Annotated in this window: 104 protein-coding genes, 2 tRNA genes, 3 rRNA genes and 2 pseudogenes (2 of these 111 only partly in view); 54 read left to right on the top strand and 57 right to left on the bottom strand. The window is 68.0% G+C overall.

The annotated features are described in order from the left end of the window. Both ABD830_RS25975 and ABD830_RS25970 read right to left on the bottom strand, forming a co-directional pair. Window positions 1–491 carry the 5' portion of an NUDIX hydrolase gene (locus ABD830_RS25975; RefSeq protein WP_344992308.1) on the bottom strand. 70 nt of this gene lie to the left of the window's left edge, so only the first 491 of its 561 coding nucleotides appear in the window; its start codon is at window positions 489–491; its stop codon lies off the left edge, out of view. Continuing rightward, the gene (locus tag ABD830_RS25970; RefSeq protein WP_344993036.1) at window positions 488–1,693 is read right to left on the bottom strand and encodes a zinc-dependent metalloprotease; all 1,206 of its coding nucleotides are present in this window, start codon (window positions 1,691–1,693) and stop codon (window positions 488–490) included. Before ABD830_RS25970 ends, ABD830_RS25975 begins: the two co-directional genes overlap by 4 nt. 130 nt (window positions 1,694–1,823) lie before the next feature. Between ABD830_RS25970 and ABD830_RS25965 the strand changes: the two genes are divergently transcribed. The 9 genes from ABD830_RS25965 to ABD830_RS25925 all read left to right on the top strand — a co-directional run bounded on the left by ABD830_RS25965 (window position 1,824) and on the right by ABD830_RS25925 (window position 11,580). Beyond that, window positions 1,824–2,897 (top strand): NAD-dependent epimerase/dehydratase family protein, encoded by a 1,074-nt coding sequence (locus ABD830_RS25965; protein WP_344993033.1) that lies wholly within the window; start codon window positions 1,824–1,826, stop codon window positions 2,895–2,897. 46 nt (window positions 2,898–2,943) lie between these two features. Then, window positions 2,944–3,369 (top strand): molybdenum cofactor biosynthesis protein MoaE, encoded by a 426-nt coding sequence (locus ABD830_RS25960; RefSeq protein WP_344992305.1) that lies wholly within the window; start codon window positions 2,944–2,946, stop codon window positions 3,367–3,369. 10 nt (window positions 3,370–3,379) lie between these two features. Further along, window positions 3,380–4,426, top strand: coding sequence for a YlbL family protein (locus tag ABD830_RS25955; RefSeq protein ID WP_344992303.1), 1,047 nt, complete (start codon window positions 3,380–3,382; stop codon window positions 4,424–4,426). A gap of 129 nt (window positions 4,427–4,555) precedes the next feature. After that, entirely contained in the window at window positions 4,556–7,513 is a 2,958-nt protein-coding gene (locus ABD830_RS25950) for a UPF0182 family membrane protein (RefSeq protein ID WP_378520700.1), read from the top strand. A gap of 54 nt (window positions 7,514–7,567) precedes the next feature. Then, a tRNA-Met gene (locus ABD830_RS25945) sits at window positions 7,568–7,644 on the top strand. Between the two features lie 117 nt (window positions 7,645–7,761). After that, window positions 7,762–7,835 (top strand) — tRNA-Met (locus tag ABD830_RS25940). Window positions 7,836–7,933: 98 nt separating this feature from the next. After that, window positions 7,934–8,401: a group II truncated hemoglobin gene (locus ABD830_RS25935; RefSeq protein ID WP_344992297.1), complete on the top strand. Its 468-nt coding sequence runs from the start codon at window positions 7,934–7,936 to the stop codon at window positions 8,399–8,401. Between the two features lie 9 nt (window positions 8,402–8,410). Beyond that, complete coding sequence (locus ABD830_RS25930; RefSeq protein ID WP_344992294.1) at window positions 8,411–10,906, top strand: sensor histidine kinase; 2,496 nt, start codon at window positions 8,411–8,413, stop codon at window positions 10,904–10,906. After that, window positions 10,903–11,580: a response regulator gene (locus tag ABD830_RS25925; protein ID WP_344992291.1), complete on the top strand. Its 678-nt coding sequence runs from the start codon at window positions 10,903–10,905 to the stop codon at window positions 11,578–11,580. Before ABD830_RS25930 ends, ABD830_RS25925 begins: the two co-directional genes overlap by 4 nt. Here the strand turns inward: ABD830_RS25925 and ABD830_RS25920 are convergent. Continuing rightward, a complete protein-coding gene (locus ABD830_RS25920) occupies window positions 11,553–11,765 on the bottom strand; it encodes a hypothetical protein (protein ID WP_344992288.1) in 213 nt (70 codons plus the stop codon). The genes ABD830_RS25925 and ABD830_RS25920 overlap by 28 nt on opposite strands. A 64-nt stretch (window positions 11,766–11,829) precedes the next feature. Beyond that, complete coding sequence (locus tag ABD830_RS25915; protein ID WP_344992285.1) at window positions 11,830–12,231, bottom strand: hypothetical protein; 402 nt, start codon at window positions 12,229–12,231, stop codon at window positions 11,830–11,832. 575 nt (window positions 12,232–12,806) lie between these two features. Between ABD830_RS25915 and ABD830_RS25910 the strand changes: the two genes are divergently transcribed. The 3 genes from ABD830_RS25910 to rrf all read left to right on the top strand — a co-directional run bounded on the left by ABD830_RS25910 (window position 12,807) and on the right by rrf (window position 17,920). Then, a 16S ribosomal RNA gene (locus tag ABD830_RS25910) occupies window positions 12,807–14,326 on the top strand. A gap of 295 nt (window positions 14,327–14,621) precedes the next feature. After that, a 23S ribosomal RNA gene (locus ABD830_RS25905) occupies window positions 14,622–17,725 on the top strand. Between the two features lie 78 nt (window positions 17,726–17,803). Next, a 5S ribosomal RNA gene (rrf, locus tag ABD830_RS25900) occupies window positions 17,804–17,920 on the top strand. The 16S, 23S and 5S rRNA genes sit together here, the layout of an rRNA operon. Before the next feature lie 54 nt (window positions 17,921–17,974). Here rrf and ABD830_RS25895 read toward each other — a convergent pair. Next, a complete protein-coding gene (locus ABD830_RS25895; protein ID WP_344992282.1) occupies window positions 17,975–18,427 on the bottom strand; it encodes an Lrp/AsnC family transcriptional regulator in 453 nt (150 codons plus the stop codon). Window positions 18,428–18,553: 126 nt separating this feature from the next. Between ABD830_RS25895 and ABD830_RS25890 the strand changes: the two genes are divergently transcribed. Next, window positions 18,554–19,441 carry a phenylalanine 4-monooxygenase gene (locus ABD830_RS25890; RefSeq protein ID WP_344992279.1) on the top strand — a complete coding sequence of 296 codons (888 nt, stop codon included), beginning with the start codon at window positions 18,554–18,556 and terminating at the stop codon, window positions 19,439–19,441. Between the two features lie 165 nt (window positions 19,442–19,606). Continuing rightward, the gene (locus ABD830_RS25885; protein WP_344992276.1) at window positions 19,607–20,419 is read left to right on the top strand and encodes a serine hydrolase; all 813 of its coding nucleotides are present in this window, start codon (window positions 19,607–19,609) and stop codon (window positions 20,417–20,419) included. Here the strand turns inward: ABD830_RS25885 and ABD830_RS25880 are convergent. From ABD830_RS25880 to pstS, 5 genes are read right to left on the bottom strand one after another with little or no spacing between them, the layout of a single operon-like run. Then, complete coding sequence (locus ABD830_RS25880; protein WP_344992273.1) at window positions 20,388–21,113, bottom strand: winged helix-turn-helix transcriptional regulator; 726 nt, start codon at window positions 21,111–21,113, stop codon at window positions 20,388–20,390. The genes ABD830_RS25885 and ABD830_RS25880 overlap by 32 nt on opposite strands. Next, on the bottom strand, window positions 21,113–21,889 hold the full coding sequence (gene pstB / locus ABD830_RS25875; protein ID WP_344992270.1) for a phosphate ABC transporter ATP-binding protein PstB: 777 nt from the start codon (window positions 21,887–21,889) through the stop codon (window positions 21,113–21,115). Before pstB ends, ABD830_RS25880 begins: the two co-directional genes overlap by 1 nt. 15 nt (window positions 21,890–21,904) lie before the next feature. After that, the gene (gene pstA, locus ABD830_RS25870; protein WP_344992268.1) at window positions 21,905–22,780 is read right to left on the bottom strand and encodes a phosphate ABC transporter permease PstA; all 876 of its coding nucleotides are present in this window, start codon (window positions 22,778–22,780) and stop codon (window positions 21,905–21,907) included. Continuing rightward, window positions 22,777–23,757: a phosphate ABC transporter permease subunit PstC gene (gene pstC, locus ABD830_RS25865; RefSeq protein WP_344992265.1), complete on the bottom strand. Its 981-nt coding sequence runs from the start codon at window positions 23,755–23,757 to the stop codon at window positions 22,777–22,779. Before pstC ends, pstA begins: the two co-directional genes overlap by 4 nt. A 6-nt stretch (window positions 23,758–23,763) precedes the next feature. After that, window positions 23,764–24,867, bottom strand: a complete 1,104-nt coding sequence (gene pstS / locus ABD830_RS25860) for a phosphate ABC transporter substrate-binding protein PstS (RefSeq protein WP_344992262.1) — start codon at window positions 24,865–24,867, stop codon at window positions 23,764–23,766. A gap of 121 nt (window positions 24,868–24,988) precedes the next feature. On the opposite strand from pstS, the gene ABD830_RS25855 reads away from it, so the two are divergent. Further along, entirely contained in the window at window positions 24,989–25,462 is a 474-nt protein-coding gene (locus ABD830_RS25855; protein WP_344992259.1) for a low molecular weight protein-tyrosine-phosphatase, read from the top strand. Then, window positions 25,449–26,246: a fructosamine kinase family protein gene (locus ABD830_RS25850; RefSeq protein WP_344992256.1), complete on the top strand. Its 798-nt coding sequence runs from the start codon at window positions 25,449–25,451 to the stop codon at window positions 26,244–26,246. Before ABD830_RS25855 ends, ABD830_RS25850 begins: the two co-directional genes overlap by 14 nt. Here ABD830_RS25850 and hisN read toward each other — a convergent pair. From hisN to aroA, 3 genes are all read right to left on the bottom strand, one after another. Continuing rightward, window positions 26,243–27,061 (bottom strand): histidinol-phosphatase, encoded by an 819-nt coding sequence (gene hisN / locus ABD830_RS25845; RefSeq protein ID WP_344992253.1) that lies wholly within the window; start codon window positions 27,059–27,061, stop codon window positions 26,243–26,245. The two genes, ABD830_RS25850 and hisN, sit on opposite strands and share 4 nt — an antisense overlap. A gap of 230 nt (window positions 27,062–27,291) precedes the next feature. Beyond that, complete coding sequence (rsgA, locus tag ABD830_RS25840; protein ID WP_344993030.1) at window positions 27,292–28,332, bottom strand: ribosome small subunit-dependent GTPase A; 1,041 nt, start codon at window positions 28,330–28,332, stop codon at window positions 27,292–27,294. 166 nt (window positions 28,333–28,498) lie between these two features. Further along, on the bottom strand, window positions 28,499–29,785 hold the full coding sequence (gene aroA, locus ABD830_RS25835) for a 3-phosphoshikimate 1-carboxyvinyltransferase (RefSeq protein ID WP_344992249.1): 1,287 nt from the start codon (window positions 29,783–29,785) through the stop codon (window positions 28,499–28,501). 118 nt (window positions 29,786–29,903) lie between these two features. Here aroA and ABD830_RS25830 point away from each other — a divergent pair, with 118 nt between their 5' ends. Together ABD830_RS25830 and ABD830_RS25825 are read left to right on the top strand one after the other, a co-directional pair. Continuing rightward, the gene (locus ABD830_RS25830; protein ID WP_344992246.1) at window positions 29,904–30,650 is read left to right on the top strand and encodes an SOS response-associated peptidase; all 747 of its coding nucleotides are present in this window, start codon (window positions 29,904–29,906) and stop codon (window positions 30,648–30,650) included. A gap of 155 nt (window positions 30,651–30,805) precedes the next feature. Then, complete coding sequence (locus ABD830_RS25825) at window positions 30,806–31,138, top strand: TraR/DksA family transcriptional regulator (RefSeq protein WP_344992243.1); 333 nt, start codon at window positions 30,806–30,808, stop codon at window positions 31,136–31,138. A 12-nt stretch (window positions 31,139–31,150) separates the two neighbouring features. Here ABD830_RS25825 and ABD830_RS25820 read toward each other — a convergent pair whose 3' ends face one another. Then, complete coding sequence (locus ABD830_RS25820) at window positions 31,151–31,906, bottom strand: class I SAM-dependent methyltransferase (RefSeq protein ID WP_344992240.1); 756 nt, start codon at window positions 31,904–31,906, stop codon at window positions 31,151–31,153. 308 nt (window positions 31,907–32,214) lie between these two features. Between ABD830_RS25820 and ABD830_RS25815 the strand changes: the two genes are divergently transcribed. From ABD830_RS25815 to ABD830_RS25785, 7 genes are all read left to right on the top strand, one after another. Further along, window positions 32,215–32,820, top strand: a complete 606-nt coding sequence (locus tag ABD830_RS25815) for a sigma-70 family RNA polymerase sigma factor (RefSeq protein ID WP_344992237.1) — start codon at window positions 32,215–32,217, stop codon at window positions 32,818–32,820. Then, window positions 32,817–33,083: a mycothiol system anti-sigma-R factor gene (gene rsrA / locus ABD830_RS25810; RefSeq protein WP_344992234.1), complete on the top strand. Its 267-nt coding sequence runs from the start codon at window positions 32,817–32,819 to the stop codon at window positions 33,081–33,083. Before ABD830_RS25815 ends, rsrA begins: the two co-directional genes overlap by 4 nt. A gap of 10 nt (window positions 33,084–33,093) precedes the next feature. After that, entirely contained in the window at window positions 33,094–34,035 is a 942-nt protein-coding gene (locus ABD830_RS25805) for an NAD-dependent epimerase/dehydratase family protein (RefSeq protein WP_344992231.1), read from the top strand. Window positions 34,036–34,256: 221 nt separating this feature from the next. Continuing rightward, window positions 34,257–35,606: an HD-GYP domain-containing protein gene (locus ABD830_RS25800; protein WP_344992228.1), complete on the top strand. Its 1,350-nt coding sequence runs from the start codon at window positions 34,257–34,259 to the stop codon at window positions 35,604–35,606. Then, a complete protein-coding gene (locus tag ABD830_RS25795) occupies window positions 35,603–36,898 on the top strand; it encodes an HD-GYP domain-containing protein (protein ID WP_344992226.1) in 1,296 nt (431 codons plus the stop codon). The genes ABD830_RS25800 and ABD830_RS25795 overlap by 4 nt, the downstream gene beginning before the upstream one ends. Before the next feature lie 123 nt (window positions 36,899–37,021). Beyond that, the gene (locus ABD830_RS25790) at window positions 37,022–38,383 is read left to right on the top strand and encodes an acetyl-CoA carboxylase biotin carboxylase subunit (protein ID WP_344992223.1); all 1,362 of its coding nucleotides are present in this window, start codon (window positions 37,022–37,024) and stop codon (window positions 38,381–38,383) included. A gap of 27 nt (window positions 38,384–38,410) precedes the next feature. Then, window positions 38,411–38,623, top strand: coding sequence for a biotin/lipoyl-binding carrier protein (locus ABD830_RS25785; protein ID WP_344992220.1), 213 nt, complete (start codon window positions 38,411–38,413; stop codon window positions 38,621–38,623). Here ABD830_RS25785 and ABD830_RS25780 read toward each other — a convergent pair. Beyond that, window positions 38,613–38,993 carry a thioesterase family protein gene (locus ABD830_RS25780; protein ID WP_344992217.1) on the bottom strand — a complete coding sequence of 127 codons (381 nt, stop codon included), beginning with the start codon at window positions 38,991–38,993 and terminating at the stop codon, window positions 38,613–38,615. The two genes, ABD830_RS25785 and ABD830_RS25780, sit on opposite strands and share 11 nt — an antisense overlap. Before the next feature lie 251 nt (window positions 38,994–39,244). Between ABD830_RS25780 and ABD830_RS25775 the strand changes: the two genes are divergently transcribed. Then, window positions 39,245–40,825, top strand: a complete 1,581-nt coding sequence (locus tag ABD830_RS25775; protein WP_344992214.1) for a serine/threonine-protein kinase — start codon at window positions 39,245–39,247, stop codon at window positions 40,823–40,825. 5 nt (window positions 40,826–40,830) lie between these two features. Here the strand turns inward: ABD830_RS25775 and ABD830_RS25770 are convergent, their stop codons facing one another. The 4 genes from ABD830_RS25770 to ABD830_RS25755 are packed head-to-tail and all read right to left on the bottom strand — an operon-like array spanning window position 40,831 to window position 45,107. Beyond that, on the bottom strand, window positions 40,831–42,477 hold the full coding sequence (locus ABD830_RS25770; protein ID WP_344992212.1) for an acetolactate synthase: 1,647 nt from the start codon (window positions 42,475–42,477) through the stop codon (window positions 40,831–40,833). 49 nt (window positions 42,478–42,526) lie between these two features. Next, window positions 42,527–43,300 (bottom strand): DUF4097 family beta strand repeat-containing protein, encoded by a 774-nt coding sequence (locus tag ABD830_RS25765; protein WP_344992209.1) that lies wholly within the window; start codon window positions 43,298–43,300, stop codon window positions 42,527–42,529. Then, on the bottom strand, window positions 43,297–43,953 hold the full coding sequence (locus ABD830_RS25760; RefSeq protein WP_344992206.1) for a response regulator: 657 nt from the start codon (window positions 43,951–43,953) through the stop codon (window positions 43,297–43,299). Before ABD830_RS25760 ends, ABD830_RS25765 begins: the two co-directional genes overlap by 4 nt. Beyond that, a complete protein-coding gene (locus ABD830_RS25755) occupies window positions 43,944–45,107 on the bottom strand; it encodes a sensor histidine kinase (RefSeq protein ID WP_344992204.1) in 1,164 nt (387 codons plus the stop codon). Before ABD830_RS25755 ends, ABD830_RS25760 begins: the two co-directional genes overlap by 10 nt. Before the next feature lie 149 nt (window positions 45,108–45,256). On the opposite strand from ABD830_RS25755, the gene ABD830_RS25750 reads away from it, so the two are divergent. Next, window positions 45,257–45,826 carry a hypothetical protein gene (locus ABD830_RS25750; RefSeq protein ID WP_344992201.1) on the top strand — a complete coding sequence of 190 codons (570 nt, stop codon included), beginning with the start codon at window positions 45,257–45,259 and terminating at the stop codon, window positions 45,824–45,826. Window positions 45,827–46,261: 435 nt separating this feature from the next. Here the strand turns inward: ABD830_RS25750 and ABD830_RS25745 are convergent, their stop codons facing one another. Next, the gene (locus tag ABD830_RS25745) at window positions 46,262–46,753 is read right to left on the bottom strand and encodes a hypothetical protein (RefSeq protein WP_344992198.1); all 492 of its coding nucleotides are present in this window, start codon (window positions 46,751–46,753) and stop codon (window positions 46,262–46,264) included. A 12-nt stretch (window positions 46,754–46,765) separates the two neighbouring features. After that, entirely contained in the window at window positions 46,766–50,548 is a 3,783-nt protein-coding gene (locus ABD830_RS25740) for a DNRLRE domain-containing protein (protein ID WP_344992195.1), read from the bottom strand. 648 nt (window positions 50,549–51,196) lie between these two features. Between ABD830_RS25740 and ABD830_RS25735 the strand changes: the two genes are divergently transcribed. Next, window positions 51,197–51,952, top strand: a complete 756-nt coding sequence (locus tag ABD830_RS25735) for an RNA-dependent RNA polymerase family protein (protein ID WP_344992192.1) — start codon at window positions 51,197–51,199, stop codon at window positions 51,950–51,952. On the opposite strand, the gene bioD is transcribed toward ABD830_RS25735, so the two are convergent. After that, window positions 51,908–52,618, bottom strand: coding sequence for a dethiobiotin synthase (gene bioD, locus ABD830_RS25730; protein ID WP_344992189.1), 711 nt, complete (start codon window positions 52,616–52,618; stop codon window positions 51,908–51,910). The genes ABD830_RS25735 and bioD overlap by 45 nt on opposite strands. A 326-nt stretch (window positions 52,619–52,944) precedes the next feature. Further along, the gene (locus ABD830_RS25725) at window positions 52,945–53,127 is read right to left on the bottom strand and encodes a hypothetical protein (protein ID WP_344992186.1); all 183 of its coding nucleotides are present in this window, start codon (window positions 53,125–53,127) and stop codon (window positions 52,945–52,947) included. 166 nt (window positions 53,128–53,293) lie between these two features. On the opposite strand from ABD830_RS25725, the gene ABD830_RS25720 reads away from it, so the two are divergent. Further along, on the top strand, window positions 53,294–53,545 hold the full coding sequence (locus ABD830_RS25720; protein WP_344992183.1) for a GntR family transcriptional regulator: 252 nt from the start codon (window positions 53,294–53,296) through the stop codon (window positions 53,543–53,545). Window positions 53,546–53,707: 162 nt separating this feature from the next. Here ABD830_RS25720 and ABD830_RS25715 read toward each other — a convergent pair whose 3' ends face one another. Beyond that, on the bottom strand, window positions 53,708–54,427 hold the full coding sequence (locus ABD830_RS25715) for a GntR family transcriptional regulator (protein ID WP_344992180.1): 720 nt from the start codon (window positions 54,425–54,427) through the stop codon (window positions 53,708–53,710). A gap of 481 nt (window positions 54,428–54,908) precedes the next feature. Here ABD830_RS25715 and ABD830_RS25710 point away from each other — a divergent pair, with 481 nt between their 5' ends. Continuing rightward, on the top strand, window positions 54,909–56,378 hold the full coding sequence (locus ABD830_RS25710; RefSeq protein ID WP_344992177.1) for a histidine kinase N-terminal domain-containing protein: 1,470 nt from the start codon (window positions 54,909–54,911) through the stop codon (window positions 56,376–56,378). 92 nt (window positions 56,379–56,470) lie between these two features. On the opposite strand, the gene ABD830_RS25705 is transcribed toward ABD830_RS25710, so the two are convergent. Continuing rightward, a complete protein-coding gene (locus ABD830_RS25705) occupies window positions 56,471–56,725 on the bottom strand; it encodes a WhiB family transcriptional regulator (RefSeq protein ID WP_344992174.1) in 255 nt (84 codons plus the stop codon). Window positions 56,726–56,998: 273 nt separating this feature from the next. Continuing rightward, entirely contained in the window at window positions 56,999–57,961 is a 963-nt protein-coding gene (locus tag ABD830_RS25700; RefSeq protein WP_344992172.1) for a diacylglycerol/lipid kinase family protein, read from the bottom strand. A gap of 88 nt (window positions 57,962–58,049) precedes the next feature. Here ABD830_RS25700 and ABD830_RS25695 point away from each other — a divergent pair, with 88 nt between their 5' ends. Next, window positions 58,050–58,433 carry a hypothetical protein gene (locus ABD830_RS25695; protein WP_344992169.1) on the top strand — a complete coding sequence of 128 codons (384 nt, stop codon included), beginning with the start codon at window positions 58,050–58,052 and terminating at the stop codon, window positions 58,431–58,433. Here the strand turns inward: ABD830_RS25695 and ABD830_RS25690 are convergent. The 3 genes from ABD830_RS25690 to sodN form a co-directional block, all read right to left on the bottom strand. Further along, complete coding sequence (locus ABD830_RS25690) at window positions 58,430–59,209, bottom strand: RNA polymerase sigma factor SigF (protein ID WP_176573444.1); 780 nt, start codon at window positions 59,207–59,209, stop codon at window positions 58,430–58,432. The two genes, ABD830_RS25695 and ABD830_RS25690, sit on opposite strands and share 4 nt — an antisense overlap. 17 nt (window positions 59,210–59,226) lie before the next feature. Further along, the gene (locus tag ABD830_RS25685; RefSeq protein WP_344992166.1) at window positions 59,227–59,673 is read right to left on the bottom strand and encodes an ATP-binding protein; all 447 of its coding nucleotides are present in this window, start codon (window positions 59,671–59,673) and stop codon (window positions 59,227–59,229) included. Window positions 59,674–59,800: 127 nt separating this feature from the next. Next, entirely contained in the window at window positions 59,801–60,202 is a 402-nt protein-coding gene (sodN, locus tag ABD830_RS25680; RefSeq protein ID WP_344992164.1) for a superoxide dismutase, Ni, read from the bottom strand. A 151-nt stretch (window positions 60,203–60,353) separates the two neighbouring features. Here sodN and ABD830_RS25675 point away from each other — a divergent pair, with 151 nt between their 5' ends. Further along, window positions 60,354–60,671: a S24 family peptidase gene (locus tag ABD830_RS25675; RefSeq protein ID WP_378520850.1), complete on the top strand. Its 318-nt coding sequence runs from the start codon at window positions 60,354–60,356 to the stop codon at window positions 60,669–60,671. 1 nt (window position 60,672) lies between these two features. Here ABD830_RS25675 and ABD830_RS25670 read toward each other — a convergent pair whose 3' ends face one another. From ABD830_RS25670 to ABD830_RS25655, 4 genes are all read right to left on the bottom strand, one after another. Next, the gene (locus tag ABD830_RS25670) at window positions 60,673–61,098 is read right to left on the bottom strand and encodes a CGNR zinc finger domain-containing protein (protein ID WP_344992159.1); all 426 of its coding nucleotides are present in this window, start codon (window positions 61,096–61,098) and stop codon (window positions 60,673–60,675) included. A 74-nt stretch (window positions 61,099–61,172) separates the two neighbouring features. Next, window positions 61,173–61,916 carry an amino acid ABC transporter ATP-binding protein gene (locus ABD830_RS25665; protein WP_344992156.1) on the bottom strand — a complete coding sequence of 248 codons (744 nt, stop codon included), beginning with the start codon at window positions 61,914–61,916 and terminating at the stop codon, window positions 61,173–61,175. Then, on the bottom strand, window positions 61,913–62,740 hold the full coding sequence (locus ABD830_RS25660) for an amino acid ABC transporter permease (protein WP_344992153.1): 828 nt from the start codon (window positions 62,738–62,740) through the stop codon (window positions 61,913–61,915). Before ABD830_RS25660 ends, ABD830_RS25665 begins: the two co-directional genes overlap by 4 nt. A 3-nt stretch (window positions 62,741–62,743) precedes the next feature. Further along, entirely contained in the window at window positions 62,744–63,601 is an 858-nt protein-coding gene (locus tag ABD830_RS25655; RefSeq protein ID WP_344992151.1) for an ABC transporter substrate-binding protein, read from the bottom strand. A gap of 260 nt (window positions 63,602–63,861) precedes the next feature. Between ABD830_RS25655 and ABD830_RS25650 the strand changes: the two genes are divergently transcribed. Both ABD830_RS25650 and ABD830_RS25645 read left to right on the top strand, forming a co-directional pair. Next, complete coding sequence (locus ABD830_RS25650; protein WP_378520851.1) at window positions 63,862–65,070, top strand: NAD(P)-dependent malic enzyme; 1,209 nt, start codon at window positions 63,862–63,864, stop codon at window positions 65,068–65,070. Window positions 65,071–65,215: 145 nt separating this feature from the next. Then, a complete protein-coding gene (locus tag ABD830_RS25645) occupies window positions 65,216–66,574 on the top strand; it encodes an NsdA family TPR-like regulatory protein (protein WP_344992145.1) in 1,359 nt (452 codons plus the stop codon). Between the two features lie 68 nt (window positions 66,575–66,642). Here the strand turns inward: ABD830_RS25645 and ABD830_RS25640 are convergent, their stop codons facing one another. The 4 genes from ABD830_RS25640 to ABD830_RS25625 all read right to left on the bottom strand — a co-directional run bounded on the left by ABD830_RS25640 (window position 66,643) and on the right by ABD830_RS25625 (window position 72,791). Beyond that, window positions 66,643–68,136, bottom strand: coding sequence for a trypsin-like serine peptidase (locus tag ABD830_RS25640; protein ID WP_344992142.1), 1,494 nt, complete (start codon window positions 68,134–68,136; stop codon window positions 66,643–66,645). Window positions 68,137–68,310: 174 nt separating this feature from the next. Beyond that, window positions 68,311–69,864 (bottom strand): trypsin-like serine peptidase, encoded by a 1,554-nt coding sequence (locus ABD830_RS25635; protein ID WP_344992139.1) that lies wholly within the window; start codon window positions 69,862–69,864, stop codon window positions 68,311–68,313. A 434-nt stretch (window positions 69,865–70,298) separates the two neighbouring features. Beyond that, complete coding sequence (locus ABD830_RS25630) at window positions 70,299–71,831, bottom strand: trypsin-like serine peptidase (protein WP_344992136.1); 1,533 nt, start codon at window positions 71,829–71,831, stop codon at window positions 70,299–70,301. A gap of 567 nt (window positions 71,832–72,398) precedes the next feature. Next, a complete protein-coding gene (locus ABD830_RS25625; protein ID WP_344992133.1) occupies window positions 72,399–72,791 on the bottom strand; it encodes a transposase in 393 nt (130 codons plus the stop codon). Window positions 72,792–72,997: 206 nt separating this feature from the next. Between ABD830_RS25625 and ABD830_RS25620 the strand changes: the two genes are divergently transcribed. Further along, complete coding sequence (locus ABD830_RS25620) at window positions 72,998–73,585, top strand: NUDIX domain-containing protein (RefSeq protein ID WP_344992130.1); 588 nt, start codon at window positions 72,998–73,000, stop codon at window positions 73,583–73,585. A 139-nt stretch (window positions 73,586–73,724) separates the two neighbouring features. Here ABD830_RS25620 and ABD830_RS25615 read toward each other — a convergent pair whose 3' ends face one another. The 3 genes from ABD830_RS25615 to ABD830_RS25605 all read right to left on the bottom strand — a co-directional run bounded on the left by ABD830_RS25615 (window position 73,725) and on the right by ABD830_RS25605 (window position 77,590). Then, window positions 73,725–74,888: a trypsin-like serine peptidase gene (locus ABD830_RS25615; protein ID WP_344992127.1), complete on the bottom strand. Its 1,164-nt coding sequence runs from the start codon at window positions 74,886–74,888 to the stop codon at window positions 73,725–73,727. A gap of 196 nt (window positions 74,889–75,084) precedes the next feature. Further along, the gene (locus ABD830_RS25610) at window positions 75,085–76,188 is read right to left on the bottom strand and encodes a trypsin-like serine peptidase (RefSeq protein ID WP_344992124.1); all 1,104 of its coding nucleotides are present in this window, start codon (window positions 76,186–76,188) and stop codon (window positions 75,085–75,087) included. Window positions 76,189–76,477: 289 nt separating this feature from the next. After that, complete coding sequence (locus ABD830_RS25605; RefSeq protein ID WP_344992121.1) at window positions 76,478–77,590, bottom strand: trypsin-like serine peptidase; 1,113 nt, start codon at window positions 77,588–77,590, stop codon at window positions 76,478–76,480. Window positions 77,591–77,874: 284 nt separating this feature from the next. Here ABD830_RS25605 and ABD830_RS25600 point away from each other — a divergent pair, with 284 nt between their 5' ends. The 6 genes from ABD830_RS25600 (at window position 77,875) to ABD830_RS25575 (ending at window position 82,961) form a co-directional block, all read left to right on the top strand. Further along, window positions 77,875–79,311: an acetyl-CoA synthetase gene (locus ABD830_RS25600; protein ID WP_344992118.1), complete on the top strand. Its 1,437-nt coding sequence runs from the start codon at window positions 77,875–77,877 to the stop codon at window positions 79,309–79,311. 81 nt (window positions 79,312–79,392) lie between these two features. Further along, window positions 79,393–79,686 carry a DUF6364 family protein gene (locus ABD830_RS25595; protein ID WP_344992115.1) on the top strand — a complete coding sequence of 98 codons (294 nt, stop codon included), beginning with the start codon at window positions 79,393–79,395 and terminating at the stop codon, window positions 79,684–79,686. Next, window positions 79,673–80,101, top strand: coding sequence for a type II toxin-antitoxin system VapC family toxin (locus tag ABD830_RS25590; protein WP_344992113.1), 429 nt, complete (start codon window positions 79,673–79,675; stop codon window positions 80,099–80,101). The genes ABD830_RS25595 and ABD830_RS25590 overlap by 14 nt, the downstream gene beginning before the upstream one ends. A gap of 47 nt (window positions 80,102–80,148) precedes the next feature. After that, the gene (locus ABD830_RS25585; RefSeq protein WP_344992111.1) at window positions 80,149–81,021 is read left to right on the top strand and encodes a hypothetical protein; all 873 of its coding nucleotides are present in this window, start codon (window positions 80,149–80,151) and stop codon (window positions 81,019–81,021) included. Window positions 81,022–81,065: 44 nt separating this feature from the next. Beyond that, window positions 81,066–82,022: a zinc-binding dehydrogenase gene (locus ABD830_RS25580; protein ID WP_344992109.1), complete on the top strand. Its 957-nt coding sequence runs from the start codon at window positions 81,066–81,068 to the stop codon at window positions 82,020–82,022. Between the two features lie 78 nt (window positions 82,023–82,100). Next, window positions 82,101–82,961, top strand: a complete 861-nt coding sequence (locus ABD830_RS25575) for an oxygenase MpaB family protein (protein WP_344992106.1) — start codon at window positions 82,101–82,103, stop codon at window positions 82,959–82,961. Between the two features lie 51 nt (window positions 82,962–83,012). Here the strand turns inward: ABD830_RS25575 and ABD830_RS25570 are convergent, their stop codons facing one another. The 5 genes from ABD830_RS25570 to ABD830_RS25550 all read right to left on the bottom strand — a co-directional run bounded on the left by ABD830_RS25570 (window position 83,013) and on the right by ABD830_RS25550 (window position 89,392). After that, window positions 83,013–83,753: a PadR family transcriptional regulator gene (locus ABD830_RS25570; RefSeq protein WP_344992103.1), complete on the bottom strand. Its 741-nt coding sequence runs from the start codon at window positions 83,751–83,753 to the stop codon at window positions 83,013–83,015. Beyond that, complete coding sequence (locus tag ABD830_RS25565) at window positions 83,750–84,553, bottom strand: DUF4097 family beta strand repeat-containing protein (protein ID WP_344992100.1); 804 nt, start codon at window positions 84,551–84,553, stop codon at window positions 83,750–83,752. Before ABD830_RS25565 ends, ABD830_RS25570 begins: the two co-directional genes overlap by 4 nt. Window positions 84,554–84,653: 100 nt before the next feature. Continuing rightward, the gene (locus tag ABD830_RS25560) at window positions 84,654–84,830 is read right to left on the bottom strand and encodes a DUF6104 family protein (RefSeq protein WP_344992098.1); all 177 of its coding nucleotides are present in this window, start codon (window positions 84,828–84,830) and stop codon (window positions 84,654–84,656) included. A gap of 71 nt (window positions 84,831–84,901) precedes the next feature. Then, entirely contained in the window at window positions 84,902–88,543 is a 3,642-nt protein-coding gene (locus ABD830_RS25555) for a multifunctional oxoglutarate decarboxylase/oxoglutarate dehydrogenase thiamine pyrophosphate-binding subunit/dihydrolipoyllysine-residue succinyltransferase subunit (RefSeq protein WP_344992095.1), read from the bottom strand. 204 nt (window positions 88,544–88,747) lie between these two features. After that, window positions 88,748–89,392, bottom strand: coding sequence for a B3/B4 domain-containing protein (locus tag ABD830_RS25550; protein WP_344992093.1), 645 nt, complete (start codon window positions 89,390–89,392; stop codon window positions 88,748–88,750). A 74-nt stretch (window positions 89,393–89,466) separates the two neighbouring features. On the opposite strand from ABD830_RS25550, the gene ABD830_RS25545 reads away from it, so the two are divergent. Together ABD830_RS25545 and ABD830_RS25540 are read left to right on the top strand one after the other, a co-directional pair. Next, complete coding sequence (locus ABD830_RS25545; protein WP_344992091.1) at window positions 89,467–90,033, top strand: helix-turn-helix domain-containing protein; 567 nt, start codon at window positions 89,467–89,469, stop codon at window positions 90,031–90,033. Continuing rightward, window positions 90,030–91,313 carry an MFS transporter gene (locus ABD830_RS25540; RefSeq protein WP_344992088.1) on the top strand — a complete coding sequence of 428 codons (1,284 nt, stop codon included), beginning with the start codon at window positions 90,030–90,032 and terminating at the stop codon, window positions 91,311–91,313. The genes ABD830_RS25545 and ABD830_RS25540 overlap by 4 nt, the downstream gene beginning before the upstream one ends. Here the strand turns inward: ABD830_RS25540 and ABD830_RS25535 are convergent. Continuing rightward, window positions 91,261–92,106 (bottom strand): glutathione S-transferase family protein, encoded by an 846-nt coding sequence (locus ABD830_RS25535; RefSeq protein ID WP_344992086.1) that lies wholly within the window; start codon window positions 92,104–92,106, stop codon window positions 91,261–91,263. The two genes, ABD830_RS25540 and ABD830_RS25535, sit on opposite strands and share 53 nt — an antisense overlap. Window positions 92,107–92,504: 398 nt before the next feature. Here ABD830_RS25535 and ABD830_RS25530 point away from each other — a divergent pair, with 398 nt between their 5' ends. From ABD830_RS25530 to ABD830_RS25500, 7 genes are all read left to right on the top strand, one after another. Next, complete coding sequence (locus ABD830_RS25530; RefSeq protein WP_344992083.1) at window positions 92,505–93,377, top strand: SDR family oxidoreductase; 873 nt, start codon at window positions 92,505–92,507, stop codon at window positions 93,375–93,377. A gap of 176 nt (window positions 93,378–93,553) precedes the next feature. Further along, entirely contained in the window at window positions 93,554–94,711 is a 1,158-nt protein-coding gene (locus ABD830_RS25525; RefSeq protein ID WP_344992081.1) for an ROK family transcriptional regulator, read from the top strand. 14 nt (window positions 94,712–94,725) lie between these two features. Beyond that, window positions 94,726–96,210: a sugar ABC transporter ATP-binding protein gene (locus ABD830_RS25520; RefSeq protein ID WP_344992079.1), complete on the top strand. Its 1,485-nt coding sequence runs from the start codon at window positions 94,726–94,728 to the stop codon at window positions 96,208–96,210. Next, the gene (locus tag ABD830_RS25515; RefSeq protein WP_344992076.1) at window positions 96,210–97,208 is read left to right on the top strand and encodes an ABC transporter permease; all 999 of its coding nucleotides are present in this window, start codon (window positions 96,210–96,212) and stop codon (window positions 97,206–97,208) included. Before ABD830_RS25520 ends, ABD830_RS25515 begins: the two co-directional genes overlap by 1 nt. After that, window positions 97,205–98,251: an ABC transporter substrate-binding protein gene (locus tag ABD830_RS25510; protein WP_344992073.1), complete on the top strand. Its 1,047-nt coding sequence runs from the start codon at window positions 97,205–97,207 to the stop codon at window positions 98,249–98,251. Before ABD830_RS25515 ends, ABD830_RS25510 begins: the two co-directional genes overlap by 4 nt. Before the next feature lie 11 nt (window positions 98,252–98,262). Next, on the top strand, window positions 98,263–99,414 hold the full coding sequence (locus tag ABD830_RS25505; RefSeq protein ID WP_344992070.1) for a Gfo/Idh/MocA family protein: 1,152 nt from the start codon (window positions 98,263–98,265) through the stop codon (window positions 99,412–99,414). Between the two features lie 3 nt (window positions 99,415–99,417). Then, complete coding sequence (locus ABD830_RS25500; RefSeq protein WP_344992067.1) at window positions 99,418–100,419, top strand: sugar phosphate isomerase/epimerase family protein; 1,002 nt, start codon at window positions 99,418–99,420, stop codon at window positions 100,417–100,419. A gap of 218 nt (window positions 100,420–100,637) precedes the next feature. On the opposite strand, the gene ABD830_RS25495 is transcribed toward ABD830_RS25500, so the two are convergent. From ABD830_RS25495 to ABD830_RS25470, 6 genes are all read right to left on the bottom strand, one after another. Beyond that, window positions 100,638–101,357 (bottom strand): MerR family transcriptional regulator, encoded by a 720-nt coding sequence (locus ABD830_RS25495; protein WP_344992064.1) that lies wholly within the window; start codon window positions 101,355–101,357, stop codon window positions 100,638–100,640. Window positions 101,358–101,395: 38 nt separating this feature from the next. Further along, entirely contained in the window at window positions 101,396–102,820 is a 1,425-nt protein-coding gene (locus ABD830_RS25490) for a serine hydrolase domain-containing protein (RefSeq protein ID WP_344992061.1), read from the bottom strand. Between the two features lie 77 nt (window positions 102,821–102,897). After that, entirely contained in the window at window positions 102,898–103,554 is a 657-nt protein-coding gene (locus ABD830_RS25485) for a TetR/AcrR family transcriptional regulator (RefSeq protein ID WP_344992058.1), read from the bottom strand. A gap of 92 nt (window positions 103,555–103,646) precedes the next feature. After that, window positions 103,647–104,735 (bottom strand): Zn-dependent alcohol dehydrogenase, encoded by a 1,089-nt coding sequence (locus tag ABD830_RS25480; protein WP_344992054.1) that lies wholly within the window; start codon window positions 104,733–104,735, stop codon window positions 103,647–103,649. Window positions 104,736–104,768: 33 nt separating this feature from the next. After that, window positions 104,769–104,960 (bottom strand): ferredoxin, encoded by a 192-nt coding sequence (locus tag ABD830_RS25475; RefSeq protein ID WP_344992052.1) that lies wholly within the window; start codon window positions 104,958–104,960, stop codon window positions 104,769–104,771. After that, window positions 104,957–105,409, bottom strand: a complete 453-nt coding sequence (locus ABD830_RS25470) for a pyridoxamine 5'-phosphate oxidase family protein (protein ID WP_344992049.1) — start codon at window positions 105,407–105,409, stop codon at window positions 104,957–104,959. Before ABD830_RS25470 ends, ABD830_RS25475 begins: the two co-directional genes overlap by 4 nt. 86 nt (window positions 105,410–105,495) lie before the next feature. On the opposite strand from ABD830_RS25470, the gene ABD830_RS25465 reads away from it, so the two are divergent. Then, a complete protein-coding gene (locus ABD830_RS25465) occupies window positions 105,496–106,125 on the top strand; it encodes a class I SAM-dependent methyltransferase (protein ID WP_344993027.1) in 630 nt (209 codons plus the stop codon). Between the two features lie 113 nt (window positions 106,126–106,238). Here the strand turns inward: ABD830_RS25465 and ABD830_RS25460 are convergent, their stop codons facing one another. From ABD830_RS25460 to ABD830_RS25445, 4 genes are all read right to left on the bottom strand, one after another. Next, the gene (locus ABD830_RS25460) at window positions 106,239–107,207 is read right to left on the bottom strand and encodes a DUF1702 family protein (protein WP_344992047.1); all 969 of its coding nucleotides are present in this window, start codon (window positions 107,205–107,207) and stop codon (window positions 106,239–106,241) included. A 157-nt stretch (window positions 107,208–107,364) separates the two neighbouring features. After that, a complete protein-coding gene (locus tag ABD830_RS25455; protein ID WP_344992044.1) occupies window positions 107,365–108,420 on the bottom strand; it encodes a prenyltransferase in 1,056 nt (351 codons plus the stop codon). Next, window positions 108,417–109,127: a class I SAM-dependent methyltransferase gene (locus tag ABD830_RS25450; RefSeq protein WP_344992041.1), complete on the bottom strand. Its 711-nt coding sequence runs from the start codon at window positions 109,125–109,127 to the stop codon at window positions 108,417–108,419. The genes ABD830_RS25455 and ABD830_RS25450 overlap by 4 nt, the downstream gene beginning before the upstream one ends. Before the next feature lie 3 nt (window positions 109,128–109,130). Further along, window positions 109,131–110,381, bottom strand: coding sequence for a glycosyltransferase family 4 protein (locus ABD830_RS25445; RefSeq protein ID WP_378520852.1), 1,251 nt, complete (start codon window positions 110,379–110,381; stop codon window positions 109,131–109,133). 228 nt (window positions 110,382–110,609) lie between these two features. On the opposite strand from ABD830_RS25445, the pseudogene ABD830_RS25440 reads away from it, so the two are divergent. Together ABD830_RS25440 and ABD830_RS25435 are read left to right on the top strand one after the other, a co-directional pair. Next, window positions 110,610–111,164: pseudogene (locus ABD830_RS25440) on the top strand (GDP-mannose 4,6-dehydratase); the annotation flags it as partial. An 85-nt stretch (window positions 111,165–111,249) separates the two neighbouring features. After that, window positions 111,250–111,657: a GDP-mannose 4,6-dehydratase gene (locus tag ABD830_RS25435; RefSeq protein WP_425567150.1), complete on the top strand. Its 408-nt coding sequence runs from the start codon at window positions 111,250–111,252 to the stop codon at window positions 111,655–111,657. A 143-nt stretch (window positions 111,658–111,800) separates the two neighbouring features. Here ABD830_RS25435 and tnpA read toward each other — a convergent pair. Continuing rightward, window positions 111,801–112,180: pseudogene (gene tnpA, locus ABD830_RS25430) on the bottom strand (IS200/IS605 family transposase). A 70-nt stretch (window positions 112,181–112,250) separates the two neighbouring features. On the opposite strand from tnpA, the gene ABD830_RS25425 reads away from it, so the two are divergent. Continuing rightward, window positions 112,251–112,713 carry the 5' portion of an RNA-guided endonuclease InsQ/TnpB family protein gene (locus ABD830_RS25425; RefSeq protein WP_344992031.1) on the top strand. It continues 851 nt past the right edge of the window, so 463 of the gene's 1,314 nt are visible here — the first part of the coding sequence; its start codon is at window positions 112,251–112,253; its stop codon lies beyond the right edge, outside the window.

Raw genomic sequence — 112,713 nt, 5'->3', positions numbered from 1 at the left:
TCGGAGAGCTCAGGAATGCCGTCGACCGGGAACCAGCGCAGGTCCAGCGACTCCTCGCTGATCACGGCCTCGGCGCCGGGAGGGGCCACGGCCGCGTATTCGACGTCGAGATGCCAGCTGTGCGGTGGATGGCACCACACGACGTGCTTGTCCACCGCGAGCGGCCCGGGCAGCAGCTCGAGCCCGGGAATTCCCGACTCCTCCCACGCCTCCCGCAGAGCAACCTCCGCGAGCGACATGTCGGAAACCTCACAGTGGCCACCCATGGGCAGCCACATCTTGGCCTTCGGATGCAGCGTGAGCAGCACCTGCGAGCCGTCGTGCGACAGCACCGCCGTCGTGGCCGTCAGATGCCCTGGTACGCACTCACGCAGCATCGCGTCGTCGTAGGAGCGCAGATGCTCCAGGAACTCCGCCCGCAACGCCTCTTCCTCAGGCGTCGGCGCGTCCCACGCGGACAGCACCGCCACCGCGTCGGCATGCAGGCTCAACTCTCGTCGCCCTTGTCGTCCGGCTTCTTCTCCAGCTCGGAGATGTCCCAGGCCGTCTCGCCGAGCACGAAGGCGTCGGGGTCGTCGAGATCGTCGGCCGTCGGCATGAGATCGGGGTGACCCCACAGCGCGTCGCGCCCGTCGAGCCCGCGCGCGTTCTCCAGCGCGCGCCACAGCGCCGCCGCCTCGCGCAGCCGCCGGGGCCGCAGCTCCAAGCCCACGAGCGTCCCGAACGTGAGCTCGGCGGGCCCACCGGTCGCGCGCCGTCGGCGTACGGTCTCGGCCAGCGCCACGGCGGAGGGCAGCTTGCCCTCGGCCGCCCGGTCGACCACGGTGGCCACCCACCCTTCGACCAGGGCGAGCATCGTCTCCAGCCGTGACAGCGCGGCCTTCTGCCGCTCGGTCTCCTCGGGCTTGAGCAGGTTGCCCCCGCTCAGCGCCTCCTGGATCGCCTCGGGGTTGTTGATGTCGAGACCGCGGATCTGCTCTTCGAGCGCCGAGGTGTCGACCGTTATGCCCTTGGCGTATTCCTCGACCGCGCCCAGCAGGTGGGAGCGCAGCCACGGGACGTGCTGGAACAGCCGGTGGTGCGCGGCCTCGCGCAGCGCCAGATAGAGCCTGATCTCGTCGGACGGGATCTCCAGGCCCTCGCTGAAGGAGGCGATGCCTCCCGGCAGCAGCGCGGCCGTGTCGGACAGGGGCAGGCCGATGTCGGTGGTGCCGACCACCTCACGGGCCAGCGAGCCGAGCGCTTGCCCGATCTGCTGGCCGACCATCATGCCGCCCATCTGCTTGAGCATGCCGAGCAGCGGCCCGGCCATCTGCTGGGCCTCCGGAGGCAGCCCGGAGCCGCCGAGAGCGCCGCCCATGGTCTCGACCATGCGCTCTGCGATCGGCTCGCAGAGCTTTCGCCAGATCGGGACGGTGTTCTCGATCCACTCGGACCGGCTCCAGGCCTGCGGATTGGACACGCCGCTCGGCAGCGTCGTCGCCTCGTTGAGCCAGAGGTCGGCGAGGCTCAGCGCCTCGACGATCTGGCGGCGTTCGCCTTCCATGACGCTGGGGTCGCCCTGGGCGACCACGGCGTGACGGGCGATGTTCTTGGCCATGTCCCAGTTGACAGGGCCTGGACCCTGCGGCGCCGACAGCATGTCGGCGAACTGGCGCATCGCCTGAGCCATCTGCTCAGGGTTGCCGAACATGGCGAACGGGTTCTCGTTAGGGTCGTTTTCGCGACCTGGCAGGTCAGTCACCGCTCTACCTCGTGCAGGATGGAGGAGTCCACATCCGCCACGTTAGTCGTCCTACGGCGGATCAGTGCAAAGTGAGGACCTGGTGCCTACCTCGAAACGCCCGCGCCAACCCGTAGTAGCCGTCACGGGAGCGGCTTCCGGCCTAGGCCGCGAGTTGCTCGCGAGGCTCGTATCCTCCGCGGATTTCCGCAGGGTGGTGGCCATCGACGAGCAACGCGGCGACGTTGGGGAAGCCACGTGGAGAGTGCTCGACGTACGGGATCCGCTCTTGGCGAACCGGATCTCCGACATCGACGTCCTGGTCCATCTGGCCGGTGACTACGCCGTCGACTCCGACCCAGGTGAGCGGCGCGCGTACAACCTCCGGGCCGCCCAGACGGTGCTGACGGCCAGCGCCGCGGCGCGCGTGCGCAGAGTGGTGCTGGTCACAAGCGCGATGGTGTACGGCGCCGCGCCCGACAACGAGGTCCCGCTGCCCGAGGACGCCCCGGTGGCGGCCGAGCCCGACACCGGCGTCGTCGGCGACTACCTGGAGATCGAGTCCCTGGTACGCAGGTCGCTGCGCTCCCACCCCGGCCTGGAGATCACCGTGCTCCGCCCGGCCGCCGTGGTCGGCCCAGGAGTCGACACCGTCATCACCCGTCACTTCGAGTCGCCCAGGCTCCTGACCGTCAAGGGCTGCAACCCGCACTGGCAGTTCTGCCACATCGACGACCTGATCTCGGCGCTGGAGCTGGCGGCGCGCGGCGCGGTCACCGGCGTGGTGGCCGTCGGCTCCGACGGCTGGCTGGGGCACGAACAGGTCGAGGAGCTGTCCGGCATCCGCAGCCTCGAACTGCCCGCAGGGTTGACCTTCGGCACGGCGCAGCGGCTCCACCGGCTCGGTGTCACCCCCGCGCCCGCGACGGACCTGCACTACGTCGTCTATCCGTGGGTCGTCGACTGCACGTCGCTGCGCGAGGCGGGCTGGAAGCCGTCGTGGACCAACGAGGCCGCGTTCGCCCAGCTCCTCGAGCTGCGCGAGAACAGGACGACCGTGGTCGGCCGGCGACTGCCCGTCAAGGAGGCCACGCTCACCGCCGCGGGCGCCACCGTCGCCGTCATCGGCACCGCCGCGATCGTCCGGCAGGTGCGTAAGAAGCGGCGCCTGTAAGCGGCAGCCGTACGAGCGGGTTTCTCATTGGGTAGGCTCACTTTCCGTGGACGTCATCCGGTTGCTCGGCATTCGTGACACGCCGCTCTCCGTCGACGAGGTGCTGGCCGCCGTGGGCGACCACGCCGCCGGCGGCACCACCCTTTTCGTGGGCACCGTACGCGAGCAGGACCATGGAAAGCCGGTGACCAGGCTCTCCTACTCGGCGCACCCCTCAGCGGAGGCGGAGCTGCGGCGGGTGGCCGAGAAGATCGCCGCCGACTTCCCCGTCACGGCGCTTGCCGCCGTGCACCGCGTGGGCGACCTGGAGCTGGGCGAGGCGGCCGTCGTCGTCGCAGTGGCCGCGCCCCACAGGGACGAGGCGTTCAAGGCCTCACGCCGGCTGATCGACGACCTGAAGGCGCAGGTCCCGATCTGGAAACATCAGGTGTTCGCCGACGGCGAGACCGAATGGGTCGGCGCCGGCGAATAAGCTCATCGACATGTCACGACGCGCCCTGACCCTGCTGTTCGCGGGTTTCCTGGTGCTCGCGCTCGGCGTGGTGGGCGCGTTCAGTCCGGTCCCGTACGTCGTGCTGAGCCCCGGCCCGACGGAGAACACGATCGGCGAGGTCGACAAGAAGCCCGTGATCACGATCAATGGGCGGCAGACCTATCCCACGGGCGGCGCGCTCAGCCTCGTCACGGTGGCCTACCAGGGCGGCCCGGCCGCCCAGATCGACCTGCTGACGGCGTTGCGCGGCTGGATCGACCCGACTGTCGCGGTGGTCCCGCAGGAGACCATCTTCGCTCCCGACCGCGACCCCAAGGAGGTCGAGGAGGAGAACACGGTCGAGATGACCAACTCCCAGGACTCCGCCACCGCCGCCGCGCTCAACGAGCTCAAGATCCCCTACTCCACCGTCGTGGCGGTGGTGTCCACGGAGAAGGGCAAGCCCGCCGACGGCAAGCTCGCGAAGGACGACGAGATCAATGCCGTCGACGGCAAACCGGCCAAGAACGTCGATGTCGTGGGCGATGCGGTCAAGGCGCACAAGCCCGGCGAGAACGTGCTCTTCAACGTCACCAGGGGCGGCAAGAAGCTCGACGTCACCGTGCCGACGGTGGCGGGCCCCAAGGGACAGCCCCTCGTGGGCGTGCTCATGCAGGCGAAGTACAAGTTCCCGTTCGACGTCGACATCAACGTCGGCGACGTCGGCGGGCCGAGCGCGGGGCTGATGTTCTCGCTCGGCATCTTCGACAAGCTCACGCCAGGCGAGCTCACCGGCGGCAAGCGGATCGCCGGCACCGGCACGATCGAGCCGTCGGGTCAGGTCGGCGCGATCGGCGGCATCGCACAGAAGATGGTGGGCGCCAAGAACTCCGGCGCGACCGTCTTCCTCACCCCCGCCGACAACTGCGCCGAGGCCATGAAAGCCGTGCCCGACGGGCTCCGGCTGGTCAAGGCCGAGACGATGCATGACGCTGTGCTGGCGCTGGACGCGCTGCGCACAGGCAAGGGAAACGTGCCCGCGTGTGAGGCCGGATGAAACTTTCGGCCCTTGCCGTGCGTTAGCCGTAGCGCCGGCACTGCGGTGTAGGTTGCCAGACACGGACCGTTTTTTCATCACGACGAGGGGTTGGCCTTGAGCTTCCGGACCCCAGGAGCCGGTAGGGCGATGCGCTTGCCCCGCCGACCCCGACTTCTTCTGCCTGTGGCGATCGCTCTTGTGGCGATCGTGGCGTTGTTTTTCCTATTTTCTGGGTTTTATACCGATTATCTGTGGTTCGACGCGACGAACTACACGTCGGTCTTCACCGGTGTGCTGCTGACACAGATCGTGCTGTTCTTGATCGGCGCGGTGCTGATGGTCGGCATCGCGGGTGGCAACATGCTGCTGGCCTTCCGGGTGCGCCCGATGTTCGGGCCGGCGATGTTCGGCGGCGGCAGCGGCGCCGACCGCTACCGCATGGCGCTCGACCCCCACCGCAAGCTGATCTTCATTGTCGGCATGGGCCTGCTCGCGCTCTTCTCCGGCTCCTCGTTCGCCGGGCAGTGGCAGACGTGGCTCGAGTTCGTCAACGGGGCGTCGTTCGGCAAGCAGGACAAGCTGTTCGGGCTGGACATCTCGTTCTACATGTTCGACTACCCGTTCATCCGGATGGTGCTGAACTTCCTGTTCACCGCCGTGATCATTTCGATCGTGCTGGCGGCGATCACGCACTACCTGTACGGCGGGTTCCGGCTGCAGTCGCCCGGCGTGCACGCCTCAAGGGCGGCGCGCACCCACCTGTCGGTGCTGCTCGGCATCTTCCTGCTGCTCAAGGCCGTCGCCTACTGGTTCGACCGCTTCGGCCTGGTCTTCTCCGACCGCGGCTTCGTCAACGGCGCCTCCTACACCGACGTCAACGCCGTCCTGCCGGCCAAGACCATCCTCGCGATCATCGCGCTGATCTGCGCCGCCCTGTTCTTCGCCGGCGTCGTGCGCCCCGGCGGCATGCTCCCCGGCGTCTCGGCCGGCCTGCTCGTGCTCTCGGCCATCCTGATCGGCGGCGTCTACCCGGCGCTGGTCGAGCAGTTCCAGGTCAAGCCCAACCAGCAGGGCAAGGAAGCCGCCTACATCCAGCGCAACATCGAGGCCACGCGGGAGGCGTACAACGTCGACAAGACCGAGGTGGAGACCTACGAGGCCGAGTCCGACCCCACCAAGGTCCAGAAGGACGGAGACACCTCGGTCTCGGGCGTCCGCCTGCTCGACCCTGCGCTGGTGGGTTCGACGTACGAGCAGACGCAGCGCATCCGCGGCTTCTACAAGTTCGCCGACTCGCTCGACGTCGACCGCTACCCCGACAGCACCGGCAAGCTGATCGACCACGTCGTCGGCGTCCGTGAGCTGACCGGCCCGCCCGAGGGCCAGAACAACTGGATCAACCGGGCCCTGGTCTACACCCACGGCTACGGCTTCGTCGCCGCGCCGGGCAACCAGGTCGACACCAGTGGCCAGCCCGCGTACGACGCCAAGGACATGCCGGTCACCGGCCCGCTGGCGACCAGCACCAAGCTGCGGGAGCCGCGCGTCTACTTCGGCGAGGACCCGGCCTCGGCCGAGTACGTCATCGCGGGCGGCAACCCGAAGAACCCGCAGGAGCTCGACTACCCGAAGACCGGCGGCACGGGCCAGGAGAACACCACCTACACCGGAGGCGGGGTCCAGGTCGGGTCGTTCGTCAACAGGCTCGTCTACGCCGCCAAGTACGGCGAGGCGAACATCCTCCTGTCGGGCGACATCAACGACAACTCCAAGATCCTGTACGTCCGCAACCCTCGCGAGAGGGTGCAGAAGGTCGCGCCCTTCCTCACGCTCGACGGCAACCCCTATCCGGCGATCGTCGACGGGCGCATCACCTGGATCATCGACGGCTACACCACGTCCAACGACTACCCGTACTCGCAGAGCGAGAGCTTCGGCGACATGACGCGCGACACGTCCACGGACCGCCGCGTGATCGCCCAGCAGCCGACCGACAAGATCAACTACATCCGCAACTCCGTCAAGGCCACGGTCGACGCCTACGACGGCACGGTCAAGCTCTACGGTTGGGACACCAACGACCCGATGCTGAAGACCTGGAGCAAGGCCTTCCCCGGCGTCATCCGCCCGGCCTCGGAGATGAGCCCCGACCTGCGCAACCACATCCGCTACCCGGAAGACCTGTTCAAGGTGCAGCGCTACACGTTGTCGCGCTATCACATCACCGATCCGTCCGCCTTCTACAGCGGCCAGGACTTCTGGAACGTCCCCGGCGACCCGACGCAGGGCGACAAGAACATCAAGCAGCCGCCCTACTACCTGACCACCACGATGCCGGGGCCAGGCGCCACGCCGACGTTCTCGCTGACGACCACGTTCGTGCCGCGCCAGGGCGGGGCCAACCTGTCGGCGTTCATGGCGGTCGACTCGTCGGGCGGTTCGGGATACGGGCGGCTGCGCATCCTGCGCATGCCGTCCAACACACCCATCCCGGGCCCCGGGCAGATTCAGAACGCCTTCCAGAGCCGCCTCGCCGGCCAGCTCAACGTCATGGGCGTCGGCAGCTCGTCGCTGCGCTACGGAAACCTGCTGACGCTGCCGTACGCGGGCGGCCTGGTCTACATCGAGCCGGTGTACGTCCAGACGACAGCGGGCGGCGGCCAGGAGCCGTACCCGATCCTGCAGCGGGTCCTGGTGTCCTATGGCAGCAAGATCGGTGTCGGACCGACCCTGGACGTGGCGCTCCAGGAGGTCTTCGGCGGCCAGCAACAGCAGAAGCCGCCCAACGACCAGCAGGTGACCGTCCCCAACCAGGCCAACTCGGCGCTCAACACGGCGATCTCCAACGCCAAGAAGGCGTACGAGGACGCGCAGAAGGCCCTGCAGGCCACTCCGCCCAACTGGGACGCCTACGGCGAGGCCCAGAAGCGGCTGGAGGAGGCGCTGAAGGCGCTGGAGGGGACCAAGGCCCAGCAGCCGGCGCCCTCGACGACGCCTTCGACGGCGCCCTCGGCCACCCCGTCCGCCTCGCCGTCGGCCACGCCCGCAACTTCGGTCGCGCCGTCGCCATCGCCTACGGGATCGCAAGCGGGAGGCACGTCCTAGCTATTCGGTTTGCGCCCACCCCGCGCCGCCCACTAGTCTTTAGACACAACGCGACGCGGGGTGGAGCAGTTCGGTAGCTCGCTGGGCTCATAACCCAGAGGTCGCAGGTTCAAATCCTGCCCCCGCTACCACTCCCAGAAGCCCGGGATCCGGAAACGGAACCCGGGCTTCTGTGCGTTTCCCGGCAAGAACCACGGGACGTACCGAGCACTGCTTGGGGGCCTGTATAGTTATTGAAGACACACCGACGCGGGGTGGAGCAGTTCGGTAGCTCGCTGGGCTCATAACCCAGAGGTCGCAGGTTCAAATCCTGTCCCCGCTACTGATCGTCGAAGTCCCGGCCACCGGATCATCCGGTAGCCGGGACTTCGTCGTTTCTGGATCTTGCCCGGCTTGCCGCGTCGATGATTACATCATTACATGACTGACAAACCAGTGCCCACGCTGTATGAGTGGGCGGGCGGCAGCGAGGCGTTCGAGCGGCTGACCGAGGTTTTCTACCGGACTGTCGTCAAGGACGACGTGATCGGCCCGCTCTTCGCCCACATGGACCCGGACCATCCGAAACACGTGGCCATGTGGCTCAGCGAGGTGTTCGGCGGGCCGGACCGCTACACCAAGGAGCGCGGCGGTTATCCGAACATGCTCCGCCACCACCTCGGCAAGGCCATCACCGAGCCGCAGCGCCGCAGGTGGGTGAGCCTGCTCATGGACGCGGCCGACGAGGCGGGCCTGCCGGACGACCCCGAGTTCAGGGCGGCGTTCGCGAGTTACATCGAGTGGGGCACCAGGTTGGCCAGGCACAACTCCCAGCCGGACGCCGAGCCTCCGCTCGAGGCTCCCGTGCCGCACTGGGGCTGGGGGGTCGCGCCGCCGTATCAGCCGTAACCTGGAGGAATGGGAGCCACGTCCCGCGGGATGCTCCGCGTCTACCTGGGGGCGGCGCCCGGAGTGGGCAAGACGTACGCCATGCTGAGCGAGGCGCACCGCGCTCGCGAACGCGGCAAGGACGTGGTCGTGGGCTTCGTCGAGACCCACGGCCGCGCCAAGATCGCCCGCCTCCTCGAAGGGCTGGAGATCATGCCGAGACGGACGATGACCCATCGGGGCGCGACATTCACCGAGCTGGACGTCGATGCCGTCATCGCCCGCGCTCCCGCCGTGGCGCTGATCGACGAGCTCGCCCACACGAACGTTCCCGGCTCCCGCAACGTCAAGCGCTGGCAGGACATCGACCAGATCCTCGACGCGGGGATCGACGTGGTCTCGACCGTCAACATCCAGCACTTCGAATCGCTGAACGACGTGGTCGAGCAGATCACCGGCGTGCCGCAGCGGGAGACCGTACCGGATGAGGTGGTGCGGCGCGCGGGCCAGATCCAGCTCGTCGACATGGCGCCGGAGGCGCTGCGGCGCAGGATGGCCCATGGGAACGTCTATCGGCCCGAACGGGTCGACGCCGCGCTGGCCAACTACTTCCGCGTCGGCAACCTGACCGCCTTGCGAGAGCTCGCACTGATCTGGGTGGCCGACAAAGTGGACGAAGAACTCGACCACTACCGAGCGAGCCACGGCATAGCGGGCACCTGGGAGGCCCGGGAGCGGGTGGTGGTCGCGCTCACCGGAGGCCCGGAGGGCGACACGCTCGTCCGGCGGGCGGCCCGCATCGCCGCCAGGAGCAAGGGCGCGGACCTGCTGGCCGTGCACGTCACCCGGGCCGACGGGCTCGCCTTCGGCGGCGACCCCGCGAGCCTGATCCGCCAGCGCACCCTCGTCGAGGACCTCGGCGGCTCCTACCACCAGGTGGTGGGGGAGGACATCCCGCGCGCGCTGCTCGAGTTCGCCCGTGGCGTGAACGCCACCCAGCTCGTGCTGGGAGCCTCGAGGCGAGGGCGCTTCGCCCAGATCCTTTCGCGGGGCGTGGGCGTGACGACGACGGCGCTGTCGGGCCCGATCGACGTTCACATGGTCACGCACGAGGGGACCAGGAAGGCGCGTGAGCCGGCGCAGTCGGGGGCCGCGCTCACCCGGGGGCGCCGGCTGTCCGGCTGGGGGCTGGCGCTGCTCGGGATGCCCCTGCTCACCGCCGCGCTCCTGCCCCTGAGGCTGTCGCTGCCCAGCGAGATCCTGCTGTTCCTGCTGCTCGTCGTGGGGGTCGCCCTGGTGGGCGGCATGTGGCCGGCCCTCACGGCGGCGGTGCTCGGGTTCGGGCTGCTCAACTGGTTCTTCACGCCGCCGCTGCACACGCTGACGATCTCCCAGCCCGAGAACGTGCTCGCGCTGGTCATCTTCGTACTGGTGGCGGCCATGGTCAGCGCGGTCGTCGACCTGGCGGCCAGGCGCAGCAGGGAGGCGGCGCGTTCACAGGCCGACGCCGAGGTGCTGTCCACGCTGGCGGGGCACGTGCTGCGGGGCGAGGCGGCGCTGCCGTCGCTGCTGGCCCGGATGCGGGAGACGTTCGGGCTGACCTCGGTGACCCTGCTCGAACGCTCGGACGGCTGGAAGATCGTCGCGACCTCGGGTGGCGTGCCGTGCACGAGCCCTGGGACGGCCGACACCGATGTCGTGATCGACGACGGGCTTGTGCTCGCCGCCCACGGCCGGCTGCTGGACGCGAGCGACCGCCGGGTGCTGGAGGCGTTCGCGGCGCAGGCGGCGGTCGCGCTGCGCGAGCAGCGGCTGCGGGAGGCGGCGGAGCAGGCCGAGCCGCTGGCCGAGGCCGACAGGATGCGCACCGCCCTGCTCGCCGCTGTCAGCCACGACCTGCGCACCCCGCTCGCTTCGGCCAAGGCCGCGGTCGAGAGCCTGCGCGGCACCGACGTCATGTGGTCGGACGAGGATCGGGCGGAGCTGCTCGCCACCGCCGACGAGTCACTGATCAAGCTGGACCGGCTCGTCTCGAACCTCCTCGACATGAGCCGCCTCCAGGCCGGCGTGCTCGGCGTCCATCTGGAGCCCGTGGCGATCGAGGACGTCCTGCCGCGCGCCATCGACGACCTCGGCCCCTCGCGTGAGCGGATCCGGAGCGACCTGCCGCCCATGGTGCCCGAGATCACGGCGGACCCCGCTCTGCTGGAGCGGGTGCTCGTCAACCTGATGGCGAACGCGGTCCGCTACAGCCCCGACGACGAGCCCGTCCTCGTCACCGCGAGCTGGCACGGCGAGAACGTGGAGATCCGCGTCATCGACCGGGGTCCCGGCATTCCGCCCGAGGCGCATGAAAGGGTGTTCATGCCGTTCCAGCGGCTCGGCGACCGCGACAGCCACACGGGCGTGGGGCTCGGCCTGGCGCTCTCGCGGGGCCTCACCGAGGCGATGGGCGGCACGCTCGTGCTGGAGGACACGCCCGGAGGGGGACTGACCATGGCCGTCTCGCTGCGGAGACACGCATGACCCGCGTGCTGGTGGTGGACGACGAGCCGCAGATCCTGCGTGCTCTGCGCGTCAACCTGGCCGCCAGGCAGTACGAGGTGGCGGTCGCGCCCGACGGCGGCACGGCGCTGCGCCAGGCCGCCGAGTGGCACCCCGACCTGGTCATCCTCGACCTCGGCCTGCCTGACCTCGACGGCGTGGAGGTCATCCAGGGGCTGCGCGGCTGGACCGCGGTCCCGATCATCGTTCTCTCGGGGCGCTCCGACAGCACCGACAAGGTGGACGCGCTCGATGCGGGCGCCGACGACTACGTGACGAAGCCGTTCAGCATCGACGAGCTGCTCGCACGCGTCCGCGCGGTGACCCGCCGCACGGGTCAGCCGGAGGAGGAGGCCGCCACGGTGCGGCTGGGCGATCACCTGATCGACCTCTCCAACAAGACGATCTCAGGTGGCGTACGGCTGACGCCCACGGAATGGCACTTCCTGGAGATCCTGCTGCGTAACCCCGGGAAACTGATCAGCCAGCGTCAGCTCCTGCGGGAGGTGTGGGGCGATGTCTATGAGAAGGAGACCCACTACCTACGCCAGTACATGGCCCAGCTCCGGCGCAAGCTCGAACGGGATCCATCCCATCCCGTCCACCTGCTGACCGAGCCCGGGATGGGCTACCGGTTCCAGCCTTCTTCGTCGTAGGTCCTGCTGACCATCGAGAACGCCTTGTACCCGGCCCAGCCGAAGAGCACGAGCCCGAAGACCACTTGTACGATCCGGATCGGCAGGGATGACCCTTGGTCGGCGTAGACGACGACGCCGATCCACATGAGGCCGAAGATCCCGACCAGTGCGATCGCCGCCCAGTTCAACCCCCGCTGCCACATATGCGAAGTCTTACAGCCGCGCGGCCAAGGCGGGGTATGCCCTGAGTCGTCATCAGGTCAGCGGCTAACGCGGAAGGGTCCTCCGCATGGATACGCAGCGGCGGCGCAGGCGCATTGCGCGCGGGCGTTGCGGGGTGGCGTTCTCCAGGCACTCGAGCAGCGCCGCCGCCGTCCGGGCGTCTGCCAGGATGCGCTGAACGGCCTCGCCGTCCTCCGGCAGCTGGCCACGCTCGCCCAGCTCATGCTTGAGGAACGCCAGGGGGTCGGGCGCGCCCACGATGTCCGCCGCCACCGTCGCCCGCGCGGCCGTCAGGAGGCGCAGGTAGTGGGTGCGAAGCATGGCCTCGTGTAGGCGGGCGTGTTCGAGGTCGTCGATCAGGGTCCTGGCGATTCTCAGCAGGTCTCCGGCATGAGTCGCCTCATCGGCGAGGAAGGCACGGATGTCGTCGAACTCCGAGCGGGTCATAGCGGACACCTCCGAGAGCGCAGTCTGCTCGTAGCTACTTCGTACCTGGTGACGATTGCGGATGACTTGCTGTCGGCTTGATGTCGCGCCTGCCGACCAGGGGGTTCTTGGGAAGGTTTGAGCGTTGCGTGGTGAGGGAAGGGTCTAGGGATTACCTAAGAGGCAGAAGTGGGCGCTGCGGGCTGCTAGAGTTGCTTCCCGCAGGGCGGTCAAGAGGTTCCTCGAACCTCCGGAGATGCCCGGCGGATCCCACTTCCTTCAGGCTCGCCCTTGGGTGTTCGTAACACTCCGGATGGGCTGGTAAGTTAGAGGGGTTGTCCCGGAAGCGGGGCGCGGATTAATTCCAGCAGGTCGAGCAAGTCGGGTCAATTTGACAGGGACTTGAACGGCTGAAAGAATTAAGACACAACGAAATGAACGCCTCCGAGCGAAAAGCCTGAACGGCTCGAGTGAGGATGTACGCGTCCGTTTCTTGAGAACTCAACAGTGTGTTAAAAGCCAGTGCATGAGATACACATGCATGACCCCGTCATGATTGACGGTTATTGCTTGGATTCACAATCCAGACGAGACATTGTTTGGAGAGTTTGATCCTGGCTCAGGACGAACGCTGGCGGCGTGCTTAACACATGCAAGTCGAGCGGAAAGGCCCTTCGGGGTACTCGAGCGGCGAACGGGTGAGTAACACGTGAGCAACCTGCCCCTGACTCTGGGATAAGCCCGGGAAACTGGGTCTAATACCGGATATGACCGCCCCTGGCATCGGGTGGTGGTGGAAAGTTTTTCGGTTGGGGATGGGCTCGCGGCCTATCAGCTTGTTGGTGGGGTAGTGGCCTACCAAGGCGACGACGGGTAGCCGGCCTGAGAGGGCGACCGGCCACACTGGGACTGAGACACGGCCCAGACTCCTACGGGAGGCAGCAGTGGGGAATATTGCGCAATGGGCGGAAGCCTGACGCAGCGACGCCGCGTGGGGGATGACGGCCTTCGGGTTGTAAACCTCTTTCAGCAGGGACGAAGTTGACGTGTACCTGCAGAAGAAGCGCCGGCTAACTACGTGCCAGCAGCCGCGGTAATACGTAGGGCGCAAGCGTTGTCCGGAATTATTGGGCGTAAAGAGCTCGTAGGTGGCTGGTCGCGTCTGCCGTGAAAGCCCGCAGCTTAACTGCGGGTCTGCGGTGGATACGGGCCGGCTAGAGGTAGGTAGGGGCAAGTGGAATTCCTGGTGTAGCGGTGAAATGCGCAGATATCAGGAGGAACACCGGTGGCGAAGGCGGCTTGCTGGGCCTTACCTGACGCTGAGGAGCGAAAGCGTGGGGAGCGAACAGGATTAGATACCCTGGTAGTCCACGCTGTAAACGTTGGGCGCTAGGTGTGGGGGTCTTCCACGATCTCCGTGCCGGAGCTAACGCATTAAGCGCCCCGCCTGGGGAGTACGGCCGCAAGGCTAAAACTCAAAGGAATTGACGGGGGCCCGCACAAGCGGCGGAGCATGTTGCTTAATTCGACGCAACGCGAAGAACCTTACCAAGGTTTGACATCACCCGGAAAGCTCCAGAGATGGGGCCCTCTTCGGACTGGGTGACAGGTGGTGCATGGCTGTCGTCAGCTCGTGTCGTGAGATGTTGGGTTAAGTCCCGCAACGAGCGCAACCCTTGCTCCATGTTGCCAGCACGCCCTTCGGGGTGGTGGGGACTCATGGGGGACTGCCGGGGTCAACTCGGAGGAAGGTGGGGATGACGTCAAGTCATCATGCCCCTTATGTCTTGGGCTGCAAACATGCTACAATGGCCGGTACAGAGGGTTGCGATACCGTGAGGTGGAGCGAATCCCTAAAAGCCGGTCTCAGTTCGGATTGGGGTCTGCAACTCGACCCCATGAAGTCGGAGTCGCTAGTAATCGCAGATCAGCAATGCTGCGGTGAATACGTTCCCGGGCCTTGTACACACCGCCCGTCACGTCACGAAAGTCGGCAACACCCGAAGCCCGTGGCCCAACCCGTAAGGGGGGGGAGCGGTCGAAGGTGGGGCTGGCGATTGGGACGAAGTCGTAACAAGGTAGCCGTACCGGAAGGTGCGGCTGGATCACCTCCTTTCTAAGGAGCACACTCGCCCGTCACCGGCGCACGATCGGTGGGGTGACAGCTCACTAGTGGAGCACTGGCTACTCAACCAGGCTGTAACAGTCGGACTGCTAGTACCGCCCGTAAGGGAGTGGGAACGGGGTCGCGAGGGTGCGGACTGGTTGGACACACTGTTGGGTCCTGAAGGAACGGGCATGCGTGCCTGGTTCTTCTTGGATGACAGGGCCGCTGAAGCAGCTTTTCGGAGTTGTGGATGCGGTTGCTGTTTGTTGTTTGAGATTTGCATAGTGGACGCGAGCATCTTTGTGGCCAAGTTTTTTAGGGCACACGGTGGATGCCTTGGCATCAGGAGCCGATGAAGGACGTGGGAGGCTGCGTTAAGCCTCGGGGAGTCGCCAACCAGACGTTGATCCGGGGATGTCCGAATGGGGAAACCTAGCACCAGTCATGTGGTGTTGCCTCCGCCTGAATGTATAGGGCGGTTGGTGGTAACGCGGGGAAGTGAAACATCTCAGTACCCGTAGGAAGAGAAAACAATATGTGATTCCGTGAGTAGTGGTGAGCGAAAGCGGATGAGGCTAAACCGGGCGTGTGTGATAGCCGGCAGGCGTTGCATGTCCGGGGTCGTGGGACCTTCTTGAGGTAGCTGCCGCTGTCTCGGAGAGTGATAAATCCATCTGATAGTTGAAGCCTCTGGGAAGGGGCGCCGTAGACCGTGAGAGCCGGGTAGGCGAAATTGGATGGACTCTCGGAGGGGATCCCAAGTAGCACGGGGCTCGAGAAATCCTGTGTGAATCTGCCAGGACCACCTGGTAAGCCTAAATACTCCCTGATGACCGATAGTGCACGAGTACCGTGAGGGAAAGGTGAAAAGTGCCCCGGTGAGGGGTCGTGAAATAGTACCTGAAACCGTGTGCCTACAAGCCGTAGGAGCTTACAGCAGCTTGCTGTTGTGTGATGTGACTGCGTGCCTTTTGAAGAATGAGCCTGCGAGTTATGGTGTGTGGCGAGGTTAACCCGTGTGGGGGAGCCGTAGCGAAAGCGAGTCTGAATAGGGCGTTTGAGTCGCATGCTGTAGACCCGAAGCGGAGTGATCTACGCATGGGCAGGTTGAAGCTCAGGTAAGACTGGGTGGAGGACCGAACCCACCAGGGTTGAAAACCTGGGGGATGATCTGTGTGTAGGGGTGAAAGGCCAATCAAACTCCGTGATAGCTGGTTCTCCCCGAAATGCATTTAGGTGCAGCGTCGCGTGTTTCTTGCCGGAGGTAGAGCACTGGATGGCTAATGGGCCCGACAAGGTTACTGACGTCAGCCAAACTCCGAATGCCGGTAAGTGAGAGCGTGGCAGTGAGACTGCGGGCGATAAGGTTCGTAGTCGAGAGGGAAACAGCCCAGATCACCGACTAAGGCCCCTAAGCGTGTGCTAAGTGGGAAAGGATGTGGAGTCGCAGAGACAACCAGGAGGTTGGCTTAGAAGCAGCCACCCTTGAAAGAGTGCGTAATAGCTCACTGGTCAAGTGATTCTGCGCCGACAATGTAGCGGGGCTCAAGTACACCGCCGAAGTCGTGGCACTGACAGCTATGAGCTGTTGGTGGGTAGGGGAGCGTCGTGCAGCTGGTGAAGCAGCAGAGTGATCTAGTTGTGGAAGCTGTGCGAGTGAGAATGCAGGCATGAGTAGCGAATCGAGGGTGAGAAACCCTCGCGCCGGATGACCAAGGGTTCCTGGGGCAGGCTAATCCGCCCAGGGTAAGTCGGGACCTAAGGCGAGGCCGACAGGCGTAGTCGATGGACAACGGGTTGATATTCCCGTACCCGCTTCAATGCGCCCATACTGAACCTCGTGATGCTAAGAGTCCTTAACTCGCTTGAGCCTTCGGGCTTGGGGTCAGAGTGAACGCTCGAACCGATCGGGTAGTAGGTAAGCGATGGGGTGACGCAGGAAGGTAGTCCAGCCCAGGCGATGGTTGTCCTGGGGTAAGCATGTAGGGCGGAACGTAGGCAAATCCGCGTTCTTTATGCCTGAGATGTGATGCCGAGCCAATTGTGGCGAAGTGGATGATCCTATGCTGCCGAGAAAAGCCTCTAGTGAGTGTTGTGGCGGCCCGTACCCTAAACCGACTCAGGTGGTCAGGTAGAGAATACCAAGGCGATCGGGTGAACTGTGGTTAAGGAACTCGGCAAATTGCCCCCGTAACTTCGGGAGAAGGGGGACCTCTGCTGGTGATGAGTTTTGCACTCGGAGCTGGTGGGGGTCGCAGTGGCCAGGGGGAAGCGACTGTTTACTAAAAACACAGGTCCGTGCGAAGTCGTAAGACGATGTATACGGACTGACGCCTGCCCGGTGCCGGAACGTTAAGGGGACCGCTTAGCTCAACTTGTTGGGCGAAGGTGAGAACTTAAGCGCCGGTAAACGGCGGTGGTAACTATAACCATCCTAAGGTAGCGAAATTCCTTGTCGGGTAAGTTCCGACCTGCACGAATGGCGTAACGACTTCCCCGCTGTCTCAACCGCAGACCCGGTGAAATTGCAGTACGAGTAAAGATGCTCGTTTCGCGCAGCAGGACGGAAAGACCCCGGGACCTTCACTACAGCTTGACATTGGTGTTTGGAACGGCTTGTGTAGGATAGGTGGGAGACTGGGAAGCTCGGACGCTAGTTCGGGTGGAGTCATTGGTGAAATACCACTCTGGTCGTTTTGGATGTCTAACTCTGGTCCGTGATCCGGATCGGGGACAGTGTCTGGTGGGTAGTTTAACTGGGGCGGTTGCCTCCCAAAGAGTAACGGAGGCGCCCAAAGGTTCCCTCAGCCTGGTTGGCAATCAGGTGTTGAGTGTAAGTGCACAAGGGAGCTTGACTGTGAGACTGACGGGTCGAGCAGGAGCGAAAGCTGGGACTAGTGATCCGGCATCGGCGTGTGGAAGCGGTGTCGCTCAACGGCTAAAAGGTACCCCGGGGATAACAGGCTGATCTTCCCCAAGAGTCCATATCGACGGGATGGTTTGGCACCTCGATGTCGGCTCGTCGCATCCTGGGGCTGGAGTAGGTCCCAAGGGTTGGGCTGTTCGCCCATTAAAGCGGTACGCGAGCTGGGTTTAGAACGTCGCGAGACAGTTCGGTCCCTATCCGCTGCGCGCGCAGGAGACTTGAAAGGGGCTGTCCCTAGTACGAGAGGACCGGGACGGACGAACCTCTGGTGTGCCAGTTGTACCGCCAGGTGCACGGCTGGTTGGCTACGTTCGGGAGGGATAACCGCTGAAAGCATCTAAGCGGGAAGCTTGCCTTGAGATGAGGTCTCCCACCACGAGAGTGGGTAAGGCTCCCGGTAGACGACCGGGTTGATAGGCCGGAGGTGGAAGCACGGTAACGTGTGGAGCTGACCGGTACTAATAGGCCGAGGACTTGACCACAAAGCAGACTTTTCGAGTCGTTCTTGCTCGCGTCCACTAGGCAATTCTGAGACAGCAAACAGTTGCTGCTCGAGGGGTTGCGGCGGTTATGGCGGGAAGGAAACACCCGGTTACATTCCGAACCCGGAAGTTAAGCTTCCCAGCGCCGATGGTACTGCACTCGGGAGGGTGTGGGAGAGTAGGTCACCGCCGCACAATATTTAACAAGGAGGGCCACCCGGAAGGGTGGCCCTCTTTTTTGTATGGCACTCAGCGGATGTTCAGGAGTGGCTCGATCCGGTAGGGGATCTGGGTGGACAGGGAGATGGTCGTGTCCGTCCGCTGCACCGCCGGCGACGCCAGGATGTGGGCGATGATCTCCTGGAGATGGTCCGTTGTGTGCGCCACCACCCGGCACAGCAGGTCGTGCTGGCCGCTCGTACCGTGAACCTCCAGGATCTGCGGGACGGCCCGCAGCGCCTCCACGGCCTCCACCAGCCGGCCCTGGGCGATCTGCAGCCACACGAAGGCCAGGATGGGGTATCCGGCCTGAGCTGGTGACACGGTCGGGCCGAAGTCCTCGATCACGCCCCTGGCCGTCAGCTTCTCCACCCGAGCCTGTACGGTGCCGCGCGCCACGCCCAGCAGCCGGGCCAGCTCCGTCAGCCCGATCCGGGGATGGGCACGCATGGTCACCAGCAACCTCGCGTCCAGATCGTCCATGGCCTGCCCCTCCCATGCTGGGCGATTCGACCAGAAATTTCGCGACTTAGAGTGCGAAATCTAGCGTATCGCTTAGCAGAACTGGGCGCTCTTGCCAGGAAAACCGGGGTTTGCTGTCATTTGGACATGTTTGAGGAAGCGCAGTACTTCGCCCCCGTCGCGGCCCAGCAGGACGGATCGGTGGTGGTCGAGCTGTCCGCGTCCCACCCGGGGTTCGCGGATCCGGTGTATCGGGCGCGGCGGAACGCGATCGCCGGGCTGGCCGTCAACTACCGCCCGGGCACGCCCATCCCGGCCGCCGAGTACACCGAGCAGGAGCACGAGGTCTGGGCCCTGGTGACCAGGGAGCTGGCGGTGAAGCACGCCAAGTACGCCACCGCCGAGTATCTCGACGGCGTGGACCGGCTGGGGCTGCCCCAGGAGCGGATCCCGCAGCTCGAGGAGGTCTCGCGCCTGCTGGAGCCGCTGACGGGGTTCCGCTATCTGCCGGCCGCGGGGCTGGTGCCGCTGCGGGACTTCTACGGCGTGCTGGCCGACGGGTACTTCCACTCGACGCAGTACATCCGGCACCACTCCGTGCCCTTCTACACGCCGGAGCCGGACGTCATCCACGAGGTGATCGGGCACGCCAACGCGCTGGCGAGCTCCCGGTACGCCGCCCTCTACCGGCTGGCGGGCCAGGCCGCGCGCCGGGTCCAGTCGGACGAGGCGCTGGAGTTCGTGTCGAAGGTGTTCTGGTTCACGCTGGAGTTCGGGGTCATGCGGGAGGCGGGCGAGCTCAAGGCGTACGGGGCGGGCATCCTGTCCTCGTACGGGGAGATCGAGGAGTTCCGCGGCATGGACATCCGGCCGCTGGACCTGTCGGCGATGGGCACGACCCACTACGACATCACGAAATATCAGGACGTACTGTTCCGGGCCGATTCCCTTCAGCACCTGGAAGACGTCGTGGGGGACTTCTGGGACACGTGTGACGACGACTCGATCGCGAAACTCATCGCCGCCGCCGTCTAGCGGCCTGTCGCAATTTTTCGTGATAATGCGTCAATGGTGGCGAGCCGAGGACAGGCAGTACCACGAGCGGTCATCGCACTGGCCCTGCTCGCCGCCCTCGTCCCGGCATCCGGAGCCCCGCGATTACCGGCCCCCGCAAAGGTACCCCTCGCACGACGGGCTCCGGTGCTGCTGGGGATCCGCGAGGAGGCCGCCGGGGCCCGGCTGGAGCAGGTCTCGGCCGAGGAGACGCTGGCGCCGGTCCCGGCCAAGCGGATGAGCAAGCGGCTCGACGGCTATCTCGCGGGCCGGTCCGGGAAGGTCACCGCCATGGTCAAGGACCTGGCGACCGGGCGGCTCTACCGCTATCACCCGGGCGAGCGGATGATCACCGCCAGCACCGCCAAGGCGCAGATCCTCATGGGCCTGCTGCTCAAGACCCCGTGGAAGAAACTGCCACAGGCCGTCCGGCACGACGCCGAGATCATGATCCGCTACAGCGACAACCACGCCGCCGACCGCCTCTGGCTGCGCCTCGGCGGCGCGCCGGGCTTCACGAAGGCCGGCAGGAAGTTCGGGCTCAAGCACACGCAGGGCGTCCCGGGCAACTGCGTCGACCTGTACTGCTGGGGAATCACCCGAACGTCGGTGGACGACCAGATCCGCCTCATGCGCGCCCTGGTGGCCCCCAAGAGCCCGCTCAGGGCCAAGGACCGCGACCAGGTGCTCAGCCTCATGGGCCGGGTCATCGACGGCCAGAACTGGGGGATCAGCGCCGCCGCGTGCAAAGGCGACCGCGTGGCGCTGAAGAACGGCTGGCTCAAGCGCGTCTCGAACAAGCTCTGGGCCACGATCAGCGTGGGCCTGCTCAGAGGCGACGGCCACGACTACGCCATTGCCGTACTCACCGAGGGAAGCCCTCAGGTGGGGTACGGCATAGCGACCGTCGAAGGCGTGGCGAAGCGGATCATGCAGGACTTCCGGAAGTGCCCGGCGTGACCAGGCGGTAGCCGACGCCCCGCACGGTCTGGATGAGCTGGTCGTCCTCGTCGCCCAGCCGGGCGCGCAGGCGTTTGACGTGCACCGCGATCGTGTTGGTCGAGGTGGTCGCCGCCGCGTGCCACACGTGACGCATGATCTGCTCACGGGTGACCGTGCGGTCGGCGTTGCGCATCAGGTAATGCAGTAACTCGAACTCGCGCAGCGGCAGGTGCACGGCCCGCCCGTCCACGCGTACCTGATAGGCCTGCACGTCCAGCTCGACCCCGCCCACGGCCAGCAGCTGGCGTGACCCGGGCGAGGCCGCCTGGATGAACGGCAGCAGCTCCGTCACCCGGTAGGGCCTGGCCACGCAGGCGGCCGCGCCGGCCGCGAGCGCGCGCACCGCCTGCTCGGCGTGGCCCTCGCCGACGCCGAGCAGCACAGGGACGGCGCGCGCGAGGCGTACAGCGCGGACGAACTCCACCGCGTCGATGACCGTGAGCGTGGCCGAGACGAGCACCACGTCAGGCTGCAGGGCCCCCGCCTGGAGGAGGCCCTGAGCACCGTCGGGCGCGCCTGTGACGGCCACGCCCTCGCGTTCGAGCGCCGTGGCGAGGTCCTCCACGACGGCGTCGTCGGGGTCGGCTATGAGCAGTACGGGCTTGGTCCGCGTGTCCCCGTTCACCGTGAGTGCCGCCTGCTGTTGGGTCATCAGCCGAAGCGCCCCGTGATGTAGTCCTCTGTGGCCTTCTGAGACGGGTTGGTGAACATGCGGGACGTTTCGTCCATCTCGATCACCTTGCCGGGCTTGCCCTGCTCAGCGAGGTTGAAGAACGCGGTCCTGTCGCTGACCCGGGCGGCCTGCTGCATGTTGTGGGTGACGATGACGATCGTGTACTGGTCCTTGAGCTTGGCCATGAGGTCCTCGATGGCCAGCGTGGAGATCGGGTCGAGCGCCGAGCACGGCTCGTCCATCAGCAGGACCTGCGGCTTGACCGCGATGGCCCGGGCGATGCAGAGCCGCTGCTGCTGACCGCCCGACAGGCCGGCGCCCGGCTTGTTGAGGCGGTCCTTGACCTCGTTCCAGAGGTTGGCGCCCTTGAGCGACTCCTCCACGATGCCGTCGAGCTCTGACTTGCTGACCCGGCCGTTGAGCCGGAGGCCGGCGGCCACGTTCTCGGCGATCGACATCGTGGGGAACGGGTTGGGGCGCTGGAATACCATGCCGATCATCCGGCGCACCGAGACGGGTGCGACGGTGGGGGCGTACAGGTCCTCGCCGTCGAGCAGGACCTTGCCCTCGACGCGGGCGCCGGGGATGACCTCGTGCATGCGGTTGAGCGTGCGGAGGAACGTCGACTTGCCGCATCCGGACGGGCCGATGAACGCGGTGATCGAGCGGGGCTCGATGGTCATGGACACGTCCTCGATCGCCTTGTGCGACCCGTAGTACGCGTCGAGACCCGAGACCTGGATCTGCTTGGACATTGCGTCGATAACCCCCTATCGGCCCCTGGCGGGCGCGCGCCACCAGGCAATCAGACGCGCCACCAGGTTGAGCAGCATGACGATCAGGATGAGCGTGAGGGCGCCGGTCCACGCCCGGTCGATGGCGGTGTCGTTGGGCCGGGCCGCCTGGTCGAAGACGAAGAGCGGCAGGCCCATCTGCGGTCCGGTGAACGGATCGTTGTTGATGGAGTTGGTGAAGAACACCGTCATCAGCAGCGGCGCGGTCTCGCCGGCGACCCTGGCCACGGCCAGCATCACGCCGGTGACGATGCCGGTGAACGCCGTCGGCAGCACGACCTTCAGGATCGTGCGCCACTTGGCCACGCCCAGCGCGTACGAGGCCTCGCGCAGGTCGTTGGGCACCAGCCGGAGCATCTCCTCGGCCGATCTGACCACCGTCGGCATCATCAGGATCGACAGCGCGAGCGCGCCCGCCCAGCCGGAGAACTGGAAGCCGAGGACGAGGATCCAGAACGCGAAGACGAACAGGCCGGCGACCACCGAGGGGACGCCGGTCATGACGTCCACGAAGAAGCTGATCGAGCGGCTGAGCCGGCCGCCGTTGCCGTACTCGACCAGGTAGATCGCGGTGAACAGGCCGATGGGGACGGAGATGAGCGAGGCGAGCAGGACCTGCTCCAGCGTCCCGATGATCGCGTGGTACGCGCCTCCGCCCGCGTCGCGGGCGCCGATGCCGCGCATCGAGTGGGTGAGGAACTCGAGGTCGAAGCGGGCCAGGCCGTTGGAGATGACCAGCCAGAGCACCGAGACGAGGGGCACCACGGCGAGCGCGAACGCCAGGTAGACCAGCCCTTGGACGAACTTGTCCTTGATCCGGCGGCCGGTCGAGATGTGCTGGATTCCCGTCATGCGCCGGCCCTCCCGTACTCCTTGCGCCGGTTGATGATCAGGCGGGCGCCCATGTTGACCAGCAGCGTGATGACGAACAGCACCAGACCGGAGGCGATCAGCGCGCCGCGCCCGATCTGGGTGGCCTCGCCGAAGCCGTTGGCGATGTTCGCGGCGATGCTGTTGGCGTGGGGCGTGAGGATCTCGAAGGTGATGTCGAAGGTCGCGGGGAAGATCAGCGCGACCGCGATGGTCTCGCCCATGGCCCGGCCGAGACCGAGCATGGCGGCGCTGATGATGCCCGGGCGGCCGAACGGCAGCACGGCCATCCTGATCATTTCCCAGCGGGTGGCGCCGAGCGCGAGCGCCGCCTCCTCGTTCATCTTCGGCGCCTGGAGGAACACCTCGCGGGAGATGGCCGCGATGATCGGCAGGATCATGATGGCCAGCACGACGGAGCCGGCGAGCATGGTCTTGCCGCCGACGGCGCCTTCGCCGGCGAACAGCGGGAACCAGCCGAGGTTCTCGTTCAGCCACTTCGACGGCTCGCGCAGCAGCGGCACCAGGAACGCCAGGCCCCACAGGCCGTAGACCACGCTGGGCACGGCGGCGAGCAGGTCGACCAGGTAGCCGAGCGGCGAGGCCAGGCGGCGGGGCGCGTAGTGCGAGATGAACAGCGCCACCCCGACCGCGATCGGGGTGGCGATGACCAGGGCGAGTGCCGAGCTGAGCACCGTGCCGAAGGCCAGGGCGGCGATGCCGAACACCTTCTGGCCGTTGGGGTCCCAGGTCAGCTCGAAAAAGAAGGACGCCTTGTTCGCCTGCAGGGCGGGGATCGCCTCGCTGATGAGGAACACGGCGATGGCCGCCATGATCGCCAGCAGGATGACGCCGGCCGCGGTGGAGACGAAGCGGAAAGGGCCTTCACCATGGGTGCGCCGCGAGGCGGACCGGCTCATGGCCGGCCCGCCGTCACGGGTCTTCAGATTTGTGGTCATCTGCAATCAGGAGATCGCCTCGACAGCGGACCGGACCTTGGTGAGCAGGGTGCCGGCCAGCGGGGCGTAGCCGAGCTCCTTCAGCGCCGACTGGCCCTCGTCGCTGGCGGTGTAGGTGAGGAATGCCTTGACCACCTTCGACTGGTCGGCCGGCAGGCCCTTCTCGCAGGTGATCTCGTACGTCACCAGCACGATCGGGTACGCGCCCGCGGTCTTGGTGGCGTAGTCGATCGACAGGGCGAGGTCGTTGCCGGTGCCCTTGATCTGGGCGCTCTCGATGGTCTTGGCCGCGCTCTCGGGGGTCAGCTCGACGTACTCGTTCGCGCCGTTGGCGACCTTGGCCTTCTGCAGCGAGGAGTTCTCGGCGAACGAGAGCTCGACGTAGCTGATCGCGCCCTCGGTGTCCTTGATGGAGGAGGCGATGCCGTCGGAGCCCTTGGCGCCCTGGCCCTTGGCCTCGGCGGGCCACGCCTTGGCGGGCTCGTACGCCCAGCCGCCGGTGGCCTTGAGGAACTTGGTGAAGTTGTCGCTGGTGCCCGACTCGTCCGAGCGGTGGAAGGCCTGGATCGGGGTGGACGGCAGCTTGGCGTCGGGGTTCTCGGCCTTGATGGTGGCGTCGTCCCACTTGACGATCTTGCTGTTGAAGATGCCGGCGAGCGTCTTGGGGGAGAGCTGGAGGCCCTCGACGCCGGGGAGGTTGTAGACCACTGCGATGGGGCCGGTCACCATCGGGATGTTGATGGCCTTGCCGGTCTTGCAGCGGGCGTCGGCCTGCGGGGCCTCCTCCGGCTTCAGCGCCGAGTCCGAGCCGGCGAAGGAGACCGTGCCCTGGATGAACGACTGCACGCCCGCGCCGGAGCCGCTGGGCTGGTAGTTGATGGTCACACCCGAGTTCGTGGCCGTGAAGTTCTTCGTCCACTCGGTGATCGCGTTGGCCTGGGCGGAGGAGCCCGCGGCCTGAATCGTGCCGCTCAGACCATTGTCGTTGCCCGCGGCGGGCGCGCTGGCGGCCGTGGTGCCGCCGCCGGGGGCATTGTTGTCTGTGCCGCACGCAGCGAGGGAGAGCGCGCCGACGACGGCGACAGCGGCGAGCCGGCCTGCATACTTCACGGTTGGGTTTCCTCCCACTTGGTCCTTAGTCGCCATGAACGTATGCAGCCAAGGTGACTTGAACCCCCCGACAAGGGTGAACGTTCGGTGAACGCGCCCGGTCGCCCCCATGATGGGAGTTATGACCTATCGCGTATGCCTGGTGTGCATGGGAAACATCTGCCGATCCCCCATGGCGGAGGTGGTGCTCCGCCAGACGCTGACCGACCGCGGGCTGGGCGACCGCGTCACCGTCGAGAGCGCCGGGACCGGCGGCTGGCACGTCGGTGACCCCATGGATGAACGGGCGCTGACCATCCTCGAGCAGCATGGTTACGACGGCGCGGCGCACCGGGCCCGGCAGTTCACCCGGGACTGGTTCGACCGCTATGACCTGGTGCTGGCCATGGACCGGGACAACCTGGCCAACCTACGACGGATCGCGCCTTCCGGGGTGGAGGTGCAGTTGTTCCGCGCGTTCGACCCCGCCGCCGAGGAAGGGGCCGAGGTGCCCGATCCGTACTACGGGGGCCGCGAGGGGTTCGAGGAGGTGCTCGCGCTGGTCGAGTCCGCCTCCGAGGGCGTGGCCAAGCACATCGCCGATGAGATCGACTGAGAGCCTGGGCTCGTCCCACGGATGGCGGCTGCTGCGGGGCGTGCTGGACGACGGGCGCGAGGTGTTCGCGAAGACAGCGTCAGTCGCTGGGGCCGCCTCGGAGGTGTTCGCCTCGGAGGCCGCGGGGCTGCGCTGGCTGGGCGAGGCGATCGCGGTGCCCGAGGTGGTCGAGGTCGGTCCCGATCGGCTCGTCCTGTCATGGGTGCGGGAGGAGGCGCCCAGTGCGGTGGCGGCCGAGCGGTTCGGGCGTTCGCTGGCCCGGCTGCATCGGGCGGGGGCCGCCGGCTTCGGCGCGCCGTGGCCGGGGTTCATCGCCGAGTTGCCGATGGACAATGCGCCCGCCGCCGACTGGCCCTCCTTCTACGCCTCCCGGCGGGTGCTGCCCTTCGCCCGGCAGGCCGGGCTGCCCTCATCCGACCTGGCGCTCGTCGAGCGGGCCGTGGAGCGGTTCGCCGCGGTGGCGGGGCCTGCAGAGCCGCCCGCGCGGATCCACGGGGATCTGTGGAGCGGGAACGTGCTGTGGTCGCGAGGGTCGGCGGTGCTGGTCGATCCCGCGGCCCATGGCGGGCACCGGGAGACCGATCTGGCCATGCTGGCGCTTTTCGGGCTGCCGTACCTCGATCGGGTGCTGGGGGCCTACTGCGAGGAGTACCCGCCGGCGGAGGGCTGGCGGGAGCGGGTGCCGCTGCACCAGCTGCATCCGCTGCTCGTCCACGTGGTGCTGTTCGGGGGGTCCTACCGCGACGGGTTGATGAACGCGGTACGGCGGGTGCTGGCGCTCTAGGCCCCGTGGATCGGTGAACTCTGGGTGAACGAGGTGCCGTTGAGGCGGTTGATCACCTCGTCGTGCAGGATCCCATTGGTGCAGACCAGGCTGCCGCCTTCCAGCCCTCGCACCCCGGCGACGTCGGTCCAGCGGCCGCCGGCCTCCTCGACGATCACCGTGAGCGCCGCCATGTCCCACGGCGACAGCTCGGGCTCGGCCGACAGGTCCGCCGATCCCTCGGCGACCATCATGTGTGACCAGAAGTCGCCGTACGCCCTGGTGCGCCAGCAGGCGCGGCCGAGGTCGAGGAAGTTCTCGAGCTTGCCCGCCTTCTCCCATCCGCCGAAGCTGGAGTACGAGAACGACGCGTCCTCCAGGCTGGACACGGAGGAGACCCGCATCCTGGACGCCTTGGTCAGGCTCTTGCCGGTCCACGCGCCGCCGTCGATCGCCGCCCACCATCTCCGGCCGAGCGCCGGAGCCGACACCAGGCCGACGACGACCCTGCCGTACTCCATGAGCGCGATCAGGGTCGCCCACACCGGAACGCCGCGTACGTAGTTCTTGGTGCCGTCGATCGGGTCGATGATCCACGAACGGGCGCCCCAGCCGGTCTTCCCGAACTCCTCGCCCACGACCGCGTCGCGCGGCCTGGCGCGGCGCAACGTGCCCCGGATGGCCTCCTCCACGGCACGGTCGGCGTCGCTGACCGGCGTCAGATCTGGCTTGGTGTCGACTTTGAGATCGACCGCCTTGAACCGCCGCATGGTCAGGTCATCGGCGGCGTCCGCCATGACATGCGCGAGACGAAGATCATCGTTATAACCCTGCACGGTCGCCCACGCTACCGGAATTGTCCTCAGTGCTCCGGCTTCAGGTCGGGGGTAAACCGGACTTTTCCGTGGGACTGGACAAGAACTGCTGTTTCGCCGTGAAGGTAAAAGGACGTCCAGACGGCTCAGATCAGTTGATTCCCCTGTTTGACGCGCATGATCGCGAAAGAGAATGAGGCTCACTCTTTGGCGGGAAAGGGTGATTGCCGCGGGTTCCGGCGGCAATCGGGTCAGGGGGCGTCGTCGAGGGTGCCTTCGCGGCTGGAGAGCAGGCGGCGCAGTGACTCGAGGCGGACGGGATCGGCGTTACCCTTGGCGACCCAGGCGTCCAGGGCGCACTCGGGGCCCAGATGGGTGCAGCCCTTGGGGCAGTCGACCGTGCCTTCCACGAGATCGGGGAACGCGGCCAGGACCGTCTCCATGTGTACGTGGGCCAGGCCGAAGCTGCGCACGCCCGGCGTGTCGATGATCCAGCCGCCTTCCGGCAGCTCCAGGGCGACGGCCGAGGTGGAGGTGTGACGGCCGCGCCCGGTCACGGCGTTGACCTGGGAGACGGCGCGGTTGGCAGCCGGCACCAGGGCGTTGACGAGAGTGGACTTGCCGACGCCCGAGTGGCCGACCAGGACGCTGACGCGGTCTGCCAGATGGTCGCGGAGCTCCTCCAGAGGACCGCCCTTGTGCACGACCACGTGCGGGACGCCCAGGGGCTCGTAGAGGGACACCAGCTCGTCGGGCGGGGCGAGGTCGGACTTGGTGAGGCAGAGCAGCGTCTCGATCTCGGCGTCGAAGGCCGCCACCAGGATGCGGTCGATCATGCGGGGCCGGGGCGGCGGGTCGGCGAGGGCGGTGACGATGACGAGCTGGTCGGCGTTGGCCACGACCGGGCGCTCGATGCCGTCGGTGTCGTCCGTGTCGTCGGCCGAGCGGCGGAGCATCGACGTGCGGGGCTCCACGCGTACGACCCTGGCCAGGGTGTCGGGGCGGCCGGAGACGTCGCCGACCAGGGCGACCCGGTCACCCACGACGATGCCCTTGCGGCCCAGCTCGCGGGCCTTCATGGCCACCACGAGGCGGCTCTGCGGCTGCTTGCGCTTCTGCGCGGACCCCTTCGGGCGCTCCGGCTCGACCAGTGTCGTGTAGCGGCCGCGGTCCACGGCCACCACGAACCCTTCGACGGCGTCCTCGTGCGCAGGACGGATCCGGGTCCGCGGCCTCGAGCCTCTGCCCGGGCGGACCCGTACGTCGTCCTCGTCGTACTCCCGCTTCTTCAGCGGTCTGCTCCCATGCGCTCTCTCGCTCTCCCTCTGTGGGCATGCGGCAGTGGCCTCGTGCCGGTGGATCTCGCCATAGGGGCGGCTGACCCCCACGTGCCGCCCTTTTCCGACGTGCCCGGCGTTTTCATCGCGAAACCCGCCGCTGGAGGGCGGCGGACCCGGCTCATCGGACTTCCAGCATGCCGGCCCACATCTGGACGAACTCTGGGAGGGTCTTGGCCGTCGTCGCGATGTTCTCCACCTCCACGCCGGGCACCCTGAGGCCGATCACGGCTCCGGCCGTGGCCATGCGGTGGTCGTCGTAGCTGTGGAAGATGCCGCCGTGCAGCGGTCGGGGGCGGATGACCAGGCCGTCCTCGGTCTCCTCCGCGTCGCCGCCCAGGCGGTTGATCTCGGTGGCCAGCGCGGCCAGGCGGTCGGTCTCGTGGCCGCGCAGGTGGGCCACGCCCCTGATGCGGCTCGGCGTGGTCGCGAGCGCGGCGAGGGCGGCGATCGTCGGGGTCAGCTCGCCCACCTCGTGGAGGTCGGTGTCGAGGCCGGTGATCTCGCCTGTCGGCCGCCCCGTGACCACCAGGTCGGATCCGTCGGGGGAGCGGGTGACCTCGGCGCCCATCGCGCCGAGCAGGCCGCGCAGGGCGTCGCCCGGCTGCGTGGTGCGGGCCGGCCACGCGGGGATCGTGACCGTGCCGCCCGTGACCAGGGCGGCGGCCAGGAACGGGGCCGCGTTGGACAGATCGGGCTCCACCGTCATGTCCCTGGCCGCGATCGGGCCGGGCTCGACGCGCCACACGTCGCGCTCGCTGTCGTCCACCGTGACGCCCACCGCCCTGAGCATCTCCACGGTCATCTCGATGTGCGGCTGCGACGGCACGGGCGGGCCGACGTGGCGGATCGTGACGCCCTTCTCGAACCGCGCCGCCGTCAGCAGCAGCCCGGAGACGAACTGCGACGAGCCCGAGGCGTCCAGCGTGACTTCGCCGCCCGCCAGCGGTCCGCTGATCGTGAACGGGAGCGCGTCGTTGTCGACGCGCGCGCCCAGCGAACGCAGGGCGTCGAGAATGGGGCCCATCGGGCGCTTGCGGGCGTGGGGGTCGCCGTCGAAGGAGACCGGGCCGTCGGCCAGGGCGGCCATCGGCGGGACGAAACGCATGACCGTGCCCGCCAGCCCGGCGTCGATGCTCGCGCCGCCCCGGATCGGGCCCGGTGTCACCTGCCAGTCGACGCCGGCGACGCTCTCGTCGGTTGCCACCAGGGTGGCGCCCAGGGCACGCAGGGCCGAGACCATCAGGTCCGCGTCGCGGCTGCGCAGCGCCCTGCGCACGACGCCGGGGCCGTCGGCGAGCGCGGCCAGGACGAGCGCGCGGTTGGTCACCGACTTGGAGCCGGGCAGCGAGACGGTGGCGGTCACCGGAGCGGTCGCCGTGGGCGCGGGCCAGTGCGTAGCGGGCATGGTCAAAGACTACTGGGAGTGGCAGGGCGGGTTCACGGCCTGTGGACGGCGGCAGGGTTCCTCGCTCCCCCTGTGGACAAGAGGCGCGGGCGAAGGACGTACATGGCAGGGTGGGGTTATGTGCGGTAGATACGCCTCGGCGCGCAAGAAGCACGAGCTGCTCGAGGAGTTCCAGGTCGAGCAGGACGGCGACCCCGACAAGGAGCTCGGCGCCGACTACAACGTCGCGCCGACCAAGAACGTCTACGCCGTGCTCAGCCGCGTCCCCAAGGAGGCCGAGCGGGCGGTACGGCAGCTCAGGATCGTCAAGTGGGGGCTGGTGCCAGCCTGGGCCAAGGACCCCTCGATCGGGTCCCGGTTGATCAACGCCAGGATCGAGACGGTGGCCGAGAAGCCGTCGTTCCGGCAGGCGTTCGCCAAGCGCAGATGCCTGCTCCCGGCCGACGGCTACTTCGAGTGGATGCCCGTCGAAGGCGAAAAGAAGAAGAAGCAGCCGTACTTCATCCATCCGGAGGACGGCGGGGTGCTGGCCATGGCGGGCCTGTACGAGTTCTGGAAGGACCCGTCGCGTGCCGACGACGACCCGCTCAAGTGGCTGGTGACCTGCACCGTCATCACCACGGACGCGGAGGACGAGCTCGGCCGCATCCACGACAGGATGCCCATGATGATCGAGCGGGAGCGCTGGGAGGAGTGGCTCGACCCCAAACTCAACGACGTCGACCGGGCGACCCGGCTGCTGGTGCCCGCCGAACAGGGGCGGCTCACGGCGTATCCGGTCTCCACTGACGTCAACAACGTCAGAAACAACGGCCCCGACCTCATCAAACCGCTACCCGAGGAGGAGGAAACCGCCCTTTTCTAAAGGTGTAAGAAGCGCTGTAAGTGGGCATCCGGTGAGGAAAGCGATGCATCCGTTCACTCGATGTCACCGCCATAAATGCCCCCTAATTGCACCGGGCGGGACAACCGGGGAGTCCTAGCCGCGGGTTGCCGTGATTCACCCGGAGGTGCGGATTCGTGGACGTCACGACCGCTCGTGAGCGGCTGGAAGACATGCTCGCGGAACTGGACCGGTCGATCGGGGTCCTCCAGGGCGATCCCGTCGCCGTACGCGAGCATTCGGCGGCCGACGCAGGCTCGGACCTGACCGACGCCGACCGCGCGCAGGCCATGCTGGCCGTCGCCACGACGCAGCGCCGTGCCGTGATCGAGGCGATCAAGCGCCTGGAGGAAGGCGCGTACGGCCGGTGCGTCGACTGCGCCAAGCCGGTGCCGGAAGGGCGGCTGGAGGCGCGCCCGGAGGCCGCGCGCTGCGTGCAGTGCCAAGGCAAGCGGGAGCGGCGCCGCTGACGCCAGGGGCGCTCAGGCCGGGTGGGACGGGCTCTTGCGGCAGCTGGCCACGAGATGGATGCCGACCGTGTCGTCGTCGTCCGGATGGGCCTCGAGCTCCGTGCGTACCAGATAGTTGAGCGCACGCGCGTCGGACCCGAGGACGTGGTCCACCGTGGACGGCGACAGCACCGTGCGCGGCCGCATCCACTCAACCTCCAGCCCGGCGCCGACCAGCAGCTCGCGCAGCTGCCCGCTGCTGAAGCAGCGCGTGATGCTGCCGTCCGGCCACGGCACGAGCATGACCTCGCCGGTCTGCCGCAGGTGCTGCCACTGCTCCTGCTCGGCCAGGATCGCCATGCCCAGCACCAGCGAGTCGACGCACACCAGCGCCCGCCCGCCCGGCCGCAGCACCCTGGCCACGTCGTTCATCGCGGACTCCGCCATCAGCTCGATCGACAGCACGCGCTCCTCGGCGAGCACCGCGTCCACGCTCGCGTCGGGCAGGAACGCCAGATCGTCGGCGCGTACGTGACGGACCCGGTCGGCATCCCGCAACCGGGACTGCCCGTCGACGGTACGGCGGAAGTCGAGCACCTCGATCACCTTGTGCCCTGCCCTGGCCGCCTGGCCGGACCAGCGCCCCTGACCGCCGGAGAGATCGAGGATGACGGAGGGTTCGGCGGGGAGCCATCGGTTGAGTTGTTCGGCGGCGACGGCGCGGTAGAAGGTCCAGTACGGCCCGAGCGTCCCTGAGCCGTTCAGTTCCTCGGCCGGAATGGGCAGCACACGCGACTCCTGGGTTCCGGGTAAAGGGCTACCAGCCGGTACGTATGACGTTCCCCGCACCGGGTCCTTCGTACCTTCTATCTTGCGGGAACAGACAAGGGCGCGGGTGTGTTGCGACGAGCATGCTCGCTGTTGTTGATGGTCGCGACCGCTTCGGCAGTCGTCGGCTCGTTCCTCGCTCACTCCCGCCGAGCTCCTTCGCTCGCATGGTCGACCCCCTCCCCACTGACCGGCGCGTCATCGGCCAGCGGGTATCCTCCCCTGAGTACGGTGTTCCGCAACAGCCGGCCACCGGTGATCTTAGGGGGGTGGGTCCGGTGCCCGCGACAGGCGCGGAGACGCTGGAGCAGCGAAGCGAGCGATTCGAGCGCGACGTGATGCCGTATCTCGACCAGCTCTACTCCGCCGCGCTCCGGATGACCCGGAATCCCGCGGACGCGGAGGATCTGCTTCAGGAGACCTTCGCCAAGGCGTTCGCGTCGTTCCACCAGTTCCAGGAGGGCACCAACCTCAAGGCGTGGCTCTACCGGATCCTGACCAACACGTTCATCAACAGCTACCGCAAGAAGCAGCGTGAGCCGAAGCAGTCCGGCACCGAGGAGATCGAGGACTGGCAGCTCGCGCGGGCGGAGTCCCACACCTCGGGCGGTCTGAAGTCGGCCGAGGTCGAGGCGCTCGAGCACCTGCCCGACGGCGACATCAAGCAGGCGCTCGCGGCCCTGCCGGAGGAGTTCAGGATCGCGGTCTACCTGGCCGACGTCGAAGGCTTCCCCTACAAGGAGATCGCCGACATCATGGGCACTCCGATCGGCACTGTGATGTCGAGGCTGCACAGGGGACGCAGGCAGCTCCGGGGCCTCCTTGAGGACTATGCTCGCGAGCGTGGCCTGGTCCCGGCGGAGGGATCGAAATGAGCTGTGGCAACCCGCATGACACCGACTGTCGCGAGGTGCTCGACAAGGTCTACGCCTATCTCGACGGCGAGCTGACCGAGACCGACATCGTGGATATCCGCGTGCATCTCGACGAGTGCGGCCCATGCCTGAAGGAATACGACCTGGACAAGGCGGTCAAGGCGCTCGTGCACAAGCACTGCGGCTGCGACCCTGTCCCCGCTGACCTGCGTTCCAAGGTGCTGGCGCGCATCGCGCAGGTCAGGTCGGAGCTGTCCGACTAAGATGCACACCATGCGTGTGCTGGTCACCGGGGGCGCCGGGTTCATCGGGTCCAATCTCGTCGATCGTCTGCTCGCCGAAGGCCATGACGTCGACGTGGTCGACGACCTGTCGTCCGGGTGCAGGGACAACCTGGCCGAGGCGGCCGAGAGCGATCGCTTCAGGCTGCACGTCCTCGACGTGCTCGATCCCGCGCTGCCCGGCCTCGTGGCCGGGCTGCAGCCGGAGGTCGTCTGCCACCTGGCCGCGCAGATCAGCGTGCGCAAGAGCGTGGCCGACCCGAGGCGCGACGCCAGGGTCAACGTCGAGGGCACCGCCGCCGTGCTGGCCGCGGCCCACGAGGGACGCGCGCGCAAGGTGGTGTTCGCCTCCTCCGTGGCCGTCTACGGCAGGCCTGCCACGATCCCCGTGCCCGGCGACGCGGCCACCGACCCGCGCTCGCCGTACGCCGCGTCGAAGCTCAGCGGCGAGACCTACCTCGCCGCCTTCCGCGCCCTCTACGGCATCGAATACACCGCGCTGGTGCTCTCCAACGTCTACGGCCCGCGCCAGTCGCCCGAAGGCGAGGCGGGCGTGGTCGCGATCTTCACCGACGCGCTGCTCGGCGGCACGCCCACGGTCGTCCACGGCGACGGCGACCAGACGCGCGACTACGTCTACGTCGACGACGTGGTCGACGGGTTCGTCGCGGCGTGCGGCCAGCGGGGCGACGGCCGCAGGTTCAACCTCGGCACCGGCATCCAGACCACCGACCGGCGGCTCCACTCGCTGATCGCTGACGCGGCGGGCGCGCACGACCATCCGGGGTTCGCGCCGCCGCGCCCGGGCGATCTGCCCGCCATGGCGGTCGATCCGGTGCCCGCCCACGAGGGGCTCGGCTGGCAGCCGCGTACGGACCTGCCGACCGGTGTGAAGAAAACGGTCGAATGGGCGAGAAATCGTCGCCAGAAGTAGTTGCTTGATTACGCTTTGCTTGCGATTTCCGACTCTGCCCATGCGGTGACGTCCTCTTCTGTAGCGTGAACTCCAGAAGTCGACGTGGAGGCATGTGGATGATGAAGGTTATGGTCGCCCGGCTGCTCACGGCCATCCTGTTGATCACCCCGGTGATCATGCTGATCGGGGAGGCGCTCCCTCCCGGGGTGTCCTGGACCTGATCTCCGTAGGGGGCCGCAATGCGTGATCTGCCGTGGCCTGCAAGGGTCTATCTGGTCGCCGTGATCGGGGCGGCGGCCGCTCTCATGGCGCGCAGTGTGATCGTCTCCGGCACCCTCGTGGCGCCGGAGGACCTGGACGTCCTGCTGGTGCTCGCCCTGCTGTTCCTGGTGTGCGAGTCGATGCCGACGCTGCTCAACGTTGAGCAGTTCGCGGTGTCGGTCAGCTTCTCCGCCGCGCTGGCGGCGGTGGTGCTGATCGGGCCGGAGGGCGCCGCGCTGGTCGGGCTGACCGCGGTGCTGAGCGTGCGTCCCGGGCTGCCGCTGATCAAGCGGCTGTTCAACGGCGCGCAGTTCGCCATCTGCGGCTACGCGGCCGGGCGGGTCTACGAGGGCCTCGGCGGGCAGGTCGGCGTGCCCCAGGTCAACGCGTTCGACGATCTCATCGGCCCCTACGCCGCGGCCACCGCCGTGTTCGTGCCGCTCAACATCGCGCTCACGCTGATCATAGTCGGGCTGGCCACGCGGGTGCGGGCCACCGAGGTGCCGATGCGCGGCATGGCCCAGTTCCTGCTGTCGTACCTGGGCTACGGCACGTTCGGGCTGCTGGTGGCCGGGCTCTGGGCCACCGTGCAGTCGATCTCGGCGGTGCTGGTGCTGCTGCCGCTGTTCGTGGCGCGATGGGCGTTCGGTCAGTATCACGCGCAGCAGCGCTCGTACGACGCCACCATCGCCGCGCTCTGCCAGGCCGTGGAGACCAAGGACTACTACACCCGAGGCCACTGCACGCGGGTATCGCTCGCCTCGTCCATGATCGCTCAGGAGATCGGCATGGGCCCCGAGAGGGTGCGGGCCATCCGCTACGCGGGCATGCTGCACGACGTGGGCAAGCTCGGGGTGCCGACCAAGGTGCTGCAGAAGGACGGCCCGCTCACCGAGGAGGAGTTCGCCGCGATCCAGCTCCACCCCATGCGGGGCCTGGAGATCGTCCGCGGCATCGGCTTCCTCGACGAGGCGTACGCCGGGATCATGCACCACCACGAGCGCCACGACGGCACCGGCTACCCGATGGGCCTGGCCGGTGACGAGATCCCCGAGTTTGCCAAGGTCATCGCGGTGGCCGACGCGTTCGACTCGATGACCTCCGACCGCTCCTACCGCGGCGCCAGGCCCGTCGCGGAGGCGCTCGACGAGCTGCGCAAGACCGCCGGCACCCACTTCGACCCGGTCATGGTCACGGCCTTCATCCGCGCGCTCGACCGGGAGCCGTGGCAGCCGCCGCGCAAGGTGGAGGCGCCGCCGCCGGACGAGACCCCGATCAAGGACCACGACGACCCGACCATGCCCATCCAGGTCGTGACCGGGCAATGATCACCACGGAGCGCCGTCCGAGGCGCGCAGAGCGCTCGCTCAACACGGTCCTGCGCCGGCTCGACTCCGGCCAGTTGCTGCTCATCTGCGCGGCGGGGCTGGTCGCGGTCGCGGGCGTCGCCCACACCGCCGCCGTCGGGCTCGACCGCCCGGAGATCGCGGTCGGGTTCGGCGCGCTGATCGCGGTCGGCGAGCTGGCCAGGCTCACCATGCCGGGCAACAGGGAGGTCGCGCCCATCGGCGCCGCCGCCGCCCTGGGCTACACGCTGCTGCTCGACCTCAGCCAGCACCCGCTCCGCCACTCGGCGCTGCAGGTCGTGGCCGTGATCGCGGTCGGGATGCTGGCCGGCGCGCTCCCGCACCTGGCGGTCGGCCGTCCGCCCCGGCTGGACGCGATGGCGCGGCGGCTGCTCACCGGCGCGCTGCTGGCCTTCGCGTTCCGCCCGCTGGCCGACCCGCTCTACGCGCTGACGAAGCCGCCGACCAGCACCTGGTGGCCCGCGCTCGTGGTGATGGTGACGCTCATCGCGATCTCTCTCATGATCGACGTGCTGATCGCCGCGCTGCTCCGGGCCGAGCAACTGCGCACGGCGTTCAGGGTGGCCGTACGCGACGAGATCAACATGGCCTTCCCGCTGGGCGCGGCCGTGGCCTCGTCGGGCGTGCTGCTCGCACTGGCCACGCACAGCATGGACCTGGTCGCGCTGCTGGTGTTCGCCGCGCCGCTGCTGGTCACGCAGGTGGCCTTCAGGAAGTACGCCGGGATCCGCGCGACCTACCTGCAGACCGTACGCGCCCTGTCGCGGGTCACCGAGGTCGGCGGCTACGTCGAGCCCGGCCATTCGCGCCGGGTGAGCCGCCTGGCCGTGGCGATCGGCAGAGAGCTGGGCATGGCCGAGCCCGAGCTGCTCGAGCTGGAGTACGCCTCGCTGATGCACGACATCGGCCAGCTCTCGCTGCGCGACCCCATACCCGGTGGCGCCACAGTGCTGACCGAGCCCGAGCAGGCGCGGCGCATCGCCGAGCTGGGCGCCGAGGTGATCAGGCAGACCGGCGTGCTCGACCGGGTGGCCGACGTGGTGAAGCGGCAGTGCGACCCGATCGCCGACGACCCGCCGCTGTCGAGCCGCATCATCAAGGTCGCCAACGCCTACGACGACCTCGTGGGGCCCTCGACCGACCGCGACCGCGCCGGGGCCGCGCTGGAGCGCATCCGGCTGTCGTCCGGCAATGCGTACGATCCCTCGGCGATCGAGGCGCTCACGCGCGTGATCGACCGCGGGCGTGTCTAGCCCGAACAACCGCTGTCCCGTTTCGGGCCCCTCACAATTGTGGAGTTCCTACAGATCGCGCTCTTCGGATCGGTGGTTTAGGGGGAAAGGGGCCGGATCGGTTGCGGCCATAGGCTGGTCGGCGTGCTTACTGAGACGCTCGGACCCGTTCTGATCGCCAACCGAGGGGAGATCGCGCGGCGGATCATCCGCACGGTCAAGCGGCTGGGGCTGCGCGCCATCGCCGTGCACTCCGAGGCCGACGGCGACCTGCCGTTCGTGCGCGAGGCCGACGAGGCCGTGCTGATCGGCCCGGCCAATCCCGCGCAGAGCTACCTCGACGCCGCCAAGGTGCTGGAGGCGGCCCGCGCGACCGGCGCCAAGGCGATTCACCCGGGTTACGGGTTCCTTGCGGAGAACGCCGCGTTCGCCAGGGCCGTGATCGACGCCGGGCTGGTGTGGATCGGGCCCGCGCCCGAGGCCATCGACAAGATGGGCGACAAGATCAACGCCAGGAACCTCATGGAGATCGCCGGCGTGCCGGTCGCCGCGGGCACCCGCGAGCCGGTCGCCGATCTGTCGCAGGCGCTCAAGGCCGCCGAGTCCATCGGCTACCCGGTCATGGTCAAGACCGCGGGCGGCGGTGGCGGCATCGGCATGAGCGTGGCCCACGACGACGAGGGCCTGGCCAAGGCGTTCGAGCAGGCCGCCAGGGCGGCGGCCAGGTTCGCGGGCGACGCGCTCGACGGGCCCGCCGTGCTGATCGAGCGCTACATCGAGCGGGCCCGCCACGTCGAGGTGCAGATCCTCGGCCTGCCCGACGGCCGCGTCGTGGCGCTGGGCGAGCGCGACTGCTCGGTGCAGCGCCGCCACCAGAAGGTCGTCGAGGAGTCGCCGTCCCCGGGCATCACCCCGGAGCTGCGCGAGCGCATGCTCGCCGCCGCAGCGCGGTCCGGCGAGGCCGTCGGCTATCTCGGCGCGGGCACGGTCGAGTGCCTGGTCGACGCCGACAAGCAGGACTTCGTGTTCCTGGAGATGAACACCAGGCTGCAGGTCGAGCACCCGGTCACCGAGCTCGTCACCGGGCTCGACCTGGTCGAGCTGCAACTGCGCGTCGCCGCGGGGGAGAGCCCCGAGGTGCGGCCCGTGACCACCGGGCACGCGATCGAGTTCAGGGTCTACGCGGAGGATCCCAAGCGGTTCTTCCCCGGCCCCGGCACGATCACGGAGTGGGTGGAGCCGGACGGCGAGGGCGTACGCGTGGACTCGGGCTACACCGCGGGCAACACGGTCACCCCGTTCTACGACCCTCTGATGGCCAAGCTCTGCGTCTACGGCGAGACCCGCGCCGACGCGCTGGAGCGGGGGCGCAAGGCGGTGGACGCGTTCGTCGTCGAGGGCCCCAAGAACAACCTGCCGTTCTGTGCGGAGCTGCTGGACAACGCGGAGTTCGTCACCGGCGACTACGACACGGGCCTGGTTGCGCGGATGCGGGGCCTAAGGTGAACACAGTGATGAAAGAGGGGAGTTGCGGTGGCTGAGGTACGCGCTGAGATGGTGGCGAACGTCTGGAAGGTCGTCGCCAGTGAGGGTGACACCGTCTCGGAGGGCGACACGCTCGTCATCCTTGAGTCGATGAAGATGGAGATCCCCGTGCTCACCGAGGACGACGGCGTGGTGGCCCAGATCAAGGTGGCCGAGGGCGACGTCATCCAGGAGGGCGACCTGATCGCCGTCATCGAGTAGCGCGCTTCATGAATCGGGCGCGATCGACGACGATGCGCTCGATCGTGCCCTTGCCCACGATGGCGTGCCGGTCGTGGGCTTCGAAGGCGAAGACCAGGCGCCGGCCGTCGACCTCGGTGAGCTCGACACCGATCTGCACGTGCGTCCCCAGCGGGCTGGCGGCCAGGTGCTCGAGCTCGACCCGGGTGCCGACCGACGTCTCGCCGGGTGCGAGGTGCTGCTCGACGGCCCGTACGGTCGCCGCCTCGGCCAGCGCGAGCAGCCGGGGCGTGGCCAGGACGGGCACGTCACCGCTGCCGATCTTCTTGGCGGTGTCCTCCATCTCCACCATGATGAGCAGCTGGGAGCGGAGGCCGGGAGCGAGCGTCATGGGCTCAGCCTAAGGCGGCCGTACCGGCTAACGGGTCCGCTGACTTCCGGGAAACGCGGACAAGTGCCGCCATAAGGCCCCAGGATAGGGTTTGTACGGCTTAAGAACACTTGAGTGGCATGTGGGACAGCTGAGTCGTACACTCTCTGAGTTCCGTGACCACTGTGTGACCTGAACGCGACGAAAGTTCGCTTTGTTGGAGAGCCGCGGGGTGCGAGAGGTTACAGGTGTAGGGGGGTAACGGGGGAGTCATGGTGGCCCAAGGGACGACGCTGGCGGGGCGATATCGGCTGGATACCCGCATCGGCGCCGGTGGCATGGGCGAGGTGTGGCGGGGCGAGGACGTCGTCCTCGCGCGCACCGTCGCTGTCAAGGTGCTGCTTCCCGGCCGTACGCAGGACCCCGGCTTCGTCGCTCGCTTTCAGGGGGAAGCGCGGGCGATGGCCACGATCAACCACGCCGGAGTCGTCGACGTCTACGACTACGGCGTCAGCGGCGACACCGTCTACCTGGTGATGAAGTTCGTCGACGGCGAGCCGCTCGACCGGCTGCTGGCCAGGCTGGGCCGGATCCCGCCGCAGGCGGCCATGGAGCTGATCGCGCAGGCGGCGTCGGCGTTGCAGGCCGTCCATGACCAGGGGATCGTGCACCGCGACGTCAAGCCGGGCAACCTGCTGGTGCAGCGCGACGGCACGCTGGTGCTGACCGACTTCGGCATCGCCCGCTCCGACCTGGCCAACCGGCTCACCGATGCCGGCATGGTGCTCGGCACCGCCGCCTACTGTGCTCCGGAGCAGGCCGAGGGCGCCCCTGTCACGCCCGCGGTCGACATTTACGCGCTCGGTGTGGTCGCGTACGAGTGCCTGGTGGGGCAGCGGCCGTTCGACGGCGACAGCGCGGTCACGATCGCGCTCAAGCACATCCGCGAGGCGCCGCCCCCGCTGCCCGCCGAGATCCCTCCGGCGGTTCGCACGCTGGTCGAGGTCGCCCTGTCCAAGGACCCGGCCAGGCGCTACCCGACGGCCAGGGCGATGAGCGAGGCGGCCAAGGCCATCGCGAGCGGGCAGACACCCGCGGCCCCCGAACCTGTCCTCACCACCGGGGCCGCGATGGCGGCGCCGGTGGAGGCGTACCAGACGGGGGCGCATCAGGCACGTCCCCAGGACGAGACCACGACGGTGGCCGACCGGCGCGGGGGCAGCCGCCGGGCGGCCAAGGCCCCGCGCAGGACCGGGCTGATCGCGGGCATCGCCGCCGCGGTGGTGCTCGGCGCGGGCGCCACGGCGATCGCGCTGACCGGCATCACCAATCCCGCGCCGTCGACGAACACCGCCTCCCCGGCGTCCGACGACTCGACGAACATCGCCAAACCGTCGACCAAGCCGCCCAGGCGAACCAAGACAGCGACGGCCGAGCCGACGACGCCGGATCCCAAGCCCACCACCTCCAGGCCGACAGTGCGGGTCACGGAGAAGGCAGAGGAGCCGAAGGAGACGCCCAGCACCACGCCGCCCGCCACCAAGACTCCGACCAAGACCCCGAAGTCAAGCAGCAGTCCCTCGCCGAGCGTCAAGCAGGTCGTCATGCCGCCGGTGGTCGGGAAGGGCTTCCTGCAGGGGCAGGAGATGGTCCTGGCCGCAGGCTTCGAGAACGTGATCCCGGATGACAGGACCTCGACCTCGAACGGCATGCGCTGCGGCAGGATCACGCAGACCGTGCCGAACGCGGGGACGGCGTGGCCGGTGACCAAGGAGGTCAAACTGGTGGTCGTGGACGGCGTCTGCCCGGAGGACACCAGCCCGACCCCCAGCCCCACCGGCACACCGAAGTAGGAGCGTCACACCCCCGTCGTGTTGCGGGGGTAGGCGATCTGCGGGTCGGTCGCGATGTTCACCATGTACGGGATGCCCGAGTCGAACGCCCTGCGCAGCGCCGGCCCGATCTCCGACGGCTTGGTGACCAGCTCGCCGCCTCCGCCCAGCGCGGTCACGACCTGGTCGTAACGGCACTGCGGCTGGAGCTCGGCGGCCACGTCGTAGCCGTACAGGAGCTGCATGGGGTGCTTCTCCAGGCCCCACATGCCGTTGTTGCCGCAGATCATGACGACGGGCAGCCTGTGGCGTACGAGGGTGTCGACGTCCATGAGCGAGAAGCCGGCGGCGCCGTCGCCCAGCAGCAGCACCACCTGCGAGGACGGCCTGGCCACGCGGGCGGCGATGGAGTAGCCGAGCCCGGTGCCGAGGCAGCCGTACGGGCCCGGGTCGAGCCAGTTGCCCGGCTGCTTCGGCTCGACGTACTTGCCCGCGTAGGAGACGAAGTCGCCGCCGTCGCCGATCACCACCGCGTCGTCGGCCAGGACCTTGCCCAGCTCGCCGTACACGCGCATGGGGTGGATCGGGTCGGAGTCGGAGGCCAGCAGCTCGGCGTCGCCCGCGACGGCCGCAGCCGCCGCGTCGCCCAGCTTCGACACCCAGGAGGCGTACGCGTCGGGCTTGACCCCCGCGTCGCCGCACGCGGTGCCGAGGCTCCAGAGGACCACTGAGAGGTCACCCGCGGCGGACGCGGCGGGCGTCATGTGGGTGGCCAGCTGCGAGGGCGCGTCGGCGATGTGCACGACGCGGGCCAGTGGGGCGCCGTCCTTGCCGCCGAACCAGCCGTAGCCCAGGCGGAAGTCGAGCGGGGTGCCGACCACGATGACCAGGTCGGCCTGCGCGAAGGCGAGGCCGCGGGCCCGCGTGACGAGCAGCTCGTGGCCCGCGGGCAGGATGCCGCGGCCCTGGCCGTTGGGGATGACCGGCAGCCGCCACGTCTCGGCGAAGTCGCGCGCGGCCTCTTCGGCCCGGTCCATCCACACGTCGGAGCCGTACACCAGCACGGGCCGCTCGGCCTCGGCCAGCAGGCGCGCGATGGCGGCCAGGTCGTCGGGGTCGGGCTCGAGCGGTGAGGGCGTCTGCGTCCGCACCTCGTGCGGCAGGGACGGCGCGAACAGGTGGTCCATGTAGAAGTCGAGGAAGACCGGGCCGCGGTGGGGCGCGACCGCCGTGCGGAAGGCCAGCTCGACGTCCTGGCCGACGGACTCGGCGTCGGTCGCCGTGAACGCCAGTTTGGTGATCGGCTTGAGCAGCGGCGGGTGGTCCATCTCCTGGAGCGCGCCGCTGCCCCAGCGCGACTGGGGCGCCCGGCCGCCCATGACCACGACGGGGGAGCCGTTGAAGTGGGCGGTCGCGACGCCGCTGACGCCGTTGGTGATGCCAGGACCCGCGGTCAGCACGGCCATCCCCGGCCTCCTGGTCAGCCTGGCCGTCGCCTCGGCGGCGAAGACCGCGCTCTGCTCATGGCGTACGTCGAGGATGCGCATGTCCTCGTGCACCGCGCCGTCGTAGAGCGGGAAGACGTGACCTCCGGAGAGGGTGAACATGGTCTCGACGCCATAGGCCTTGGACACGGCGACGGCGGCGTCACCGGCGTGCTTCGCAGACTCCATGCCCGGAACTTACCTTCCAGCCGGCGGAGTAAACAGATCTTAAGGATCTTCATCGGCAGCAGACGGACACGATGCCGCTCGGCGCTCTCGCCACGATCTTCCGCGACGACCCGGCGCTCCGCTCGACGTCCACGTCGGTGTCGACGCCGTCAGCCGTCACCTGGTAGGTGGCCGGGGGCACGGTGACGTCGACGTTGCCCGCCGTTCTGACGACTGCGTTGACGGCCGTGGGCGCGTTGACGAACAACAGGTTCACCTCCCCCGCGCCGACCTCCACGTCGGCCCGGTCACTGTCGATCCTGTTGGCGCGCACGTTGCCCGTGCCCGTCCTCGCCCAGAGGGAGCCGGAGATGCCGTCGACCCGGACGCTGCCGGACACGGAGCTGAGCCGCAGGTTGCCGAAGACCTCGTTGACGACGAGCTCGCCGGTGGTCGTACTGGCCTCGATGTCGGTCTCCGGCGGCACGAACACCACGTAGTCGGCCTGGCAGACGGCGCCGCCCGGGTCGTCGGAACAGGCCGCGTCGAGTCGGAGGGTGCCGGAGCGGGCGTCCCAGTTCTCGGTGGCGGCCGGCCGGTCACTCGACCACCGCAGCGACCTTTCGATCAGCAATGTGCCGGCCATGCCGGGCAGGACCATCAGACTCACCTGGCGGCCCTTGCCCACCTTGATCCGCACGTTCTTGGCCTTGAGGGTGATGGACTTCTGCGAGGTCTCCGTCGGCATCCTGGCCCTGGCGAACCCGCGCCAGAGCAGCATGCTGGAGATCAGCAGCGCGATGGCGGTCGCCACGGCGCCCGCCGTCAGCCAGGCCGCTCTCACGGCAGGCTCCGGATCTTGAGGAACTGCAGCACGGCCAGCACGCGCCGGTGGTCGCCCTCGGCGGGCGAGAGGTCGAGCTTGGTGAAGATGTTGCCGATGTGCTTGCCCACCGCCCCCTCGCTGAGCACCAGGGCCTGGCCGATGCCGGCGTTGGAGCGGCCCTCCGCCATCAGCTTGAGCACCTCGTGCTCCCTGGGCGTCAGCCGTTCGAGCGGGTCGCTGTTGCCGCGCAGCAGGAGCTGGGCCACCACCTCCGGATCGAGCGCGGTGCCGCCCGCGGCCACCCTGCGCAGGGCGTCGATGAACTCCGACACATCCGCGATCCGGTCCTTGAGCAGGTAACCGACTCCGCCCGTCGCGGCGGAGGCGAGGAGCTGGGCGGCGTAGCGCTCCTCGACGTACTGCGAGAGCACCAGGACCGCCAGCCCCGGCTGCTGGCGGCGCAGCACGAGTGCGGCCCGCAGGCCCTCGTCGGTGTGCGTGGGCGGCATCCGGACGTCCGTGATGACCAGCTCGGGCTTGTGCTCCTCCGCCGCCCGCAGCAGCCCCTCGGCCTCGTCCACGGCCGCCACCACCTGCATGCCCGAGGCGTCCAGGAGCCGGATCAGCCCTTCGCGCAGCAGCACGGAGTCCTCGGCCAGCACTACTCGCACGGCAGCTCCACCTCGATCGTCGTCGGGCCGCCCAGCGGGCTGGACAGCCGGAGCGTCCCGTCCACCGAGTGGATCCGCTGGGCCAGGCCGCGCAGGCCCGTGCCGCCGTCCAGCCGGGCGCCGCCGCAGCCGTCGTCGTAGACGAGCAGGTGCAGGCGGTCGCCCACGCGCCGCACGCTCAGCTCGGCCTTGGTGGCCGCGGCGTGCTTGGCGATGTTGGTCAGTGCTTCGGACACGATGAAGAACGCCACCGCCTCGATAGTCGGACTGGTACGCCGTTCGATGTCGACGTGGAGTTTCACGGGGAACGGGGCGCGGGCGGCCACCCCGGACAGCGCCGCGTCCAGGCCCTGGTCGTTCAGCACGGCCGGATGCAGGCCGCGGACGAAGTCACGCAGCTCCTTGAGCGCCTGCTTGGCCTCCTCGTGGGCCTGCGCGATGGCCTCGCGGGCGGGCTCGGGCAGGTCGGTGAGGGTGGCCCTGGCCAGGCCGAGGTTCATGGCGAGGGAGACGAGCCGCTGCTGGGCGCCGTCGTGCAGGTCACGTTCGATCCTGCGCCGCTCGGCGTCCGCGGCGTCGATCACGCCCGCCCGGCTCTCGGTCAGAGTCTCGATCCGCTGGCCCAGCTCGGAACGGCTCGGGCCGAGCAGCGTACGCGCCACCGACAGGTCCAGCGCCGCCATGCCGCGCGCCAGCACCGGCGCGAGCAGCAGCAGCGCGAGCCCGACCGCCACGTACAGCGCGATGACCCTGCCGTCTCTGAGATTGAACTCCTCGAACTCCAGCGGCGGCTTCTGCAGCTCCCGCGGCAGGAAGGACAGCAGCCCCACGATCGCCCCTCCCCACGCCAGCGCCACCAGGACCGCCGCCGCGAAGCCCACGAACGGCGACAGCAGGTGGTAGCCGATCTGCCGCCACGTGGCCGGGCTGCGCCAGCTGCTCGGCGAGCGCACGGGCGGGATGCGCGAGTCGAGGAACGCCTCGAACCTGGACCGCTGCACCCTGGTGAACCACGGCACGCTCCGCATCAGCAGGGGCGGCCACACGGCCATCACGAGCGTCAGCCCGCCGAGCAGCACGGCGACCGGCAGGCCGATCATCACGTGGGCCGTGTCCAGCCAGGCACGCGCCGACCACGGGCGGGGGACTTTCATGGGCTCAACGGTATTGAGCGGTGGGTGGGACGCGAAATAGGCCTGGTGTGCTGATGAAGGGTGGGGTTTTCCCCACCCTCTCATGGCGAACAAATCCGCTTTTCACCGCATCTCATCGATCGACAGACACGAACCGGGGGAGGTTCACGATGTTCATCCAGACGGGGGTCGCCGTCGCGCTGGCGGCGACGATGATGTCCAGCGGGCTGCCTGACGGCATGCTGTTCATGGAGTCGCACCCGCCGCCCAAGCAGGGGTGGGACACCTTCGAGGTGACCGACTCGAAGGCGCTGCCGCTCCAGCTCAACCCCTGCTTCTACCGCCACCGCCGCGACGGAGGGCGGCTGGAGACGCGGGCGGCGCTCCACTCGAGCGAAGCCGAGAAGAACTACGAGCAGTTGGTGGTCTACAAGGACGTCCGGTACGCCGAGCGCGCGATGCGCCTGCTCCGCGCCGACCTCAGGAGGTGCGCCGACGTCGGCAAGGGCGCGCGCCGCTACCGCTACTTCAGCAAGCCGCTCGGCGTGGGGGACGACGGGCTGCGCGCGGGGGGGCCGCTTCTACGAGGGCGGCGAGCAGGCGGTGGCGGTACGGCGCGGGGCCGCCGTCTACATCGTCGGCGAGACGGCCTGGCCCTCGAAGAGCCTGCCCATCGCCCGGTTCCGCGGCCTGATCGACCAGGCGCAGCGCATGACCGTCAAGATCTGCGAACTGCCTGAGGCGGCCTGCTAGCGGTCAGAGGGCCGGCCGGAAGCCGGCGGCGTCGAACGTGCCGCCCAGCGTGGCGGCCAGCCCCTTACGCGCCACCTCGGGCAGCACGCCATTTAGCGCCCGATGACCACCCTGGCAGGCTCCAGCCTGCGATGGGACGGCGCCTCCAGGGTGAGCGCGGTGTGGTTGACCGTGCCTCGCCCAATCCTGGCCACGACGAGCACCTGCGCGCTTAGGGCCACGAGATCGGCGATGCCCCCCCGTCCTCATCCGCACCGCTCGAGGAGTCATGCCCACTTCGTGTCCAGACTTGCCCAGAGATTGCCCCCAAGCCAACCGCGCAACGTTCCAAACCGAACCCGTCAAATCTGCAACATGCCGGGGCTGTGCCGGGTAAGGCCGATGACCTGCGTGGATGACGTTTATCGGCAGGCGCAGTATTCCTATCCGTTTCCATAATCGATTATCCGCCACCGGTCGGCAGGGGAGTTTCTGCCGACCAGGACGTCGTAACGGCGTTCTCCGGCCGACTCTGGTCCCGCTTCTTCCATCTCGACCGTGTATCGAGTGGGAACGGAGAACACCTGCCGGGCGTAGGGAGAAGTGTCAGCACGGGGTTCGCCCACCCAGGTCAGACCAAGACGGCGGTAGGAGCAGCCGATGCCGTCGCCGCCATGCCTCGCCAGGAAGGAGGGTGCGGCCAGCGCGCGCACGGTGTCGTCGTCCCTGGCCGCCACGGCGTTGAGATATGCCACGACCACCTGTTTCGGACCGGCGTCCAGGGGCGGAACGGCGACAGAGGAACGCTTTTCAGGAAAGAGCTTGCACCGCTCGACCTGTAACGTCGGCAGCATCTCAAACGAGACCGCGACAGTCGCGACTGCCAGAACGACGGCGATCGGTATCCAGATGAATCGCGTCGTTCTGGCAGTCACGGCGAAGTCCTATCAGCGGTTAATGCGGACGGCGTAAACTTTACCGTTCGGGTAGTAGCCCCGCCACCAAGGGCGGCCTTGCTCGAATGAGCGATAGGCGTGGTCACCGCTGTGCTGGGCGTAGAAGACACGACCCTTCGAGTCGATGTTGCTCACGATCGAAAGGTGCCCGTAAGGTGAGTTCGCCTGGCCGGTTCCCCATAGCAGGATGTCTCCTTGCCTGAGGTCCTTCCACGAAGGCACCCACGAAGCGCGCTTCTTGTTAACCATCCAGTAGCGGAACCAGTTGTTCACCGCCGACCACGAATAGGAGGTTCGGAGATTTATGGGTTCCAGGCCTCCGTTCTGCCACCAATAATTGTTGTTCCCTCGCGTGAGGAGAGATGGGAACGGGTGGAAGTCCTTCGGTGCTCCACCGCCCTGGTTGATCGCCCGGGAAACGAAATTTGTGCAATCGTTGTCCGAGAAACGTTCGACCTTGCTCTGAGCGTTGGCGACGGCCCAAAGCTTGATGCCCTTGTGGTTAATGCCAGCCAGATTGGCCTTGGTCGGCTCCTCTTCCGAGGGAGTGGGAGCGCCGGCGCTGTAGTCGGAGAACCCCGCCTCGTCGACAGGCAGGGGCTTCGCCTCGGCCGGAGGCTCGATCGGCGGGCTGCCGGCTGGCTCAGCGGTGAGTTCGCCTACGGGCACGCCCGGGTCGGCAGCGTCCGCGTCCATGGACTGGATGAGCTGCGGCTGGCTGCCGTTGGGGCGGAAGAGATAATCGCGGCGCTCGACGGCCGAGTCGGTCGTGGTCTGGACAGGGGTGTTCCCGGTCGCATCGGCGAACACTGTTTGGACTGTCACCGTGCTGTGCACTGTCACGGCTCCGGTGCCGTCTGCGGCGACCACCGAGTCGGCGAGCGTCACTGTTGAACTCTGCTGACTGAACTTTCTGGCCGCTGCCTGCTTCGCCCACTTGCTGAAGCCCGGCCCGCTCGTGTACGCGGCGGCCCGCAGCAGCGCAGCCTGGGACTTGGTGCTCAGTGCCTGGTCGACTGTGCCGCTCTTGGCCTCGGCAAGCTCGTTGTCCGTCTGGGCGAACTGCCTGACGGCGTCCAAGTACTGCTGGGCGCCGCCTGGCACAGCCTGGGGTATGGCCGTGCTGCTGAGGGCCCATGGACCCGCGCCACGGGAGTTGAGGGCCCGGACCTGGAATCGATAGCCCGCGCCGTTAGTCAGGCCGGTGATGACGGCCTCGGTCTCCGTGACGGTGACCTGCTTGACGACCCGGCTGCCGGTGTCAAGTGCCTGCACATCGTAGCTGTCGACTCCGCTGAGCGTACCCGGATCGCTGGGCGCGAGCCATGTCACCAGCGCTCCGGTATCTCCCGCCCTGACCTTCGGCGTGGAGACAGCACCGGGAGCGCTCGGAGGCAGATATTCGATGACAAGGGAGGTCGGGACGACCGCTCCAGCACCGCCGAACGAGATCATCGGAACCTGGCCGCCGGAGCCGCGGACCACGACTCCATAATTGGTGCTCGGCTGTTGGAGCCAGGCGGTGACCAGGGTGGTCAGATCGATGGTGGGTTGTGAAGCCGAGGCGGGGGAACTGGATTCCGGGTTCAGCGCCTGGCTGAGGCTGACTCCCGTGGCGGCGTCGCCGACGGCCGCGCTGGGGGCGTATGCCACGGCCACGGCGCTCGTGGGGCAGGTCCCCCCTACGCAGGCGGCGGTGCCGAGGTTCAGTACCGCCCGGGTGACTCGAGCGCCCTCGGGAACCGAGCCGAGGTCGGGTCTGATCAGGGAGAGCCTTTCCTCTGAGCCGCTGCCACCTGCCTCGATCGCCTGGCTGGCCGTCAGCGGGCAGGGGCTTCCCGAGCAGGCATCGGGTGCCGTCCGAGCGGACTTCACCACGATGGACGACCTGTCCACGGTAACCGTGGCCGAGCCGGTGGGCGGAGGAGGTGGGCTCGCGGGAACGGTGAACGTGTTGGCCGGACTCTTGTCAGTGCACGCATCCTGGACACATGACTGGAGCCGCCAGGTGTAGGACTTGCCGGCTTGGACCAGGCCGTCGGGCAGTCGCAGGGCGATACGTTGACCTCCCTGGACGGTACCCTCGCCCACGGGGCTTGGTCCGACCGGAGCACCCGCGCTGTCATAGAGGTAGAACCTGCCGGTGACCGCTCCTCTGGACGGTCGCGACAGCAGGCCGTACAGGACAGGGTTGGTCGGGGATGCCAGATCGGCACCCGTGGATACCGGCGGGAACGGCGCGTCATTGCTGATCCGGTAGGCGGGGGTCTGATTGCACACGTTCTGAGCCACGCACGCCTTCACGACGAACTTGAAGCTGTGCGGATTGCCCAGCGTCACGCTCTGCCGTACGGCCTGGCCACTCGCTCCAGTGACAGGAGCGGGCGCGGTGAGCTGACCGGTGGTCTCGCTGATTGCCATCGAGTACTGGATGGCACTTCCGTCGGTGCTGCTGGATGAGTAGGTGAGACCGACCAGACCACTGCGAACGATCGCGTCGGTCTCTTCCATGGAGTCGACGAAGTCGCTGGTGACAGCGGGGATTTCGGGCGGGAGCCCGTAGGTGACGGTCAGTTTGGGTATGCCCGCGCCGCCCCATTCGGCCGAACCAAAAACACGATTGTAATCAGGGCTGGCAGCTGATTCGTCTGTGCCGCGCAGCAGAATTCCGTAATTCGGTGCGCCGCTCGCCCAGGCTTGCGCGATGCCGGACACCTGCCACGTCATGGTCTGGACCTCGCCACATGCGGCAGTGTCTCTGGCCGTTGCCTCTCCGGATGCGGTGGCTGCCGGCTGATTTGCCCACGTCAGGCTCAGTTCGTTCCACTCAGCGGTTATCCGCTGAGCCTTTATGGCGGAGCTTGCATCGCCGCAGCCTGTGGAACTGTGCTGCCGGAGTGCGAGCACTGCGTCCTTGATCCATCGACCAGCCAGCGCAGACGAGTCGAACTTCAGGAACGATCGATCGACGAGGTTCGTGCCTTCGAAAGGATCCTCATAGGCCCCGGCCCAAAGCTGGATATCGCTTGGCTGAGAGTTGCCATAGGCCGTGGAGTTTTCGACCCACGTATCTGCTTGCAAACCAAGGGTGATGGTGGGGTCGATGGTGACAGGGTACTTGGTGGTCGAGTCGCTCAGAAAGCTCTGGTCCGGTTCGATGGCCAGGACGGCGTTGTCGCTGCCCTTCTCGACACTCACCTTCACAGCCGTACGGCGCGCCCCATGTTCAGGGCCAGCATCCCACATCATGGGTCGCTGACCATGGCCGATCTTCCGCCCCTTGCCGTCGGTCAGTTGGAGGATCCCGTCCGGGGTTGTACTCAGATCGAGGCCTTTGGCGGCCAGTGGCAGGCGAAGGCGGAATGTGCCCTTCAGCTTTTCCCTAAGGACGATGTCAAACCGAAAACCGGTCGTAAGCGCCATGACCACCAAATCGGCACCGGGTCCGACAGCGTCAGTGTAGGTCGCGGTCTGTCCCTTGACTACAGGCTTTGGGAGGGGAGTAGGCCAAGCGAGCGCGAGTTGCCCGCCCTTGTCCCCCTTTGTTAATACGGCGAACGGATGAGCCGTGCCACCTGACGAGAACTGGACTGCGGTTGCCGCAGAAGGTGTCCTCTGCCTCAGAACGCCATTCTGCTCGACGAGGGAGTTGTCGATCCAGGCCCATTCGCCGTTAGCCTGCTTCACTCGGGCAGGGCCGGCATAGATGTCGGATGTGAGATGGCCGTCCGGATAGGCCCATGTCCTTCCGGATGAGTTGGCTGCGGTCGCCACCTCTACTGGCTTGCCGTACTTCTTTGCTTCGGTGATTGCAGCGCGAAGCGCCTCATCTGGATCGTCGGGCCGGGGAAAGGTTTTGCCGGTCGGCGCTGATGTTGCAGGGGGGTTGGGGTGGGGTCGGCTTGCGCGGAAGATTCCGGAACGATCGCCATGGTCCCAGCGATCATGCTGTTAAGTGACAGCACAATCATGGCTTGCCGTAGGATCTTCGCGCCGGATAACAGACGGGGGGAGAGCTGCATTGACACTCCGATCAAACAGGAGGTGATACGGCAAGAAAGAGAAGATCTCACAAGATCTGCCCCGTCAAGATCAACGCGGTGTAGCCGCCACGTCACGCCCACCCTCACCTATTCCGCCGGTGGCTCGCCCTATCTGCGTAGACCTCCGAAGCATGGAAAGCGCTCTCTGCTGCATGCCGTGTTGTTTCGACACCGTCGTCGATATAAAGTTGTTATATTAGGAAATATAGCCGCTGATCGCCGGACGTTGTCACCAGGGCAAGATGAAGGGCGGCGCTCGAATCGGGGTGAGATACCTTGGGTTCGAGCCCCGATCGTAGGTTCAGGGCCGTGGCTGCCAGGACGCGACCAGGCCATCTACTCGACGTCCGAGGGCTCCACGGCCAAGCGGGGGTAGATCTTGGATGTGAATCTGGCCGCGGCGTTCGACCGCATCGGCGGCTCCCAGCTGTTCGACGCGATCGAAATCATTCTCCGCCAGGGAATGATCGCCGCGTGGCTGAAGACCGGCGTTGTTCGAGGCAGGCACGAGGTTCGAGCCGACCAGGGAGGGCACAGCCAGGGTGGAGTGAGCTCACCGTGCCTGTTGAACATCGCGTTGCGCGGGCTAGAGGAAGCCGCTGGAGTCCGCTACCACGCCGGCCGCCAGGCGGGGGAACTGCCCGCGGGCTCCCCGACGGCGATTGCGATGCGCGGCTTACGCGGTGAGAACGCGGAGGCGGTCCTGTTCGTGATCCCCCAGATCGTGCGGGTTGGATGGCCTATTGACATGGGATGTGTCCTCCCGGGTGTTCGCCGCCCTGAACCACTACATGTGGCGGCTCACCTACAAATGGGCGTGTCACAGCCACCCAACAAGCCGAAGTTCTGGATCATCGATCGGTACTTCGGGCCGCTCCACGCCTCCAGGACCGACCGGTGGGTGTTCGGCCATCGTGATAGCGATGTCTACCTGCCCGAGTCTCCTGGACGAAGATCGTCCGGCATCAACCCGTTCCGCACCGGGCACGTCCCGATGGCCTCCGACTCCACCTCCTGGATCTCCTCGATAGCGATCCACGAGAGGCCCCTGAACGCTCACGTGCGGAAACCAGGCAAGCCAGGTGGCCCTTCAGCGGGTCGGCCTGAAGCTGGCGGGATCGAACGTGCCGCCTAGCGTGGCGGCCAGCCCTCTGCGTGCCACCTCGGCGAACGCCTCCCTGTCGAGGCTTGCCGCCCCTTCGGGCAGCACTCCGGCCAGCGGCCGGGCGGCCAGCATCTCCAGGTCGCACACGCAACTGCGCTCCACGATCCCGGGCTCGTCCGGCCAGCGCCCGATGACCACCCCGGCAGGCTCCAGCCCCCGATGGGCCAGCGCCTCCAGGGTGAGGGCGGTGTGGTTGACCGTGCCCCGCCCGACCCCGGCCACGACGAGCACCTGCGCGTTCAAGGACCGCGCGAGATCGGCGATGGTCCCGCCGTCCTCGTCGAACCGCTCGAGCAGCCCGCCGGTCCCCTCCACGACCACCAGCCGGTTGCTCTCGGCCAGCTCACGTACGAGCTGGGCGACCCCGGCCAGCGACGCGGGCGGCAACCCGGCGACCCGGGCGGCGGCGGCCGGGGAGAGCGGCTCAGCGAACCGGCACAGCTCGAAGGTGGTGGTGACCCCGGACAGCCGGATCACCTGGTCCACATCCCCGGCCTCACCCGGCGCCACCCCGGTCTGCGCGGGCTTGACCACGGCGACGGAAGACCCGCGCCCCAACGCCAGCGCCGCCAGCGCCGCCGCCACGACGGTCTTGCCCACCGCCGCGTCCGTCCCTGTGACGACGAGAACACTCACGTGACCAGCCTAGACGTGGTGCCCACTCAACTCAGGCTCTTCAGCGAGCCTCGCCACGCAGGATCTGCTCGAAGGTGCGTCTGGCAGTCGCAGTAACGGTCCACGCGGTTTCGTGGACGGTCTGCTTTTCGCGATCGGTACGGCGGACGAAGCCCTGACCGGCGGCGCCACATAGTTCGTACGTCGTCCCGCGGCATTCGCAGGTGTGTGAGACCACGCGGATGCGCGGTGCCCGGCGGGTCGGTTCATACCAGGTCAACCTGAGGTGGCCCGGCAGGGGCGGCTCAACGTGTGGACCGTGGAAGTCGCGGGGTTCGTGCGCCATGTCACCAGGTCCGTCCTTCGAAGACCTCGACGAGGTTCTTGAGCGCGATGTCGACGCGGGTCATAACGAGTTCGCGGATGTGATCGCCGCCCGAGGGTAGCCGGTATCCGTACTTCTCGAGTACGGCCCTGATCTCGGCTGTCAGGCGGGGATCGAAGCGTAGGTCTGTGGTTGTGATAGCCATGGCCGCACCTCCACTGTCCGGTTAAGGGCCCGATCAGCGAGGCCCGCTGATGTGGGCCGGACTTCGAGCTCCGAGGGATGAAAGCATGGTAGCGGCACTAGGCCATGGCTGGCCATGGCCGGGCCTGCCTATCTCGGGATAATCCTGGCCGCCTAGCCTTCCCATCGTGAGAATCGATCCGGATGGGCTGCGAGCGCCCTACCTCCAGCTTGCGGACGCGCTCCGCGCCCGCATCGAGGCAGGCGAAATCCCACCTGGCCGCAAGGTGCCGTCTCAGACGGAATTGGAAGAAGAATCCGGCCTATCCCGGAACACCGTGAAGAAGGCGCTCGACGTACTCAAGAACGAGGGTCTTCTGGTCACTGCACCTGGCCGTGGGCTGTTCGTCGTTGAACGTCGCGACATCGAGCCGGCCTGACGTCGAAGGTCCGCGACCGTCGGAGTTCTCTCTTTGGTCGATATGACGGCAAGGCGCGAGTCGCCTTCCTCCTGCCCGGCCCTACGGCCACGTGGGCCCAGCTGTCCCACAGGCCGCTCCGCCCAGCCACAGGAACAACCCCGTCGGCATGGCCGAGGGGTGCTACGGCCTGCGGAGCCTGGTGACGAACTTGTAGCGGTCGCCGCGGTAGAGCGACTGCGCCCACTCGACGGGGTTGCCGTCGGCGTCGAAGGCGTGGCGGGTCAGGAGGAGCATGGGGAGGCCGACGTCGACGCCGAGGGCCTTGGCGTCGTACGGGGTGGCCAGCACGGTCTCGATGATCTCCTCGGCGTCCGTGAGCCGCACGTTGTAGGCGTTGTGCAGCGTCTCGTACAGCGACGCGTGCACCTCCAGCTCCCGCCGCAGCCGCGGGAAGCGGCGCGCGGACAGGTGGGTGGTGTCGATCGAGACCGGCTCGCCGTTGGCCAGCCGGAGGCGGTGGATGCGCAGCACCCGGCCGCCGGGGTTGATGGCCAGGCGCCTGGCCAGGGCCTCGTCGGCGGTGATGTAGCCGATCTCCAGGATCTTGGTGTCCGGTTCCAGGCCCGCCGTGCGCAGGTCGCCTATGTACGAGGTGAGCTGCAGCACCTGCGCCACCTTCGGCTGCGCCACGAACGTGCCCTTGCCCTGGATGCGCAGCAGCCGGCCCTCCACCACCAGCTCGGTCAGCGCCTGCCTGACCGTGGTGCGCGAGGTCTCGAACCGCACGGCGAGCGTGCGTTCAGGTGGCAGCGCCGTGCCCGGTGACAGCGTCTTGGTGAGCTCGAGCAGGCTGCGTTTGACGTCGTAGTACTTCGGTACTCGGGGGCTGTCGTCTGTCACGCTCTCACCTTCACTTCTGCCACGGCGGTGAGGGCGTGTCTGATCACCGCGAGATCATCGGAACTCACTTCTGCCCGAGCGGTCAACCGCGGGCCGTGGCGGCCGGCCGGCACCGGGTGGGCACGGCGGCTGGCGCGCACGGATCCGGGCAGCTCAGGCTGATTGTGAAGGATATCCACAGCAGCGCGCGCGATAACAACCGAGTCCGATACGTGAGCCGTGTCGCGGTGGAACCACCTGCCCGTGTCGATCACCTCCGTACTGCTCCGTCGGGTAGCCGAACAGGTTCGGCCGTGTGACGGTTCTCACAATATGAGATTCCCGATAGGTCGAGTGGGCTGCACGACGCCTTGTCCGCGCTCACTGTGCGAGTGAACAGGCATGCGGACGTGCTGTGCGGAGTACTGCCCTCGTACGCGGGCGCGCATTCAACCAGGGGGTCGGTTTGGTTGTTGCGGCGGAAAGCACGCATGATGCATCTGTGCCGACTCTCAGCGACCTCGTAGCCCGTCACACCGCCCTTGACGAGGCGGATCTCGACTGGCTGCACTCGCTGGTCTCCGACTGGCAGCTGCTGGCTGACCTGTCCTTCGCCGACCTCATCCTGTGGGCGCCGCTCCTGGGCGGGAGCGGCTGGATCGCGATCGCCCAGATGCGCCCGACCACCGGCCCCACCGTCTATCACGACGACATCGTCGGCAGCGTCGCCGCCAAGGGCGAGCGCTACCTCATCGACACCGCGTGGAACGAGCGCCGGATCTGCCGCGAAGGCGACCCCGACTGGTCCACGGGGGTCCCGGTGCGTGAGGAGACCATCCCCGTGCGGCGGACCGTCGAGGGCGGCGAGGGGCGCTTCCTGGCGGTGATCCAGCGCTCCACGAACCTCTCCTCCGCCCGCACCCCGTCCCGCCTGGAGCTGACCTACCTGCAGAGCGCGTCCGACCTGGCGCAGATGGTGGCCGAGGGCCGCTTCCCGTTCTCGGGCGAGGAGCCGATCCTGGTGCGCTCGCCGCGCGTCGGCGACGGCCTGCTCAGGCTCGACCGGGCCGGGCGCGTCACGTACGCCTCCCCGAACGCCCTGTCCGCCTACCGGCGGCTCGGCCTCCACGCCGACCTGGTCGGCGCCGAGCTGGGCCCGGTCACCGCGGCGCTCTGCTACTCCGACGAGCCGATCAACGAAGATCTGATGATCGTGGCCAGCGGGCGCGCGGCCAAGGAGACCGAGGTCGAGTCGGGCGGCACGATCGTGCAGCTCAGAGCCATCCCGCTGATCGTCGGCGGCGGCCGCATCGGCGCGCTGGTGCTCATCAGGGACGTGACGGAGCTGCGGCGGCGTGAGCGCGAGCTGATGACCAAGGACGCCACCATCCGCGAGATCCACCACCGGGTCAAGAACAACCTGCAGACCGTGGCCGCGCTGCTCCGGCTCCAGGCCAGGCGGCTGCAGGTGCCCGAAGGCAGGGAGGCGCTGGAGGAGGCGGTACGCCGGGTCGGGTCGATCGCGATCGTGCACGAGACGCTGTCCCACGCGCCCGAGGAGTTCGTGGACTTCGACGAGATCGCCGACCGGGTGATCGCGATGACGGGGGAGGTGTCGGCGGCCGAGGCGGCCGTGATGCCGAGGAGGGTCGGCGGGTTCGGCGTGCTGCCTTCGCTCATCGCCACACCGCTGGCCATGGCGCTGACCGAGCTGTTGCAGAACGCGATGCAGCACGGGCGGCCCAAGCGGCTCGAGGTGGTGGTCGAGCCCACGCTCGACCGGCTCAACGTCACGGTCTGGGACGACGGCCGCGGGCTTCCGGCCGGCTTCGACCTCGAGGGCTCCACCAGCCTGGGGCTGCAGATCGTCCGTACGCTGGTCGAAGGCGAACTGTCAGGCCGGCTGAGCATCCAGCCGCGGCTCGAAGGGGGCACGGAGGTCACGCTGTCGATCCCGCTCCCGGCGGCCTGATCTCCCTCTGGGGGCGCGCGCCGGCGGCGGCGCATGAGCGTCTGTCGCGGCTCAGGCGCCGGTGTCAGCCGGCAGTGGCTCGGAGGAGCAGGTCAGGCGGTGAGGCGGGCGCGCTGGCGAGCGGTGCGGCGCTTGAGTGCGCGACGCTCGTCCTCGCTGAGACCGCCCCAGACACCGGCGTCCTGCCCGGACTCCAGCGCCCACTTCAGGCAGGCCTCGACGGCCGAGCAGGACCGGCAGACCTGCTTGGCCTCCTCGATCTGCATGAGTGCCGGGCCGGTGTTGCCGATCGGGAAGAACAGCTCGGGGTCCACGTCACGGCAGGCAGCTCGGTGGCGCCAGTCCATGCGTCCACTCCTTAGTAGATGAAGCCTTTGGTCGGCTCCGTGCGGCTACTACTTTGTGAAGAGTTTCACTAACTCGCGCGAACAATTGCCCGGACCTGCGAGAACCCGGGATTGCCCACTGACGCTCGGAGAACCCTTGGGGTTGTTAAAGGTCCTACGTTCCGACGTCAGTCTTGAGACTGTCAGCCACGCTGTGTGCACGCAAGAGGGTTGGCGGGAAGTTTTGGCTGTTATGGATGTCGGATGCGTCACACAATGACCGATTGTAACCATCTAGACCAAAACTTGTAACGCGTGCGGTGTAGACCGGAATGTCACGGTTTCGCGTTCGCCCAGGTAGTCCCCGTCCAGCTGGAAGGCCACGGGACGGTCCGCGGTCAGTGTGAACTCGGCCTCGTCGTGGAGCTGTACGAGGTGCCGGCCGCTCGGAAGGGCGTCACTCTCCGTGAGAATCTGTCGGACCAATGCCCCGATCGTGGTCAGCCCCATGCGCCGCAGGCCGAGGAGGTCGAGGCCCGTGTCGAAACCGGCCCACGGGGTCGGGTGCACGGGCCTGGTGCCGACGTACGTCCACGGCGAGGTGTTCGAGATGATCGCCATGAACACCCCCTCGACGGTCGGTATCCCGGGGCCGGTCAGCGTCATCGCTGGATGCCGCTTGTCCGTGGCCAGATAGTGCCGTAGAGCGGTGTTCACATATCGTGCGGGTGACGCCTTGCGCCCGGTCCCTCTCAGGCCCTCCACGGCCCGTACAACCTCTGCGTCGTAGCCCATCCCCGAGCAGAAGGTGAAGTAGCGGCTCTGGCCCTCCCACAGGGCCTGGCCCAGGCCCACGGTCTTGCGCCGGCCCTCCCGCAGCGCCTCCAGCACGGCACCCGTGGACTCCACCGGGTCGTTCGGCAGCCCCAGCGCGCGGGCGAACACGTTCGCGCTGCCGCCGGGGATGACGATGAGCGCGGGCCGCCCGGCGCTGGGATCCTCCGATGGGACCTCGTGGCCGTTCACCGGGTTCAGCAGGCCGTTGACGGCCTCGTTGATCGTCCCGTCGCCGCCGAGCACCGCCACCACGTCGTAGCCTTTGGCCCGCGCGGTGGCCGCCAGCGCGGCGGCGTGCCCGCGGTAGCGGGTCTCCTCGACCGACAGCTCCACGGCCGCGCCGAGCGCGCGGATCAGCACGTCACGCGTACGCGCGTTCGTGGTCGTGGCCTTGGGATTCACCAGTAGCATGGCGCGCATATCGCCAGCGTATCCGCTGGCCACGTGCGCCTTATCGGCCGAACGTCCCATTTCTCGGGCCGACGGACCCGAGCGGTAGGGTACGGGCGTGAGCAGTCGTCCGGTCACCCTCGTCGTCGCCGCCGCCATCGTCGCCCTGGAGGGCCTGGTCGCGCTCGGACTCGGGATCTACGTCGGGGTCGAGACCCTCGTCAGCACCCCGGACAACCTCACCACCGCCCTCGCGGAGTCGGCCTTCGGCGTGCTGATCGGGGCGGGGCTGCTCTGGGTGGCGTGGGGCGGGCTGTTCAGGATGGAGCGGTGGGGCAGGTCGCCCGGCGTGCTGGCCCAGATCTTCGTGCTGCCGGTCGCCGTCACGCTGATCCAGTCGGGCCAGCCGCAGCTGGGGATCCCGCTGATCGTGATCGCCGTGGCCGGGCTGGCGACGCTGCTCGCGCCGCCCACCACCCACGCCCTCTACGGGGACGGCTAGTCTTCGGCGGTCAGGCCCTCGCGCAGCTGGGCCAGCGTGCGGGCCAGCAGGCGCGAGACGTGCATCTGCGAGATGCCCAGCTCGGTGGCGATCTGCGACTGCGTCATGTTGCCGAAGAAGCGCAACAGCAGGATGCGCTTCTCGCGTGGCGGCAGCCGCTCGAGCAGCGGTTTGAGCGACTCGCGGTATTCGACGCCCTCGAGCGACTCGTCCACGATGCCGAGCGAGTCGGACACCGCGGGGGCGTCGTCGTCGCCGGAGTCGGGCGCGTCGAGTGACACGGTCGAGTACGCGTTGGCCGACTCGAGGCCCTCGAGCACCTCCTCCTCGGTCATCTTGAGGTAGGAGGCCAGCTCGGCCACGGTCGGCGCGCGGCCCTCGCGCTGCGACAGATCGCTTATCGCCTTGGTCAGCGAGAGCTTCAGCTCCTGCAGACGGCGCGGCACGCGCACCGCCCAGCCCTTGTCGCGGAAATGGCGCTTGATCTCGCCGACGATGGTGGGCGTGGCGTACGTGGAGAACTCGACGCCGCGGTTGAGGTCGAAGCGGTCGATGGACTTGATCAGGCCGATGGTGGCGACCTGGGTCAGGTCGTCGAGCCACTCGCCCCTGTTCCGAAAGCGACGGGCCAGGTATTCGACCAGGGGAAGGTGAAGCTCGACCAGCTCATCTCTGATGCGCTGGCGGCGCGGCTCCTCAGGGCCCAACTCGGCCAACTCGGCGAAGAGCATGCGGGCACGCACCCTGTCGGGCACGGCGTGTTCGCTGGTGGCCATGGCTCCAGTCCTTTCCGTCACGCCGGCCCTGCCGATCTCTGGGCCGCGCCGCGGCGCTTACGCAGGACGATCGCCATTGTGTCGGGGGAGCCCTGGGAAGGCGCCACCGCCTCCACCTCGTCCGCCAGGGCGGTCAGCACCATCCAGGCGAAGTCGTCGCGCTTGGGCGCGGAGCTGCCGACGGTCGCGACCTCGACCCTCACCTGCATCTCCTGCCCGGTCAGCTCGAACTCGGCGGTCAGGTCGGTGCCGGGCACCGCCTCCGTCAGCAGCATGGCGCACGCCTCGTCGACCGCGATCCGCAGATCCTCGATCTCGTCGAGCGTGAAGTCAAGCCGCGCCGCCAGCCCGGCGGTAGCCGTACGCAGCACAGACAGGTAGGCACTTGCGGCGGGGAGCCTGATGCTCACCACGTCGCGGATGCCGGCCACGCCCTCCGCGCGCGTCTCGGTTTCCTCGGTCACGTTCCTCCTCGCGTTTCCGACGCCAACTGCAACTTACCGCCCCTGGGAGGTGCTTGGACGATTCAGACTCGCCATCAACGGAAAAGGCTCTGCGCGGACGCCGCCGCACAGAGCCTTATGTGCCGTTTTAGGCCGCCTTGGTCTCCCAGAAGATCTTGGCGATTTCGTCGATCTTGCCCAGCAGGTCCTCGGCCTTGGCGACGTCGACGGTGCCCTTGGCGCCGGCGGCGCCCGCGAGCTTCGTGGCGTCCCAGAAGAGCTGGTGGAGCTGAGGGTACTGCTCGAGGTGCGGTGGCTTGAAGTAGTCGGTCCACAGCACCCACAGGTGGTGCTTGACCAGCTCGGCGCGCTCCTCCTTGATGGTCAGCGCGCGGGCGCGGAAGACCGGGTCCTCGTTGCCTGCGTACTTCTCCATGATCGCCTTGACCGACTCGGCCTCGATGCGGGCCTGAGCGGGGTCGTAGACCCCACAGGGCAGGTCACAGTGCGCGGAGGCGACCTGCTTGGGTCGTAGCAGTCGTGCGAGCATCAGAAAATCCTTCCTTGATGCTGAATCAGCTTGGTCCACAACCGACCTTACTCGGGTGTGGAACGACCGCGGAGGAGGGGGGATTGCTCGGCGCCCGTGGGTCTTACGCTTGTTCCGCGGCAGGTTCGGGCGGAGACTTCCGTCCGCCGCCGTGCGCGTCCTTGAGGAGATCATGAGAGTGCGTGTCGAGGGCGATTCGATGCGTCCCGCGCTGGTCCCCGGCGACTGGCTCCTGGTACGCAGGAACGCCGCCGTCCGTCCGGGCGACCTCGTGGTGGCCAGGCTCCCCGGCGACCCCGGCCGCCTGATCGTGAAACGGGCACAGTGGCACGGTGCCGACGGCTGGTGGCTGGAGAGCGACAACCAGCGGGCGAGCGGGCGCCGCGACAGCTGGGACTTCGGCCCCGTCCAGGACATCGTGGGACGGGTCGTGCTGCGCTACTGGCCCCTGCTGCGACGAGACCGCTGATTCAGGAGCCGTTCCTCTGCCGGGCGCGGAAGGCGGCCACGTTCGCGCGGCTGGCGCAGCGGGGCGAGCAGTAGCGGCGGGAGCGGTTGGACGAGGTGTCCAGGAACGCCTGCCGGCAGCGCGGCTCCTGGCACCGGCCGAGCCGGTCGACGCCCAGCTCCGCCACCACCGCGGCCAGGCCCATCACGGCGCCGGCGGCGTCCTGCTCGGCCAGGTGGAGGTGCCAGCCCCGGCCGTCGTGGTCGGTGAGCTGGGGGCGTACGGGATAGCGCACCAGCAGGGCGTTCAGCCGCTCGACCGCGGCCTGCTCGTCCTCGGCCGCGTCGAAGACGGCGGCCAGCTCGTCCCGCAGCTCTCTCAGCTCGGGTGGCGGGTCCGGGTCGTTGACCAGGCGGAGCGCCCACTCGGCGTAAGAGGTGAGGTCCATGCCGGAGTATTACACGATCGCCCCCGCCGACGTCCCGCCCGCGCGCCCCGCGCGGGCGGGGCGCGCGGCCGGGCCTACTCCTCCGGGTGAAGGACGCGGCGCAGGAAGGAGCGGGTGCGTTCCTGCTGCGGGTCGCCGATGACCTGCGCGGGAGCGCCGTCCTCGACGATCACGCCGCCGTCCATGAACACCACCCGATCGGCCACCTCACGGGCGAAGCCCATCTCGTGGGTGACCACGAGCATGGTCATGCCCTCCTCCGCCAGCTTCCGCATGACGGTGAGCACGTCGCCCACCAGTTCGGGGTCGAGCGCCGAGGTGGGCTCGTCGAACAGCATCAGGTCCGGGTTCATGGCCAGCGCCCTGGCGATCGCCACGCGCTGCTGCTGACCGCCCGAGAGCTGGCCCGGCAGGGCGTCGCACTTGTCGCCGACGCCCACCTTCTCCAGGTTCTCCCTCGCGACGACCTCGGCTTCCTTCTTGCTCCGCTTCAGCACCCGCTGCTGGGCGATCATGACGTTCTGCAGCGCCGTCATGTGCGGGAAGAGGTTGAACTGCTGGAAGACCATGCCGATGTGCCGCCTGACGGCGTCGATGTCGGCGTCGGGGTCGGTCACCTCGACCCCTCGTACGAACACCGTGCCCTTGGTGGGCTGCTCCAGCAGGTTCACGCAGCGCAGCAGGGTCGACTTGCCCGACCCCGAAGGGCCGATGACGCAGACCACCTGCCCGGTCTCGACCGCCAGGTTGATGCCCTTGAGCACCTCGTTCTGACCGAAGTATTTGTGCAGGTCCCTGACGTCGATCGCGTGCGTCATCGGGCGCTCCCCTTACGTCGCTCAAGCCGGGACGCGAGGTATCCCAGCGGGATCGTGACGATCAGGTACGTCACGCCCGCGACCATGATGGGCGTGGCGTTGGCGTACTGGGAAGCCAGGTCGTTGCCGAACTTGGCCAGCTCGACGTACTCGCCCGAGACACCGAGGAACAGCACCAGCGAGGAGTCCTTGAGCAGGGCCACGAACTGGTTGGTGGTGGGCGGGATGACCATGCGCACGGCCTGGGGGATCACCACGGTGACCTGCGCCCGGGTGGCCGACATACCCAGCGACCTGGCCGCTTCGGTCTGACCCTTCGGCACGGCCTGCAGGCCCGCGCGGAAGACCTCCGCCTGGTACGCCGCCCCGACCAGACCCAGCCCCAGGATGCCCTGTCCGTACGTGCCGAAGGGCACCTGGAAGCCGGGCAGCGCGAGAGGCAGGAACGTGATCATCAGGAAGATCAGCAGCGCGGGGAGCCCGCGGAAGATCTCGATGTAGACGATCGCGATCCACCGGTACGGCCGGACCTGCGAGAGCCGCATGAGCGCGAGCAGCAGCCCCAGCACGAACGAGAAGGCGAACCCCCCGACCGCGTAGATGATCGTGTTGCGCAGCGCGATCGTGAACAGGTCGGGCAGCGCGTGACGCGCGACGTCCGCCTTGGCGAAGTTCTGGGCCAGGCCGCCCCAGTCCGCGTACAGGACCAGGGCGACGAGCGCGACGACCAGGACGACGTACTGGACGCCCCGGCTGATCCGCTGCTTCTTCCGAGGGCTGAGCCTGGCGCGGGCAGGCTCAGCCGTCTTCGGCTGGTCGGCCATGGATCAGCCCAGCTCGCCGGGCTTCTTGCCGAACCACTTCACGTAGATCTTCTCGTAGGTGCCGTCTTGCTTGGCCTTGGCGATCTCTTCATTGATCGTCTTGAGCAGCGCCGGGTCGGCGCCCTTCTTCAGGCCGATGCCGTACTGCTCGCCGGTGTCCAGGCTGCCGATCAGCTCGAACTTCGCGGCGATCTCCGGCTTCTTCAGCCAGGTGAGCACGACCGGGAGGTCCTGCACGATCACGTCGGCCTGCCCGGCCTGCAGAGCCAGCAGCTCCTTGGCCGAGTCGGCGTACTCGGTGGGGTTGAGGCCCTGCTTCTTGACGTAGTCGAGGCCCGTGGTGCTGGCCTGGGCGCCCAGCTTGAGGTTCTTGGCCTTGACGTCCTCGAGCGACTTGGCGCCCGTGCCCTTCTTGGCCAGCAGCGCCTGCGTGGCGTCGAAGTACGGGTCGGAGAAGTCGATGTTCTGCTTGCGCTCGGGAGTGATCGTCATGCCGGCGGCGGCCACGTCGCACTTGCCGGCCGCCATGGCCGCGCCGCTCTTGATGACGGCGAAGTCGATGTCCACGATGTTCTGGGTCACACCCAGCTTCTTCGCGGCGAGATCGACGATGTCCACGTCGAAGCCGACGATCTTGCCGCTGGCGTCCTTGAACTGGAACGGCTCGTACGGGATGTTCGTGCAGACCGTGAGCTTCCCGGGCTGCACCAGCTTGACACCGCCTGCCGCGGAGGCGCTCGCGCTGGTCGTGCTGCCGGAGCTCGAGCCGGAGCCGCCGCCGCACGCGGACAGCGTGAAAGCAGCGATCAAGGCGAGCGCGCCGGCGGCGTAGCCACGGCGGCCCTTGGGACTGAGGGCCATGTACGGCCTCCTCGAAGTGAAATACCACGAAGCTTGCGTTTTGTGCAGTTTAAATGGGGTTTCGCAGCGGTCCGTCATCGGAGATTTAACGATGCGTCAACGGAACGGCGTCGGTGCCGACACCGAGACCATCTCACCATGTGGCACGATAGTGAGACGGGTGACCCCCGTACCCCTCTGAGACGACCGACGAGGGGATCCTGGCAGCTACCGAAGCCAGCCCGCTCGCGCTCGTTCGCCGAAGGTTTCTTCCGCTCCCGATGACTACAGGGGTCGCTGTGGCTGTCACGCCCGCTTCTGCTTCCGTTGAGAAACTCGATCTCGATCCGGCTTTCGCGCTGCACCGCGGCGGCAAGCTGGAGGTCCGCTCGACCGTTCCCGTCCGCGACGCGGACGACCTCTCGCTCGCCTACACGCCCGGCGTGGCCCGCGTCTGCACCGCCATCGCCGAGACGCCCTCGCTGGTCAACGACTACACCTGGGTCTCCAACGTGGTCGCCGTCGTCTCCGACGGCACCGCCGTGCTCGGCCTGGGCGACATCGGCCCCTCCGCCGCCATGCCGGTCATGGAGGGCAAGGCGCTGCTGTTCAAGCAGTTCGCGAACGTCGACGCCGTCCCCATCTGCCTCGACTGCACCGACGTCGACGAGCTCGTCGAGACCGTCGCGCGCCTCGCGCCGTCGTTCGGCGGCATCAACCTGGAGGACATCAGCGCCCCCCGCTGCTTCGAGGTCGAGGACCGGCTGCGTGCGCGGCTCGACATCCCCGTCTTCCACGACGACCAGCACGGCACCGCCATCGTGGCGCTGGCCGCGCTCCAGAACGCCGCCCGCCTGACCGGGCGCTCGCTGGGCGACCTGCGCGCCGTCGTGGCCGGAGCGGGCGCGTCCGGCGTCGCGGTCACCCGCATCCTCCTGGAGGCGGGCATCGGCGACATCGCGGTCTCCGACTCCAAGGGCATGATCTACGAGGGCAGGGAGGGGCTCAACCCCGTCAAGGAGGCCCTCGCCCGCGACACCAACCGCGCGCGTCACACCGGCTCGACGGAGGACGCGCTGGCCGGCGCCGACGTGTTCCTCGGGCTGTCCGGGTCCACCGTCTCCGAGCAGGCCATCGCCTCCATGGCCCCCGACGCCATCGTCTTCGCCCTGTCCAACCCCACGCCCGAGGTCCACCCCGAGGTGGCCGCCAGGCACGTCAAGGTCGTGGCCACCGGGCGCTCCGACTTCCCCAACCAGATCAACAACGTGCTCGCGTTCCCCGGGGTGTTCAGGGGCGCCCTGGACGTGCGTGCCTCCTCCATCACCGAGAACATGAAGGTGGCCGCGGCCGACGCGCTGGCGGGCGTGGTCGGCGACGACCTCTCGCCGACGTATGTCATCCCGAGCCCGTTCGACGAGCGCGTGGCGCCCGCCGTGACGGCCGCCGTCTCGGCCCAGGCCCGGGCCGACGGCGTCGCCCGCCTCTGACCAGCCCATTACGGGGGCCTCTCTGATTTAGTAGGGGCCCCCGTTTTGCTGTCCCTTGAGAAACGCCCTTAAACCTTTACTCAAGGTGATATAACAATAGCTCTCTGTAAGGATGTGGGCGCCCACTCCTGCGACGAGGAGAGCGATGGAACGCGAGCCAAACCGACTGCTGCGGCAGCTCATCTCGGAGGCAGGGTTCTCCCACAAGGGACTGGCCAGGTGCCTCAACGATTGGGGAGCTGCGCGTGGCACTCCGGGTCTCAAATACGACCACAGCTCCGTGCTGCGCTGGATCGGCGGCCAGAGGCCACGTGATCCCGTGCCGAGCCTGCTCACGGAGATATTCGCGATGCGGCTGGGCCGACCGGTTACCTCGGAAGACCTGGGCATGCCCGCCATCCTCACGCCCCTCGATCTCGGGCAGGAGTTCACGCACACGTGGCAGGAGGGGGTGGCGACCGTGACGGCGCTCTGGCGGGCCGACGTAGAAAGACGGAGATTCCTCATCGACTCGACTTTCGCAATAGGGGCAGGCTCGGTAGGAGCCGTCCGCTGGCTGACGTCCCCATCCCAGGGACACCCGAGCGGCACGGGCGCGCGGCGGGTGGGCCGCGCCGACATCGCCGCCATCCAGGAGGTCACCCGATCGTTCGGTGAGCTGGACAACCGCTTCGGCAGCGGCCGCGTCCGCTCTTCCGTGGTCAAATACCTCGACACCGCCGTCTCGCCGCTGCTCAAGGACGGCCTGTACGGCGAGGCCACCGGAAGGCAGCTGGCCGCCGCGGCCGCCGAGCTGACCCGCCTGGCCGGCTGGATGGCCTACGACATGGAGCAGCACGGCCTCGCCCAGCGCTACCTCATCCAGGCGCTCCGCCTGGCCAGGGGCGCCGACGACCACACCCTGGGCGGCGAGATCCTGGCCGGCATGGCACACCAGGCCATCTACATGGGCCAGCCGGCCCACGCCCTCGACCTCGCCAGGGCCGCCCAGATGTCCGCCCGCCGCGCCGGCGTCCACACGCTGCTGGCCTCCGCCCACGTCCTCGAGGCCCACGCCCACGCGGGCCTGGGCGACGCCCGCTCCTGCGGCGCATCCCTGCACGAGGCGGAGAGCGCCTTCGACGCGCGCAAGGCCGCCGACGAGCCCGCCTGGCTGAGCTACTTCGACGAGGCCTATCTGTCCGCCAAGTTCGCCCACTGCTTCCGCGACCTCGGGCAGGGGGAGCGGGCCGTGCGGCACGCTCGGCGGTCGCTCGACATGGACTCCCGGTATGTCCGGGGGCGGATGTTCAACCTGTCGCTGCTGGCCGCGGGGCTGTTGCAGAGCGGGGAGCTGGAGGAGGCGTGCTCCGCCGCCGCCACCGCTTTCGCGCTGGCCGGGGAGCTGCAGTCGGCCCGGACCCGGTCTTACGCGGCCGATCTGCGGCGGCGGCTGGAGCCGTACAAGAACGAGCGGGCTGTGCTGACGCTGCGGGAGAAGTCGCGCGAGCTCACGGCGGTGTGACCACTTCGGGACGTCAAGCGGCCCGGGGCGCTCGCCTTTGAGCCCTTGAGCGCCCCGGGCCGGTTTTTCTACTGCAGGAGCTCGCCGTTGGGGCCGACGATCTTCTTGGTCTCGGCGAACTGGGCCTTCGCGTACACGTCGGCCACCTCACCGTCGAAGATGGCCGAGCTGATGTAGTCGATCCGGCCGTTGCCGTCGTTGTCGTGGAACAGGCTGGTCACGCCGTTGACGTAGCCGGTGCGCTTGGCGTTGTCGTACTTGATGAGCCACGGGCCGCCGTCGGCGCCGGGGGTCATGGAGCACTTGAGCAGCTGGTGCGTCTCGACCCTGAACGTGTTGATCTGGTAGCTCTTGGTGGCGGTCTTGCCGGAGCAGACCTTCGGCGTCACGCCGGAGAACGGCCGGTCGCCGTCGGGGTGCGGGGCGGCGGGGTAGCCGAACGCCGTCACCTGCTGGCCCAGCGGCTGGTTCCAGGCCACACCCTGCCCACCGACCACGTCACCGAGCCGGCCCATGTCCTTGGCGATGCCGATCATGTAGTGGGCCTCGTAGAACTTGCGGGAAGTGCCGGGCTTCACCCACTTCTGGGTGAAGTAGTGGGTGATGGTGTAGTTGCCGAACTCGTCCGGCTTAGTGCCCTTGTCGCCAGGCCCCTTGTACGCGTCCCAGGTGGCCTTGTCGACCTGCTCCACAACCGGCTCGCCGAACTTGAAGCCCTGACCCCTGCCGGTCTTCGCATCCTTGTACGCGGCCGGGGTGACCTCCACCTTCTCCAGGACGGCGCCGGCGTAGTCAGGGCCTACGAGGTCGGCCGGCTTGTCCTCACCCTCCGACCAGCAGTCGCCGAGGGTCAGCTGGCACTTGAGGAAGTCCGTGGCGCTGATCTCACGCGGCTTGACCCACTTGTCACCGCCCCACGCCTTGAACTGGCTGCGCGAAACGTCCTTCTCGCCCGCCAGCGCGAAGCCGTTGTGCACCGCCACGAACGCGAAGTCGCCGTCATAGTCGTCGTAGGTGTCAAGGTCGTAAGCCGTGAAGGCGTACGCGCCCGTGTAAACGCCGAAGGGCGCCTTGCCCTGGTAGTAACCCGGCACGAAAATCCACTTGTCGTAGACGTCGTCCTTGCCGTTCGCGAAGACGCAGTGGCCGGCGGTGGCGACCAGGTTGCGGTTCCTGGACTGGATCGACGTCGCCGAGCACCAGCGGTACTGGCCTGCCTTGTCGAGGAAGAACACCTTGCCGATGGTCTTCGGGAAGTTGACGTTCTTGGTGGTGGTGGGCTTCGTCGTGCCGGTGGGGCCGGTCATGCCGGGCTTGCCGTCAGGGGCGCCGTTGCTGCCGGACGACACGATCTTGGACACGCTCTTGGTGTCAAGGCGGTACTCGGTGGCCTTGCGCAGCGCGGCTCCGTTGGAATCGAGCCAGAAGTAGGCGGCGCCGTACGCGTCGGCAGGCTTGGGCTGGAGGTTGTCACTGGCCCAGCTGGGGGCGGCACTGGCGGGGACGGCGAGGGCGGCAGCGCTCAGGCATGCGGTTGCCAGGGGGATGAGCAGGCGCTTCAAGGGGAGGCTCCACGGTTGTCAAAACGGGTGTAAAGACACTATCGACCCTTTAGTCACTCTGGTAAGTCAGGCACCAGATTTCTCAGCAAAAAGGCCGAAGGGCCCGGCAGGATGCCGGGCCCTTCGGTTTTGCTACTGAACGACGAACAAGTCTTCGTTCCGATCCGCAGCGAACTACGGGATGAGCTTGCCACTCCAGGACTTGGCAGCAGCCTGGTAGATGACGTTGGTCTCACCGTCGAAGTAAGGCGAGGTGATCGTGTCGTAGCGCTTGTTGCCGTCGACGTCCGCGATGAGGCTGGTCACACCGTTGACGTAGCCGAGGCGCTTGGCGTTGCTGTAGTTGGCGAGCCAGGGGCCACCGTCGTAGCCGGCGGTCACGGCGCACTTCAGCGACAGCTGCTCCTCGACCCGCTTGGACGGGATGAGGAGGGCCTTCTTGGCGGTCTTGCCGTAGCACCACTTCGGCGTCACACCGGTGTACGGCTTGCTGCCGTCCAGGTGCGGGCCGTAGGGGTAACCGAAGGCGCGAACGACCTTACCGGCCGGCTGGTTCCACGCGAAGCCCTGGCCACCAACAACGTCGCCGAGGCGACCGATGCTCTTGACCTCGTGCACCACGATGTAGTAGTCGGTCCGGATGTAGGCCTCAGCCTTGCCCGGCTTGAACCAACGCTGCACGTAGTAGTGCGTGATGGTGTAGTTGCCGGCCGTGTCCTTGGCCACCGTGCCGGGGGCGTCCTTGGTGCCAACCTTCGGGAAGGCCTCGCCGGTCTTCCAACCCTGCTTCGTGGCGTAGGCCTCGGCCTCGGCCTGGGTCACGTTCTGGACCTCGGGCGCACCGAACTTCGCGCCGTTGGCCTTGCCCGTGCCCGCGCCGTCGTACTCGGTGGAGGTCACCTCGTCCTTGGCCACCTCGGCACCGGGGAAGTCAGGCCCCGTGGCCGCGGCGTCGCTCTTCGGCTCGATCGAGTAGTACTCGGTACGCTTCGGGTCAAGCTTGCCCTCGTCGTACTCCGACTTGCTGACCTCGACCTTCTTGGTGCCCTTCTCGCCCTTGTAGGCGTCCCACTCGGCCTTGGTGACCTTCTTGGGAGCGTTGAGCACGCCGCCGATGCCGTCGTAGACGGTGACGAAGGCGTAGTCCTTGTCGAAGTCCTCGTACACGTCGAAGTCGTAGTGGGTGAAGGCCTGCTTACCCACGTAGACGCCGAACGGAGCCTTGCCCTGGTAGTAGCCGGGGACGAAGACCCACTTGGACACGACCTCGTCGTTGCCGGCGATGTCGTAGACGCAGTGACCGGCCGTGGCGACCAGGTTGCGGTACTGCGACTGGATCGAGGTGCCGGAGCACCAGTACAGCTTGCCGTCGCGGCCCTGGAAGAACACCTTACCCGTGGTCTTCGGGAAGTTGACGTTCTGGACCTTGGCGGCGACCTTCTTCTCTTCCCCAATGGGAGCGGTCGAGCCCGGCTTGGTGTCCGCGCTATAACCGCCACCGGAGGAGATCTTCTGAACCTCGAGAGCGTCCGGGTTGAACGCCGTGGCCTGCTTGAGGGCCGCGTTGTTCGAGCCGGTCCAGAAGTTCAGGGTCTCCGCCGCCTGCGCCTGGGTGGCCAGCGCGTCGGTGGAGAGAGTGTCGTCGGCCTGGGCCGTGCTGGCCAGACCAGCAGCCAGCAGACCGGTGGCCAGAATGGCGCCACCGGCGGGGAGGAGGATGCGCTTCAAGGTAACTCCTTGCGCTGTCGTGGAACGCCTCTTGCGTCCCATGCGTCAGTAAAGGGATAGCCAGAACATACAGTGTCGATCTTGCTAGCCGGTAGCCGCTTTGGAAGGAAAAGATGCGACAAGCCGGGCGTGACCGTTCTGTGATGTTTAAGCGGCTGATGCCCGTGAGGCGAAAGACACTCGCCTTGTCGCCGTTTGCCCTGATCAACATAAGCGCGTTGTCAGGGTTCTCCGCAGGGCTGAGGCGTCGGTCCGGTTCCGCCCGGATCTGCTATGTGATGCAGATCACATTGGATTGATGGCACCGTCTGAGCGTGTCATGCGTCCAACGCGCCATCACTTTCGACGGGAACGCCAAAGGGCCCGGCAGGATGCCGGGCCCTTTGGTTGTAGCGGTTATACGAACGGTCTATGACCGGTCGCTATCCGTTACTTCAGACAATCTTGCCGGACCACGAAGCCGCAGCCGACCGGTAGACGGTGTTGGTCTCGCCGTCGAAGTACGGCGACGAGATGTAGTCCACGCGGCCGTTGCCGTCCTGGTCGTTGAAGGTGCTGGTGACACCGTTCACGTAACCGAGACGCTTGGAGTTGCTGTAGTTGTACAGCCACGGGCCACCGTCGGCGCCCTCGGTGAAGGCGCATTTGAGGGCCACGTGCTCCTCGATCTTCTTGGCGGCCGAACCGACCAGCTTCTTCGAAGTCTTGCCGTAGCACCACTTCGGAGTCACGCCGGTGTAGTTCTTGTTGCCGTCGGGGTGAGGAGCCGCCGGGTAGCCGAACACGCGGACAGCCTTGCCCGTGGGCTGGTTCCAGGCGAAGCCCTGACCGCCGACGACGTCACCGAGGCGGCCAGCGTCGGCGGCGTAGCCCTCGATGATGTAGAAGACGGTCTTGTAGTACTTGGCCTCGGTGCCCGGCTTGTACCACTGCTGGACGTAGTAGTGCGTGATCGTCCAGTTGCCGCGCTCGTCCTTGACGACCTTGGCCGGGTACTTCTCGGTCGGCTTGTCGCCCTGCTTCTCCTTGTAGGCAGCCGCCTCGGCGTCGGTAACGATCTCGGTGACAGGCTCACCGAACTTGTATCCGTTGCCCTTGCCGATCTTGGCGTCGTTGTAGGTGCCCTCGAGCACCTCGACCTTGCCGACCGCGGCACCCGGGTAGTCGGGACCGGTCGCCTCGGGCGCCGTGCCCTCCTTGACCCAGTACGCCTCGGTCTTGGTGGGGTCGAGCTGGCCCTTCAGGAACTCGTCGCGGGTGATCTGGACGTCCTTGGCGTCCTTGATGCCCTCGTACTTGTCCCAGTCGGACTTGGAGACCTGCTTGGGGCTGCCGCTGCCGAGCTTGACACCGTTGTACACGGTGACGAACGCGTAGTCCCTGTCCCAGTCCTCGTACACGTCGAAGTCGTAGTGGGTGAAGGCCTGCTTGCCCACGTAGACGCCGAACGGAGCCTTGCCCTGGTAGTAACCGGGGACGAAGACCCACTTGGACATGAGGTCCGAGTTGGTCGCCGTGTCGTACACGCAGTGACCGGCCGTGGCGACCAGGTTGCGGTACTGGGACTGAATCGAAGTGGCGGAGCACCACTTCTTCTCGCCCTTGCTGTTCACGAAGAACACCTTGCCGATGGTCTTCGGGAAGTTGACGTTCTGCACCTTGGCGGTGGTCTTCTTCTCCTGGCCGATCGGAGCCGTCGAGCCCGGCTTCGTGTCAGCGCTGTAGCCGCCCTTGCTCTGCAGCTTGGCGATGTCGCCCTTGTCCCAGACGTTGGACTCCTTGGCGGCCCGGAGGGCAGCGCCGTTGTTGTCCGCCCAGAACTGGGCAATGGCCTTGGCGTTCGCCGCACTCGTCGCCATCGGGTCGCTGGCAACGTCGCTGTTGGCCTGGGCGGTGCCGGCCAGGCCGGCAGCCAGAAGGCCGGTAGCCACGAGGGCGCCACCGGCGGGAATGAGGATGCGCTTCAAGGGAACTGCTCCTTGCTCTGTCGTGGGTCGCAACTTGCGTCCCATGCGTCAGTAAAGGGATAGCAAGGAACATAGCGTGGTGATCTCTGCAGGTGGAACCCGGTTTGGGTGATTCGGTAGTCGGCCTTACCGCTGTTACCGTGCTGTTATCAGTCAGAGATCTTCGCGCGCGGTGATTGGATAGTTACGTTTTCGCTGGGTATGGAGGGGTTGTGGCTGATGGTACTGGAGTGCCGTTAGCGCTCCATCACGGACCGTAGTCGGGTAAACGTGACTTAGATCACAGGAACCGGATTGGAACCTCATCCGTCTAAGTCGCCCGGATCCTCACAGGTGATCTTCAGATTGGGTCTGAAGCCCTTCTCTGGACGCCGTCCGGAGCGCAGAAGTGGGGTCGCGCGCATGGAGGCGCCCCGCTGAATTGGTGCCGTCCTCGCCGGGAGGGAGGGGTCGGCGAGGACGGCCGTCGGTTGGCAGGCGGGTCCTCGGGGGAGCGACCCGCGGCCAGTCCTATGTGGCCGGGCGCATGAGGCGCCTCAGTGAACTATGACTGCTTCTGGAGCGGATCTAGAGGTCTCTCTGCCTGACTATCGCGGTCAGGTGGGCGCGCAGGCTGATCAGCACCGGATCACTGGTGGTCCGCTTTGGCCGCGGGTGCTGTGTTGTCTCTGGAGCCTCGTCCTGGCGCGCTCGAGGGACGTTCTTCTGGGCGGTCTCAACCGCGGCCAGCAGTCGCCGCCAGGTGCCATCGGCCGTCCAGTGACGCTGGTGCCGGTAGACGGTCACCCAGCAGCCGAAGCGCTCGGGGAGATGACGCCAGCGCAAGCCGGTGCGGGCCTGGTAGAGCGCGCCGTTGATCATCATGCGGTGTTCTTCCCACCGATCATCGCGCTTGTCGCCTCGGGGGAGCAGGGATGCGAGTCGCTCCCACTCGGCGTTCGTCAGATCGCCTCGATGCATAAGCTCATCGTGACAAGGCAAACACGTTGTGTCAGCGAATTCAAAGAAGATCTTCGTGAGGGGTTGTCGATCCAGCCACGGCCGGGTGACGACAGCAAGGCCCATATGGGCGCATTTGCTGGCTGACAGTCATGTCCTCGGCAAGAGGAAGAATCCATTCAATGTCAGGCAGTCGATTGCGGGAGAGCTGTCGGAGGCCCTTCCATGTGATCGTGACCGTTTCGCCTGAGGAGATCGGCGCCGTGCTGGCGCGGTATCTCGCCGCCGCTCCCCATCGAGGGCTCGCCACGGCTCCTCTGATCGCGGCTCTTGGGATGAGTGGCGATGTGGCTTCACGGAGGACGTTTCCTCTGCACGTCACCTGTAGCGCGGTCGTCGTGGATGCCGTCGGCGACGTCCTGATGATCTGGCACCGGGAGCACGGGCGGTGGCGCTTGCCTGGTGGGCATATCGAGCCGGAGGATCCCACCATGTACGGCGCCGCGCTGCGTGGGCTTGAGGCGGTGATCGGTGTTGCCTGGTATGACACCATCCCTGCGGTGCCGGACGATGACGTTCCGGTGGATGTCAACGTCCACAGGGTTCCCGCGAGCTCGGTGGAAGGTGAGCCGTCGCATGTGCATGCCGACTTCCGCTACGCCTTCATGGCCGACAGGGGCGGGATGTCCGTTGCGGGCAACGCGGGTACTGCGTTCTCCTGGCGGCCGCCGTACGAGCTGCTGAGTCCTCGTTTCGGCGCTTCCGCCTCCCGTGGAGTGCGCTTTTCCTGTCGCGGCCGCAGCGCGAAGGCGTAGCTTGGCGCGCTCGCCCTCTTAGGGGACGCCGGCTGGAACTTCACAGCGTGAAGCGCCCCCGAAGTGGTTTCTTCCCTGGAAACGGCTGTGGCGAGGGTCTCGTCCACTGCCGAGACCCTCGCCGCTCCCCTGGAAGGGCTTACTTGTACAGCTCGCCGTTCGTGTCGACCAGCTTGCCGGACCACGAGTTCTTGGCCGCGTTGTACACCGCAGCCGTCTCACCGTCGAAGTACGGCGACGTGATGTAGTCGATGCGGTCGTTGCCGTCCTGGTCCGCGAAGGTGCTGGTGACACCGTTCACGTAGCCCAGGCGCTTGGCGTTGCTGTAGTTGGTGAGCCAGGGACCGCCGTCGTAGCCGGGGGTCACGGCGCACTTGAGGCCGATGTGCTCCTCGATCTTGAGCCAGGGAGCGCCGACCGCCTTGGAGGTGGTCTTGCCGTAGCAGGTCTTCGGCGTGACGCCGCTGTAGACCTTGTTGCCGTCCGGGTGCGGGGCGGCCGGGTAGCCGAAGGCGCGGACGGGCTTGCCGGTGGGCTGGTTCCAGGCGACGCCCTGGCCGCCGACGTTGTCGCCGAGGCGACCCGCGTCCTTGACCAGCAGGAGGTGGTAACGGCCGCCCCACGAGCGCTTCGGGCCGGTGAAGCGGTCGTAGGTCCTGCGGTCCACGTCCTTGACGCGCTCGAGCTGGATGCCGTTGTAGACCGTGACGAAGGCGTAGTCCTTGTCGTAGTCCTCGTACGTGTCGAAGTCGTAGTGGGTGAAGGCCTGCTTGCCCACGTAGATGCCCCAGGGGTTCTTGCCCTCGTAGTAGCCGGGCACGAAGATCCACTTGTCGAGGAGCGCGCTGTTGCTGTCCGTGTCGTACACGCAGTGGCCGGCGGTGGCGACCAGGTTGCGGTAGTTCGACTGGATCGAGGTGGCCGAGCACCAGCGGTACTTGCCCGAGCTGTCGACGAAGAAGACCTTGCCGATGGTCTTGGGGAAGTTCACGTTCTGGCCGGAGCCGGTCGACTTCGACTGGCCGGTCGGCGCCGTGGTGCCAGGACGGCCGTCGGGGGTGTAGCCGCCCTTGGAGACGACCTTGCGGACCTCTTTCGCGTCCCACGTGTACTGGGTCGCCGCGCGGAGCGCGGCTCCGTTCGCGCCGAACCAGAAGGAGGCGACGGAGACTGCCACGGACGTGCTGTTGGCCAGAGGGTCGCGGGAGACGTCCCCGTCAGCCTGCGCATTGCCGGTCAGACCCACGGCGAGCAGGCCGGTCGCCAGAATGGCCCCACCGGCGGGCAGAAGGATTCGCTTCAAGGTAACTCCAGGTTGCGCTGATAAGAGGCGCCTGGTGCACCCCCACAACTCAGCAAAAGGACAGCCCGGAATTTACAGGTTTGACCAAGCCAGTGTGAATTTTGGGTAGATCATCTCACCGTTCCACCGGGTGTCGTGACCGTACCGAGACAAAGGATGTGCTGATCACGAGCAGTGATTGAACGGTTGCTGTGATTTAGGTCACTTTTGACGGTGTGGTCAGGGCCGCGGCGCGTCGGTAGACCTCGCCGGTGGTGGTGTCGAAGTACGGGGCCGACACCGCGTCGTACCAGCCCTTGGCGTCTCTGTTCCAGGTCAGGCTGTTGACGCCGTTCAGGCTGCCGAGCCCGCGATCGCCGTTGTAGCCGATCAGCCAGGGCCCGCCGCTCGCGCCGGGGCTGAAGTCGCACGACAGCAACTGCACGCCCTTCTGCAGGTCGATGCTGACGGCCGAGGTCCACCTGGTCGATCCCGCGCCGCACATCTCCAGCTTCTTGCCGTTGAACGGCGTGCTGCCGTCGGGCTGCGCGCCCGCCGGGTAGCCGAAGGCCACCGCCGAGTACGTGCCCGGCTTCTTGTTGAGCTCGATGCCCTGGCCGCCCACGTTGTCCTGGAGCCGGCCGACGTCCTGCATGACGTAGCCGCCGCCGTCCTTGGCCACCCACTTGAAGCCGCGGTGGACGGTCACGAACGCGTAGTCGAAGTCGTAGTCGCCCTTGCCGGACCAGTCCTCGTGCATGCTGATCGAAGAGCCCACGTAGATGCCGTCAGGCGTCTCGCCGTTGGGCCCGGGATTGGGGACGAAGATCCAGAACTCCGCCGCCTTGGCCTGGCGCGGGTCGTACGCGCAGTGCCCGGCCGTCGCGACGACACTGTGGTTCTTGGCGGCGATCGCGCTGGCGGAGCACCAGTACTCCTTGTCCCCGAACCGGAAGAAGACCTTGCCCATGGTCGTCGCGGCCGAGCGCTTGCGCGGCAGCGCCGGCGCCACGGGCTGCGCGGCGATCGCCCGCGTAACCGGGGACGTGGCCTGCGTGGCGGGGGCGGAGGAGGTCGGGGAGGATGAGGGCGCCGGGGTGGCCGCGGCGCCCGGCGTGGCCGGGCTGTAGCTGTCGGCCTTCTTGAGCTGTTCGGGCGTCCAGTAGTCGGCGACCCGCTTCACGTCCGCCGAGGTCTTCGCCAGAGTGACGGCGAACACCTGGCTGTCGCGCTCGGCACTCGCGACCCCTGTGAAGGCAGGCAGCATCAGCAGCGCGCTGCTGAGCGCAGCCGCCACCACGTGCCTGGCCCGGGGGATCATGAAATGCCTTTCTTTGGGGTCGTAAGGGTGGATTTTTCCAGATGTACAGGTGGTATTGCAGCCAGGATAGAGATTCGTTACCTGATCTACCATGCGGGGTGCGCTATAAGAGCGCCGTCAGACAAGCCGCTAAATGATCATTGAAATCCGTCGTTTTCGCTGGTCAGAGCGGTTGTGGGCGTGCCATGAATTGCGGTGATTCCGCGCCGTTCCAGTGGCGTACGCCTCATTGACATCTCAGGGGAAGGCCCCGGTTCTCGGGGAACCGGGGCCGAGGGTGCAGGTCTGATCAACGGAAGTTGCCGGTCCAGCGGTTGGCCGCTGCCTTGTAGACCTTGTAGGTGTCGGTGTTGAAGTACGGCGACGAGATGTAGTCGTAGCGGTCGTTGCCGTCGGTGTCCCACGCGACGCTGTTGACCCCGACCAGGTAGCCGGTGCGCGACGCGCTCTTGTAGTTGTAGAGGAACGGTCCGCCGCTCGCGCCCGCGGTGAAGGAGCACGTGAAGCCGATGTGCTCCTGCAGGTTGTACTTCCTGGCCTCCGGCATCGGCTTGGTCTTGCCGTAGCAGAACTTCATCGTGCGCCCGGTGTACGGCTTGTCGCCGTCGGGGTGCTCGCCCGCCGGGTAGCCGAACGAGAACACGTTCAGCTTCGTGCTCCTGTTCCAGGTGAAGCCCTGTCCGCCTACGTTGTCACCGAGGCGGCCGACGTTCTTGACGGTCCACTGCCACCGGCCGTTGACCTTCTCCCAGGTGACCTTGATGCCGTTGTAGACGTTGACGAACGCGTAGTCGAAGTCGTAGTCCTCCTTCACCACGAAGTCGTCGTGCGCGTTGAACGTCTTGGCGGCGTAAATGCCGTAGGGCGCCTTGCCCTCCCAGACATTGTTGCCGTCCCAGTACGACGGAATGAAGATCCAGTTGTCGTAGAAGGTGTTCTTGCTGGTGTCGTAGACGCAGTGGGCGGAGGTCGCCACGAGGTTGCGGTACTTGCCCTGCACCGAGCTCGCCGAGCAGTAACGCCAGCTCCTCGGGTCGCGCGGGTCGGCCTTGGGCAGCGTGAAGAACACGCGGCCGACGGTGTTGGGCAGGTTGACGTGCTTGCTCTTCTTGGCCTTGGTCTTCTCCTCGCCGATCGGGGGGACGGATCCGGGAGGTCCGTCAGGGGCGTCGTTGGTGCCCTTGACGCCCTTGGAGGTCAGGCTGAGGCCGTCGTCGTAGTCGGTGGCCAGCTTGACGCGGTCAGGCGTCCAGAACTGGATCGCCTGCTCGGCAGGGGTGGCGGCGTTCTGGGAGACGACGTCTGAGGGGGATGCGGTCGCGCGCGCCGCCGTGCCGCTGACCAGCCCGACGGCCATCAGGCCGGCGAGCGGGATCGCGATGCGCCTTGCTCGGGAAAACATGGGGCTCCTTTCAGCTTTCGGCGGCCCAGAGCGGGGTGCTGCGCCCCGGTGGGCCAGGAAAACGATCGGAACGTTAATGAATGGCGCAAGCGCGTCGCCATGAAACGACGCTAAAAAGCATGGCCCGGTTCCATTCCGTTATAGAGATAGCGAAATCGCATGTATTACTGATTGGCATCTCCGCAGGTGGGGGCGGTGGTTATTTGTCTGCAGCAACAGCGGTAACTCGCATTATCAAATGCCACTCCACGGCCGACCGAATCTCGTTCTGGTTAACTGGATTCATGGATCCACGCACCCCCTGTCTCATCGGCATCGCGCAACGCACGGTTCGCGAGCAGCCCGGCCCGGAACCGCTCGATCTGTGGGAGGAGACGGCCCGTGCCGCCGCCGCCGACGCCCGGCTCCCCGTCGAGCGGCTCGACTCGATCCAGATCGTCTACACCGACTCCTGGCAGTACGACTCCCCGGTCGGCCGCCTCGCCGAGCGCCTCGGCGCCACGCCGCGTCACCGGGCGTACTCCAAGGTCGGCGGTACGGCTCCGCACCTGCTCATCGGCGAGGCCGCGGCCAGGATCGCGGCGGGCGACATCGACTCCGCGCTGGTCACGGGGGCCGAGGCGCTCGCGACGCGCAGGGCGTACAGGCATGCGGGCGAGCACGTGCCGTGGAGCCATCCCGCCGTGCCCAAGCCCCCATACGGCTGGGAACGGCCGCCGCACCCGTCCGCGCTGGCCCACGGGCTGTTCCTGCCGGTGCACACTTACGCGATCATGGAGACGGCGCGGCGGGCGGCGTCCGGGCTCACGGTCGAGGAGGAGATGCGCGACAGGGGCCGGATGATGGCGCCGATGACCGAGGTGGCCGCCGCGAACCCGTACGCCTGGCGCAGGACAGTCCGCACCCCCGACGAGATCGCGCACGGCGACCGGTTCGTCGGCTGGCCCTACACCAGGAACACGGTGGCCGTGCTGGAGGTGGACCAGGCGGCGGCCGTCGTCCTGGTCGCCAGTGAGCTGGCTGACCGGCTCGGGGTGCCTGCCGGGCAGCGCGTTTACCTGCGCGGATGGGCGTACGGGGAGGACACCTGGGAGGTGGCCGCGCGGCCCGCGCTCGGTGCCTCGGAGGCGATCGGGAAGGTGGCCGAGGCCGCCTTCCGGCGCGCCGGGCTCGGGCTGGACGACATGGACGCGCTCGACGTCTACAGCTGCTTCGCGGTCGCGTTGCGCCAGGCGTGCGACGCGATCGGGCTCGACCCGCTGGACCGGCGCGGGCTCACGGTCACCGGCGGGCTGCCGTACGCGGGCGGGCCGGCCAGCGACTACGTGCTGCACTCGACGGCGACCATGGCGGGGCTGCTGCGGGCACAGTCGGGGCACGGGCTGGTGAGCGGGGTGGGGATGCATCTGACGAAGCACACGTACGCGGTGTGGTCCAGCGAGCCGGGCGGTCGGCTGGGGAGCGCGGCGCCGGTGTTCGTGGCCAAGGAGATGCCTCTCGTGGGCGCCTTCGACGGGGACGGGGTGGTGGCCGGGTACACGGTCGCGCACGGGCGGGACGGGGCCGCCGAAAGAGGGGTCCTCGTGGCCGAGGTGCCTGGCGGGCGGGCTTATGCCGTGGTGGAGGAGGCCGAGCTGCTGGCGGATGCGGAGTCGCGGGAGCTGGTGGGGCAGCGGGTGCGGCTGGTCAGCGACGGGAAGGTCAATGTGGCTGCGTGGTGACCTAAAGTGGATGCCAAATCTGTGACCGCATGACTACTATCTGGTGTTGACATTTTTATGTCACAGGCGGACGCTGGAGTCATGCGGAGGACAACTGTGCGCATCGACGAGACGCTCCTCAACGAGGCGAAGGCGTACGCGGCACGTAACGGACGCAGTCTCAACTCAGTGATGGAGGACGCCTTGAGGCAGCTGCTCAACCGGTCCACGGAGGCCGCGGAGCGGCCCCGCGTGGAGCTGATCACTTCCAGCAGCAAGGCCGGGCTCCAGCCGTGGGTCCAGGAGCGACTCGACGCCGGTGAGACGCTGGAGCAGATCGCGTGGGACATCGACGATGAGGAGCGTTTCCCGGAGCTGCGCAATGCTGCTCGCTGACATCAACGTCCTCGTCAACGCCTTCCGGCACGAGTCCGCCGATCACGATCGCTGCCATGCGTTCATGGAGGAGATGGTGAACGGCGACTCGAGCTACGCCGTGAGCGACTTCGTCGTCAACGGCTTCATCCGGATGGTGACCAACCGGCGCGTCTACAAGGACCCCGACGACCTCGAGCGCGCTCTGATCTTCGCCGAGACCTACCGCAACCAGCCGCAGGCGTCGGTGGTCACCCCGGAGGGGAGGCATTGGGAGATCTTCACCCGGCTGTGCCGACAGGCGGGCGCCACCGGCAATCTCGTCCCCGATGTCTACCTCGCCGCACTCGCCATCGAGCACGGTTGCGAATTCGTGTCCTGCGACAAGGACTTCGCCAGGTTCCAGGGCTTGCGCTGGAGGTCGCCGCTCAACTGAACTGAGGTGAAGGGGCGCGAGCCCTCACTACTCGGCGAGGAACGGTCGTGGCTGGCCAGTTCGACGTCATCGAGCAAGGCGGGCGAGGTCGCCGCCGGTGGATCGGCCTGGCCGCGGTGCTCGCGCTCTTGCTGATCCCGATCATCGGTCTGGTCACCAGCCGGGATCCCGAGTCGCGGCCGCGGGCGACGCCCACCCCCGAGACCATCAGGTCGCTCACCAGGATCGGCGGCGCTCCCAACATTTTGAGCGTCCCTGCCAAGGCCAAGGGCGGTGACGAGGTCATCGAGGTGGTGTTCCCGCACGGGGTGCGGGCCGAGGTGCGTTACCCGGCCGAGCTCGGCCTCGGCGAGATGGGGTCACGGCCCTTCCAGGGCTTCTGGATCGACGGGTCATACCGGCAGCTCACCGCCCCGTACAGCGGTGAGTTCGAGGTCACCAAGGGCGGCGAGCCGATCAGGAACTACACGTCCAACGTCACGCTCTGGCCGCGCCAGGCGGGGAGCGGGCACTACGGGCAGGTGCTGCTGTTCGCGTTCGGGCGGTGGCGGCTGGCGATGTACGACCGGGGGCAGGGGCTGACGTTCGACCAGCGGATGGCGCTCGCGAAAGGGCTCAAGGGGAGGGTGACGAAGGACGGCTACCTCGTGCTGTCGGCCAAGGAGCCCGTGCGGCTCGCCAGGCCGGGGGAGATCGCGGAGGGGGAGCCGGTGGGGCCGCAGCTCTGGTTCGGCGGTGGCGCGGGGGAGATGGTCGCGCTCGTGCCCACGCCCGACTGCAGGAAACGGGGCAAGGCGCCGGCGGTCATCAGAGGGCGGTCTGCCGACTCGGTGTGCCGGGGTGACGTGCTGGTTGCCGTCGCGGGGTCGCAGTCGTACAGGAAGAAGGCGATCGAGGGGATCCGCGTCGCGCTCAGGTGAGGCGGTCCGGGGTGAGGGTGAGGGCGCTGAAGTAGGGTGCGGCCATGTTCGCCGTTACCGCCACACAGACCGATCCCGACAACCCACTCGCCGGGCTGACGCTCGGCGAGCATCCGGAGCCGAAGGTCCCGGACGGATGGACGACCGTCTCCGTGCGCGCGGCCGCGCTCAACCATCACGACCTCTGGACGCTCAAAGGCGTCGGCATCCGGCAGGACCGGCTGCCGATCGTGCTCGGCTGCGACGCGGCGGGGGTGGACGAGGACGGCAACGAGGTCATCGTGCACTCCGTCATCGGCACCGGCGCGGACGAGACCCTCGATCCCCGGCGCACGCTGCTGTCCGAAGTGCACGACGGCACGTTCGCCGAACGGGTGGCCGTGCCGCGCGCGAACCTCGTGCCGAAGCCGTCCGCGCTCAGCTTCGAGGACGCCGCCTGCCTGCCCACGGCCTGGCTGACGGCGTACCGGATGCTGTTCGACAAGGCCGGGCTCCAGCCCGGCTCCACCGTGCTGGTGCAGGGTGCGGGCGGTGGCGTCGCCACCGCGCTGATCGCGCTCGGCCGGGCCGGCGGCTACCGGGTCTGGGCGACCAGCCGTTCCGAGGAGAAGCGCGAACGTGCCCGGCAGCTCGGCGCGGACCAGGTGTTCGAGCCGGGGGCGCGGCTGCCGGAACGGGTCGACGCGGTCATGGAGACCGTCGGGCAGGCCACCTGGGACCACTCGCTCAAGTCGCTCAGACCCGGCGGGCGCATCGTCGTCTCCGGCGCCACCAGCGGCGCGGTCCCGCCCGCCGACCTGAACCGGGTCTTCTTCCTGCAGCTGTCCGTCATCGGCTCCACGATGGGCACGCGGGACCAGCTCCAGCGGCTGGCGATCTTCCTGGAGCAGACCGGCGTCCGGCCCGTCGTCGATCGGGTGCTGCCACTGGTGGACGCGCGAGCCGGGTTCGCCGCCATGGCGGCAGGGGAGATCTTCGGGAAAGTCGTTTTTGCGGTATGAGTAAGTAATGGGTTACTTTGACGGCTTCTGGGTGATACAAGCATGAGGGAGAGTTGTCTCACCCGGGAGGCCGTCATCATGGAGGTCGAGCCCTTCGGCCCACGTTCGATGCACTGGGACACCGCCGGCGAATACCGCAATCTGCTCGTCGCCGGCAGCGCGCTGGTCATCCAGACGATGCACCCGGCCGTCGGCGCGGCCGTCGCGGAGCACTCCACGTACAAGGACGACCCGTGGGGGCGGCTGACCCGCACGCTCGTCTCCATCCAGAAGTGGGTGTACGGCGGGGCGGACGGCCCGGCCGAGGGCCGGCGGCTCAGGGAGCTGCACAGGCCGATCAGCGGTGTGGACGAGCTCGGCAGGCCGTATCACGCGCTGAACGGTGAGGCTTGGGCGTGGGTGCACCTGTCGCTGTTCGAGCGGTTCATCACGCTCCGCCGCTATTTCGGCGCCCCGTTCACCGTCGAGCAGCAGCGGCGCCTCTACGACGAGTCGCGGCACCTCGGTGCGATCCTGCGGGTGCCGGAGCGCGAGATGCCCCGCGACCTGGAGGCGTTCTGGCGGTACTTCGACGCGATGGTGGCCGACACACTGGAGCCTCACCCGACCGCGCTCGACGTGCTCTCGGTCCTGCGTGGCACGCCGGCGCCGCCCGGGCTGCCGAGATCGCTGCGCCGGCTGTGGACGCCGGTCGGGGTCGGGTCGGGGGAGTTCAACCACTTCGTGACGGTGGGCACCTTGCCGCCCGCCGTACGGCGGAAGCTGGGGCTGCGGTGGACGGCACGGGACGAGCGGCGGCTACGGCAGCTCGGGCACGCCGTGGCCGTGCTGACGCCACGCCTGCCCGAACGCCTGCGGTACATGCCGATCGCCTACCACGCCCGCAAGGCCGAACGGAGCTCGCGCCGGCTGGAGCGGCAGCTCCGGCACTCGGCCTAGGGCCGAGGCCGTCCGTCCCACGAGCTCCGTAGGTGCGTGCTTGGGCGCAGGTCAGCGTTCGAGGATGTCGCGGATGCGGCGGCTCGCGTCGTCGAGCGCCGTACGCAGCTCAACCAGCATCTCCGGCGTCAGCCGGGCGTGCGAAGCCTCCTGGCGGGCCTGGCCGATGAAGTCGGCCAGCAGTTCGCCCAGCTCCGCGTCGAGGTCGGCGCGGCTCTTGGGCGCGCCTCCGAGCGTGGACCAGACCTCGGACCAGATCCTGCGCCACTCCCTGCTGAGCCGCTCGCCCTCGTCCTGCCAGTGGTAGGCGTTCTCCATCCACTGCCGCTTCTGCTGCTCCTTGAGTCGCTTGAAGTCCTCTTTCTGCTTGTCACCGAACCGCCGGGATTCCTCCGCGGTCCCCGTGCGGACGTCCTTGGCCATCCGCGTCAGCTCGTCGCGCAACGACCTGACCGTGTCGCGGACGTCCTCCTTGACCTCGCGGGCGATGTCGCGTACCGAGGCGGAGATCTCCTGCTCGAGGTCGTCGAGCTCGTCGAGCCGGGCGTTCAGCTCCTCGCGGCCCTTGTCGGTGATCGAGAAGACCTTCTTGCCCTCGACCACCTCATGCGTCACCAGGCCCTCTTCCTCCAGGCGGGCCAGGCGCGGGTAGATCGTGCCGGGGGAGGGCGAGTAGACCCCGAGGAAACGGTCCTGGAGCAGCCTGATGACCTCGTAGCCGTGACGCGGGCTCTCCTCCAGCAGCTTGAGCAGGTACAGCCGGAGCCGGCCGTGACCGAAGACAGGGCTCATTCCTTCTCCCCCTTGAGCAGCGCGACCTCGCCGGAGACCGTGATCGCCGACAGCGACGCCATGCCGCCGCCCAGCCGGCCCGACATCTGCTTGGTGCCGGGACCGTTCGTGTTGAACAGTTCGTCGAACGTGCTGACCAGCCTGCCGGAGGTGGACTTCACGCTCACGTCCGCCTCCACGTTCTCCGGCAGCCTGACCAGGATGTCACCGGAGACGCTGTGGAGTGTCACGTAGCCCGTCGGCCGCAGCGCGAGGTCGGCCGTGATCCGGCCGGACACGGTGTTCGCCTTCAGCCTGCGCGGGGTGCCGTGGGCCACGGTCAGGTCGCCCGAGACGCTCTTGAACGCGAGGTCGCCGTCCAGGGCCCGCGTCTCCACGGGGCCCGAGACGGTCGTGGCGTGCACGTCGCCGCTGAGGCCGTCGAGCACGATCTCCCCGGACACGCCCCTGACCTGTGTCGTCTTCTCGAACCCGGCGACCACAGCGGGTGCGGAGACCACCCCGGCGTTGACGGTGCAGTCCTTGGGCACGGCGATCGTCAGGACCGTCCTGCGCCGGTCGCGCCGTAGCCAGCCGAGCAGGCCGTCCCAGGTGAGGTCCTTGTAGGCGACCGAGAGCTCTCCGGTGTCCTCGTCGTACGTCACCACCAGCGGGGACGCCGAATCGATCTCGGCCACCTCCACCGTGGACGGGCCGTCGCTGGCGAGCACGTCCAGCCGACCGGCGACGATGCGGACATCGAGCGACTTCACTGGGCCGAACGTCAGGTGTTCCGGTGCGTCGATCGTCCACTGTTGCATGATCCCCCGCCCTTCTGGCTGCACATCCCTACACCAGACACGATATGTCGCGTCTGATGAAATCTCAAGATGTATCGCGTTTGTTCGTCAAAGCGGGGGTTCAGTCCTCGTCGTCGTCCAGCCGCGCCAGCCAGGTGGCCAGCCGCTCGACCGGGATCTCGAACTCCGGGTTGAGGTCGACGAACTCGCGCAGCCGCTCACCGAGCCAGAGCAGGCTGACCTCCTCCTCGCCCCGCCGCTCGACGAGCTCCTCGATCCCCCGATCGGTGAAGTACATCTCTCTCCATTCCTCCCTCAAACGGCAGTGAGCCCCCAGCCGGGGCCGGGGGCTCACTGTGGTGCGCTGGTTCAGCCGAAGACCTCGTGGAGGATCTCCTCGAGCTCGGTGTCGTGCGAGTTGTGCGACCCCGTCGCGGGCGAGCTGTTGGGCCGGCGCGAGATGCGGCGGACCGGGCGGCCGCCCAGCGTCTGCGGGTCCTCCGCGAGCTTCAGCGTGAGGTACGGCCACGGCCCCATGTTGACCGGCTCGTCCTGCGCCCAGGCCAGCTCCACCTGCGCCCCGTAGCGCGACAGCTCGGCGGCCAGCTCCTCACCCGGGAACGGGTAGAGACGCTCCAGCCGGACGATCGCGACGTTGTCGCTGCCCCGCTTGTCCCGCTCCGCGGCCAGGTCATAGTAGAGCTTGCCGGACGTGAGCACGACCCTGGTCACCTTGGCCGGGTCCACGGTCGTGTCGCCGAGGACCGGCTGGAAGGTGCCCGTGGTGAAGTCGGACGCCTTGGACGTGGCCGCCTTGTGGCGCAGCAGCGACTTGGGCGTGAAGACCACCATCGGCTTGTGCCGCTCCGACTCCACCTGCCAGCGCAGCAGGTGGAAGTAGTTGGCCGGGGTCGAGGGCTGCGCGACCGTCATGTTGTCGAGCGCGCAGACCTGCAGGAACCGCTCGATGCGGGCCGAGGAGTGGTCGGGGCCCTGGCCCTCGAAACCGTGCGGCAGCAGCAGCACGACCGAGGACTTCTGGCCCCACTTCTGCTCGCCCGACGAGATGAACTCGTCGATGATCGTCTGGGCGCCGTTGACGAAGTCGCCGAACTGCGCCTCCCAGGCGACCAGGGCGTCCGGGCGGACGACGCTGTAGCCGTACTCGAAGCCGAGCGCCGCGAACTCGCTCAGCAGTGAGTCGTAGACGTAGAACTTCGTGGTGCCCTCGTTGAAGGTCTTGAGCGGCGTATGGTCGGCGCCGGTCATCCGGTCGACCAGGACGGCGTGGCGCTGCGTGAACGTGCCGCGACGCGAGTCCTGGCCCACCAGGCGGACCGGGTGGCCGTCGATGAGCAGCGAGCCGAATGCCAGCGTCTCGCCCATCGCCCAGTCGATCGTGTCCGTCTCGACCATCTGGCCGCGGCGCTGCAGCACCGGCGCCAGGCGCGGGTGCGGCGTGAAGCCCTCGGGCAGGTTGAGCTGGGTGTCGACGATGCGCTTGAGCGTCTCGTCGGTGATCGCGGTCGGCGTCTCGTCGTGCGACCACTTGACGACCTCGGTCGGCGGCACCCGCATGGCGGCCGCCTCGGCCGGCTTCTTCACCGCCTCGCGGGTCTCGGTGAACGCCTGCTCCAGCTTGGCCTGGTAGTCGCGGAGCGCCTGCTCGGCCTCCTCGACCGTGATGTCGCCCCGGCCGATCAGCGCCTCGGTGTAGAGCTTGCGGGTCGAGCGCTTGGCGTCGATCAGGTCGTACATCAGCGGCTGGGTGAAGGCGGGGTTGTCGCCCTCGTTGTGGCCGCGGCGGCGGTAGCAGATGAGGTCGATGACGACGTCCTTGCGGAACGCCTGGCGGTATTCGTAGGCCAGCTGGCCCACGCGCACCACGGCCTCGGGGTCGTCGCCGTTGACGTGGAAGATCGGCGCCTGGATCATCCGGGCCACGTCGGTCGCGTAGACCGACGAGCGGGACGAGGCGGGCGAGGTCGTGAAGCCGACCTGGTTGTTGACCACCACGTGCACGGTGCCGCCGGTGCGGTAGCCGCGCAGCTGCGACAGGTTGAGCGTCTCGGCCACGACGCCCTGGCCGGCGAAGGCCGCGTCACCGTGGACGAGGACGGGCAGGACGGTGAAGCCCTCCTCGCCGCGCTCCAGGAGGTCCTGCTTGGCGCGGACGACGCCCTCGAGCACCGGGTCGACCGCCTCCAGGTGGGAGGGGTTGGCGACCACGGAGGCGGTGATGGTCTTGCCGCTCGGCGCGGTGAACTCACCCGTCGCGCCGAGGTGGTACTTCACGTCGCCGGAGCCGTGCGCCGTGCGCGGGTCGATGTTGCCCTCGAACTCGCCGAAGATCTGCGCGTACGACTTGCCCACGATGTTGGCCAGCACGTTGAGCCGGCCGCGGTGGGCCATGCCGATGACGACCTCGTCGAGACCCTCGTCGGCGGCGTCGCTGATGACCGAGTCGAGCAGCGGGATCAGGGACTCGCCGCCCTCCAGGGAGAAGCGCTTCTGGCCGACGAACTTCGTCTGCAGGAACGTCTCGAACGCCTCGGCGGTGTTGAGCCGGGACAGGATGTTGAGCTGCTCGTCGCGCTCGGGCGACTTGTGCGGCTTCTCCACCCGCGCCTGGATCCAGGCCCGCTCCTCGGGGTTCTGGATGTGCATGTACTCGATGCCGACCGTGCGGCAGTAGGAGTCGCGCAGCACGCCGAGGATCTCGCGGAGCTTCATCAGCGGACGGCCGCCGAAACCGCCCGTGGCGAACTCGCGCTCCAGGTCCCACAGCGTCAGCCCGTGGGACTGGATGTCGAGGTCGGGGTGCTTGCGCTGCTTGTACTCCAGCGGGTCGGTCTCGGCCATCAGGTGGCCGCGCACGCGGTAGGCGTGGATCAGCTCGATCACGCGCGCGGACTTGGACACGTCGTCGTCGTGGGAGGCCGAGACGTCCTGGACCCAGCGGACCGGCTCGTACGGGATCCGCAGCGCCTCGAAGATCTCGTCGTAGAAGCCGTCCTCGCCCAGCAGCAGCCGGTGGATCTGGCGCAGGAAGTCACCCGACTGGGCGCCCTGGATGATCCGGTGGTCGTAGGTGCTGGTCAGCGTCATGACCTTGGAGACGGCCAGGCGCGAGAGCGTGTCGGGCGAGGCCCCCTGGTATTCGGCCGGGTATTCCATCGCTCCAACGCCGATGATGGTGCCCTGGCCGGGCATCAGGCGTGGCACGGAGTGGACGGTGCCGATCGTGCCGGGGTTGGTCAGCGAGATCGTGGTGCCGGAGAAGTCGTCGACGCCCAGCTTGCCGGCGCGCGCCTTGCGTACGACTTCCTCGTACGCCATCCAGAACTGCCGGAAGTCCATCTCGTCCGCGCCCTTGATCGAGGGCACGAGGAGCTGGCGCTCACCGTTGCTCTTCTGTACGTCGATCGCCAGGCCGAACCCGACGTGCTCGGGCTTGATCAGCGTCGGCTTGCCGTCGATCTCCGCATAGGAGTGGTTCATCTCCGGCATGGCCCGCAGGGCCTTGACGATCGCATAGCCGATCAGGTGCGTGAAGGACACCTTGCCGCCGCGGCCCCGCTTGAGGTGATTGTTGATCACGATGCGGTTGTCGATCAGCAGCTTGGCCGGAATCGCGCGCACGCTGGTCGCCGTCGGGACCGACAGCGACAGGTCCATGTTGGCGGCCGTGCGCGCCGCGGCGCCGCGCAGCTTGACCTCCTCGGCGCCCTTGGGCACCGGGGCAGCGGGCTGCTTCGGCTTCTCGGCCGCGGGCGGCGCCTTCGGCGGCGCCTGCGGTGGAGCGGGAGCGGTCACACTGCCGTTCGCCGCCTCCCTACCCGGTGCCGTTCGGCCCGGTCCGTAATCAGGGTTGTAGTCAGCGAAGAAGTTCCACCAGGCCTTGTCGACAGACTCGGGATCTTGGAGGTACTTCTGGTACAGCTCGTCGACAAGCCACTCGTTCTGACCAAAGCTTGCCAGCGGGTTTGTCCGCGACGACTCAGACGACACGGCGGAAATCGCCCTCTTCCGCAGATCGGCGTTGATGTTAGAGAACCTGTCCAAGGCTACTCGCCCGGACCGGCAGCGCGCGCCGAAGAGGCTGTGGCGCCTCGCTCGATCCTCTCAGGACAGAGCAAAGACGTCACGCCTCCCTAGTCAGTCCAGGTGGTGCCGCAATTATTACTCTTTGGTATCAACACCAGTACGTGAGGTTTATTTCCCGCTGGACAGCAACCTGCTAGCAATCCGCGCCTCAGGGGACAACTCGGACAGAAGGTCGGCCAGCTCCTCTCCCGCCTGCTTGAGCTCCTCCAGAGACATCGGCTCGAGGCGTTCGAGCAGGAAGATCGCGTTGGTGGTCTCCTCGGTGAGCCGCGTGCGCACCACCTGGCGCCAGTTCCACCTGCGGCAGGTGACGCCGACGTCGTCGCGCCAGATCACCTCGCCCGGCTCGGGCGTGCCGAGCGCCTCCTCGGACGCCTCGTCGCCGGTCGCCCGCACCAGCCGGGCCGGCCCGACGTAGCGGTCGAGGTCTTCCCCGCCGATCGGCAGCGCGTGCTTCACGCTGATCGAGTTGTACGCGTCCACCACCCGGTTGATCTCCGGCAGCGGCATCCTGCGGGTGAGCGCGTCGACCGAGGGCCGCGTCCGCTGCGGCTTGGCCCCGAAGGCGCGGTACGCGTCCTTCCAGGCGTCGATCTTGTCCGACTCCACCTCCAGCTCGGAGGCCGCCGCCAGCCACGCCCGGGACCGGTCGTCCGTGGGCCCGTTGCGCAGGCCGTGCGCGGTCACGATCAGCACCGCGAAGTCGGGGCGCAGCGCGAAGACGGAGTCGTCCACCCAGATGTCGTCAAGCATCCCCACAGTCTAGGAGCGGGGAAAGTCGCAAAATTCCCTTTGCAAAATTGTCTTTGCGGTCTATCGTGAGCCACATGGAGGAACAGTTCAAGATCAGTGATCCACAGGTGCTCAAGGCGGTCGCCCACCCGCTCCGGGTGCGCCTGCTCGGCCTGCTGCGCACCGACGGCCCCGCGACGGCGAGCGAGCTGGCGCGCAAGGTCGGCGAGAGCTCCGGCTCGACCAGCTATCACCTGCGCGAGCTGTTCAAGTACGGCTTCATCGAGGAGGACCCCGAGCGGCGCGACGGGCGCGAGCGCCGCTGGCGACCCTGCCACCGCTACACCTCGTGGGACGCCGTCGAGCTGTCCGCCACCGCCGAGGGCCGCGAGGCAGTGAAGATCATCCACCTGCGGCAGGCCGAGATGGTCCGCCGAATGCTGGAGGAGTTCGACGTCGCCGAGTGGTCCCGTGACTGGGTGGACACGGCGGGGATGAGCGACCACATCGTCTCGCTGCCGCCCGCCGGGCTACGCGAGTTCAACCAGAAGGCCAAGGAACTGCTGCACGACCTCGCCGCCAAATACGCCGGTGATCCCGAGGCCAGGCAGGTCATCGCCTGGCACGGAGCCGTACCCCGATCGACGGAGGAGGAGCTGTGACCGCACGCTCGGCGTTACGCCGCTACATGCTCGTCGGTTTCCTGACCTGGCTGCCCATGGGGCTCATGGCGGCCACCATGGTGCTGCTGATGACCGCGCGCGGGCTCAGCCTGGCCGAGGTGGGGCTGTCGGTGACGGTGTTCTCGGTCGTCACGGTGAGTCTGGAGCTGCCCACGGGCGGCCTGGCCGACGTCATCGGGCGTCGGATGGTGCTGGCGGCCTCCGCCGCGTGCACCGTGGCGGCTCTCGCGCTGATCAGCGTGTCCACGACGTTCTGGATGTTCCTGGTGAGCGGCGTGTTCAAGGGTGTCGCCAGGGCGCTGTCCAGCGGCCCCGCCACCTCCTGGTACGTCGACACGCTCCACGACATCGAGGGCCGCGACGCCGATCTCAAGCCGGGCCTGGCCAGGGGCGGCGCGATGGAGTCGGTGGCGCTGTGCCTGGGCGTGCTGGCGGGCGGGGCCGTCCCGCTGCTGGTGCCGCCTTCGCTGATGTTCCCGCTCGCCGCGCCGCCCCTGCTGGGCGCCGTGGCGGCGGCCGTGCTGCTGGTCGTGGTGGTGTTCGCGCTGCCCGAGCCGCCGCATGCGCGCAGGTCGCCGGCGGACGTGCTGCGCGAGGTGCCCGCCACGGTCGTGTCGGGCATCCGGCTGGCGGCGGGAGGTCCGGTGCTGCGCCGCCTGACGGCGGCGGCGGCGAGCTCGGGCGTGGTGCTGATGAGCATCGAACTGCTCACCCCGGGACGGCTGGCCGAGCTGGCGGGCACGGCCGAGCGCGGCAGCCTGGCCTACGCCGTGGTCGCGGCGCTCGGGTACGCCGGCAGCGCGGCGGGCAGCGCCCTGGCACCGCGCGCGGCGCGGCTGGCCGGCGGCTCGGCCAGGGGCGCGATCGCAGGGGCGGTGGTGGTGGCGCTCTCCGTGGGGTGGCTGGCCGCCACGTCGGGGCTGGGCGGCACGGCCGGGCTGGTGAGCGCCGGAGCGGCGTACGTGACGCTGTTCGTCGGACTCTCCGTGGGGAGCCTGCTCTGCCTGGAGATGACCCACAACGCGGTCAGCGCCGCCGAGCGCACCACCGTCACCTCGACCAGCTCGCTGTCGCTGCAGTCCGGCGGCATCGTGGCCAACGTCACGCTGGGCGCCCTGGCCACCCAGGCGGGCCCGGCCGCCGCCTGGGCCGTCGCCGCGCTGGTGATGCTGGCCTCGGCCCTGCTGTTCGTGCGGATGCCCGCGCCTACAGGCTCCAGTCGATCTCCGGTCCCACAGGCACGATCCTTGTCGGGTTGATGTTGGTCTGGGTGATGTAGTAATGACGCTTGATCTGGTCGAAGACGGTGGTTTCCCGGAAGGCCGGGATCGCGTACAGCCTCCGTGCGTACGCCCACAGCGCCGGATAGTCGATCAGCCGCCGGACCGAGCACTTGAAGTGCGCGTAGTAGACCGCGTCGAACCTCGCCAGGGTCGTGTAGAGGCGCACGTCGCTGTCGGTGAGGGTGTCGAAGAGGTACTCCGACTCGGCCAGGCGTACCTCGAGGAAGTCGAGCGTGCTGAAGACCCGCGCCACCGCCTCCTCGTACGCCTGCTGGTCACGGGCGAAGCCCGCCTCGTAGACCGCGTTGTTGAGGCCGTGGTACAGGCGGTCGTTCATGATGTCGATGTCGGGCCGCAGGCGTTCCGGATAGAGGTTGGGGGAGGTTCCCCATGACATTTCCAGATCGAGCGTGATCTGCGGGAAGTCGTTGGTGACGATCCGCTTGTCCTGGGTGTCCCACACGCAGGGAACGGTGTAGCGCCCCGTGTAGCCGGGGTCGCTCGCGTGGTAGAGCTCCGACAGGTACTCGGGGTCGCCGTCCGGGATGCGCCAGCCCTTCTCGTCCCGGATGGGGTCGACGATCGTGACGTCGAGCAGGTCCTCCAGGCCCAGCAGCTTTCTGACGATCAGCACGCGCTGCGCCCACGGGCAGGCATAGGAGGCGTAGAGGCGGTAGCGGCCCGGCTCGGGGGAGTCGAGGCGATCGGTGAAACGGTTCGGCTGCCGTTGGAAGCGGCCATTACGGGAGGTCTCGCCGCTCAGCTTCATGACCCCAGTAGAACATGTTTCTGATACAGAACTATGTTCGGGTTAGTGATGAAATTTGTGGTGACTACCGCTATGCGCGGGGAGTGCGGCGAGCCGGATCTGTGGCGGGGCGCGTGACGCGGAGCGGCGAACGTTCAGGCCCGAGAGCGGTAGCTCGCGTGACCAGCGAGGGCCAAGTGAGCGCGACCATTAAACGCGGAGCGGCGAACGTTCAGGCCCGAGAGCGGTAGCTCGCGTGACCAGCGAGGGCCAAGTGAGCGCGACCATTAAACGCGGAGCGGCGAACGTTCAGGCCCGAGAGCGGTAGCTCGCGTGACCAGCGAGGGCCAAGTGAGCGCGACCATTAAACGCGTTATCGTACGTGTAACAGAATGTTGTTCTCCTGCGTGGGAGGTTCGATGCTTCGGTTCGATGACAGGGTCGCGATCATCACGGGGGCCGGACACGGTCTCGGCAGGTCGCATGCGCTCCTGCTGGCCGAGCGGGGCGCCAAGGTGGTCGTCAACGACCTCGGCGGCGCGCTCGACGGCACGGGCGCCTCCGCCGGGCCCGCCGCCGACGTGGTCGAGCTCATCACGAAGAACGGTGGCCAGGCCGTGGCCAACGCCGACAACGTCGCCACGCCTGAGGGCGCCAGGGCCATCGTGCAGGCCGCCGTCGACGCGTTCGGCAAGGTGGACATCGTCGTCAACAACGCGGGCATCCTGCGGGACAAGTCGTTCGGCAAGATGACGGCCGAGGACTTCGACGGGGTGCTGGCCGTGCACGTACGCGGCTCGTACCTGGTCAGCCAGGCCGCTTACCCGCTGATGAAGGCGGCCGGCTACGGCCGCATCGTCAACACCTCCAGCCCGGCCGGCCTGTTCGGCAACTTCGGCCAGGCCAACTACTCCACCGCCAAGATGGGGCTCGTGGGCCTGACCAAGACACTCGCCATCGAGGGCGGGCGCAACGGCATCATGGCCAACGCCATCGCGCCCATCGCCTGGACCCGGATGACGGAGTCACTGCTGCCGGCCGAGTTCGAGGCCAAGTTCACGCCCGAGCGGGTGAGCGCGCTGGTGGCGTACCTCGTGCACGAGACGTGCGAGGCGAGCGGCGAGGTGTTCAGCGTCGGCGGCGGCCGGGTGGCGCGGGTGTTCGTGGCCGAGGGGCCCGGCTGGAAGGACGACGAGATCACGCCGGAGGCCGTCGCGGGCAACTGGGAGGCGATCATGGCCGAGCAGCCCTACGTCCTCACGGCCGCCGACTCGATGAAGGCCATGCTCTAACTCCTCCAAGTGGTCCCCGCCGCCGGGTTTTCGGCACCCCGGTGGCGGGGACTTCTGCTGTCCGGAGTGGCGAATAGCCTGACAAATCGGTCTTTGTTCGATCATCGGCGAAAGTCAGGGGAGTTTGGTCGATTCCTACTCTTGATTTGCCGCATCGGTGATCTTATTGTCGCCACATGACCCCCCAGCCGGGCTCCGCCGGCGATGTCCTGACGCTCATCAGCGCAGGCTCGGCGACGACCCGTTCCGATCTCGCGAGGCTCACCGGCCTGGCCAGATCGACGATCTCCCAGCGCGTGGACGCGTTGATCGAGCGCGGCCTGGTCGAGGAGATCGAGAGCGGCGAGTCCACCGGGGGGCGGCCGCCGCGGCAACTGCGCCTGCACACCGAGGAGCACGCGTTCGCGGGCGTCGACCTGGGCGCCACCCACTGCCGGGTCGCGCTCATGGATATGTCGGGCGACGTGCTGGCCGAGTGCGAGGACGCGCTGCTGATCGGCGAGGGTCCGGAGAAGGTGCTCGCGCACGTGGACCGGCGGCTGGACCGGCTGCTCGGAGAGGTGGGCCGGCCGCGCTCCGCGCTGCGCGCCATGGGCATCGGGGTGCCGGGGCCGGTGGAGTTCGCCACCGGACGGCCGAACAACCCGCCGATCATGCCGGGCTGGAACGACTACCCCGTCCCCGAGTACTTCGACGGCGTGTCCGTGCTGGTCGACAACGACGTCAACGTCATGGCGCTGGGCGAGCACCGCCACTCGTTCCCGGACATCAACCACCTGCTGTTCGTCAAGGTCGGCACGGGCATCGGCTGCGGCATCATGGCCCAGGGCAGGCTGCACAGGGGCGCCCAGGGCTCGGCCGGCGACATCGGTCACATCCGGGTCAGCGGCCACGAGGACGCGGGCTGCCGCTGCGGCAACAGCGCCTGCCTGGAGGCGGTGGCCGGCGGGGCCGCCATCGCGCGGCGGCTGACCGAGCTGGGCCTCCCGGCCGAGTCGGGAGCCGACGTCGTGGCGCTCGTACAGGCGGGCAACACCCAGGCGCTGCGGCTGGTCAGAGAGGCCGGCCGGCACATCGGCGAGGTGCTGGCCAGCCTGGTCAACTTCTTCAACCCCGAGGTCATCGTCGTCGGCGGCGCGCTGTCGAGGGTGCACGAACACCTGCTGGCCGGGATCAGGGAGACGGTCTACCGCAGATCGCTCCCGCTGGCCACGCACCACCTGTCGATCACGCCGAGCCAGGCGGGCATCAACGCGGCCGCGCTCGGGGCGGGGATCCTCGCCATCGAGCACTACCTCTCACCGGACAACATCAACCGCATCGTCAACGCCTGAAAGGAACACTCCCGATGCTGGTCATGAAGGGCATCGTCAAGCAGTTCCCCGGCGTGCGCGCGCTGGACGGGGTCGACCTGGACGTACGGGCGGGCGAGGTGCACTGCCTGCTCGGCCAGAACGGCGCCGGCAAGTCCACCCTGATCAAGGTGCTGGCCGGGGTCCACCAGCCGGACGAGGGCACGATCTCGTTCAACGAGAAGGAAGTGCGCCCGAGCAGCCCCATAGACGCCATCAGGCTCGGCTTCGCCACCATCTACCAGGAACTCGACCTCGTCGACGGGCTCAGCGTGGCCGAGAACATCTTCCTCGGCCACGAGCACGCCCGCTTCGGCTTCGTGAACAGGGCGGCCGCCAGGCGCGCGGCCCGCGAGGTGCTCGAGCGGCTGGGCCACCCGGAGATCCGCCCATCGGCCGAGGTGGGGCGGCTGTCGCCGGCGGCCAAGCAGGTCGTGTCGATGGCGAGGGCGCTCTCGCACGACGCCCGCCTGATCATCATGGACGAGCCGTCCGCCGCCCTCGCCCACGACGAGGTCGCGAACCTCTTCCGCATCATCCGCGAGCTCACCGCCCAGGGCGTGGCCGTCGTCTACATCTCCCACCGCCTGGAGGAGATCCGCGAGATCGGCGACCGGGTCACCGTGCTCAAGGACGGCCGCACGGTCGCCGTCGGCCTGCCCGCGCGCGACACCCCGACGGCGGAGATCGTCTCCCTCATGACGGGCAGGAACGTCGAGTACGTCTTCCCGCCCCGCGCCGGGCGCTCGCTCGGTGAGGAGGTGCTCAGGGCCGAGAACCTCTCCTCGCCGGGCGTCTTCTCCGGCGTCTCGTTCTCCGTGCGGGCGGGTGAGATCGTCGGGCTGGCCGGGCTGGTCGGCTCGGGGCGCTCGGAGATCCTGGAGGCCGTGTACGGCGCCCGCCCCTCCTCGGGACGCGTCCTGCTCGACGGGCAGCCCGTACGACGGAGCGTCGTCGGCACGGTCAGGCGCGGCATGGGCCTGGCCCCGGAGGAGCGCAAGGCCCAGGCCCTGCTCCTGGACCAGAGCGTCACCGCCAACATCACGCTGGGCAGCCTGCCGGGATTCGCCAGGTTCGGCTGGATCGACCGCAAACGTGAGCGGAGCGAGGCCAAGCGCCTGTCGGAGATGCTGGACATCCGGCCACCCGACCCCGAACGCCCGATCAGGACGCTCTCCGGCGGCAACCAGCAGAAGGCCGTGCTCGCCCGCTGGCTGCTCGGCGGCCGCAAGCTCCTCCTGCTCGACGAGCCGACCAGAGGCGTGGACGTGGGTGCCAGGGCCGAGCTGTACGCGGTGATCCGCGACCTCGCCGAGCGCGGCATCGGCGTGCTGCTCGTCTCCAGCGAGGTTCCCGAGGTGCTCGGTCTCGCCGACCGGGTGCTGGTGTTGCGCGAGGGCACGGTCATCCACGAGGGCGACGCCGCCGAGCTGGACGAACACCGCGTACTCGACATGATCATGAATGGGAGGGCAGCCTGATGAGCGAGCCCACAACAGAGGTGATGGCCGCGCCCCGGTCGTCGCGCGGCTTCGGCGGGCTCGGCGAGATGCGGCATCTCGGGCTGCTGGCGGCCCTGGCGCTGCTGGTCGTGGTCGGCCTGATCACCAGACCCGAGAACTTCGCCACCACCTCCAACCTGGTCAGCATCCTCTCCCTGGCCGCCACGATCGGCGTGATCACGGTCGGGGCCACGTTCGTCATCATCGGCGGGGGCATCGACCTGTCGGTGGGCGCGGTCATGGCGCTGGCCTCGGTCTGGGCGACGACGCTCGCCACGCAGTCGTACGGGCCGGTGGTGATGGCGATCTGCGCCATCCTGGTCGGCACGGGGGCGGGGGTGGTCAACGGGTTACTCATCGCCTACGGGCGGATGGTGCCGTTCATCGCGACGCTGGCCATGCTCGTCGCCGCCCGCGGGCTGGCGCAGCGCATGTCCGACCGCAAGACGCAGCTCATCCAGGCCGACAACGCCGCCATCGTGGATCTGTCGACCACGCGGGTGCTAGGCATCCCGCTGCTGGTCTACGTCTTCGCCCTGGTCGTGGTGCTCGGGTGGATCGTGCTCAACCGCACGACGTTCGGGCGGCGGACGTACGCGGTCGGGGGCAATCCCGAGGCGGCCAGGCTCGCCGGGATCGACGTGCGCAAGCACACGGTGCTGCTGTACGCCCTGTCAGGACTGTGCTGCGGCATCGCCGCCATCCTGATCATGGCGCGTACGACGACGGGCTCGTCCACCCACGGCGACCTGTACGAACTCGACGCCATCGCCGCCGTGATCATCGGTGGCACGCTGCTCACCGGGGGCCGGGGCACGATCGTGGGCTCGATCCTGGGCCTGCTGATCTTCACCCTCATCACCAACCTCTTCATTCTCAACGGGCTCAACACCAGCGACCAGCTCATCGCCAAGGGCCTGATCATCGTCGTCGCCGTCCTTCTCCAGCGGCGGAACCTGAAGGAGAGAGCACCATGAGTGAGAACGTCGCGCGCAGGGGATTCCTCGTCGGCGGGGCCGTACTCTTAGCGGCCGGCTGCACCAGCAACGAGCCCGCGGCGGCGCCCTCCAGCGCGGCCTCCGCTCCAGCCCCCGCCGCGAGCGGCAACGACGAGCCCGGCCAGAAGGTCACGATCGGCTTCTCCGCGCCCGCCGCCGACCACGGCTGGATCGCGGCCATCGCCAAGAACGCCGAGAGTGCCGCGAAGCAGTACTCCGATGTCGAGTTCAAGCCCGTCGAGCCCACCAACGACATCAACCAGCAGATCTCGGCGGTCGAGTCGCTCATCGCCGCCAAGGTGAGCGCGCTGGTCATCCTGCCCAACGACGGCCAGCAGCTGAACCAGGTGGCGCTGCAGGCGACCCAGGCGGGGATCCCGGTCATCAACCTCGACCGCGTCTTCCCCGACAAGCTGGCGTACCGGACCTGGATCGGCGGCGACAACTACGGCATGGGCGTCGCGGCCGGGCAGTACATCGGCAAGCAGCTCAAGGACAAGGGGGTGGCCAACCCGGTCATCGTCGAGATCCAGGGCATCGCCACGCTGCCGTTGACGCAGGACCGCAGCAAGGGGTTCGCGGACGCGCTGAAGACGTTCGGGTTCAGCGTGGCGGCCAAGCAGGACGCCAAGTTCACGGTAGAGACCGGCAACCAGGTGGCCACCTCGCTGCTCCAGGCGCACAAGAAGATCGACGCGATGTGGAACCACGACGACGACCAGGGCGTCGGCGTGCTCGCCGCCATCAAGGAGGCGAACCGGAACGAGTTCATCATGGTCGGCGGCGCCGGGTCGCTGAACGCGATGAAGGAGATCCAGTCGGGCACGTCGGTGCTCAAGGCCACGGTCACCTACAGCCCAACGATGGCCTCCTCGGCGATCAAACTCGCGCGTCTGATAGCACAGGGGAAGGGCATGAGTGATCTCGTGGAGAACCAGGTTCCGCAGTCGATCACGCTCGCATCCGAGACCATCACCAAGGAGAACGTCGAGAAGTACCTGGCGCTCGGCTTCGAATCCTGATCGGGGATTGCATGTCAGACAAGACCACCATCGGCGTAGGCATGATCGGCTACGCCTTCATGGGCCGCGTTCACTCCCAGGCCTGGCGGAGCGTGGGAGCCTTCTTCGACCTTCCGCTGACGCCGCGCATGGCGGTGATCGCCGGCCGGTCGAAGGAGCGCACCGAGGCCGCCGCGGCGCAGCTCGGCTGGGCCGATGTCGAGACCGACTGGAGAGAGCTGATCAAGCGTGACGACGTGCAGATCGTCGACATCTGCACGCCCGGCGACTCGCACGCCGAGATCGCCATCGCCGCGCTGCAGGCGGGCAAACACGTTATCTGCGAGAAGCCGCTGGCCAACACCGTCGAGGAGGCCCAGGCCATGGTCCGGGCCGCGGCCTCCGCGACGGGCAGGAGCATGGTGGCGTTCAACTACCGGCGGGTGCCCGCGATCGCGCTCGCCCGCCGGTTCGTCGAGGAGGGCCGGCTCGGCGAGATCAGGCACGTGCGGGCCGCGTACCTGCAGGACTGGATCGTCGACCCGGAGTTCCCGCTGGTCTGGCGGCTGCAGAAGGACAAGGCCGGGTCGGGCGCGCTGGGCGACATCGGCGCGCACATCGTGGACGCGGCGCAGTTCATCACCGGGCAGAACATCGTGGGTGTCTCGGCGCTGACGGAGACGTTCATCAAGGAACGCCCGCTGGCCGCGGAGTCCGCGGGACTGGGCGCCTCGCGGGCGGACTCCATGGGGCAGGTCACCGTGGACGACGCCGCGCTGTTCATCGGCCGGTTGTCGGGCGGGGCGCTGGCCTCGTTCGAGGCCACCCGCTTCGCCTACGGGCGCAAGAACGCGATGCGCATCGAGATCAACGGCTCGCTCGGCAGCCTGGCGTTCGACTTCGAGGCCATGAACGAGCTCTGGTTCAGCTCCGGAGGCGGCGGATTCGAGCGGATCCTGGTCACCGAGCCCGAGCACCCGTACGTGGGCGCCTGGTGGCCGCCCGGGCACGGGCTCGGCTACGAGCACACCTTCACCCATGAGGTCAAGGACTTCCTGGAGGCGGTCGCCGCCGGGACCGACCCGTCGCCGTCGTTCGCGGACGGGCTGCGGGTGCAGCGGGTGCTGGAGGCGGTCGAGCAGAGCGCGGCTGAGGGCAGCCGCTACACGAACGTGGAGGATTGACGCATGCGACCTGTCACCCTGTTCACGGGGCAGTGGGCCGACCTGCCGTTCGAGGAGGTGTGCAGGCTGGCCGCCGAATGGGGCTACGACGGCCTGGAGATCGCCTGCTCGGGCGACCACTTCGACGTGGCCCAGGCCGTGGCGGACCCGTCGTACGTGGAGCAGAAGCGCGCCCAGCTCGACAAGCACGGGCTCAAGGTCTGGACCATCTCCAACCACCTCGTCGGCCAGGCCGTCTGCGACCTCATCGACGAGCGCCACAAGTCCATCCTGCCCGCCCGCATCTGGGGCTCCGGCGACCCCGAGTCGGTACGCCAGGCCGCGGCGGAGGACATGAAGAACACGGCCAGGGCGGCCTCGCTGCTGGGCGTGGACACGGTGGTGGGCTTCACCGGGTCGTCGATCTGGCACACGGTGGCCATGTTCCCGCCGGTGCCCGCTTCGATGGTGGAGGCCGGCTACCAGGACTTCGCGGACCGCTGGAACCCGATCCTCGACGTCTTCGACGAGGTCGGGGTCCGTTTCGCCCACGAGGTCCACCCGAGCGAGATCGCCTACGACTACTACACGACCCAGCGGACGCTGGAGGCGATCGGCCACCGTCCCGCCTTCGGCCTGAACTGGGACCCGTCGCACATGGTCTGGCAGGACCTGGACCCGGTCGGGTTCATCCTGGACTTCAAGGACCGGATCTACCACGTGGACTGCAAGGACACGCGCATGCGCGTCGGGGACGGCCGCAAGGGCCGCCTGTCCTCGCACCTGCCGTGGGCGGACATGCGCCGCGGCTGGGACTTCGTCTCCACGGGTCGGGGCGACGTGCCGTGGGAGGACTGTTTCCGTGCCCTGAACTCGATCGGGTACGACGGGCCGATCTCGATCGAGTGGGAGGACGCGGGGATGGACCGGCTCGACGGGGCCAGGGAGGCGTTGGGGTACATCCGCAAGCTCAACTCCATCACCCCACCGGCCACCGCGTTCGACGCCGCCTTCTCGACGACGTAGGGAGCTGACAGCAAGGCCTTCCCCAAGGGCGGCGCTGCGCGCACGGAGTTCCAGGCAGCGCCCCCAAGGGGCTCCCGCCCCTCGCGCACCCCGGCATCGGCCTGAGGTGAAGTCGTCATTGATTGACGGTGTGCCGGGGCCTGATCGGGATCATTAGGATCCTGTCACCCTGTTGGCCCCTGCTGATCGTCGAGGTGTGTGTCGACGTCGATCGAAGGCTAGCCTTCCATGAGTTGGGCAAGACGGTCCCAAGCTGGGGATGAGGCTCCGGGCTGGGATTGCGCGGCCAGCCGGGCGATGGCGGGGTTGTGGACGGGGCGGGTCTCGGATCGGCTGTGGTGGTTGGTGAACCAGTTCCGGGTACGGTCCGCGAGGGCGGGAAGGCGGGGATCGTCCGGAGGCCAGTCGTAGGCGGCGTCATGTTCGAGGTAGAGGGCACGGAACTCGGGATCGGCCAGGAGCTCACGTTTTTCGGCGATCCACAGGGCGGCGTCCTCGGGTGAGGCGGTCTGCATGAGGATCCAGCCGTCGCGCTCCAGGTGTATCTGGCGCTCTCTGACACCGAGTCGGCGCAGCTCGTCGAGGTAGTCGGCGACTTGCGGGGAAACGAAAAGCCGGTCGCCGCCGCGCAGCTGGGCGAGTTGCTCGCGGGTTCGCTGCAGCTGCTCGATGCGGTCTTGGAGGGTGTGGTCGATCTCGGCGATGGCTGCCGTGAGCGCGTCCGGGTCGGCGTCAAGGAGGTCTTTGACGCGGGCCAGTGGCACGCCCGCATGGGCCAGGGTCCTGATCTTGACGAGCTTGATGGCATGCTCGGCGGTATAGCGCCGGTAGCCGGAGGAGTCGCGGTCGGGCTCGGTGAGCAGACCGCGCTCGTGATAGTGGCGGATGGCTTTGGTGGTCACCCCGGCGTAGTCCGCGAGCTGGCCAATCGTGATCATGTTGGACATCCTTCCACCCGGCAGGTCATTCGGAACGGTCAGGCCCGGCGGGTCAGGCGGCCACCGCCGTTGCGAAAGCGCGCCTGGTCGTCGCGGATGTCGTGGTAGGAGACGAGCAGCAGTCGCAGGTATCCGTCGAACATCTCCAGCGGGTAGCCGGCGGGTGCGAAAAGGCCCGGCCGGATGGGCACGTAGCGCTGCGGCGGGGCGGAGGTGGTGCCGCCGGCGAACTCGGTGAAGATCCGCTCCTGCGATTCGTCCGCCGGTTCGTAGGTCGTACGCTCCTCGAGCTGCCCTTCGACGATGCTGACCTCGATGCGGAGCTGGTTGGAGCGGTAGGTGCCCACGTACGGGGTGAGGTCGACATCCTGTTCCAGTTCGGTGATCAGGGTGGGGATCTGGACGCCGAGGTGCTCGCGCAGCAGCCACTGCAGGATCTGGTCCTGCAGCATGATCGCGCCCGGCGTGTTGCCGAAGGCGGTGAAGACCAGGTCGTGGTCGGGCACGACGCACAGGATGGACACGCCGCCGGGCGATGCGCCGGACATGGCGAGCACGGTCGTGTCGCCGAACGGGTACAGTACCCAGCCCAGGCCGATCGGCGGGGTGTTCGGGCTCGCCATGTCGTAGGAGACCTGCCGCATCAGGGCGGTGGACTCGGCCGACAGGACGCGGGTGCCGGAGGGGGAGAGCCCGCCCGCGAGGTGGGTGCGTCCGAAGGCGAGCAGGTCGGCGACGGTGCCGATCGGTGTGCCGCCGGCCGGTCCCCAGGTGTCGGGCAGCGTGAACATGTTCGTGGGCTTGGCCGTCATGGTCTCGGGGTCCAGGAAGTGGCCGACTGCCGTGCTGCGCAGGATGGCCTGCTCGGCTGAGGTGCTGGAGTTCTCCATGCCGGCCGGGCCGTAGATCTCGTGGGCGAGCAGGTCGGGGAAGGGGAGGCCGGTGACCACTTCCAGCAGCCGGCCCGCGACGATCATGCCGCCGTTGGAGTAGCTGAGCTGCTCGCCGGGTTCGAACAGGGTGCCGCAGTTGCTCGCGAGGCCGGTGACGTAGGTCTTCAGGGCGTCGCGGCCCTTGGCGTCGGGGAAGTACAGGTCCGCGTCGATGCCGTTGGTGTGGGAGATCAGGTGCCGGACCAGGATCTTGTCCGCCACGCCCGGCGAGTTCAGCGCGAAGTCGGGAAGGTACTTCACCACCGGCGTGTCGAGGTCCAGCAGCCCGCGGTCGACCTGCCGCAGGACCAGCGTGGTGGTCATGACCTTGGTGACGGAGCCGAAGAGGAAGCCGGTGTCTTCGAGCATCGGTGCGCCGGTGGCGACGTTCGCGGTGCCGTGGGCGACGACGATCTGCTCGCCGGCGTGGTAGACGCCGGCGACGAACCCGGGGACGTGGTTGGACTCGCAGTAAACGGCGGCCTGGTCGCGGATCTGGGCTTCGACGGTGTGCAGTGCGTTGTTGTTCATGCAGAGCATCGTCGAGCCTTGCCCCAGGGGCAAGGTCAAGCGGCCCATTGGATCCGGCCGAAGGATGTCGACCGCGATCAACCGCCAGAAGACCGCACGGCCCGCGGAGGCAGCGGGAGGGCGAGCACCGCGCGGACGGCCGCCTTCAGACGCTCCCGGGTGTCGGCTCCGATCACGAGCCTGCCGTCCGTGGTCGGCTCGGTCAGAACCCGGCGGAACACGGCGATCGGCAGGTCCACCACGCAGAGCGTCACCACCTCGACGCTGGTCCCGTCCGCACGGTCCCACAGCGCCCGCGACAGGCGGGTCAGCAGCGCCACCAACCGCTTTTCCAGGGCGAACATCGCCTCGGCCAGCTCCTGCGGCACCTCGGGGCCCAGCAACTGGTCACGGCGCACCGTTATGAGCATGCGGGCCGCGGCGGGCCGGCGGTCGGCGAACACCGCAGGGGTGCTCGCCGCCGCCACCACCGCCTCGACTGCCGCCTCGCGGTCGCCTCCGTGCACCGCGTCGACGAGCTCGGTCTGCAGGTCCAGGAAATCTCCCGCCGCTCTCAGCCACAGCCGGCCGAGCAGCACCGGCAGCGACCCGAACGCGTGATAGATCGCGCCGTTCGACACCCCGGAGGCCGCCGCGAGCGCTCGTACCGTGAACCGCTCGGGGCCGCCGTCGGCCACCAACTGCTCGGCGACGTCCAACAGACGATCAAGATCGTGGACCCGAGGTCGAGGCATGTCCATCATGATAGCAGAGCACGCGCTCCAAAATTGGAGTCTGTACTACGACGCCCATGCCGGCTGCCTGGGCAACCTGAAAACGCCGCCGATCAGTCCATGACGACGATCTGGCGGAGGACCTCGCCGCCCCGCAGCGCCTCCACGGCGTCGTTCAGGTCGGCCAGGCGGATGCGGGCGCTGATCATCGACTCCAGGTCCAGCTTGCCGGCCTTGTGGAGCTTGGCGAAGTAGGGGAAGGCGTGCCGGACGTCGGCCTCCCCGTACAGGCTGGACAGCAGGTTCTTGCCCTCGAACAGCAGGCTGAACGCCGAGATCGACACCATGTCGTCCACCGCGCCCGCCCCGACCACGATGACGTCGCCGCCCTGCCGGGTGATCTGCCAGGCGCTCTGGATCGTGGCCGACTTGCCGACCACCTCGAAGCCGTAGTCGAAGCCCGCGCCGGCGGTGAGCTCGTTGAGGGCCTCCGGGACCTGCTCCGGGGTCACCGCGTGAGTCGCGCCCACTTTCTTGGCCAGCTCGTGCTTGGACTCCAGGGGGTCGACCGCGAGGATCATCCTGGCGCCGGAGAGGCGGGCGCCCTGGATGACCGACAGGCCGACGCCGCCGCAGCCGATCACCGCGACCGTCGAGCCGGGGCGTACCTTGGCGGTGTTGATCGCGGCGCCCACGCCGGTCGTGATGCCGCAGCCGATCAGGGCCGCCGCCTCCCACGACACGTCCTCGTCGATCTTGATCGCGCCCTGCCACGGCACGACGATCTCCTCGGCCCAGGTGCCGCACCCGGCCATCCCGAACGCCGTCGCCCCGTCGCCCCCGAAGCGGAAGTTGCCCTTGCTGAACGCCTCGACCACGTACTTGATGCACAGGTACGGCTGTCCGCCCAGGCACAGGTCGCACTCCTGACAGCCCGGCCGCCAGTTGATGACCACGTGGTCGCCCGGCTTGAGCGAGGTGACGTGCTCGCCGACCTCGACCACCTCGCCCGCGCCCTCGTGCCCGAGCACCAACGGCACGGGCTGCGGCAGGACGCCGGTCATGGCAGACAGGTCCGAGTGGCAGACGCCCGTGGCCTTGATCCGTACGCGTACGTCCGCCGGCCCGACGGGGGCCAGGGTGACGTCGTCGCGGATGTCCAGCTTGTCGTTGCCTACGGCGTGCAGGATCGCGGCGCGCATGGGGTTCCTCCTCGAACTCAGGCGTAGGGCTGGCTATTCCTCGAGGGACAGAGCGGCTTTGGGGCAGGACCTGACCGCGTGGCGGACGCGGTCCTGCAACTCGGGGGGCGGTTCCGGCAGCAGGACGTGGAGCTGGTCGTCGTCGTCCACCTCGAACACCTCCGGCGCGAGCCCCATGCACACGGCGTTGGCCTCGCAGACCAGGTAGTCGACCTTGATTCTCATGTGAGCCTCCTGTGATCCCATGAGACCACTTTGGTCGGCTCGACGACGTACGCAACCCGCTTGCGCCCGGTCTGCTCCACGTACGGGAGCAGCAGTTCGTCCGGTACGCCCGGAGTCATCCGGCGGGCGACCAGCAGGCCGACCTCCATGACGCGATCGCGGTCGTCCACCAGCTCGGCCTTCCCGTACACCAGGACGCCGCGCAGCTCGCCGTAATCGTCGCCGGTCTCGACCAGGCAGCTCACCCGCGGGTCGCGCGCCAGATTGCGGGCCTTCTGGGATTTCGCGTAGGTCCAGAACGTGATGCGCCCCTCGTCGAGCCCGTAGAACATGGTCACCAGATGCGGCATGCCGTCCGGGTTGATGGTGGCCAGCTGCAGCTTGCGTGAGCTCTCGAGGAACGCGGTGACGTCGTCGTCCGACATCGCGATGCGGGCGCGCTGATTCACGTTGTAAGTAGAACAGGTTTCAGAACGGCCCTGCAAGGGGGCTCCTGGAATGTTATTCGGTTCGGCTAGGGTGCATCCCTATGTCGATGCCGTCAGAGCTGCGCCACGCAGCCAAGCACGCCAAGGGATTCATGCCGGCCGACGAAGGGCTGGCCCTGTTCGAGGCGGCCTGCCAGTACGGCAAGCTCGGGCCGATCTGCGAGATCGGCACCTACTGCGGCAAGTCGGCCGTCTACCTCGGCGCGGCGGCCAGGCAGGCCGGGTCCGTGGTCGTCACCGTGGACCATCACCGGGGCTCGGAGGAGATCCAGCCCGGGTGGGCCCATCACGACCCGACGCTGGTGGATCACCGGTTCGGGAAGATGGACTCGTTGCCGACGTTCAGGACGACGATCGCGGCGGCCGGGCTCGAGGACGAGGTGATCGCGATTGTGGGCCGGTCGGAGCAGGTCGCCGCGCTCTGGAACACGCCCCTGGGCATGCTGTTCATCGACGGGGGACACTCGGAGGAGCCCGTGACCCGGGACTACGAGGGGTGGGCGCCGCACGTCATGGAGGGCGGGGCGCTGGTGTTCCACGACATCTATCCCGATCCCGCCGACGGTGGGCAGGCGCCGTACCGGATCTACCAGCGGGCGCTGCGGTCGGGGGCGTTCAGGGAGGTGTCGGTGGAGGGCTCGCTGCGCGTGCTGGAACGCGTCGGCCCCGGGATCTGACGGGGACGGCCCTCCCCGGCCGTGCCGGCTCTGAGCGTGCCGCTCACGCCTCCCTGGCGCCGGTCCGACGTGAGCGGGCCCGAGCGGCCGCCATGCCCGCGGCCAGGCAGGTCTCAGTAGCGGTGGCGGTGGGTCCAGGAGCGACGGGTCTGGGACTGCCAGTGCTGGAAGTCCTCGTGCGTGTGCGCCTCGTGCCCGAGCGCGATGAGCGCCTCGTCCGTCCACGACGCGGCCTCCTCCGGGCCGGCCCCCGCCAGGATCGGCACGGCCTGCGCCGTGTGGTCCGGCAGCGTCCCCGAGCGCAGCCTGGCGGCCACGGCGAACGCGCAGCCCTGCGCCAGATGGGCGCGGAACCCGTCGGCCCCGGCGTGCTCGGTCAGCCACCACAGCTCGTCGGACTCGGCACCGCCCGTGTACGTGGCGGCGAACCCGACCCCGCTCCACAGGTCGGCCCGCCGCCCCGGCGGGTAGCCGCCGATCCTGGCGGCGACGTCGTCGGGCGCGGCGCAGTCGTGGTACCAGAGCAGCCGTCCCAGCCCCTGGTCGAACACCGCACAGTGCGCCCTGGTCAGCAGGTCGGGCATCATGCGCTCGCCCACCATGCGATCGGCCCTGGTCAGGCTCCACTGGAAGCCGAACCCGTCCACCGCCAGCCACCGCAGCACCGGGTGCGCCCGCCGTGCCCCCCGCATGGGCCGCAGCCGCAGCAGCGCGTACGCGCGACCGGCTCCCAGGTAGGCGGCGTGGCGGTGATGTTGGGCGGGGCCGGTCAGCAGCTCGTGAAGGCGTCGGCCGCGCGTCAGCGTGAGCAGGTCGAGCACGGTGCAGGCGGCCGCGGCCCCCTCGTAGCCGAAGGGCCGCTGATCCGGCGGTATTTCCTCGATCTTCTCGACTTCCCGGCACATCACCGCGTTGAAGCCGAAAACGTACGAGCTTTCGGCGTTGGTGAATGCCGTCCGGGAGAGTCCGTCCCTGACCCGGAACCGTCGTCGGCTCAGATCGGACTCCAGCGGATCCTTGGCCAGAAATCTCCGCAGCCCTGTCGCCGTGGACAATGTCGGCTCGGTCCTGACCTGATCCAAGAGCAAGGTTGTGCCCGCGTCGCCCACGCTTCCCCCGAAGACGCCTCGTACGAGTCACTCCGAAGCTAGTAAGCCCATTGCGCCGATCAACGGCGGCGCACCGGATTTCGGGGGCAAAGAACCCGCAAAAGCGCTTGTGCCCGAGGATCGGGGCAGGTCAGAGGTCTTCGAGGCGTACGAGCCCGGTGCCGGCGGCGCACCCGCAGCTCTCCGGGTCGGACACGGCCGTCCCCGCGATGTCGCGGAACAGCCCCGATCCCGGTGTCAGCTCCAGCAGCGCGTCCGCCGCCAGGACGGCCGCGGCGGCCGTGTACCCGGACCGCTCGTGGGGGAAGTGCTTGCGGTTCGCGAACTGCCACCCCGTCCAGTACGAGCCGTCCTCGTGCCGCAGATGCTGCACGTCCCCGAACAACGTGACCGCCCGCTCCCGGTCACCCAGGGCGTCGAGCGCCAGCACCAGCTCGCACGTCTCCGCCCCCGTCACCCACGGCTGGTCCGACACGCACCTGATCCCGAGCCCGGGCACCACGAACGTCGCCCACTCCCGTTCCAGCAGCTCGAACGCCTGCCGCCCGCGCACCGCGCCCCCGAGCACCGGGTAGTACCAGTCCATGGAGAAGCGGCTCTTGTCGGTGAACGCCTCGGGATGGGCCGCCAGCACGTGCGCCAGCCGGTCGGCGGCCAGCTCCCAGTGCGGCTGCGGATCGCCCAGGTGGTCGGCGAGCAGCACGCCGCAGCGCAGCCCCTGGTGGATGGAGGAGCACCCGGTGAGCAGCGCGTACGTCGAGGCCATGCCGCGGGCGTCGCGCTCCCAGACGATCTCGCCCCGCTCGGTCTGCAGCCCCGCCACGTAGTCCAGCGCGGCTTTCACCATGGGCCAGTGCTCCTCGGTGACCGCCTGGTCGCCGGTGACGAGATGGTGGTGCCAGAGGCCGGCGGCGACGTAGGCGGCATGGTTGCTCTCGCCGCCCAGCTCCGTGGGCACGCCGTCGACCAGCTTCATCGGCCAGGAACCGTCGGGGCGCTGGTGGCGGGCCAGCCACGCGTAGCCGCGCCGTACGGGCTCCCCGAGGCCCGCGACGGCCATGGCCATCAGGCATTCGACGTGATTCCAGGCGTCGACGTGGCCTTCCGGCCACGGCACGCCGCCGTCGTCCTGCTGTATCGCCGCGATGCTCTCGGCCGTCCGCACGACCTCCGCGCGGGAGATCATGGCTTCCTGACGTACAGGACCACGCTCTTGCCGATGATCGGGTTGAGCACGGCTTCGGCGATCCTCGTCGCCGCGGGGCGCTTCATGATGTCCCAGACCAGCAGCTCGTGGTACGCCTTGGCGAGCGGGTGGTCGTCGTTGCCGACGCCGACGGCGCACTTGATCCACCAGTACGGCGCGTGCAGCCCGTGGGCGTGGTGGTGGGGCCCGATCTCGAACCCGGTGGCCTTCAGCTTCGCCGAGAGCTCGGCCAGCGTGTAGATCCGGACATGTCCGCCGGGGGCCGTGTGGTAGGCCTCGTCCAGCGCCCAGCAGATGCGCTCGGGCAGGAAGCTCGGCACGGTCACGGCCGCCGTGCCACCCGGCTTGAGCACGCGGAAGATCTCGCGCATGGCCGCCATGTCGTCGGGGATGTGCTCCAGCACCTCGGCCGCGATGACCCGGTCGAAGCTGCCGTCCTCGAACGGCATGTCCAGCGCCGTGCCCTGGACGGTCTGCCCGCTCGCGCCCGGCGGCACCTCGCCCTCTTTGTCCATCGCCGCGAACATGGCCGCCACGCCGTCCAGCTCCGACTGGTCCATGTCGAACGCGATCACGTCCGCTCCCCGGCGCAGCACCTCGAAGGCGTGCCTGCCGCCGCCGCAGCCCAGGTCGAGCACACGCACGCCGGGGCCGACGGGGAGCCGGGCGAAGTCCACGGTCAGCACTGGTCAGCCTCTCCTCTTGTGGTTCGCGATGGCCTCGCGGTACGCCTCGACGGTTCTCCTGGCCACGACGTGCCAGGTGTAGCGCTCCATGACGCGGTCGTATCCGGCCTTGCCCATCCGTTCGCGCTCCTCGGGGGAGTCGTGCAGGCGGCGCAGCACCGACGCCAGCTCCTCGGGGTCGCCGGGGGTCACCTGGATGGCCGCGTCGCCCACGACCTCGGGCAGCGCCCCAGTACGGCTGGCCACCAGGGGCGTGGCGCAGGCCATGTGCTCGACGGCGGGCAGCGAGAAGCCCTCATAGAGCGAGGGGACGACCGAGATCTCCGAGGTGGCGACCAGCTCGCCCAGCTCCTCGTCGGAGATGCCGTGCACGAAACGGACGCGGTCCTGCAGCGAGAGCTCCTGGACGAGCTGCTCGGTGGGGCCGCCGGGGGTGGGGCGGCTGACGACGGTCAGGTTCACGTCGCGCTCGGTGGCCAGTTTGGCGACCGCGCGCAGCAGCGTCGCGACGCCCTTCATGGGCGAGTCCGCGCTGGCCACCGCCACGATCGAGCCCTTGCGCCTGGGCTTGTCCGGGCGCGGGTGGAAGTAGCGGGTGTCGACGCCGAGGGGGATCAGGCGCATGTTCGCCTGGGGGACGTTGAAGTCGCGGTGGATGTCGGCCAGCGACGACTCGCTGACGGTCAGGATGGGGCTCAGCCGGGGGGCGACGCGTGCCTGCATCTTCACGAACCCGTACCAGCGGCGCAGGCTCAGCCTCTTGCCGCCCGTGGCGGCCTCGAGCTCGATGCGCCGGTCGACGCTGATCGGGTGGTGGATGGTGCCGACCACGGGGAACATCCGCTGGATGCCCAGCAGGCCGTACCCGAGGGTCTGGTTGTCCTGGACGACGTCGAAGTCGCCGACGCGCTTCTTCAGCTCGCGGTAGGCCCGCAGCGTGAACGTCAGCGGCTCGGGGAACCCGGCCGTCCACATCGTCCCGACCTCTAGCCAGTCGATCCAGTCGCGGTATTCGTCCAGCTTGGGGGTTCTGAACGGGTCCTCGTCGCGGTAGAGGTCGAGGCTGGGGACCTCGCGCAGGATGACGCCCTCGTCCAGCTCGGGATACGGCTGGCCGGAGAACACCTCGACGTGGTGGCCGAGCGCGACCAGCTCGCGGCTGACGTGGCGGAGATAGACGCCCTGGCCGCCGCAGGTGGGCTTGCTGCGATAGGACAGCAGCGCGATCCGCAGCCTGCCTTCCTCCTCCTGCACGGACACCCCTTTCCCCGCCGGTTTGGCCCAGAGACGGGCGTGTACCGTGAAGATGACCTTAGTCCGAGAAGGCTACCATTCGGTAGGTCGGCTGGAATTGTTCACATTGGCCGTCACACGTCGTGCGAACTGCGACGTTACTGTAACCGAGCGTGGTTCGGTGGAACACGTTCTAGGTGCCCTGATGCCCTGTCGGTGCGCTTACCTGTACATTCCCGTGCCAAAGGGATGCGGTACGCAATAGTTGGAGGACCCTTGGCCAGGCGCGCTCTGATTACCGGCATCACCGGCCAGGACGGTTCCTACTTGGCGGAGCACCTGCTCGAGCAGGGCTATGAGGTGTGGGGGCTGGCCCGGGGTCAGGCGAACCCGCGGGTCTCCCGGATGCGCAAGCTGCTCACCGACGTCCAGGTCGTGCGGGGAGACCTGCTGGATCAGGGGTCCCTGATCTCGGCGGTGGAACGGGTTCAGCCGGACGAGGTGTACAACCTCGGGGCGATCTCGTTCGTGCCGATGTCGTGGGAGCAGGCGGAGCTCACGGCCGAGGTGACCGGGATGGGCGTGCTGCGCATGCTGGAGGCGATCCGGGTGTGCTCGGGGGCGTCGCGGGGCTCGGGCTCCTCCGGACAGATCCGCTTTTATCAGGCTTCCTCCTCTGAGATGTTCGGCCAGGTCAGCGAGACGCCGCAGACCGAGCGCACCGCCTTCCATCCGCGCTCGCCGTACGGGGTGGCCAAGGCGTACGGGCACTTCCTCACGCAGAACTACCGCGAGTCGTACGGGATGTTCGCCGTGTCCGGCATCCTGTTCAACCACGAGTCGCCGCGCCGGGGGGGCCGAGTTCGTCACCAGGAAGGTGTCGCTGGGCGTGGCCCGGATCAAGCTGGGACTGGCCACGGAGCTGCGGCTGGGGAACCTGGAGGCCCGCCGGGACTGGGGGTTCGCCGGCGACTATGTGAAGGCCATGCACCTGATGATGCAGGCGGCCACGCCCGAGGACTACGTGATCGGGACCGGGCGGATGAAGTCGGTCAGGGAGCTGGTGGAGGCCGCGTTCGAGGCCGCCGGGCTGGACTGGGAGCGGTACGTGGTGACGGACCAGACGCTGCACCGTCCGGCCGAGGTGGATCTGCTGTGCGCGGATCCGAAGAAGGCGCGGACGCAGCTGGGATGGGAGCCGGGCGTGTCGTTCGACGAGCTGGTCGCGATGATGGTCGAGTCCGACCTGCGGCTCCTGTCGGACGGCGCCGACCCGTACGAGGACTCCTGGCCGTGAGCGCCTGTGCTTCGTGATCGCCTCGGGGTCTACCAGAATGTGGGCCAGTGCTTCGGCGTTCACACCGGGAGTGCAGGCCCACGGGGGAGGGCCTGCTAGGGCGCGTGCGTGGCCTGGCCTTTGGGGCTTGTCGCCGGTTTCACTCACACGGGTCGTTTCTGCTGCTCGATGTACTGCTGGAGCGCGGTGAGCGGCGCCCCGCGACTGACCTGGCGAAGGAGGAACCAGGGCAGAAATGTCCGCCCCACAGGTGTTTGCGGACGTGTGCGCTGGATTCCTTGCGCAGCGTCCGGGCTGAGACTTCCTTCAGTGAGTTGACGAGTTTGGACAGGGCGACCTTGGGCGGGTAGTGGACCAGCAGGTGGACGTGGTCGTGCTCGCCGCTGAACTCGCGCGGTTCGACCTCAAAGTCGGCGCATACCTCTCGCATGAGTTCCTCGCAGCGGATCAGCATCTCGTCGGTGAAGGCCCCACGCCGGTACTTTGTCACGAAAACCAAATGGGCATGAAGGGTATAAATGATATATCACCCCCTTTCGCATCGGGGTTTGAATTCCAGCGCGGTGACATAAACCAAACGATAGGATCCGTGCGTGGAGAAGGTGAAGCGGACCCGCGTGCACGTGGCGCGACTCGACCTCAGTCCGGCCCAGGCGGCCGTTGTGGACGGTCAAGCCCACACCGCGCGCGCCTTGTGGAACCTGCTCCACGAGTTCACGACCTTCCACCAGGGCCGGTTGCCGTCACTGAAGGAATGCGACGCGGCGATTCGCCAAGCCCGCCGCGAGATCGACTGGATGGGGCAGCTGCCCGCCCAGGCCGCGCAGGCCGTACTGAAGACCTACCGGCAGGCGTGGGCGAACTTCTTCAACCCCGACCACCCCGCCGGGCGCCCGACGTTCAAGGCACGCCTGCGGTCCCGGATGGCCGTGGACGTCCCCCAGGCTCGCGACTTGCAGATCGCCCGGATCAACCGCAGGTGGGGCGCGGTGAACCTGCCCAAGGTCGGGCGGGTGAAGTTTCGTTGGACAAAAGACCTGCCCGGCCTCACCAAAG

Source organism: Nonomuraea helvata (assembly GCF_039535785.1).
Lineage (GTDB): Bacteria > Actinomycetota > Actinomycetes > Streptosporangiales > Streptosporangiaceae > Nonomuraea > Nonomuraea helvata.
This window is presented reverse-complemented; position numbering and strand designations above follow the sequence as displayed.

Excerpts from the sequence above, each read along its gene's own strand:
- ABD830_RS25970 (WP_344993036.1), bottom strand. The coding sequence starts at position 1,693 with ATGTTCGGCAACCCTGAGCAGATGGCTCAGGCGATGCGCCAGTTCGCC.
- ABD830_RS25955 (WP_344992303.1), top strand. The coding sequence starts at position 3,380 with ATGTCACGACGCGCCCTGACCCTGCTGTTCGCGGGTTTCCTGGTGCTC.
- ABD830_RS25950 (WP_378520700.1), top strand. The coding sequence starts at position 4,556 with ATGCGCTTGCCCCGCCGACCCCGACTTCTTCTGCCTGTGGCGATCGCT.
- ABD830_RS25935 (WP_344992297.1), top strand. The coding sequence starts at position 7,934 with ATGACTGACAAACCAGTGCCCACGCTGTATGAGTGGGCGGGCGGCAGC.
- ABD830_RS25930 (WP_344992294.1), top strand. The coding sequence starts at position 8,411 with ATGGGAGCCACGTCCCGCGGGATGCTCCGCGTCTACCTGGGGGCGGCG.
- ABD830_RS25925 (WP_344992291.1), top strand. The coding sequence starts at position 10,903 with ATGACCCGCGTGCTGGTGGTGGACGACGAGCCGCAGATCCTGCGTGCT.
- ABD830_RS25920 (WP_344992288.1), bottom strand. The coding sequence starts at position 11,765 with ATGTGGCAGCGGGGGTTGAACTGGGCGGCGATCGCACTGGTCGGGATC.
- ABD830_RS25915 (WP_344992285.1), bottom strand. The coding sequence starts at position 12,231 with ATGACCCGCTCGGAGTTCGACGACATCCGTGCCTTCCTCGCCGATGAG.
- ABD830_RS25895 (WP_344992282.1), bottom strand. The coding sequence starts at position 18,427 with ATGGACGATCTGGACGCGAGGTTGCTGGTGACCATGCGTGCCCATCCC.
- ABD830_RS25890 (WP_344992279.1), top strand. The coding sequence starts at position 18,554 with ATGTTTGAGGAAGCGCAGTACTTCGCCCCCGTCGCGGCCCAGCAGGAC.
- ABD830_RS25880 (WP_344992273.1), bottom strand. The coding sequence starts at position 21,113 with ATGACCCAACAGCAGGCGGCACTCACGGTGAACGGGGACACGCGGACC.
- pstB (WP_344992270.1), bottom strand. The coding sequence starts at position 21,889 with ATGTCCAAGCAGATCCAGGTCTCGGGTCTCGACGCGTACTACGGGTCG.
- pstA (WP_344992268.1), bottom strand. The coding sequence starts at position 22,780 with ATGACGGGAATCCAGCACATCTCGACCGGCCGCCGGATCAAGGACAAG.
- pstC (WP_344992265.1), bottom strand. The coding sequence starts at position 23,757 with ATGACCACAAATCTGAAGACCCGTGACGGCGGGCCGGCCATGAGCCGG.
- ABD830_RS25855 (WP_344992259.1), top strand. The coding sequence starts at position 24,989 with ATGACCTATCGCGTATGCCTGGTGTGCATGGGAAACATCTGCCGATCC.
- ABD830_RS25850 (WP_344992256.1), top strand. The coding sequence starts at position 25,449 with ATGAGATCGACTGAGAGCCTGGGCTCGTCCCACGGATGGCGGCTGCTG.
- aroA (WP_344992249.1), bottom strand. The coding sequence starts at position 29,785 with ATGCCCGCTACGCACTGGCCCGCGCCCACGGCGACCGCTCCGGTGACC.
- ABD830_RS25830 (WP_344992246.1), top strand. The coding sequence starts at position 29,904 with ATGTGCGGTAGATACGCCTCGGCGCGCAAGAAGCACGAGCTGCTCGAG.
- rsrA (WP_344992234.1), top strand. The coding sequence starts at position 32,817 with ATGAGCTGTGGCAACCCGCATGACACCGACTGTCGCGAGGTGCTCGAC.
- ABD830_RS25805 (WP_344992231.1), top strand. The coding sequence starts at position 33,094 with ATGCGTGTGCTGGTCACCGGGGGCGCCGGGTTCATCGGGTCCAATCTC.
- ABD830_RS25800 (WP_344992228.1), top strand. The coding sequence starts at position 34,257 with ATGCGTGATCTGCCGTGGCCTGCAAGGGTCTATCTGGTCGCCGTGATC.
- ABD830_RS25795 (WP_344992226.1), top strand. The coding sequence starts at position 35,603 with ATGATCACCACGGAGCGCCGTCCGAGGCGCGCAGAGCGCTCGCTCAAC.
- ABD830_RS25780 (WP_344992217.1), bottom strand. The coding sequence starts at position 38,993 with ATGACGCTCGCTCCCGGCCTCCGCTCCCAGCTGCTCATCATGGTGGAG.
- ABD830_RS25775 (WP_344992214.1), top strand. The coding sequence starts at position 39,245 with ATGGTGGCCCAAGGGACGACGCTGGCGGGGCGATATCGGCTGGATACC.
- ABD830_RS25770 (WP_344992212.1), bottom strand. The coding sequence starts at position 42,477 with ATGGAGTCTGCGAAGCACGCCGGTGACGCCGCCGTCGCCGTGTCCAAG.
- ABD830_RS25755 (WP_344992204.1), bottom strand. The coding sequence starts at position 45,107 with ATGAAAGTCCCCCGCCCGTGGTCGGCGCGTGCCTGGCTGGACACGGCC.
- ABD830_RS25750 (WP_344992201.1), top strand. The coding sequence starts at position 45,257 with ATGTTCATCCAGACGGGGGTCGCCGTCGCGCTGGCGGCGACGATGATG.
- ABD830_RS25725 (WP_344992186.1), bottom strand. The coding sequence starts at position 53,127 with ATGGCTATCACAACCACAGACCTACGCTTCGATCCCCGCCTGACAGCC.
- ABD830_RS25705 (WP_344992174.1), bottom strand. The coding sequence starts at position 56,725 with ATGGACTGGCGCCACCGAGCTGCCTGCCGTGACGTGGACCCCGAGCTG.
- ABD830_RS25700 (WP_344992172.1), bottom strand. The coding sequence starts at position 57,961 with ATGCGCGCCATGCTACTGGTGAATCCCAAGGCCACGACCACGAACGCG.
- ABD830_RS25690 (WP_176573444.1), bottom strand. The coding sequence starts at position 59,209 with ATGGCCACCAGCGAACACGCCGTGCCCGACAGGGTGCGTGCCCGCATG.
- sodN (WP_344992164.1), bottom strand. The coding sequence starts at position 60,202 with ATGCTCGCACGACTGCTACGACCCAAGCAGGTCGCCTCCGCGCACTGT.
- ABD830_RS25670 (WP_344992159.1), bottom strand. The coding sequence starts at position 61,098 with ATGGACCTCACCTCTTACGCCGAGTGGGCGCTCCGCCTGGTCAACGAC.
- ABD830_RS25665 (WP_344992156.1), bottom strand. The coding sequence starts at position 61,916 with ATGACGCACGCGATCGACGTCAGGGACCTGCACAAATACTTCGGTCAG.
- ABD830_RS25660 (WP_344992153.1), bottom strand. The coding sequence starts at position 62,740 with ATGGCCGACCAGCCGAAGACGGCTGAGCCTGCCCGCGCCAGGCTCAGC.
- ABD830_RS25655 (WP_344992151.1), bottom strand. The coding sequence starts at position 63,601 with ATGGCCCTCAGTCCCAAGGGCCGCCGTGGCTACGCCGCCGGCGCGCTC.
- ABD830_RS25650 (WP_378520851.1), top strand. The coding sequence starts at position 63,862 with ATGACTACAGGGGTCGCTGTGGCTGTCACGCCCGCTTCTGCTTCCGTT.
- ABD830_RS25645 (WP_344992145.1), top strand. The coding sequence starts at position 65,216 with ATGGAACGCGAGCCAAACCGACTGCTGCGGCAGCTCATCTCGGAGGCA.
- ABD830_RS25625 (WP_344992133.1), bottom strand. The coding sequence starts at position 72,791 with ATGCATCGAGGCGATCTGACGAACGCCGAGTGGGAGCGACTCGCATCC.
- ABD830_RS25610 (WP_344992124.1), bottom strand. The coding sequence starts at position 76,188 with ATGATCCCCCGGGCCAGGCACGTGGTGGCGGCTGCGCTCAGCAGCGCG.
- ABD830_RS25605 (WP_344992121.1), bottom strand. The coding sequence starts at position 77,590 with ATGTTTTCCCGAGCAAGGCGCATCGCGATCCCGCTCGCCGGCCTGATG.
- ABD830_RS25600 (WP_344992118.1), top strand. The coding sequence starts at position 77,875 with ATGGATCCACGCACCCCCTGTCTCATCGGCATCGCGCAACGCACGGTT.
- ABD830_RS25595 (WP_344992115.1), top strand. The coding sequence starts at position 79,393 with ATGCGGAGGACAACTGTGCGCATCGACGAGACGCTCCTCAACGAGGCG.
- ABD830_RS25590 (WP_344992113.1), top strand. The coding sequence starts at position 79,673 with ATGCTGCTCGCTGACATCAACGTCCTCGTCAACGCCTTCCGGCACGAG.
- ABD830_RS25580 (WP_344992109.1), top strand. The coding sequence starts at position 81,066 with ATGTTCGCCGTTACCGCCACACAGACCGATCCCGACAACCCACTCGCC.
- ABD830_RS25575 (WP_344992106.1), top strand. The coding sequence starts at position 82,101 with ATGGAGGTCGAGCCCTTCGGCCCACGTTCGATGCACTGGGACACCGCC.
- ABD830_RS25570 (WP_344992103.1), bottom strand. The coding sequence starts at position 83,753 with ATGAGCCCTGTCTTCGGTCACGGCCGGCTCCGGCTGTACCTGCTCAAG.
- ABD830_RS25565 (WP_344992100.1), bottom strand. The coding sequence starts at position 84,553 with ATGCAACAGTGGACGATCGACGCACCGGAACACCTGACGTTCGGCCCA.
- ABD830_RS25560 (WP_344992098.1), bottom strand. The coding sequence starts at position 84,830 with ATGTACTTCACCGATCGGGGGATCGAGGAGCTCGTCGAGCGGCGGGGC.
- ABD830_RS25550 (WP_344992093.1), bottom strand. The coding sequence starts at position 89,392 with ATGCTTGACGACATCTGGGTGGACGACTCCGTCTTCGCGCTGCGCCCC.
- ABD830_RS25545 (WP_344992091.1), top strand. The coding sequence starts at position 89,467 with ATGGAGGAACAGTTCAAGATCAGTGATCCACAGGTGCTCAAGGCGGTC.
- ABD830_RS25535 (WP_344992086.1), bottom strand. The coding sequence starts at position 92,106 with ATGAAGCTGAGCGGCGAGACCTCCCGTAATGGCCGCTTCCAACGGCAG.
- ABD830_RS25530 (WP_344992083.1), top strand. The coding sequence starts at position 92,505 with ATGCTTCGGTTCGATGACAGGGTCGCGATCATCACGGGGGCCGGACAC.
- ABD830_RS25525 (WP_344992081.1), top strand. The coding sequence starts at position 93,554 with ATGACCCCCCAGCCGGGCTCCGCCGGCGATGTCCTGACGCTCATCAGC.
- ABD830_RS25520 (WP_344992079.1), top strand. The coding sequence starts at position 94,726 with ATGCTGGTCATGAAGGGCATCGTCAAGCAGTTCCCCGGCGTGCGCGCG.
- ABD830_RS25515 (WP_344992076.1), top strand. The coding sequence starts at position 96,210 with ATGAGCGAGCCCACAACAGAGGTGATGGCCGCGCCCCGGTCGTCGCGC.
- ABD830_RS25510 (WP_344992073.1), top strand. The coding sequence starts at position 97,205 with ATGAGTGAGAACGTCGCGCGCAGGGGATTCCTCGTCGGCGGGGCCGTA.
- ABD830_RS25505 (WP_344992070.1), top strand. The coding sequence starts at position 98,263 with ATGTCAGACAAGACCACCATCGGCGTAGGCATGATCGGCTACGCCTTC.
- ABD830_RS25500 (WP_344992067.1), top strand. The coding sequence starts at position 99,418 with ATGCGACCTGTCACCCTGTTCACGGGGCAGTGGGCCGACCTGCCGTTC.
- ABD830_RS25495 (WP_344992064.1), bottom strand. The coding sequence starts at position 101,357 with ATGATCACGATTGGCCAGCTCGCGGACTACGCCGGGGTGACCACCAAA.
- ABD830_RS25490 (WP_344992061.1), bottom strand. The coding sequence starts at position 102,820 with ATGAACAACAACGCACTGCACACCGTCGAAGCCCAGATCCGCGACCAG.
- ABD830_RS25485 (WP_344992058.1), bottom strand. The coding sequence starts at position 103,554 with ATGCCTCGACCTCGGGTCCACGATCTTGATCGTCTGTTGGACGTCGCC.
- ABD830_RS25480 (WP_344992054.1), bottom strand. The coding sequence starts at position 104,735 with ATGCGCGCCGCGATCCTGCACGCCGTAGGCAACGACAAGCTGGACATC.
- ABD830_RS25475 (WP_344992052.1), bottom strand. The coding sequence starts at position 104,960 with ATGAGAATCAAGGTCGACTACCTGGTCTGCGAGGCCAACGCCGTGTGC.
- ABD830_RS25465 (WP_344993027.1), top strand. The coding sequence starts at position 105,496 with ATGCCGTCAGAGCTGCGCCACGCAGCCAAGCACGCCAAGGGATTCATG.
- ABD830_RS25455 (WP_344992044.1), bottom strand. The coding sequence starts at position 108,420 with ATGATCTCCCGCGCGGAGGTCGTGCGGACGGCCGAGAGCATCGCGGCG.